The following is a 115,343-nucleotide window of genomic DNA, read 5'->3' on the forward strand; positions in this document are numbered from 1 at the left end:
CGTTGAACCACGCTGCGCCATTGGCTTCCCCTCCGGAATCTTGGCTGATACGAAAGTATCGGTGAACGATACTGCGAGCACAAAGTAACGCACTTTTCTCGAAAATGGAACATGACAAACGTTTTCGTATCGATATACGATACCGACGTCGTAACAAACGCGAGATTCCGATGTCCGAGCTGATCCTCCGCCTCCACGAAGACCACCTGCCGGCCGGCTGCCCGCCGGTCTATCTGCCCGCCGGCCCCCGTGCGCTGTACGTGCGCGAAGGTGGCCTGATGGTTGAGTCCCCACAGGACGCACAGTCCCTTGACCCGGCCCAGGCGCGGGTGGGCCAGGAGCCGCTGACCCTGCTCAGCGGCGAGCAGGACACCGTGCTGTGGCGCTGGGATCTGACCGATGCGCGCCAGCCAGCGGGCGCCCTGCCCTCGGCCCCGGCCACCCGCAGCGAGCTCAAGCTGGAAGCGCCGATCACGCTGGATGCGCGCTTTGAGTGGCTGATGCGTTGCGATCGCGTTGATTTCCCGAAGGGCGGCGTTGCCCTCACCCACGTCCACCAGGGCCCGGGCATCCGCATCTGCGACTACGGCAGGATCAGCATCGAGACGCTGGGCCAGCGCCACGACCACCCGGCGGGCCACGCCTGGTTCGAGCTGGGCCATGCACCGGTGCTGGCGCCGACCACCGAGGACGAGGAAACCCGCTTCATCCGCTGTTTCCTGCTGCCGCGCCAGCTCAAGGGGCGCAGTTCGATCCGCTACGTGCGCCCGGAGGACGCCGCCGCGCAGAAGACCCAGCGGTACAAGGTTTTCGCAGAGCGATACATCGACCTGCCATAATCGGCACATGGGCGCGGCGTCCCGAGGCCGCATCCACCCCGCCACCGCCGAACAGGTAGCCGATGCCCCGCAACACCGCGCCCGACAACAAGGATTTGCCCCATGCCGCCCCCGGCGTGGACGCCCAGGACGACACCGCCGAGCAGGGCCTGCCTACCGCCATTGTTTCGCTGAAGGTGATCGAGGCCCTGGCCTTGGCCCCGAACGGGCTGGGCGTCACCCGTCTGGCCCAGCTGTTGGGCATGCCCAAGGCGCGCGTGCACCGGCACCTGAGCGTGCTGCGCGAGCATGGCTACGTCGACCAGGACCCGGACACCAACCAGTACCGCGTCGGCTGGCAGATGTTCCTGCTGGGCCGCGCCTGCACCAGCCGCTTCGACGTGATGAGCCTGGCCAAGCCGATCCTGGAACACCTGCGTGACCAGGTCGGCCAGACCGTGGTGATCTCCACGTTCTCCGACAACGAAGTGGTGGTGATCGACCTGCTGCGCGGCACCGCGCCGGTGGAAATCAGCCTGCGCCCCGGCACCCGCTTCCATCACAACAGCGTGGCGCAGGGCAAGATCGCCCTGGCCTATGGTGCGGAGAAGCTGCGCCGTGCCTATCTGGCGCAGGCGCTGCCGGCCAGCACCCGGCACACCATCGTCGACCCGGACCGGCTCGCCGCCGAGATCGAGCTGGTGCGCAGGCGCGGCTGGGCCGATGCGCCGGAAGAGCTGTACATCGGCATCAATGCGCTGGCCGCACCGCTGATGCAGGCCAATGGCGAATTGTTCGGCACGCTGGCCATCGTCGGCTCCATCCACTACCTGCCCAGCACGCCGGACCCGGCGCACGTGCAGGCGCTGCTGGAAGCGGCCGCGCAGATTTCGGCAGCGATGGGCTACAACGGCAAACCAACCCGCTGAAGCCCCCACCACTGTTTTTCAAGGCGCGCGGCGGTTGCAGGAGCGGCGTACGCCGCGAAGCTGACAATGGCCAACGCTGCACAGAAATCTGCAATTGCTGGGCACGTGCGTGACCGATGCCGCCCCGGTATCGCAGCTGAAACCGCTTCTACAAAAGAAGCCGCTCCCTCGTAGGAGCGGCCTTGGCCGCGAAGCTGGTGATACCCAGACAACGGCACCAACCGCAATCCCAGGATTGCCAACCTCATGCCGCATCCACCGGTACCGGTTTCGCGGCGTACGCCGCTCCTACATTGAACCGCGCGATATCAGCCGTTCTGCAGTTGCGCCAGGAACCGGCGCGGCGCGCCGTCGAAGCCGCCGTTGGACATGAACACCACGTGGTCGCCGTCGCCTGCCACGCGCCCCAACTGCGCCAGCAATGCATCGGTATCGGCCACCGCCTGCGCCTCACCGCGTACCGCGGCGATCACCTTGGCCGCATCCCAAGGCAGCTCGGGGCGCGCCAGGAACACCACCGCATCGGCGATATCCAGCGACGGCGCCAGGGCGTCCGCGTGCGCGCCCAGCCGCATCGAATTGCTGCGCGGTTCCATCGCCACCACGATGCGCGCAGCGCCAACCTTGGCGCGCAGGCCTTCCAGCGTGGTGTGGATCGCGGTGGGGTGATGGGCGAAATCGTCGTAGATGGTGACCCCGTGCGCCTGTCCGATCACTTCCATGCGTCGCTTGACGCTGTGGAAGCGCGCCAACGCCGGCGCGACAGCGGCCACGTCCACGCCCACCGCATGCGCGGCGGCCAGTGCGGCAAGCCCGTTGAGCACGTTGTGGCGGCCCAGCAGCGGCCATTCCACCGTCGCCACCGCCACGCCACGGTGCAGCACCGTGAATGCGCTGCCATCCTGGTTGACCAGACGCGCGCTCCATTCCAGCGCGGGATCGAAGCCGAACCGCTCCACCGGCGTCCAGCAGCCCATCGCCAGCACCTCGGCCAGGCGGGCATCCTCGCCGTTGACGATCAGCCGCCCATTGCCGGGCACGGTGCGCACCAGGTGGTGGAACTGGCGCTGGATCGCGGCCACGTCCGGGAAGATGTCGGCGTGGTCGAACTCCAGGTTGTTGAGGATCGCCACCCGTGGACGGTAGTGGACGAACTTGCTGCGCTTGTCGAAAAAGGCGGTGTCGTACTCGTCGGCCTCCACCACGAACAGCGGTCGATCCGAAAGCGTCGACGCGTTGCTTCCTTCCCCTTCCGGGGGAAGGGGGTGCGCAGCGCCGGATGGGGGTACGGCATCACTCCCCGCCCGGGGAAGCTCGCGCCCCAACCGCGCCGACACCCCGAAATCCTCCGCCACGCCGCCAATCAGGAAGCCCGGCGCGCGCCCGGCGGCCTGCAGCAGGAACGACAGGATGGTGGTGGTGGTGGTCTTGCCGTGGGTGCCAGCCACCGCCAGCGTGTCGCGGCCAGGCAGCACGTTCTCGGCCAGCCACTGCGCTCCGGAGGTGTAGCGCCGGCCCGCATCCAGTACCGCTTCGACCGCCGGGTTGCCGCGCGAGAGCGCATTGCCGACCACGACCTCGTCGCAATCCCCTGCGATATTGCCGGGCAGATAGCCCTGCGACAGCGTGATGCCCAGCGTTTCCAGCTGGGTGGACATCGGCGGGTAGACCGCCTGGTCGCTGCCTTCCACCTGATGACCGAGTTCGCGTGCCAAGGCGGCCACGCCGCCCATGAAAGTGCCGGCAATGCCGAGGATATGGATCTTGCTCATCCGCCGATTGTCGCCGATGCGCTTGCGAACGGGTATCTGCGTAGGAGATACCGAAGCGTATGTAAGGGAATCCCCGATACCGTCACATCGGCTTCATCCGCACAATACATGACGCCAGCCGCAGTATCCCTCAGGTCCTACTCCCCAAGAGGCCATCCCCAGGGAGCTCATGCTGCGGGGCTCTGAGCAAGCTCATCTGCTGGCCCCTGCAAACGGAAACGCCCGGATCCTCACGGATCCGGGCGTTTCTGTATGGGCGCACCGCGGCGGCGGGGCCCTGCGGCTGCGGCGGCAGGCGCCGCAGCCACCTGGGTCAGCGCTTGATCGCGGCCAGGATGCGGGCCAGCACTTCGTCCAGCGCACCCACGCCGTCGACGCGGGCCAGGGTGCCCTTGGCAGCGTAAAAGTCGATCACCGGCGCGGTGGAATCGTTGTAGACCTGCAGGCGCTGGCGCACCGATTCCGGGTTGTCGTCGGCGCGGCCCTGCTCCTTGGCGCGGCCAGCGATGCGCTCGACCAGCAGCTCGGTCGGCACGTCCAGCTGCACGATCGCGTCCAGCGGCTGGTTCAGCCTGGCCAGCAGTTCACCCAGCGCATTGGCCTGGGCCACGTTGCGCGGGTAGCCATCGAGGATGAAACCCTTGGCGGTGTCGGCCTGGGACAGGCGCGATTCCAGCATGCCCAGCAGGATGTCGTCGGACACCAGGTTGCCGGCGTCCATCACGGCCTTGGCCTGCTTGCCCAGCTCCGTGCCGGCGGCCACTTCGGCGCGCAGCAGGTCACCGGTGGAAATGTGCGGAACCTGCAGTTGTTCCTTCAGGCTCGTCGCCTGCGTGCCCTTGCCCGAACCGGGCGGTCCCAACAGAACCAATCGCATTCCTGACTCCCATATGTTTGAGGAAACGGGACGGACAGCGGCGTTAGACTCCATGGGCCGATTCACGCTGCACCGCAATATGTGCAGCTTACCGCATCCGGCCAATGTCCCGGAATGTCCCCCGTCCAGAGAGTATCCACCATGTCCCAAGGCACCCTGCTGTACGCCCAGTCCGGCGGCGTCACCGCCGTCATCAACGCCACCGCCGCTGCCGTCATCAGCGAAGCAAGGGCAAGGAGAATCAAGGTGTTGGCAGCGCGCAACGGCATCCTGGGCGCATTGCGCGAAGAGCTGATCGATACCTCGAAGGAGTCCGCGGCCAGCATCGCCGCGCTCGCCCATACGCCGGGCGGTGCATTTGGATCGTGCCGCTACAAGCTCAAATCGCTGGAGGCCGACCGCGCCAGGTACGAGCGCCTGCTGGAGGTGTTCAAGGCGCATGACGTGCGCTGGTTCCTCTACAACGGCGGCAATGATTCGGCCGATACCGCGCTGAAGGTGTCGCAGCTGGCCAAGGAGTACGGCTACCCGCTGACCTGCGTGGGCGTACCCAAGACCATCGACAACGACCTGGCCGTGACCGACACCTGCCCGGGCTTCGGCTCGGCGGCCAAGTACACCGCGGTATCGGTGCGCGAGGCGGCGCTGGACGTGGCGGCGATGGCCGAGACCTCTACCCGCGTGTTCATCTACGAAGCCATGGGCCGCCACGCCGGCTGGCTGGCCGCTGCCGCCGGGCTGGCCGGCGAGAGCGCCGACGACGCGCCGCACATCATCCTGCTGCCCGAGCGCGCCTACGAGGAAGCCACCTTCCTGGCCAAGGTGAAGCAGGTGGTGGCCAAGGTGGGTTACTGCGTGGTGGTGGCCAGCGAAGGCATCCACACCGCCGATGGCCAGTTCGTCGCCGATGCCGGCGGTGCCAAGGATTCGTTCGGGCACACCCAGTTGGGCGGCGTCGCCTCGTACCTGGCGGGCCGGGTCAAGGCCGAGCTCGGCTACAAGGTGCACTGGACCCTGCCCGACTACCTGCAGCGTTCGGCCCGCCACATCGCCTCCAGGACCGACTGGGAGCAGGCACAGGCGGTCGGCAAGGCCGCGGTGCAGTTCGCGCTGAAGGGACAGAACTCAGTGATGCCGGTGATCGTGCGCACCGCCGACGCGCCGTACCGCTGGAAGATCGAGGCCGCGCCGCTGTCCAAGGTGGCCAACCACGAGAAGAAGATGCCGGCCGGCTTCATCCGCAAGGACGGCTTCGGCATCACCGAGAAGGCACGCCGCTACCTGCAGCCGCTGATCCGTGGCGAAGCACCGCTGCCTTACGGCCGCGATGGACTGCCCAAGTACGTGACGCTGAAGAACGTGGCCGTCGCGAAGAAGCTGCCGGGCTGGGAAGGCTGAGCACGATGTATCCGCGCCTGGGCCTGTGGGCGTTGCTGGTGCTGCCGGCGTGGTGGGCGCAGCCGGTAACGGCCTACACGCCGCAGGACGGCGACATCGTGTTCCATACCTCGACCTCGCGCCAAAGCGTGGCGGTGCAGGCCGCCACGCATTCGCCGTACAGCCACATGGGCATCGTGCTGTTGCGCGGCGGCGCCCCCTACGTGCTGGAAGCCGTGCAGCCGGTGCGCTACACGCCACTGCAGGCCTGGCTCGACCGTGGCAGGCACGGCCGCTACGTGATCAAGCGGCCCGCCACGCCTCTGGACGCCAACGCCAAGGCTCGCCTGCATGCCGCTGCAACGCCCTATCTCGGCAAGCCTTACGACCTCACTTTCGAGTGGTCCGACCAGCGCATCTACTGCTCGGAACTGGTGTGGAAGCTGTACCGCGATGCCGCCGGCATCGGCCTGGCACCACTGGCGCGGCTGGACAGCTTCGACCTGCAGGCACCGGCCGTGCAGGCCAAGCTGCGCGAACGCTATGGCGCGAACATCCCACGGGGCGAACCGGTGATTTCGCCGGCGGCCATCTTCGCCTCGCCCCTGCTGGTCACCGTGGACCAGCGCTGAGGCCCGGGCGTCCCGCCGGTTGAATCCGGTGGGCGCCCTTCAATGCGTTCAGCGCGTGCAGGCGGCGCCTTCCATCGACAACCTGGCCGAGTACGCCGGCAGCGCCGCCAAACGGCCCGCTGCGGCCTGGGCCTTGGCATCCTCCAGGTAGACGCGGTTCTGGCCCTGGCCATCCAGCGCCACGCGCTGCCCGGCCGGCTTGCGCCAGACCTCGATCAACGCCTGCTGCGTGCTGCAGGCCGCCGAGGGCACGCGCACCACTTCGTTGAGCTTCCAGCCGGCCGCCTCGCTCGGCGTGACCTTGCCCGCATCCAGGAACACCGCGCGGGCCTGGCACTGCGGGTTGGTACGCACCAACTGCATGTCATAGGGCTGCGCCGCGGTGCCGGTGAAGCGGCCTTCGATGCGGGTACAGGCTTCGGGAATCTGGCGCACGGTATGCACCGCACCCACCGCCTGCGCCGCGGCCGCCGGCCGCTCGATCTCCGGCGTGGGCAACGCCGCCAACGCGGTCAGGGGCAGCAGGGCCAGCAACACGGGGGCGATGGCTTTCATCGGGCAACTCCACAAGACGGACGCCGCACGTTGCCACTGTCGCGCTGAACGGGCAGGCAAACGCGGCCATGGCTAGCGGCGGAGACAGCTGGCAGTCATACTCGGCCGGCCTCAGGAGTGTTTGAACACAGCGACACGTACCACAGCCGCAGCGCGGCCCGGGTCTGTTCCAGTGCTTCGATCTACCCGGCGTGTCCCCGCTTCATCCACAGCTGGATGGCATCCACCAACGCTGGAGGGGTCATGCTCGAACAGTACGGTCTTGTGCTCTCGCTGGTCTGCGCCGCCGTCGCCATCATCTACGGCATCATCTCCGCCCAATGGGTACTGCGGCAGCCTGCCGGCAATGCCCGCATGCAGGAAATCGCCGCCGCCATCCAGGAAGGCGCGCGGGCCTACCTCAACCGCCAGTACCTGACCATCGCCATCGCCGGCGTGGTGCTATTCGTGCTGGTCGGCTTCTTCCTCAGCTGGTACACCGCCATTGGCTTCGCGGTGGGCGCGGTGTTGTCCGGCGCGGCCGGCTACATCGGCATGAACGTGTCGGTGCGCGCCAACGTGCGTACCGCCGAGGCGGCACGCAACGGCATGAGCGCGGCGATGGACGTGGCGTTCCGCGGCGGCGCGATCACCGGCATGCTGGTGGTCGGGCTGGGCCTGCTCGGCGTGGCCGGCTACTACCTGATCCTGCAGCGGCTGGGCCTGAGCCAGGCCGACAACCTGCATGCGCTGGTCGGGCTGGCGTTCGGCAGTTCGCTGATCTCGATCTTCGCGCGACTGGGCGGTGGCATCTTCACCAAGGGCGCCGACGTGGGCGCGGACCTGGTCGGCAAGGTCGAGGCCGGCATCCCCGAGGACGACCCGCGCAACCCGGCGGTGATCGCCGACAACGTCGGCGACAACGTCGGCGACTGCGCCGGCATGGCCGCCGACCTGTTCGAGACCTACGCAGTGACGGTGATCGCCACGATGCTGCTCGGCGGGCTGATGGTGGCCGAGGTCGGGCGCAATGCGGTGCTGTACCCGCTGGTGCTGGGCGGTGTGTCGATCATCGCCTCGATCATCGGCGCGTTCTTCGTCAAGGTGAAGTCCGGCGGCTCGATCATGGGCGCGCTGTACAAGGGCGTGATCGTCTCCGGCGTGCTGGCCGCCATCGCCTTCTGGCCGGTGACCACGCAGCTGATGGCCGATTCCCGCCATGGCGCCACCAACCTGTACCTGTGCGCGCTGATCGGGCTGGTGCTGACCGGTTTGATCGTGTGGATCACCGAGTACTACACCGGCACCCAGTACAAGCCGGTGCAGCACGTGGCGCAGGCCTCGACCACCGGCCATGGCACCAACATCATCGCCGGCCTCGGCGTATCGATGAAGTCGACCGCGCTGCCGGTGATCGCCGTGTGCGCGGCGATCTGGGGCGCCTTCCACTTCGGCGGTCTGTACGGCATCGCCATCGCCGCCACCGCGATGCTGTCGATGGCCGGCATGATCGTCGCGCTCGATGCCTACGGGCCGATCACCGACAACGCCGGCGGCATCGCCGAGATGGCCGAGCTTCCCGCCGACATCCGCGACATCACCGACCCGCTGGACGCGGTGGGCAACACCACCAAGGCGGTGACCAAGGGCTATGCGATCGGTTCGGCGGCACTGGCCGCGCTGGTGCTGTTCGCCGACTACACGCACAACCTGCAGGCCGCGCATCCAACCGAGGTGTTCACCTTCGACCTGTCCGACCACACGGTGATCATCGGCCTGCTGATCGGCGGCCTGATCCCCTACCTGTTCGGCGCGATGGCGATGGAGGCGGTGGGGCGTGCGGCCGGCGCGGTGGTGGAGGAAGTGCGTCGCCAGTTCCGTGACATCCCGGGGATCATGCAGGGCACCGGCAAGCCGCAGTACGACAAGGCGGTGGACATGCTGACCCGCTCGGCGATCAAGGAGATGATCATGCCCTCACTGCTGCCGGTCGCGGTGCCGGTGGTGGTGGGCCTGCTGCTCGGCCCGAAAGCGCTGGGTGGCCTGCTGATCGGCACCATCGTCACCGGCCTGTTCGTCGCCATCTCGATGACCACCGGCGGCGGCGCCTGGGACAACGCCAAGAAGTACATCGAGGATGGACACTTCGGCGGCAAGGGCAGCGAGGCACACAAGGCGGCGGTGACCGGCGACACCGTCGGTGATCCGTACAAGGACACCGCCGGGCCGGCCATCAACCCCCTCATAAAAATCATCAATATTGTCGCGCTGCTGTTGGTGCCATTGCTGTAGTCGAAGCCGACTGCGCATGGCACCTTCGCCCTTCCCCCGTTCACGGGGGAAGGGAACGGGATGGGGGGCGCCGAAGGCGCAGATCAAGATCATCAACATCGTGGCGCTGTTGCTGGTGCCGTTGCTTTGATGCACATCGCGTGACCGGCGGCGTCACCCTTCCCCCGCCCGGGGGAAGGGTGGCTGGCCTTGCACGCAGGGAGTCCGCCTGGCTTCATTCCAGCGCGGAATCTTCGGTCACACGGTGTGCGGCCCGCTCATCCCGGGTGATCGCGGCGCGGTTCGGCCAGGTGCGCGTCTTCCTGCGGTCGCGGCCGCGACAGCACGTAGGCGGCACTGGCAACGAAGAACAGGCCCACGCCCAACGCCAGCTTCCAGTCCGGGTGGGCGCCGATGAAGAACAGCACATAGCCCAGTGCCATGCCGCCGCCGGCAAAGCACTTGCCCCTGCGGCTGATCGCACCGTGCTCCTTCCACTGCCGCAGCGGCCCCCCGTAGCGCGGGTGGTTGAGCAGCCAGGCCTCCAAGCGCGGCGAGGAACGCGAGAAACACCACACCGCCAGGATCAGGAAGATCGTGGTCGGCATCACCGGCAGCAAGGCCCCGATGATGCCCAGCGCAACCATCAACCAACCCACGCAGAACCAGAACCAGCGGATCATCGCTGGCTCTCCGGCACGGCGGGCCTGGCCCGGGGGGTGGTCACACGAACTCCTCCTCGACATACCCGCGCACCGTACGGAACGCGGCATTTGCACCTTCGATGGCCTCCGCTTCCTGCCCGGCAGTCAGCGGCACCGCATCCAATGCCGCGGTGAACTGCCGCCAGTGGCGGGCCGCACCGTCCGGGTGCGCCGCCAGGTGGCTGGCACCGAACCGCGCGCCCAGCCCCAGCTTGGCGGCCATCTTGAACAGAATGGTACCGCCCAGGTTGGAGCCTTCGGCGACATACAGCCACCCCAGTGCATGCGGCAGGTCGACAGCGGCGGGCAGCGCCGTGGGTGCGGCCGCCGGCAGGCCCTGCTCCAGGTCGCCCAGGTCCTGGGCGATCTGCTCCAGCCGGCAACGCCCGGCCAACCCGGGCAGCAGCGCTACCAGCGCCGGCACCGCGTATAGCGTCTGGATGTCACGGTGGAAGCGGTACTGCACGCGCACGAAGCGGGCAAACCGCGCACGGCTGGCGAAGATGTCCTCGGCCATGATCCGCTTGTCCAGCGAATCGTGCGTGCCGTGGGTCGCGGCCTTAAGACGTTGGCTGCGGGTCGGGATGGCAGGGGGTTCGGTCGTGTTCATGGCGCGCGGAAGGGTAGCGATGGGGTTCGCCTTCGCCTGCGGCACAGGCGCGGCCCCGCGGGGGAGAAGCCAGGGCCGGAAGATCGGCCGCGCACGGCCGGTAGCCGCCGTTGTCCGGCATTCCAGGCGCCGGGCGATCCTCCTGCCGGCAGGCTGGCCAGCATATCTCAAACGATAATGCTTCCCATGCGCAAATAATCCTTGCCTTTGGTGCGCCGCAATAGCCGTGCGCGTAGAATGGCCCTCTTTTTCAACCAAACACGATTCGGAGTCAGCGCAATGGGCCTGAAACTGGTCTCCCCGGGCAAGAACCCGCCGGAAGAAATCAACGTCATCGTCGAGATCCCGAAGGATTCGGAGCCGGTGAAGTACGAGATGGACAAGGAAAGCGGCGCGATCTTCGTCGACCGCATCCTCTCCACCCCGATGCGCTACCCGTGCAACTACGGCTTCGTGCCGCAGACCCTGTGCGGCGACGGCGACCCGGCCGACGTGCTGGTGGTCCTGCCGCTGCCGTTGGTGCCCGGTTCGGTGGTCCGCTGCCGCCCGGTCGGCGTGCTGAAGATGACCGACGAGGCCGGCAGCGACGAGAAGATCCTCGCCGTGCCAGTGGCCAAGATCTTCAATGGCTACGCCCACGTGGAAGACATCAACCAGGTGTCCAGCCACTGGCTGGAGCGCATCGGCCACTTCTTCGAGCACTACAAGGACCTGGAAAAGGGCAAGTGGGTCAAGATCGAAGGCTGGGGCGACGCCGCCGAAGCCAAGAAGATCCTGGTCGACGCCCACCAGACCTTCCTGGCCAAGCAGGAACAGGAAGGCTGATCCACGCCGCGGGCGGGGCCACGTTCCGGCCCGCCCGCAGCGACTGCGATCACGTTTCTCCGGCGTCGCGCATGACCCGTCGCCAGCGATTCGCTACATTTACAGGCCGGTTGATCCGGCCTGTTTCCGTTCTGCCCGTTCGTCGTAATCGCGTGTTTTGCCAAGGGGAAGTGTCTTGCGAATCCTGTTAGTCGGTGGCGAAGCCACGCTGTCGGCCGAGTTGCTCGAGTACATCGGCGATCTGGGCGACGAGTGGGAGGTGCAGTCGGTCCCCGATGGCAGTGCCGCGATAGTGGCGGTTTCCTCGGCGACCATCGACGCGATCATCGTCGCCCCGACCCTGAACGACCTGTCCCCGGCGACCCTGCTCGGCCAGATCCGCACCCTGCGTCCGGAAACCATCCGCATCGCCCTGATCGAGGGCGGCGAGAACCAGCGCGTGCCGTCGGCCCGCATCATCGGCCTGGCCCACCGCTTCCTGCCGCTGCCGCTGGCCCCGGAAATGCTGCTCGAGGCGCTGACCAGCCTGGAAGAGCTGCGCGAGCTGCTGGACAGCCCGCGCCTGCGTGCGGCCATCGGCCGCATCGAGAAGCTGCCCTCGCCCCCGCACCTGTACCTGAGCCTGATGCATGCGCTGGAGGACGACGACGAGAGCAACGCGGCCGACATCGCCAAGCTGGTCTCGGCCGACCCGGCCATCGCCGCCAAGGTGCTGCAGCTGTCCAACTCGGCATTCTTCAACAACGGCCGCGCGATCTCCGACCTGCGTGGCGCGGTGACGCGGCTGGGCCTGTCCACCCTGCGTGACCTGGTGCTGGCCAGCGAGGTCTTCGCCCTGCCCGGCGCGTCCAGCGCCGAGCGCAACGCGCTGCAGACCCGCGCCCTGCTCGCCTCGCGGCTGGCGGCCAGGATGCTGCCCCAGTCCAGCGCCGAGCTGGGCGCCACCGCCGCGCTGCTGGCCGACATCGGCCAGTTGCTGCCGGGCGTGCGTGACGAACACCTGCCGCTCGAATCCGGCGATGACCGCCCCGGCCACGCCGAGGCCGGCGCCTACCTGCTGGGCCTGTGGGGCCTGCCGATGCCGATCATCGAGGCCGTGGCCTTCCAACTGCAGCCGCTGCGCTCGAACGTACGCAGCTTCTGGGTCGCCGGTGCCGTGCACGTGGCCACCGCGCTGGCCGCCGGCCGCGAGGTCGACGAACAGTACCTGGCGCGCGTGGGCGTGCTGCCCAAGCTGGAGCAATGGCGCGAGATGGCCGACGGCATGATGGGGCTGACGCTGGAGGCGTGAGCTTCCCCGTTGGTGTGGTGAACGACGGCCGCCGCGTGCGGCCGTTTTCCTTGGGCGTCCGCCGGCATGCCGGCGTCAACGACAGGCCGCGCCGGATGCGTGCCCCGCGCCGCGCCGTCGCAGGCAAAGAAAAAGGGTGGGCCTTGCGGCCCACCCTTTCCTTGTTTCACAGGGCTTCGATGGATCAGAAGCGCTGGTTGTACTGGATGAACAGGAAGCGATCGTAGTCGAGCATCGGGTCGATCTGCGAAGCGCTGCTGTTGCTCACCGAATAGGTGATCGGCGGCTTCTTGTCGAACACGTTGCGCGCACCGACGGTCACGCTGCCGTCCCACGGAGCCTGCCAGGTGACGGACACGTCGTGGTACACGATCGCGCCCTTCTTGTTGGCACCTTCGCCACCGCCCCAGCCACCGTTCGGGGTCTGGTAGTTCGGCTCGTTGCACTCCACGCCATCGTCGTAGCAGTAGTCACGGAAGCCGCCGTAGTAGCGCATGCCCCAGTTCGCGGACAGGTCGTCCTTGGCCCAGTTCACGCCCAGGGTTGCGCGAACGCGCGGGTAGTTCCAGTAACCGGCGTAGTTGTCCCACTCGGCACCCTTGGTCGACTGCTGGCGGAAAGTGCTCAGGTAGTTCGCGTCAAGGTTGACACCGAAGGTACCAATCGCCAGTTCCGGCAGGCGGTAACGGACGCCGAAGTTGTAGCCTTCGGTTTCCAGCGAGCCCAGGTTGGCGTTACCGCGGCTCAGGCTGGTGACCTGACCGGTGGTGACGTCGCGGCCGTACTGGTCACAGAACTGCTGCACGCCGTTCTGGTAGCACTGGTTCAGCACGTAATTGGCCGACACGGCGGTGATCACGTTGTCCACGGTGATCTTGTACCAGTCCAGCGAGATGTCCAGGCCCTGCACGTAGCTCGGGCTGTACACCAGGCCCACGGTGCGGGTCTTGCTGGTTTCCGGCTGCAGCTGGTCGTTACCCACGCCCGACTGGAATGCAGCATTGGCCTGCGTGTCACGCGCGGTGACCGGCTTGCCGGCGGCATCGGTCTGGCGATGGGTCGAAGCCAGGCCTTCGGACTGGCAACGCGCGGCGACGCGCGGGTCGTTCAGCATGCCGAACTGCGCATCGCACGGGTCGGTGAAGCGGTCGAAGGTCTGCGAGCCGCCACCGAAGGTGTCGTCCATGGTCGGGGCACGGAAGCCTTCACCATAGGTACCACGCACCAGCAGGTCTTCAATCGGACGCCAGGTCAGGCTGAACTTGCTGTTGATGGTGTCGCCGAACTTGTCGAAGTCCGAGTAACGGCTGGCGATATCCAGCGACAGCTCCTTGGCACCCGGCAGATCCTTCAACAGCGGGATCATGAATTCCAGGTAGAACTCATTGGCCTTGTACTTGCCCGAGGCTGCGCCAGCAGCCAGGTCGGTCGTGTAACCGGCCGAGGACAGTGCGTCCGGATGGTCGTAACCGCTGACTTCACGGTGCTCGTAACCGGCAGCGAAGGCGAACTCGCCGGCGTCGCCCGGCATGTCGAACAGACCACCGGTGATGTTGGCGAAGTACTGCTTGCTCTTGCTCTGCGACGTCGCGTTGAGCAGGGTGTTGATGTAGGTCAGCGCTTCCGGAGTGGCTGCCGAAGCACCGCCCAGGATGTCGAACGGGGTGCACTGGCCCAGCGCGGCATTGGTGCCGAGCGCGATCGGGTTGGCGGCGGTGCCGCACTGTGCGACGCCAGCACTGTTGATGAACGACGGGCCCAGAGCCTTCTGCAGCGCCAGCAGGTTGATGTTGCCGCTGCTGGTTTCGGTCACGTCGTACTGGTTGTAGTTGATGCCCACATCCCAGTCGAACGGACGGTCGTTGAAGTCGAAGGTGCCTTCCAGCGCTGCGTCGAAGTGGAACGACTTGACGTTGTTCTCACTGATGCGCGGCAGTTCGAAAATGCGACGGCCCCAGCTGGTGATGTCAGCATCGACCGGGTTGTAGACGCTGTCCTTGCTCAGGGCGACCGGGAAGTTCCTCTGGCTGGTACCGGTCAGCGGGTAGCCGGCGATCTGGCGCTTGGAGTCACGCTCGGAGTACATCACGGTCGACTTCAGACGCAGATTGTCGTTGATGTCGTAGGTACCAGCGGCGAAGACCGACTTGTTCTCCGAACCCTGGTTCAACATCATCTGCTCAGTGGCGTTGAAGTAATCGTCGCCATTGATCGGGTGGTAGTTGTTCGGGTCGCTGGAATCAGCACCAACGCCACCCGGGTGATTGATGACCATCACCTCGCCGGTGGTCGGGTCGGTGTAACGACCCCACTGGCCAGCCGGGCTCAGACCGTCGGCCGCATGGCGCGGACCATAGGTGTAACGGGTCAGTGCGCGGTCCTTGGCCCACACCGGATCTTCCTTGGTGTAGGAAGCGCCCAGCATGATCGAAGAACGCTCACCGGTGGTGCCCAGGGTCAGGTTGTACTGGGTCTTGGCACCGTCACCGTCGCTGTTCTGGCCGTAATAGACCGAAGCTTCGGCGCCGTCGAAATCCTTGCGCAGGATGATGTTGATCACGCCGGAGATCGCGTCGGAGCCGTAGATGGCCGAGGCGCCATCCTTCAGCACTTCGATGCGCTCGATCAGCGAGCTCGGGATGGTCGACATATCGGTGAAACCGGCCAGGCTGGAGCTCCAGCGCTTGCCGTTGACCAGCACCAGGGTGCGCATTTCACCCAGGTTGTACAGGTTGGCGTACTGCCCGCCCTGCTCCGGGTTGGAAGCCAGCACGGCTGCCTTGGAGAAAGTCTGGGTACCGGAAACGGTCAGGTTCTGCAGGATGTCACCCACGGACACCAGACCCGAACGCTTGATGTCCTCGGAGGACACCGTGAAGATCGGCTGCGCGGTTTCAACGTCAACCGAGCGGATGCGCGAACCGGTGACTTCCAGGCGGTCCAGGGTGGTGGCACCGGCGGCGTCCTGAGCGGAAGCGAAGGCAGGCGTCAGGGCAATGGCGATGCCGGCCGGGAGCAAACCCAGCCGCACTGCGGAATTACGAAGCTTCATCAATCTCTCCAAGGAAGCAAATAACAACAACGTTAGTGGTGTGTTAAACACCCCTGAACGTTACGATTGCATCGCCCCGATTGATTTGCGCGAGCCGCCCTTAAACTTTGCCGAATCTGGCCTCAACGCTTCGCGCATGTCGCGGTAGTGCGTGGCCGAGGTGCCGAAGCGGGCGCGGAATGCGCGCGCGAAACTGCAACAGTTGTCAAAGCCACTGGCCGATGCAACTTCGCCGACCATCATGTCGGTATCGCGCAACAGCATCGCGGCACGCTCCAGTCGCAACCGCGCCGACAGCGACTGCGGGCTTTCCTCGTACAGGCTCTGGAAGGTCTTGGACAGGTACCAGCTGGAGAAGTTGGTCAGTTCGGCCAGCTCGCCGATGCGTACCACGCGGTGGCTGTTGCCCTCCAGGTACATGCGCGCACGCTGCATGCGGCCGAACACCTGGCGCTTGCGCATGCGTGAACGGCCGGGGCAACGCTGCACCGTCACCGACAGCTCGCGCTGCAGCGAGGCCAGGTGCAACAGCAGCGGCCGCAGCTGGTGGATGGTGGTACCGGCGCCCTGGGCCTCGCGCCACAGGCGCAATGCCAGCCGCGCCTCGGCATGGCTCATGCGGCCGCGGCCGGTGTAGACGCTGCAGTCGGCCAGCGTGCCCAGCATGCGCAGGGCATCGGCATCCAGGCTCACGCCGATGCACACGCCATCACGGCCGGCCTGGATCAGCGGACGGGACTCCTTCTCGAAGGCAATCCATTCACGTTGGTGCAGACGGAACTTGCCTTCCTTGGACTCCACCCATGCGGTGCCACGCAACTGCATCCATACGGTGAACACGGTCCCGGAGGTCTGCAGGCTGCCCAGCCGCGCGACGCCCACGCAGTTCGGACGCGGCCCGTCATCGACATGCCTGTCGAACGTCACCGATTGCCCGCGATCCACCCAGGTCACCTGCCGCATGCTGCTCACCATCTGTTTGCCTTCAATGGGCGATGGTTTTGCCAACTCTGGCGGCGAAGGTCAGGAAGATCCTGCGAGATTGCTCCGAAATTATCCGGAAGCGACTTCCGAAAGAATCACGAAGGATGTTTTCCCAACCACGGCAACCACTTGGCCACGCCCATCAGCCGCCGCGGCGGGCGCCTGGGGACCGGCATCACGCCGATATCGGCGCCGTCGGCGACCGCCAGCGCGACGAAGGCGGCACTGCCATCGGGCGCCAGGCTCAAGCCGTTGCCGGAGCTGTAGCGCACGGCGTCCAGGCACTGGCTGAGCCCGTTGGCACCGGGGTTGATCGCATCCAGCCGGGTGGCGCATCGCGGCCCGATGTTCAGGTACTGCACCGTGCCGTTGTCGGCCACCGCCCAGGTCCGGTAACGCCAGCGCGTCGGCACCTCGCGATTCACCGGCCGGGCACTGCTCAAGGCCAGGCTTGAATCCACCTGCCACAGGCCGGGACTGCCCAAGCGGGTGAACAACACCTGCCCGCCGGTCTTGTCGACCCGCACCTGGGACACACCCTCCAGCGCCGCCAGGCGCTTCCAGGGTGTCTGCGTGCGATCGAACAGGGCCAGCACCATGCGGTCATTGACGGCACGCTCGACCACCAGCACCGTGCCGGGCTGCCGTCCATAGACGGCCTGCAACGGCTCGTTCACCGGCACCGGCAACTTGCTCCATTGCCCTTCCTCCGGGATCACCTCGTAGATACCGGGCAGGCCCTCCGCGTCACGGCCGGTGACCAGCAGATGGCGGGCATCGGCGGACCAATCCATCGGCTGGCGCGCCTCGGGCCGGAAACCATCGATCATTTCCAGCGAATCAGGTGCCTCCAACCGCGCCCACCACAATGCGAACGCACCGGAACGGTCCGAGGTGAAAGCCAGCTGGCGGCCATCGGGCGACACCATCGGCTGGCCATCGCGACCGGAGGAAGCGAACAACCGCTGCGGCTCGCCGCCAGCCACGCCCAGCGGGAACCGGAACAACCCGTACTGCGGCTGGTCGCGCATGAAGGCCAGGTTACTGCCCTGGCGCGAGACCGAGGGACTCTGCGCATCGCCGATGCCCAGGTCGCGCAGCAGGCGGGTACCCAGGTCCAGCCCGAACAGGCGCGACTCGCTGTCCACGCGCCGGCCGAACACCATCTCGCTGGAAGTCAGCCACGCCCAACCGCGGATCTCGGCGGCTTCCTCGGTGAGGCGCTCGGCGTTGCTGCCGTCGGCGTCCATCACCCACAGATCGCCCACCTGCGGATTGCGCACGAAACCGATGCGCTTGCCGTCGGGCGAATAGCGCGGTGCGTAGTCAAAGTCGTCACCGGACATCGCATAGGAGAACGACGTCCAACGCCCGGATGCCAGCTCCAGCGTGCGGATACCGCGGCTGGCCTGGCTGCCGGTCATCGACCCGAAGATCAGGCTGCGCCCGTCCGGTGCCCAGTCGAAGCTGAGCATCTCGGTGCCGTCGCAACGGGTCACGCGGCGCGCAGTTCCGCCGGTGGCGGGCATCACCAGTACTTCGCAGCCACCATCGGCGAGAAAGCGCGCGAAGGCGATTTCGCGTCCATCCGGCGACCACGCCGGGAAACGGTCCGAACCGCCTTCCGGCGGCGTGACCAGCTGCACCGGCGTCGCGGTGCCGGTGCTCTGTACCCACAGGCTCGAAAGCCCGTCGCTTTCCTTGGCGAACACCACCAGCGCGCCGTCCGGCGACAGGTCCGGATGGGTTTCGAACGCCGACGTCGAGGTGATCAAGCGGTACGGGCGCTCGGGACTGCCCAGCACCCGCGTACCACTGACGGTTTCCTGAGGTTCCGGCGATTCCGGCTGCTTCCACAGCAGCCAGGCCATCAGCAGCGTGCTGGCCAACAGCAGTATGCCCACGCCACTCAACACGTAGCGCCGCACCACCCGTCGCTGTGGCGACCGCGCCGGAGCCGGCCTGGCGGCAGCCTCGTCCTGCACCGCGGCGACGGGTTCGACGACCACGGGCTCTGGCGCATCATCCGACGCCTCCGCGTCGACCACCGCCGCGTCAGCGGCGGCATCCTCCCAGGCAACCGGCACCAGCAAGCGGTAACCGGTCTTGGAAATCGTCTCGATGTAGGCTACGCCGTCGCCATCGACCGCGGTCGATGCAAACGCCTTGCGCAGTTGGGTGATCGCCTGGGTCAGCACGTCGTTGGTCGGCATGGTGTCCGGCCACACTTCGGCGAACAGCTCATCGCGTGTGACCACCTGGCCGGCACGACGTGCCAGCGCCAGCAATACGCCGATGCTCTTGGGGGTAAGTCGCTGCACCTTGCGTGCATCCGGCGGATGCACCTCGCGTGAGGACAACACCACCAGACACTCGCCAATGCGAAGCCGATCACCGGCAGGCTTCTCGTTGTCGATTGTTTGCATCGGGATCAGGGTCAAAGCCGTCTTGGACACCATTCCTGTGTCCGGTTGAACGACCCGGGGGAGAGTCGATCAACCGCCAGATTCCGCAAATGGCTGCAACGGAAAGCGCAAAAGTTCAAACGGGTGCGAATACTACTCTAAGCATGTTACCGGTGTGCCCCCACATCGACGACATCAGGCTCTCTCTCGCCGACGAATCCACATAATCCGTTACAGAATTCGCGCCGCAAGGCGCGATTTTTTTAACTGGCGTTCAGCCTTTTCGCGCCTTGCTGATGGTCAGCCCGACCAGTCGCGAAACCACCAGAGCCACGTACATCACGCCTGAAAACTGCTCCAGCATCACCAACGCGCGTGCCTGCGGATGCACCGGCGTGACGTCGCTGAGCCCGACCCCGGACAACAAACTGAAGCTCAGATAAAGCAGCTCCACCCAGCTGCGTATTTCCCCCTCGCTGCTGGCGATGAAACTGCCCGGATACCACTGCTGGCAAACTGAATAGGCGAACGCAAACGCCCATGCCAACAGCGTGAATGTCGCACCCGCGGCGAACAGTTCGTCACGCGTGACTTCATGGTCCTGCAACATGTAGGCGATGAGGCTGCAGGTCGTATAGAAGTACAGCAGGCATTCGAGCACCTGCGAGGTGGTGGTGAACGCATGCCGCTGCAGCACCGCACCGGCCACCGAGAACACCACCGCCGGGATCGCCAGCGTCAACGCCATCCAGATCCCCAGCGGGCTGCGTCGCACGACCCACACCGACAGGCCGAGCACCGCCATGCCAAACGCGTTGAACAGCACGCGGCCGGCGGTCATGTGCTCCATCGCCGGGTACAGCAGCACGCCCAGCAGCTGCACCGCCAGCAGCCACGCCGACGGATGCCGGCGGGCCAACGCCAGCCAGCGCAGGTGCGCGCGTACGCGCAGGCCTTCCGGCCGCGCTCCCTCCGGACCGACGCTCATCGGAGGGCGATCCTCAGCGCGCGGCGCGGTACGGGTACTGCGCGAAGATTGCCGCAACCGCCGCATCGATCTGCGCGCCACGCTTGTCCGGAGTGCTGCGGCCCACCGTACCCACCGCCACGCCTTCCCAGACCAGGCGGTTGCGCTGCACGTCGACCACGTCCACGTTGAGCGTGCCCTCGGTGTACTGGTGCACGTCGGTGCGGTCGCGCCAGTACGGCACGGCCACGTAGCCGCGTGCGCGATAGCTGTAGTAGTAGTCGTAGTCCACCTGCGGCATCGTGGTCACCCGCGTCTTGTCCTGCAGGTAGGCATTGAGGTTGACCCACAGGTCGGGCTTGGCTTCGTCGAGCACATAGCCACGCGCCTGCATCTGTGCCTGCACCGCCGCACGGATGCGATTGCTGGTGATGGTGGTGTAGCCGTTCTGTTCCAGCGCCAGCGGCGAGTAGAACGCAAAGCTGCGGTAGCGGCCGAAGTCGCCGCTGGGATCGGCCTGGCTGCTGACCCGGGGCGTGCTGGCACAGGCCGCCAGCAGCGAGGACAGCAACAGCACCGTGATGAGCCGGAACGCATTGCGAAGCTTCATGGCGACCTCCCCTGCGATGGACGGCTGCACGCTACCACGACCGCCGCCCCGTCCGCGTCAACCCTGCCCCGGGAAGCCGGCGGGCTCCCCGGGAGCGGAACCGGCGGTCAATCCGGCCGGTACACCTGCGCGCCCTGTTCGCGGAACTGCGCCGACTTCTCGGCCATGCCGGCCTGCAGGGCCTGCGCCGCGTCCATGCCCTGCCCGGCCGCATAGTCACGCACGTCCTGGGTGATCTTCATCGAGCAGAAATGCGGGCCGCACATCGAGCAGAAGTGCGCCAGCTTGTGCGCATCCTTGGGCAAGGTCTCGTCGTGGAACTCCCTGGCTTTCTCCGGATCCAGGCCGAGGTGGAACTGGTCCTCCCAACGGAACTCGAAGCGCGCCTTGGACAGCGCGTTGTCGCGCACCTGCGCGCCCGGGTGACCCTTGGCCAGGTCGGCCGCGTGCGCGGCGATCTTGTAGGCCATGATGCCGTCGCGCACGTCCTGGCGGTTGGGCAGGCCCAGGTGTTCCTTGGGCGTCACGTAGCACAGCATCGCCGTGCCGTACCAACCGATCATCGCCGCGCCGATGGCGCTGGTGATGTGGTCGTAGCCCGGCGCGATGTCGGTGGTCAGCGGGCCGAGCGTGTAGAACGGCGCTTCGCCGCACTCGTGCAGCTGCTTGTCCATGTTCTGCTTGATCAGGTGCATCGGCACGTGGCCCGGACCTTCGATGATGGTCTGCACGTCATGCTTCCAGGCGATTCTGGTCAATTCGCCCAGCGCTTCCAGCTCGCCGAACTGCGCCGCGTCGTTGGCATCGGCGATGCAGCCCGGGCGCAGGCCATCACCGAGGCTGAAGGACACGTCATAGGCCTTCATGATCTCGCAGATGTCCTCGAAGTGCGTGTAGAGGAAGTTCTCCTTGTGGTGCGCCAGGCACCACTTGGCCATGATCGAACCACCGCGCGAGACAATGCCGGTCACGCGCTTGGCAGTGAGCGGCACATGACGCAGCAACACACCGGCGTGGATGGTGAAGTAATCCACGCCCTGCTCGGCCTGCTCGATCAGGGTGTCGCGGAAGATTTCCCAGTTGAGCTCCTCGGCGCGGCCATCCACCTTCTCCAGCGCCTGGTAGATCGGCACGGTGCCGATCGGCACCGGCGAGTTGCGGATGATCCACTCGCGGGTTTCATGGATGTGCTTGCCGGTGGACAGGTCCATCACCGTGTCGCCGCCCCAGCGGATCGCCCACACCAGCTTTTCCACTTCCTCGGCGATGCCCGAGGACACCGCGCTGTTGCCGATATTGGCGTTGATCTTGGTCAGGAAGTTGCGACCGATGATCATCGGCTCGCTTTCCGGGTGGTTGATGTTGTTGGGCAGCACGGCGCGCCCACGCGCGATCTCGTCACGCACGAATTCCGGGGTGATGACCTTCTGGATGTCGGCGCCGAAGCTCTGCCCCGGGTGCTGCGCGAGCAGGCCGGCATCACGTACCGCCTCCAACCGCTGGTTCTCGCGGATGGCGACGAACTCCATCTCCGGGGTGATGATGCCGCGGCGCGCGTAGTGCATCTGGGTGACGTTGGCACCGCCAATGGCACGACGCGGCAGCACGCGTGCCGGGAAACGCACGGCATCGAGCCTGGCATTACCTTCGCGCGAACGCCCGAACGCCGAGCTCAGGCCCGGCAGCTGCCCGGTATCGCCACGCTCCTGGATCCAGCGTGCACGCAGTGGCGCCAGCCCGGCGGCCAGGTTGATGCGCGCTTGCGGATCGGTGTACGGGCCGGAGGTGTCGTACACCGTGATCGGGGGGTTCTCCTCGCCGCCGAACAACGTGGGCGTGCGCGTCTGTGCGATCTCGCGCATCGGCACCTGCAGGTCGGCCCGCGAACCGGGCACGAAGATCTTGCGCGAGCCGGGGATCGGCTGGGTCACGGATTCGGAGAGTTGCTGGGCCTGCTGCTGCAGGCTGGGCTGGGCGTTCATCGGCATTCGTCCTGGTCGAGCCGCACCGGGAGGTGCGGGCCATGCGAGGGATTCGCATGACGGAACGAAGCGAAGGCGCACGCCGATGGCGGTTGTCCCCTGTGACCGGAACGCATGCCGTGGCACACGAAGCTTCCCTACGCCGGTATGAGCCGGATCAGGTTCGAAGGGTATGTCTCAACCGAGGCCCGATGGCCGCGGTACCCCCGCTTCGGGCGGCATTAGACCACAAAGCGGTGACACCTGGCCCGGTGCGCCGCGTCATCGCCTGCTAACGGAATCGTGACGTCCCGTTCAGTAACATCCCGCCCCGGTGCGATGCCCTGCTGGCCGCGCCACGGTGCTCGTCCACCTTTCCCTGCCCGGCCCTGGCGCCGGCCCTCGCTGCAAGCCCCGGCTCGCTCCCCTCAATCGCTCTTGATCGGAGACGCTCCTTCATGGTGTTTCGTGTTTCCATCGCACTGGTCGCCGTACTGGTGCTCCTGGCCGGCATTGCGCCCGGCCCCTTCAACGACGTGGTCCAGGCCACGCTGACGCATGTCGTGCGCGGCGCGGGCTGGATGTACCTGTTGATCGTGTTCCTCACCCTGACCTTCCTGCTGTACCTGGCGTTCGGCCGCTTCGGCAACCTGCGCATCGGCGGCGAGGACGCCGAGCCGGACTTCTCGCGCGCCAGCTGGCTGTCGATGCTGTTCGCCGCCGGCATGGGCATCGGCCTGGTGTTCTGGGGCGCGGCCGAGCCGATCTCGCACTTCGTCACCCCGCCGGAAGGGCTGCCGCCACAAGGCATGGACGCGGCGCGTGCCTCGATGCGCTACGCGTTCTTCCACTGGGGCCTGCACCCGTGGGCGATCTACGCGCTGATCGGGCTGGCGATGGCCTGGTTCCAGTACAACCGCAACGGCCGGGGGTTGATCAGCGACATGCTGCAGCCGGTGATCGGCCGCCATCACCGCGGCGCGTTCGGCAAGCTGGTGAACATCGCCGCGGTGGTGGCCACCGCGATCGGCGTCGCCACCACGCTGGGCTTCGGCACCATCCAGATCTCGGCCGGCCTGCAGCGCGTGTTCGGCATCACCGCCGACGTCCCGCTGCAGATGACGGTGATCGCGGTGGCGTTCGTGCTGTACATGATCTCCACCACCAGCGGCGTGGAGCGCGGCATCAAGTGGCTGTCCAACTTCAACCTGGCCCTGGCCGCGCTGCTGTTGGCCGCGGTGCTGGTGCTGGGCCCGACCGGCTTCATCTTCGACACCTTCACCACCACGCTGGGCTCCTACCTCAACCAGCTGGTGACGATGAGCCTGCGCATGTCGCCATTCTCCGGCAGCACCTGGGTGGCCGACTGGACCATCTTCTACTGGGCCTGGTGGATTGCCTGGGCGCCGTTCGTCGGCGCCTTCATCGCGCGGGTGTCACGCGGCCGCAGCGTGCGCGAGTTCGTGGTCGGGGTGGTACTGGCACCGACCGTGCTCGGCTTCCTGTGGTTCTCGGTGTTCGGCGGCACCGCGCTGTGGTCGCAGCTGTTCGGCCATGCCGACCTGGTGCAGGCGCTGGGCAACGGCTACGAGACGGTGCTGTTCACCCTGTTCGACAGCCTGCCCGGTTCGCTGCTGCTGTCGTGCCTGGCACTGGTGCTGCTGATGATCTTCTTCGTCACCTCGGCCGACTCGGCGGTGCTGGTGTTGGCCAGCATGTCCACCGACGAGGCTGGCGACCCGCCGCTGTCACGCAAGCTGGTGTGGGGCGTGGCGGTGGCGCTGATCGCCGCGGTGCTGCTGCTGGCCGGCGGGCTGGACGCGCTGCAGGGCATGATCACCATCGCCGCGTTGCCGTTCGCGCTGCTGATGGTGCTGGTGATGGTGTCGCTGTACCGCGTGCTGGACGCCGAGTCCAACCGCCAGCGGCGGCTGGCGCAGCGCGGACGGCACCTGATCGAGGCCTGGATCGAACGCGAGCAGGCCGCGCAGGAGGATGCACGCGCGGAAGCCGCGCGGAACGTGGGCGGGGATTGAGGCAAGGGCCTTACCCCTCCCCGGCCCTCCCCTTCGCCTGTGGCGAAAGGGAGGGGGCGAAGCAGAAGCAGGAGCAGAAGCGGAGCGCAGGCGACACAGAGAGCTTTCAGCTCTTGGCTCTTGGCTCTTGGCTCTTGGCTCTTGGCTCTTAAGCTCCTCCCCCTCCCTTTCGCCGCAGGCGAAGGGGAGGACCGGGGAGGGCTGCTTCTGCTTCCCCGAACAGCCCAGCTCAGTACCCGGCCGCCTGCCCGTCCTTGCGGCTCTCGGAAGCGCCGTAGTACACGCCGCTCTCCGGATCCCGCATGATCGCCTGGTAGCCGCCATACGGACCATCGGCGAACGTCACCCGGTGTCCCCTGCGCATCAGGCTGCGCACGGTTTCCCAACTGAAGCCGGTCTCCAGGTTCACTTCCCCACCGTCGCTCATCGCCGTGCCCTGCCCGGTCGGTTCGCTGGAGCCTTCGTGCTGGATGCGCGGCGCATCGCCGGCTTCCTGCAGGTTCATGCCGAAGTCCACCAGGTTCATCACGATCTGCGCATGCCCCTGCGGCTGCATCGCCCCGCCCATCACGCCGAAGCTGGCAAACGGCTTGCCGTCCTTGGTGATGAACGCCGGGATGATGGTCTGGAACGGCCGCTTGCCCGGCGCGTAGCCGTTGGGATGGTCCTGCTGCAGCACGAACATCTCGCCGCGATCCTGCAGGATGAAACCCAGCCCCGGCGGGGCCATGCCGCTGCCCATGCCGCGGTAGTTGGACTGGATCAACGACACCATCATGCCGTCGGCATCGGCCACGGTCATGTAGATGGTGTCGCCCTGCTCCAGCTGCTTCGGCGTGCCCGGCTGGGCTTCCTTCAACGCCTTGTCCATCGAGATCAGCGCACGCCGCTGCGCCGCATAGTCCTTGGACACCAGGCGTGCCACCGGTGCCGGCGCGAACGCCGGATCGGCGTAGAAGCGCGCACGGTCGGCGAAAGCCAGTTTCTTGGCCTCGACGAACAGGTGGATATGCTCGGGTGATCCGAACGGGATCTTCGAGAAGTCGTAGCCTTCCAGGATGTTGAGGATCTGCAGCGCGGCGATGCCCTGGCTGTTGGGCGGCAGCTCCCACACGTCGTAACCCCGGTAGTTGCTGCTCACCGGCTCGACCCATTCACCGTGGTGCGCGGCCATGTCCTCGTAGCTGAGGAAACCACCGTTGGCCTTGAAGTAATCGCCAATGGTGCGGGCGATGTCACCCTTGTAGAACGCATCGCGGCCACCGTCGGCGATCTGCTGCAGGGTGTTGGCGAGATTGGGGTTGCGCCACATCTCGCCCTTGCGCGGCGCATGGCCATTGACCGTGAACTGCTCGGTGAAACCGGGGTACTGCGACAGCCGTGGTACCGAGCGGTCCCAGTAGTAGGCGATCACCTCGGCCACCGGATGGCCGTCGCGCGCGTAGCGGATGGCCGGGGCCAGGTTGTCGGCCATCGGCTTGCGGCCAAAGCGCTCGTGCAGCGCGAACCAGCCATCGACCGCACCGGGCACCGATACCGGCAGCGGCCCGGTGGCCGGGATTTCCTTCAACCCGCGGCGCTGGAACTCGGCCAGCGTCAGCGAACGCGGCGATCGGCCGGAGCCGTTGTAGCCGTACAGGCGCTGCGTCTTCGGATCCCAGACGATGGCGAACAGGTCGCCGCCCACACCGTTGCCGGTGGGCTCCATCAGGCCCAGCGCGGCATTGGCGGCGATGGCCGCGTCCACCGCCGAACCGCCGCCCTTCATCACGTCCAGCGCGATCTGGGTAGCCAACGGTTGCGAGGTGGCTGCCATGGCATGCGGCGCGATGACTTCCGAGCGCGTGGCGAATGCGTGACCGGTGACACGGTCGGCGGCGGACGCCGCGCACAACGAGACGGATAAGACCGCCAGGAACAGGATGGGACGCAGCATCGGCGGGCTCCGGTGGGATGGTCCGGCGAAAGTAGCCCACCGCGCTGTCTTACGCACGTCTTACGCCCGCACCGTATCTAGCTCCTCCGAAACAAACCCGTCGCCCTGCTATGGCCACGGCGGCATCCGGTTCTTCCAAAAGGGGCTCTTCCAATGCAAATGCGATCCAAGCGCCATCAGGGCGGCTTCACTCTGGTCGAGATGGCCGTGGTCCTGGTCATCATCGGCGTGATCATCGGCGCGGTGATGATCGGCCGCGACGTGCAGCGCAACGCCGAATACACGCGCATCAAGCAGAAGTTCGTCGACCAATGGGTGGTGGCCTACAACAGCTACCACCAGCGCTTCGGTGCTCCGGTGGGTGACAACCAGGCCGCGCCGCGCCTGATGGTCGCCGGCAAGGAGTACGACATCGACATGGCCAACAACACCGCCAGCAAGGGCGCAATCTGCAATGGCTCGGCCTCGACCAAGAGCGACCAGCCGGTGACCGCCGCCTCGCAGGACGGCGACAAGCTGCGCGACTTCATGCGTGGCGCCGGCATCAGCCTGCCGCCGGGCCGCGGCGAGGGCTTCGAGGACCGCTACGTCTACCTGGACACCAACGGCAACCCGCAGGAAATCCAGGTCTGCTTCCAGTGGAACCCGGCCGAGACCGCCTCCGGCGCCGGCAACGTGATGGTCATCTCCGGCCTGACCCCGGACCTGGCCCGCTCGCTGGACCAGATGATCGACGGCAAGCCCGACCCGCAATCCGGCGCGTTCCGCCAGGTGGGCCTGAACAAGCGCAGCGTGGGCAGCAATGCCGACGCCGAGAGCATGGAGTGGAAGGGCAACAACACCAACAAGGCCGGCTCGGCCGGCGCGGCCAACTCCAACGTCGCCGGTGGCGGTGATGACACCGACCAGGTCATCACGCTGGTCGCCCATTACAAGATGAACCAGTAAATCCATGGACATCGCCTCCCTGCTGGGCCGGCTGCGCCGGTCCCGACGTCTCTCCCTGATGATCTTCGCGGTGACGTTGCTGGCACTCGTGGCCACGGCCGTGTGGTTCATCTCCGCACGCAGCAGCCTGGCCCGTGCCTACGACCAGCTCAGCACCCGCAACGAGCTGCTGTCGCAGGCGCGGATGGCCCAGCAGGAGGCGCAACTGAAGGTCGACAACGCCGGCTCCGCCCGCCAGCTGCTGGAGCAGCTGGAAGGGTTGGGGATGGAGCCCACCGGCTGGGGCGAGCGCCTGATCAACCTCAACCAGACCCAGCTCTCGCGCATGGATGCCGACGCCCTGCTGGGCGGCATTGCTCCCAGCCCCGATCGCATCTTCGGTGCGGACGTGTTCGAGCTGTCGGTGACCGACCCGACCGAAGGACTGTTCCACCTGCCCACCACGTTATCCGACCGCCCGCCGGCGCCGTTGTCGCTGACCCTGCGCGGCAGCCTGCTGTTCCGCACCGCCGGTGGCCCGCTGCCGCCCCAGAGCACGCCGGGAGGCGCGCAGCCATGAGCATGCAGAACATCGTCCAGTTGCCCGGGCGCTGGCTGACCTTCGACCAGGACCGCGTGACCGTCAGCGACACCCGTCCGCGCCTGGAAGGGCCGGCCTGGCTGTTCGCCGAATTCGAAGGAGGCAACAGCGGCGTGATGTCGCTGGAAGGCAGTTCGGCGCACGCCGTCGCGCTGATCGAGAAGCGCCTGCGCGCCGATGGCCTGATCGACGGCGAAGGCAAGATCCTGATCCACAAGAACCGCTCGATGGGCGCGGGCTACCAGACCCTGTTCACGGCGGTGCCGCTGGATACCTGGCAGCAGACCTATGCCTGGGCCGAAGCGCAGCCAGACCATTGCCTGGTGGTGCCGCTCACCTCGCTGATGTGGCGCACGCTCAAGGCCGGCGATGGCCTGGTCGTGCACAGCGGACGGCAGATGAGCGTGCTGGCGCTGCGCAAGCACGACATCATCCACCGCGCCTCGATGGCCTACAGCGAGGACGCCTCGGACCTGTCGATGACCGCCGGCGCGCTGGCCCAGCAGGTGGCCGACGACCTTTCGCGCAACGACGAGGAAAGCGAACCGCTGCAGTTCCGCTGGTGCTCGTTGTTCGTGCCGGCGACCGAACCGGGCCAGGCCCCGGCCAACCAGCAGCTGGCCGAGATCTTCGCGGTCAACACCGGCTGCCAGGTCAAGCAGGTGCCGATGCAGGTCTACCACGATGCGGAAGGCCAGGCGTGGTCCAGTGGCATCGCGTGGATGGCCGCACAGGCGTCGCCGCGCGATGCGGTCAACCCCACCGCCAGCCGTGCGGCCTACCTGGCCGAATGGGCGCTGCCGCTGGCGTCGGCGGCCTCGCTGCTGATCGCCATCGCGCTCGGCACGCTTGGCACACGCTGGATGCTCGCCGCGCACGACGCCAACGAGCGCAGCGAAACGATCAGCCAGGAGATCACCTCGCTCGAGGAGCAGGCCCGCCAGCTGTCCGGCAAGGCCGCCATGCCGCCGGGGTTCGACGCCGCCATGCAGTTCGTCAACAAGGCCAAGACCCTCACCGACGGATTGGATCCGGTCACCGGGCTGGAGTCGATACGCCTGGCCGCGCAGGACGAGGTACGCGTCCTGCGCGTGCGCGTGGAGCAACCCGCACCGGGGCAGGCCACCGCCGCGCCTCGCACCCTGCGCGTGGACGGCATGGTCGACGCCGACCGCGGAACGCCGGGCATGCAGATCGCCACCTTCGTCGAGCGGTTGCGCCGCGAAGGCTTCGACCCCGAGCCGCTGGATCCGCAGTCCGGCGGTGCCACGCGCGCCGGTGGCGGCGTCTTCTCCTACCTGCTCAAGCGCCCCACCCCGGCCGGCACCGACACCACCACGGAGCCCACCACGTGAAGAAGAAATACATCGCAATGACGGCCCTGTGCTGCTGGCTGGGGGTCTCCGGCTGGTTGGCATCGATGGTCGTGGCCAAACCGGCGGTGTTGTTCATGGGCAACAACGCCGAGGAAAGCCCGGAAACCGCACGGCTGCGCGCCTCGATCCAGCGCAACCGGCAGGTGCTGGACATGGCCAGCACGCTGCGCCCGCAACCGCGCTTCGAAAGCGCCGGGCTGATCGCCGTTCCCGAACAGGCCGCGCCCGGCAGCCTGCCCGGCGGCACAGGCGCCGCCGCTGCCGCCGCGGTGCTGCCGGTCGCGCCTGCGTCCCTGTCACTGGTGGTCACCGCGGGCGGACGCTCCACTGCCGTCATCAATGGCACGCCGGTCCGCCAGGGCTCGCGCCTGGAGGACGGCACCCGGGTGCTCGCCATCGGCAACAACTGGGCGCGCGTGCGTGATGCCGCCGGCAACGTGAGCACGCTGCGCGTGCGCCACATCGGCCAGGCGCCGGACGCCAGCGAGGGCAGCCTGTGAACGCCCACCTCAAGATCGTTGTCGGCGCAGGGGCGGCCATCCTGATCGGTGCCGCGCTCGTGCTGGCACTGCGCAAGGGTGAGCCCGCGGCTCCGCCGGCGCCCGCGCCGGCCGCCGTCGTCGATGCGGCACCGGCACCGGCAGCGCCCACGCCGCCCCCGGCCGATGCCACGCCCGCGCCGTGGGAAACCGGCCCTGCCATGCCGACGGCGGCGGCACCGGCCACCGCAGCGATGCGCGTACCGCCCCCGCCGACGTCCCCGGACGCACAGATGCGCACCGCCATCGCGCAGATGGAACGGCAGATGGCGCAGAACGAGGCGCAGGCCCACGCCATGCTGCGCCAGCTGAACACCGCGCAGGCCACCGGCAGCCTGCCGCCGGGAATGAACGTCGAAGCGGCGCGCACCAACATCCAGATCGCCTTGAAGGCGCAGCAGCTGGGCCGCGAGATGGTCGCGCTCAGCCAGCAGCCCGATTCGCCAGCGCGCCAGCAGCGCATGAACCAGATCAGCACCGAACTGATCGCGCTGCGCGAAGGGCTGCGCTACGACGTCAACACGCCCGCCGCGGCGAAGGCCGCGCCCTGACATGCGCAGCCTCCGCCGACAACGCGGATTCAACCTGCTCGAGCTGACGGTCGTGGTGGGCGTGCTTGCCCTGCTGACCAGCGCGGCGACGGGCACGTATGAGATGTTCCAGCAGTCCCGCAGCCATACCGCCAGCCGCGCGCAACTGGGTCAGGCCCGCCTGGCGCTGCGCGCCTTCACCCTCCGCAACAAGCGCCTGCCCTGTCCGGACAGCAGCCCGCAGGGCGACGCCGGGCGCGAGAACGGTGGGGCCAGTGGCTGCGCCGCGGGACTCACGGTTGGCTGGCTGCCATACGAAAGCCTGGGCCTGGCCCTGCCCGACCGCAACGCGCGCATCCGCTACGCGGTCCACCGCAGCAGCACGGCGGACCTGGCCAGGCCGTCCGCGGCCAGCGCCGAGTTCAGTGACCAGGACGGATCGGGCGGGCTGCTGGCCGCGCTTGCGCGGGCCGCGCAGGCCACGCCCGTCACCGCGTTGCCGTTCTACAAACTGCCCGCCGCCAACGCCGCCTACCCGACCGAAACCCCGTCGAGCCCGGACCTTCCCTGCGATGGGGGTGGCGAAACCGTCAACCCTGCCTACGCGCTGATCGCCCCGGGAATGGACATGGACCAGTCCTCGGGCAACGCGCCCGGCTTCGACACGATGAACAACGCCATCGCCCGCGGGACCGCCCTGTGCATGGCGCCGCCGGAACGGCCATCGAGCTTCCGCTACGACGACCAGGTCCTGGCCGAATCCAGCACCACGCTGCTCGGCTGGCTGACCTCCCTTGAACGATAAGCAACCGATCCCGCATACCTCCGAGGCCTTGGAAATGACTAGCTGCCACCGCAGAAACCCCCACCAGCCGCAGTTGCGCCATCTTCCCCGGCTGCTGGCCGGCGGCATCGGCTCGCTGATGCTGGCGGCATGCACCAACATGCCGCCGCGCAGCGTGCAGGACCTGCCACCGGTGGAGCACAAGGCACTGGAACGCACCAGCACCGCGCTGGCCGAAGAGTCGGCCAAGTTCCTTGAGGCCCAGGACAAGCGCCTGGCCAGCCTCGAGCACAAGGGCACCCGCACGCCCACCACCACGCCACTGGCACCGGTCTACGACCCGCTGGAGCACAGCGTGGTCAGCATCAGCATGTTCGATGCCGACGTCGGCCAGCTGCTGTGGGCGCTGGCCGGCGAGCTGAAGATGAACCTGATCGTGGACCCCAGGGTGCTGGAGCAGAAGCAGCGCTCCAGCCTGCAGCTGAGCAATGTCTCCGCGCGCGAGGTGTTCAACCACATCCTGGATGCGTTCGACCTGCATGGCGAACTGCGCGGCGGTGCACTGGTGGTCAGCCAGACCAAGGAACGCATCTTCAACGTGGACATGCTCAACTCGGTGACCTCGCTGGAGCTCAACAGCGGTGGTGACGTGTTCGGTGCCGGCATGCAGGGCGAGGGCGGCGCGGGCCAGTCCCTGCGGGGCTCGCTGTCGATGAGCGGCAGCGTCGGCAAGGACAACGACCCCTACAAGCAACTGGCCGCCGCGCTGGACGTGATCCTGGACGCGGACAAGAGCAAGCAGGCGCCCGCACCCACCGCACCGGACCAGCCCAAGCCGCCGGCGGTCGCCAGCTACAACCTGGATGCCGGCAGCGGCACCCTGTTCGTGCGTGCCCGCCCCTCGCAGATGCGCGCCGTCGAGCAGCTGATCGAACACAACAAGCAGAAGCTGCGCCGGCAGGTGCTGGTCGAGGCACAGATCCTGGACGTCTCGCTCAATGACAGCAGCAACTACGGCGTGGACTGGAACCTGCTGCGCGACCGCGTCGCCGGCATCTACGGCGACACCGCCGCCACCATCCTGCCCGATGCCAACACGCCGCTGTCCTACGACGGCCTGACCCGGCTGGGCCAGCAGCCGCGCACCATCACCTTCCCCAACCAGACCCTGGGCTCCAGCCTCGGCCGGGCGATGGGCCTGAGCTACACCACCGACACGTTCTCGGCGGCGGTCAACGTGCTGCGCGGCTTCGGCAACGTCAAGGTGCTGTCCAACCCCAGCGTGCGCGTGCGCAACGGCAGCCCGGCCTACCTGAGCGTGGGCACCAACATCCGCTACGTCACCAAGTCCACCAGCAACTTCTCCAACACCGGTGGCAGCGGCGGCTCCTACAACCAGTCCACCGACATCCAGACCGACTCGCTGTTCTCCGGCGTGGTGATCGGCGTGGCGCCGATGATCCACGAGAACGGCAGCGTCGAGCTGCTGGTGCACCCGATGCAGACCGAGGTCGATGCCAGCAGCCTGACCCTGCGCGAGTTCCCCAACGGCAACGCGGTCACGCTGCCGCAGGTCAACGTCAAGGGCATCACCACCACCTTGAACCTGCGCGACGGCGACACCGTGATGCTCGGCGGCCTGATCGACCAGAACGCCTCGCTTGATGACAAGGGCATCCCCGGCCTGTCCGATGTGCCGGTGTTCGGCCGCATGTTCGGCTCGCGTGCCAAGACCCACACCACCCGCGAACTGGTGCTGGTACTGCGGGTAAAAGTGCTGTGAGCCTGATCTACGACGCATTGCGCCAGAACGGCACGGCGTCGCCCCAGGCCACGGCCACACCGGTAGCACGGGCCCGCGGCGGCGGCCGGCGCACCGGCTACCTCTGGCTGGGCGCGACCGGCAGCGTGCTGCTCGGCTATGCGCTGGTGCATGCGCTCTCCGGCAATGCCGCGCCGCCGGTGGCCACCACCGCGACGCGGGCACCGCTGGCCGCGCCTGCCGCAGCGCCGGCAACGGCGTCGGTGGCGGCACCGGTTGCGGTCGCAGCGCCGGCACCGGTTGCCGCGGCCGCGCCCATCCCCCCTTTGCCGCCACTGGGACCGCGGGCCGCCACCCGCACGTCGGCAGCGCCCGTCGCCGGCAGCGACGTGCCCGCGCCGGCAACGCCCGCCCCACGCCTGGCCACCACGCCGTCCGGGCAGGAGGTGGTGCACGTGCAGTCGCAGCAGATGAACATCACCGTCAGCACCCGCCGGCCGGCCCGCGACGCCGCCCCTGCGGCGGACACCAGCGCCCGCATTCCCGATGCACTGGCCTCGCTGCAGCGCGCTGTCGTGCAGGGCGACGCCGCTACCATCGAGCAGCAACTGCAGGCGTTGCGCCAGCTGCTTCCCGCCGACAGCCTGACCCTGCTGCGCAACGAAGCCTGGGTTGCACACAACCGCGGCGACCTGGTCACCGCCGAGGACCGCTACCGGCAGATCCTGTCGCGGGTCCCGGAGGACACCCAGGCCGGGGTCAACCTCGCGCTGCTGGAAGCCGGACGCGGCCAGACCGACGTCGCGCAGGGCCGGCTGCTGCGCCTGGCCGCGGAGAACGGCGACTCCAGCATCATCGCCCAGGCACTGGCTCAGATCCGCGGAACGCCGCAATGAACCCGGCCACCCGCCAGCACCTGCAGCAGCTGGGCCTGGACCGCTCGCCGTTCCCGCCCACGCCCGACAGCGCCGCCTACTTCCAGACCGATGCGCTGGAGCGCGAGCTGGTCGAGGCCACGCATTGCCTGCGCACGCGCTCGGGCTTCGTGCTGCTCACCGGCGAGGTTGGCACCGGCAAGACCACTTTCCTGCGCCGCCTGATGTCCACGCTGGAACGCGAGGACATGGTGGTGTCGCTGGTGTTCAACACCTACCTGCAGGGCAATGACCTGCTGGCGGCGGTGCTGCGTGACTTCGGCCTGCCCGCCGAGGGCAGTGCCGCGGACAACATCGACCGCCTCAACCGCTTCCTGCTCGAGCGCTGGCAGCGCCAGACCACCTGCGTGCTGCTGATCGACGATGCCCAGAACCTGGACATCGAAAGCCTGGAACTGCTGCGCCTGCTCACCTGCCTGGAGTCGGGGCAGGAGAAGCTGTTGCAGATCGTGCTGGCCGGCCAACCGGAACTGCTGCAGGTGCTGGCGCAACCGGCGATCCGCCAGCTCAGCAGCCGCATCAGCAAACACGCCCAGCTCTGCGCCCTGGCCCGCGACCGCACCGGCGACTACGTGCGGTTCCGGCTGGACAGCGCCGGCGCCGACGGCGCCATCGCGCTCGATGAAGCGGCGATCACCGCCCTGCACCGCGCCAGCAACGGCAACCCACGCCATATCCACCAGATCATGGACCGCTGCCTGTATGGCCTGTACGGCCAGGCCGCCGGTCCACGCCGGATCGATGCCGCGCTGATCCGCACCGCCGCCGCCGAAGCCGGTGTGCAGCGCCGTGCGCGCGCGCGTCGCTACCCGTGGGCACTGGCGGCGTCGCTGGGCGGGCTGCTGGCCGTGGGTGGGCTGGTCCTGTCACTGCGTCCGGGCGACACCCATGCCGAGCCGGCATCGACGGTGGCGTCGGCATCGCCCGCAGCGGCCAGCGCCGCAACCGCGCCCCCACCGCAGCACTGCCTTGCACGTCTGGGTGACGGCGCACGGCGCCAGGTCCAGGTGCCTTCCGGCGCTGCCCCCTACCTGCGCCAGCACGACGACCTGTGCGTGCAAGCCACCGCGCAGGGCGCACTGGTCACCTTCGTACCGCGTGTGCCGGACGCCGACCTGCTGCAACAGCAACCCAATACCCGCCTGCAACAGCTGCAGTACCGCCTGCGGCAGCAGGGGCACTACGACGGCCAGCTCGATGGCCGCTTCGGCCCGCTGACGCAGCGGGCGCTGCGCCGCATGCAGCAGCACAACGCCCTGCCGGCAACCGGGACCCCGGATGCACTGACCCTGCACCTGCTGGCCCTTCCCGCCGCGCACGCCGACTCCCCGAACGACATGGATCCTTCCCGCAATGGCCACGGTTGATTCCCGCATCCCCTCCGCCTCCGCCAGCTCCACGCAGGGACTGGTCAGCCTCGAACAGGCCAAGCTCGGCGTGCTGCTCAACGAGCAGGGGCTGCTGGACCCCATCCAGCTGCTGTACGCCCGCCAGAAGAACCTGGTCGAGCAGACCAGCTTCGGCCGCTTGCTGATCCGCCACGGCCTGGCCAATGAATCGGACATCGTGCGCACCCACGCCGGCATGCTCGGCATCGAGTTCACCCAGGTCGAAACCCTGCCGGTGGCCGAGCCGCAGATCCTGGCCATGTTCAACCGCGAGCTGTGCCAGATGCGGCAGTTCCTGCCGCTGCGCCGCGACGGCGAGCAACTGGAGGTGCTGCTCGGCGATGCCGACCCCACCGCGGTGGCGCAGCTCGTGCTGCAACGCTGCGGCCTGCGCTGCCGCTTCCTGCAGGGTGAGTACGGCAAGGTCGCGCGGCTGATCCGGCAAACCTACTACTTCGCGCAGAACCCGATCGAGGCGCTGCTGGAGAAGGAGATCCGCCGCCTCGCCACCGACAACGACCACGCCTACAGCCCGGAGAAGCTGCTGGACTACCTGCTGCACCTGGCCGTGCGCGAGCGCACCACCGACATCCACATTTCCCCGTCCGAGCACAGCCTGCACGTGCTGTTCCGCGTCGATGGCGTGCTGCGCCCGATGTGGGCCATGCCCAACTCGCTCAGCCGCCTGCTGGGCTACATCAAGCTCGCTTCGGAAATGGACATCTCCGAGCAGCGCCGCCCGCAGGACGGCAGCTTCCGCGCCACCGTGCTGGACTCGGCGCTGACGGTGCGCGTGTCCACCCTGATCACCGAATCCGGCGAGCGCATGGTGATGCGCCTGCTGCCCGAGCACAGCGACCTGGCCGGGCTGGAGGAACTGGGTTTCTTCGCCGAGGACGTGGCCCTGCTCGAACGCCTGTTCGCCAAGCCGGCCGGGCTGATCCTGATCACCGGTCCCACCGGCTCGGGCAAGAGTTCCTCGCTGCACGCCGCACTGCGCATGCAGTCGCTGATCGAGCGCAATGTGCTGACCGTCGAGGACCCCATCGAGTACCGCGTGCCCGGTGCCGGCCAGACCGAGGTCAACCGCCGCGCCGGCTACGAGTTCGGCTCGGCCCTGCGCCACTTCCTGCGCCATGACCCGGACGTGATCCTGCTCGGCGAAATGCGCGATGCCGAAACCGCGCAGGCAGCCGTGGAAGCGGCGGCCACCGGCCACCTGGTGCTGTCCACCCTGCACGTCACCACCGTGTTCGGCGTGGTGCCCCGCCTGCGCCCGCTCGGCCTGGAAGCGCAGGTCATCGCCGACAACCTGCTGGCCGTGGTGAACCAGCGCCTGGTCCGCCAGGTCTGTCCGTTCTGTGCCACGGACGTGCCGTTCACCGACAAGGAATGCGCATGGCTGGAGCTGCCCGTGGGCAGCAGCGGCCGGCGTGGCGGCGGCTGCGACCGCTGCCGCGGCAGCGGCTACTACGGGCGCCTGCCGGTCTACGACATCATGGTGGTCGACGAACCGCTGGCCAACGGCATCGCCGATGACGTCAGCCGCGAGACCCTGCGCGGGCTGGCGATGGGCGCCGGCTTCAAGGGCATCGAGCAGGTCGCGCGCGCGCGCGTCATCGCCGGCCAGACCACCAGCGAGGAAGTCCTGCGCGTGGTCGGCGTGGGCCCGGCGCCATGAACGTCTACTACTACCGGCTGCTGCTCTCCAACGGCCGCGTGCGCGCCGGCGTGACCCAGCTGGCCGTCGAGCACGACGCCTCCGCGCGCCTGTGGCTGGAGAAGAACTTCGATGCGGTGGTACTCAAGCTGTATCGCTTCCCCGGCTGGCTGGCCGAGACCCAGCGTTCGCTCACCCACCTGATCAAGCCCAGCATCAAGCCGGTGGAACTGGCCGGCATGCTGCGCGACCTGGCGGTGATGACCAGCAGCGGCATCCCGGTGATGGAGGCGCTGCGTGCGGTGGCCAACGAGATCAGCACCGGCCGCGTGTCCAATCCGGCCCGGCTGGCACGCCGGCTGCTGGACGAACTGGATGCCGGCGCCTCGCTGAGCGATGCATTCGGCCGCTATCCCGACGCCTTCCCGGAAACCGTCCGCAACCTGGTCATGATCGGCGACGAGACCGGCTCCATGGACAGGATGCTGATGGAGGCCGCCGACCACGTCGAGCGCATCTCGCGGATGACCGCCGATACCCGCCAGGCGCTGATCTACCCCGCGTTCGTGTTCTCGGCCATCTTCGCCGCCGGCGGCTTCTGGATCTACTACGTCATTCCCAACCTGTCCGACCTCTTCAAGCAGATGAACGCCAAGCTGCCGCCGCTCACCATCTGGGTGATACGCAGCTCGGAGTGGCTGATCGGGCACATCGTGATGATCCTGGCCGGGCTGGCCGCGCTGGTGTTCGTGCTGTGGGTCACCTGGCGCTACAGCCGCCGCTTCCGCCGCGCCATCCACTACACGCTGCACCGGCTGCCGATCGCCAAGACCATCATGTTCTCCTCCGGCCTGGCCTTCTTCACCGAGTACATGGCGCTGCTGATCCGCGCCGGCGTGGACATGGTCAGCAGCCTGCAGGTGATGGAGCGCGCCATGCGCGACGAGTACTACCGCGACCGCATCATCGCGATCCGGCAGGTCCTGGAACGTGGCGATCGGGTGTCCTCGGCGATGCGCCAGGTCGGCGGCTTCCCTTCGATGATGGTGCGCATGATCAGCGTCGGCGAGGACACCGGCACGCTGGACAGCCAGTTCTCGCGCCTGTCCGAGGAATACAGCCTGCGCCTGCAGCGCCTGATCACCAACCTGTCGGAAATCATCAAGCCGGTCGTCGTGCTGTTCGGCGGCGGCATGTTCGTCTTCCTGATCGTCGCCCTGCTGCTGCCGGTCTATGACCTGGTGCAGCAGGCGATCACCTCGCCGCAGCTGTAAGGAACCGCGCCACCATGAAACCCATCAACCACAGCCGCGGCTTCACCCTCATGGAGATGTCGGTGGTGCTGGTGATCATCGCGTTGATCCTCGGCGCGGTCACCGTCGGCCGCGACGTCTACCGTGGTGCCGTGGCCGAGCGCATCAGCAGCGAGTTCGTGCAGGGCTGGATCCTGGCCTACGACCGCTACGCCAGCCAGACCGGCCGGGTCCCCGGCGACAACGCGCTCACCGGCATGATCGGCGGTGGCACCGCCGCCACCGCGTTGTGCGGCACTGCGCTGGTCGACGAGATGCTCAAGGCAGGCGTCACCCTGCCCCAGGGTGCGATGGAAGGCCGCCAGGAAACCTACGTCTACCAGGACCGCAACGGCCTGCCGCAGCGCCTGCAGGTCTGCCTGCAGGCCATCACCGACTGGCACGAGCCGATCAGCGCCAGCGGCTACGCCGCTCGTACGCGCAACGTGCTGGTGCTGCATGGGCTCACCCCCGAACTGGCGCAGCAGCTGGACCAGCGCATCGACGGCAAGGTCGACGCGCGCGTTGGCCGGGTGCGCGAGAAGCGCCCGGGCACCGGCAAGGTCGCCGCGCCGACCGAGGATGCCGCCTGGTCGCGCGATGAGACCAGCAACGCCAACACCAGTGCCGATGCCGCCAGTGCCACCGTCATCGCCTACATCAAGATGAGCCAGTAACCGGATATCGCTCGCATGCATACCCCTTCCCGCGATCATCTCCCCATCCTCGGCTGCATCCCCGGCGGCCACCCGCAGCGGGGCTTCAGCCTGCTGCAGGTGATGCTGCTGCTGATGCTGGTCGGCGTGGCCGTCGCCGCCGGCGCGCTGCTGCTCAATGCCCGGCGCCCGGCCGAACAGGCCGTCCAGCAGCAGGAATACCTGCGCTGGGCCGATGATGCGCTGGCCGCCTACGCCGCCGCGCACGCCCGCCTGCCCTGCCCGGCCACGCGTTGGACCGAGGATCCGGCCGCGGTCATCGAAGACTGCAGTGCCGAGGCCGGCACCAGCAATGCGGTCGGCTTCCTGCCCCTCGCGTTGTTGCCCGGCGCGCGCGAGATCGGGGCTGGCGCCGCGCCGATCCGCTACTCGGTCTCGCAGGGCGTCACCGGCATCGCCGCTGGCGGCACCAGTGCCCGCCAGCCCGGGCTGTCGGCGACCGGCGATGCGTTCATCCCGCTCGACCCGAGCGGCGAGCCCTTCGAGGACTACGTGGACCCGGCCGAAGGACACGGAAACGGCCTGGACTTCTGCGCCGCGCTGGACCAGAACGCGCTGCCCGGGGCCACCGCGGACACCTACGCCACCAGCACCGACGCCCAGGGCAATGCCCTCAACATCGCCTATGGGCTGGTCGCCGCCGGCCCCGTCGCCGGAACCCAGGGCCGCTTCGACAGCGCTGCCTCGGCCGCATTGCCCAGCCCGGCCCGGCCCGGCGACATCGACTACGACGATCGCACCCGCCTGCGTACCTTCGCCTCGCTGGCACCGCTGGTCGGCTGCCGCCAGTACGCGGCGATGGCCGCCGCCGACGCCCCCACCAACGTCTCGCTGCTGTCGATGGAAGTGCTGGCCGGCGCGGTCGCCAACCACGCCACGGTGGCCGACTTCCAGGACACCAACCTGGGCAACGGCGAGGCCCAGGTGCGTGATGCGGCGTTCGCCCAGGCCATGGCCATCACCGGGTTGACCCTGAGCGTGCTCGGCGCGGTCGACATCTTCGACTCGGCGGTCTGGAACGCCATCTCGCTGACCACCTCGGTGATCACCTGCATCGCCTCGCTCGGCACGGTCTGCGTCGGCGTGCCGTTCGACACCGCCGCCGTCATCATCAGTGCCATCGCCATCAGCTACTCCGCCGCCGCGGTGGCGCTGAACTCGGCGGCGCTGGCCCCGATCGGGCTGGCGCTGGATGCCAACGTCAAGGCGCGTGACCGTGCCGCGGCATCGGCCAAACCCGCCACCTCGTCCGTCGCCGACGTGCTGGAGACCATGCGCCAGACGCTGTACGGCGGCACCCGCGAGTACTGCAAGCAACGCCTGGACCCGAAGACCAAGCTCCCCGTGCAGAAGAAGGACAGCAACGGCGAGCCGGTGTGGCAGGCCAACGGCGCGCCGGAGTTTGAATGCGACTGGGTGACCGAGGACCAGCCCGGCATGGCCGCGCAGATCGACAGCGCCAAGGCGGTCGAGGCCAAGCTGGTCGATGCCGCCGCGGTATACCAGGACAAGCGCATGTCGCACTTCAGCGACACCTGGATCTCCTATCGCATGCATCTGGGCAACTCCGCCGGCAAGTACAAGGAAACCGTATGCGTGGCCGCCGCCGGTGGCAGCTACGACTATGTCAACGGCAGCTGCGTCGTGCTGCCCACCGAGAGCCACGTGGGCGGCTACACCTGGGTGACCCGCTTCAAGCCGATCGCCTATCAGGACGCCCGCAGCAAGCGCGACCTGGCCCAGCGGTGGGCCGACATCCAGCGCACGGTGGAAGAGCTGGAAAGCGCCTACCAGCAGAAGGTGGACGCCGTGAAGCAATGGGTGAAGCTGGTCGACAGCGCGCACAAGGACGCCGAGGACATCTGCCGGCAGGCCACCAACGCCGAAAGCCAGCAGGTCTGCCGCAACTCGCGCGACAAGGTGACCTACATGCGCAGCTGCACCTACACGGTCATCAACGACGACGGCAGCACCGCCATTGTCGATGAGATGCACCCGCCCGCCGGCCAGGAGATGAACGAGGGCGCCCAGTGCACGCCCATGCTCGAGCGCGACCGCGACCTGACCAAGGCGGCGCTGGACGACGCCAAGCAGCGGCGCACCAGCGCCAAGTCCAACTACGACAGCCAAAGCTCGCCCTACCTCCAGTACCCGGGCGATTGGAGCAAGGCCATGATGGAGATCGATGGCGAGCAATCCACGTTCACCTGGATTTCCGGCACCATCCGCCGCTATGCCGACATGCCGACCGACGGCAGCAATGGCCAGCGCCTGATCGAGGATATCAACTACGACGGTGATTTCCGCTGCGTGCTTGACCCCGGCAGATGCGGCACCGAGAAGAGCACCTATTCCTATGCGCGTGCCTACTCGGACTGGGTGCGTGCAAGGGATGCCGCCGCCGAAGCCACGCGCAACCGCATCGAGAACGAAACCCGCTTCAAGGAACTGGAAGCCCAGTACAACGCGCTGAAGGACATGGCCCCGCCTGGCTCCGTCGACGACTACAGCATCGCCGTGGGTGCCAGCGCCATCCTCGGCAAGGCCGACACGCGCGGTGCGGTCGGCGCCCGCAAGGCAAGCCCATGAGCGGCCCGTGCGTGCGGCGGCAACGCGGCTTCAGCCTGGTCGAGATCGCCGTGGCCCTGCTCATCGCCGGCCTGGTCAGCGCGGCGGTGTTCACCCTGATCCCGATCGGTGGGCAGGTACTCAAGGCCGACCACGACGAACGCCTGCTCGCGCAGGCCGAACAAGCGCTGCTCGGCCATGCCCGCGCGAAGCTGCGCCTGCCGGCGGCCGACAGCGATGGCGACGGGCGCCCCGATCCGGGCAGTACCTCGGGCTGGCTGCCGGTGCGCGAGCTCGGCCTGCCGGGTGATGCGCGCATCCTCTACAGCGCCCATGCCGCGCTGCTGGCGGCACCGGGCAACGTGTATGCACCGCACCTGGCCGGCGCGGAGGTCAGCTCGCCGACCAACGGGTTGGACCTGTGCCTGCACCTGCAGCAGGTCCAGGCCAATGGCACCCCGTTGGCCGGGTTGTCCATGCCGGCGGCCTACGCGCTGGGCATGCCGAACGAACGCGGCCAGGTCGGCGACGCCCAGGCCGCGGCGCGCGCGCTGGCGCTGCCGGGCGCCGCGCCCGTGGCCGGCAGCCTTCCCGGCCTCACGCTGGCCGCCGGCGTCGGCGAGCTGTCCAGCCGGCTGGCCTGCGCCGACCGCCTCGGCCGCGCACAGGGCGCGGCCCAGTCCGCCGCCGCGGCCTACAGCATCGCCGAGGTGGCACAGTTCAACTACCGCTTCCGCAAGTTCGACGTGCGCACCAACGAAGCGCTGCTCAAGGCCGCCGAGACCGGCGTCGCCGCCGCGGCCGCGTCACTGGCATTTGCGATCTTCGATGAAGCCATCGCGGTGTTCCTGACCACCACCGGCAATTTCGAAACCGGCTTCAAGATCGCGCTGGCGGTGATGGAACACGCCAATGCGCTCGCGTCCGTCGGCTATGCCGTCTTCCTGGTGAAGATGGCCGATGACGACCTCAAGGGCGCGCGCGAGTCCCTGGCCACGGCCAAGGACATCGCCGCCCGTGCCAGCACCCGCAACGACCTGGCCGCGCACGCGCGCGACCAGGCGCTGCAACAGGCCAAGGCCCTGGACATCGCGGGGATCGACAAATGACACACCGGCAGATCCGTGTGCCGCGCCGCAGGCCGGCGGGCTTTTCGCTGATCGAACTGACCATCGCCTTGGTGGTGCTGGGCATCATCGGGGTGTTCCTGGCCCGTTGGCTGATGCAGAGCAACCAGGAGGCCCGGCAGGTCACCCAACGCAGCCTGCTGCAACGCGCCGACGATGCGCTGCTGGCCTACGCCGCCGCCAATCATCACCTGCCGTGCCCGGCCACCGGTGACAGCGGCGTCGGCGACTGCAGCGTCGCCCAGGGCTTCCTGCCCTACCGCGAGTTGGGTTTGCCGGACCAGCGCGCCGCACGGATCGCCTATGGCGTATTCCGCGACAACGCGATGTCCGGCGTGGACCCGGACATCGCCAGCATCGACGCCGACCTCACCCGTGCGGTGGATCGCGCGCCGTCCCTGCAGATGCTCAACAACGCCACCAGCAACAGCGTGGCCGCGCTGGTCAAGCTGCAGGACACCTGCGCCACGCACCCGGAAGCGGGCTGCGCGTCGGTGCCGAACCTGCAGGTCAACGGGCTGGACTTCTGCTACGCGCTGCGTAGCGGCATGAACGCCACCGGCAAGGACAGCTTCCTGCACAGCCGGCGCACCGAAGGGGCCGGCAGCGCGGTGCTCGGCAACATCGCCTACGCGCTGGCCACCACCTCGCTGGACGCGGCGGCCCCATCGGACCCGGTGATCGACTCCCCGCGCGCCGGCAGCAACGTCGGCCAGCTGCGCCGGGCCGTCGGCTTCGAACAGTTGTGGAGCCGCCTGCGCTGCGGCGAGGCCACCGGCGCGGCCCTGCACGCGCATGCCAATGCCGCCGTCGCCGCCGCGCTCAACGTGCCGGCGATGGTCGACTACAAGGAGCAACTCTCCATCATGACCGAGCTCGCCGAGGCCGGGAACAAGAGCGCCGACGCCGACATCGTGCTGGCCACCGGGCAGATCGCCTCGGCGGTCGCCGGCATGTTCGACACCGCCTCGGAGGTCAGCCAGACCAAGTTCGTGTGGACCTGGCGCACCGGCTTCGCCGCCGCCGGCCTGGGCAGCGCGATCGGCGGCGTGGTCGCCGCCGCCGCGATGAAGGGCATCGCCGTATCCAACGTCAACATCGCGCGGACCACCCAGAGCGCCTTCGGCACCGGCCAACCCACCGGCTCAGATGCGGACCAGACCGTCTACGCGCTGGACCAGAAGGCCCCGGTCATCGCCCGCCGGGTGGACCTGGAAGCCCGCCGCGCCGACCTGCTCGGGCTCTCCCCCGGCAAGGCCCAGCATGACGCGGCCGACGCACTGCGCTGAGCCTGCCTGCTGCCACCGGCCTGCCACCGCTGCAACAGGCGAAGGGCGTGCCTGCGCACGCCCTCCACTGCCACCACGAGGGGAGATCGGGGCGTTACCCCAGCACCATGCCGCTGATCCGCCCGCGCTCCATCCGCAATCCGGACGTCACCTCGCCGGCCAGTGCGCCCACCCCGTTGGAGATCTGCGCGAGCAGCTGGCGCAGTTCCACGCTGGTGTCCAATCCCAGTTCGGCGCGGAGCATGACTTCGAACCGCTGGTACGCCTTCACCGCCGCCGCCCGCATGCCTCCCCCGGCATGGGCCCGCATCACCCGCTGTGCATGCGCCTCGTTCCACGGGTCGTGCAGGCTCAGCGACCGCGCCATCATCGCCGCGCGCTCCCACTGCTGGCTGGCCAGCAGCTCGTCACAGCACTTCTCCGCCGCGTCGATCAGGCGACCGTCCAGCTCCTGGCGGGTGGTTTCCAGCCAGCTGTGGAAGTCGATGCCGGCGATGTCATCCATCCCGTCGAGGAAGCAGCTCTGCCGCGCCAGCATGTACACGGCCTGGCAGGGCGCCAGCTGCAGCAGGTCGATGTCGAAGCGCACCTGGTCGTCGCGGAACAGCCCCACGCTGCCGCGCTCGATGCGCAGGGCGTCCGGTCCCAGCGCGTTGCTGCAGTAGCGGTTGAGGTTGCTCAGCACCTGGCGCAGGTTGGTCAGCGCGCTGGTTTCGCTCAGCGACGGCCACAGCAGGGCCGCCAGCGCGATGCGCGAATGCTTGCGGTTAGACTCCACCGCCAGGTAGCCCAGCAGTGCCCAGCCCTTGCGGTAGATCAACGGTGCCGGCAACCCCTGGCTGGCGCCCATCAGCTGGACCAGCCCACGTTCGGTCGCCACGTGCGCGCCGCCGCAGGATGCTTCGCACCCGGCGTGCGCCGCCTGTTCCGATACCAATGCCATGATTTCCCCCGGATGGGCCTCAGCCATTGAGCCCCTTACCTGTTAAACCGGCAAAAGCGTCCCGATCCCATCACCCCGGCACGAAAAACGTTCACGCGCGCTCGACAAACGCCCGATTCCCGCGCAACGCGGGCGCCACCAAGCCGCGCCGCGCGTAGGTTTCAACCGCAACCAAGCAGCCGTGGCGGGGCTTGCGCGCCGTTCACCGGCAATCACAACTGCAAGCATTGACAGCGCCGGCGGACGGTGGTTATCTCGACCCCATGCTGCAACGCCACAACGCCACCGCCCACCTGACTTCGACCCCGGCTTCCGCCGCGGCGTCGCTGCTCGTACTCGTACTTATTACCGAGCCAACAGGTGCGGGGCAGACTGGCGCGTAGCAGAAAAACAGCCAGATTCGACTAAAGACCCCGCGCCGACCCCGGTGCGGGGTTTTTCGTTTCCAGCTTCTATTTCATCTGAAACCATGTATCCGACCGATTCCACCATGCACAAACACACCGCCTGCAACGCCCCGTGCGCCGCATCGGCCTGCATGGCGATCGCCCTCCCCGACCCGGCCGCCGCGTCCTGACGCGACGGCCGTTTCTTTTTTCACTGCACGTTTTCTCTTCATCGCAAGGAACCCAAGCACCATGAGCACCAACGAACTGCCCCAGATCAAAATCGCCGTCATCGGTTACGGCAGCCAGGGCCGCGCCCATGCACTGAACCTGCGTGAATCCGGTTACGACGTGGTCGTGGGCCTGCGCGCCGGTGGCCCGACCGAAGCCAAGGCCCAGGCCGACGGCTTCACCGTCAAGGCGCCGGCCGAGGCGGTCAAGGAGGCCGACCTGGTCGCCGTGCTGACCCCGGACATGGTGCAGAAGAAGCTCTACAACGACGTGCTCGCGCCGAACATGAAGCAGGGTGCATGCCTGCTGTTCGCCCATGGCCTGAACGTGCATTTCGGCATGATCGCGCCGCGCGCCGATCTGGACGTGGTGCTGGTCGCGCCGAAGGGCCCGGGTGCGCTGGTCCGTCGCGAGTACGAAATCGGCCGTGGCGTGCCGTGCATCTACGCCGTCTACCAGGACACCAGCGGCAAGGCCGAGCAGTTCGCGCTGGCCTATGCCGCCGGCCTGGGCGGCGCGCGCGCCAACATCATCAAGACCACCTTCAAGGAAGAGACCGAAACCGATCTGTTCGGCGAGCAGGCCGTGCTGTGCGGTGGTGCGTCCTCGCTGGTGCAGGCCGGTTTTGAAACGCTGGTCGAAGCCGGCTACCAGCCGGAGATCGCCTACTACGAAGTGCTGCACGAACTGAAGCTGATCGTGGACCTTTTCTACGAAGGCGGCATCACCCGCATGCTGGAGTTCATCTCCGAGACCGCGCAGTACGGCGACTTCGTCAGCGGCCCGCGCGTGATCGATGCCTCGGTCAAGGCGCGCATGAAGGATGTGCTGACCGACATCCAGAACGGCACCTTCACCCGGAACTGGGAAGCCGAGTACGACGCCGGCCTGCCGAACTACAAGAAGTTCCAGCAGGCCGACAAGGAGCATCCGATCGAGAAGGTCGGCAAGGAACTGCGCGCCAAGATGGTCTGGTTGCAAGGTCAGACCGCGTAATCACGCGGCGGTCCCCCACCCGCTCAACGCAAAGGTCGCTGCATGAACACTTCCACCCACGATGCGCCACGCAACGGCGCACGCTGGCTGACGCAGGCCCTGGAGGCCGAAGGCGTGCAAACGCTGTTCGGCTACCCAGGTGGCACCATCATGCCGTTCTACGACGCACTGGTGGATTCCAGCCTCAAGCACATCCTGGTACGCCACGAGCAGGGCGCGGCGCTGGCCGCCAACGGCTATGCCCGCGCCAGTGGCAAAGTAGGCGTGTGCGTGGCCACCTCCGGCCCGGGGGCCTCGAACCTGGTCACCGGCATCGCCGATGCGATGCTCGACTCGGTGCCGATGGTGTGCCTGACCGGCCAGGTCGGCACGCCGCTGCTGGGCACCGATGCGTTCCAGGAACTGGATGTGTTCGGCATGACCATGCCGATCGTCAAACACAGCTGGCTGGTGCGCAGCGTCGATGAGCTGCCGCACGTGGTGGCCGAGGCATTCCGGGTCGCCCGCGAAGGGCGTCCCGGCCCGGTCCTGATCGACCTGCCCAAGAACGTGCAGCTGGCCGATGCCTCGCATCTGCCCGACCACGTGCCGGCGGCGGTCGATCCGGTGCCGGCACCGGCCGCTGAACGCCTGGCCGAGGCACTGGCCGCCATCGCCCAGGCCGAGAAGCCGGTGATCTACGGCGGCGGCGGTATCGCCCTGGCCGATGCGGTGGAGGATTTCCGCCAGTTCGTCGAGGCCAGCGGCATTCCGACCGTGCTGACCCTGCGTGGCCTGGGCGCACTGCCGGCCAACCATCCGCAGTACCTGGGCATGCTGGGCATGCACGGCACCCGAGCGGCCAACATGGCGGTGCAGGAGTCGGACCTGCTGGTCGTGGTCGGTGCACGTTTCGACGACCGCGCCACCGGCAAGCTGGCCGAGTTCGCCCCGTTCGCACGGGTCATCCACCTGGATGCCGATGTCTACGAGATCTCCAAGCTGCGCGGTGCCGACATCCCGGTGCCGGGCAATGTCCGCGACGGCCTGCGCGCCCTGGCCGGCGAACGCGCCCACTGCAACGCCTGGCGGGCCCGCTGCGCCGCCAACCGCGAGAAGTTCACCGCCCGCTACGACGCACCCGGCGAGCAGATCTACGCCCCGCGCCTGCTCAAGCGCCTGAGCGAAGTGGCCCCGCCGGACACCGTCATCGCCTGCGACGTCGGCCAGCACCAGATGTGGGTGGCCCAGCATTGCCGTTTCAACGACCCGCGCAATCACCTGACCTCCGGTGCGCTGGGCACGATGGGCTTTGGCCTGCCGGCGGCGATGGGCGCGCAGTTCGCCTGCCCGGACCGCACCGTGGTGCTGGTCTCCGGCGATGGCAGCTTCATGATGAACGTGCAGGAGCTGGTGACCATCGCCCGCTGCAAGCTGCCGATCAAGATCGTGCTGCTGGACAACTCCTCGCTGGGCATGGTGCGCCAGTGGCAGGAGCTGTTCCATGCCGAGCGCTACAGCGAGATCGACCTGTCCGACAACCCGGACTTCGTCGCGCTGGCGCAGGTGTTCGGCATCCAGGCCAGGCGCATCATCCACCGCAACGACGTCGAGGACGGCCTGGCCGAACTGTTCGACGCCCCCGGCCCGATGCTGCTGCACGTGGCCATCGATGCCCGCGCCAACGTCTGGCCGCTGGTGCCGCCGAACAACGCCAACAGCACCATGCTGGACAGCAACCCCGCCCACGCCAAGGCAACGCAGGAGAGTTCCAATGCAATACCGGCTTGACCTGGTGCTGAAGCCTGCCGAGGGCGCGCTGGTGCGCGTGATCGGCATGGTCGAACGCCGCGGCTTTTCCTTCAGCAACATCGCCGGCAGCCGCAACGCCGACGATGCCGGACGCTGGCACGTGCAGATGGACATCGACGGCACCCGGCCACCGGAAACCCTGCGCCACCAGTTGGAAAAGGTCTACGACTGCGAATCGGTACGCGTGGTACCGGTCGCCGGTGCCAGCGCATGAACAGCGACGTAGGTGTACGACCGGGGAATCGGGAGCAGGGGCTGCAGGCCCCGCGTGCCAATGCGGCACGGGTACAACGGAGGCGTCTTCTTCAACGCTCCGGCCACGACCTTCATCCCCGGTTCCCCCTTCCCCGTTCCCCGCTCCACGGCCGCCCCGATGCCTGATCGTGGCCGCCCCGCCGTAACCGCCGAACCCACGGGCGAGATGCACGTCAGCGTCGCCGACGTGCTGGCCGCGCAGGCACGCCTGCGCCGCTTCCTGCCGCCCACCCCGCTGCACTACGCCGAACGCTTCGGTACCTGGCTCAAGCTCGAGAACCTGCAGCGCACCGGCTCCTACAAGGTCCGTGGCGCGCTGAACGCGATGCTGGCCGCGCTGGAACGCGGTGACGAGCGCCCGGTCATCTGCGCCTCGGCCGGCAACCACGCCCAGGGCGTGGCCTGGGCGTCGTTCCGCCTCGGCGTGCAGGCGATCACGGTGATGCCGCACGGCGCGCCGGACACCAAGATCGCCGGCGTCCAGCATTGGGGCGCCACCGTGCGCCAGCACGGCACCAGCTACGACGAGGCCTATGCCTTCGCCCGCGAGCTGGCCGAACACCATGGCTATCGTTTCCTGTCCGCCTTCGACGACCCGGACGTGATCGCCGGCCAAGGCACGCTGGGCATCGAGCTGGCCCCGCATGCACCGGACGTGGTGATCGTGCCGATCGGCGGCGGCGGCCTGGCCTCCGGCGTGGCGCTGGCGCTGAAGTCACAGGGCGTGCGCATCATCGGCGCGCAGGTCGAGGGCGTGGACTCCATGGCCCGCGCGATCAAGGGCGACGTGCGCGAGATCGCGCCGGTGGCCACGCTGGCCGATGGCGTCAAGGTCAAGATCCCCGGCTTCCTCACCCGCCGCCTGTGCGCCAGCCTGCTCGACGACGTGGTCATCGTGCGCGAGGCCGAACTGCGCGAAACCCTGGTGCGGCTGGCGCTGGAGGAGCACGTGATCGCCGAGGGTGCCGGTGCGCTGGCGCTGGCCGCCGGCCGCCGCGTGGCCGGCAAGCGCAAGTGCGCGGTCGTCTCCGGCGGCAACATCGATGCCACCGTGCTGTCCACGCTGCTGTCCGAAGTCCGCCCGCGGCCACCGCGCAAGCCCCGACGGCGCAACGGCGAGCGACTTAGAAGCCGCGCCACCTCGCCCCCGCCACGCACCCTCAAATCCGATCCCCCCCCCATTTCCGTTACCGCTGTCGAGGAGACCCTCTGGTGAATACTCCAACCAACAACACCCCGCGAATTACCATCTTCGACACGACCCTGCGTGACGGCGAACAATCCCCGGGCTGCAGCATGACCCCACCGCAGAAGCTGGTGATGGCGCGCGCCCTGGCCGAGCTGGGCATGGACGTGATCGAGACCGGTTTCCCGGCAAGTTCCCAATCCGACCGCGAGGCGATGGCGCTGATCGGCCGCGACGTCCGCGGCCCGGTGCTGGCGGTGCTGTCGCGCTGCCTGGCCGCCGACATCGAGACCTCGGTCAAGGCGCTGGAGGCGGCGGCGCGTCCGCGCCTGCACCTGTTCCTGTCGACCAGCCCGCTGCACCGCGAGCACAAGCTGCGCATGAGCAAGGAGCAGGTGCTGGAGTCGGTGCACAAGCACGTGACGATGGCCCGCGGCCATGTCGACGACGTGGAGTTCTCGGCCGAGGACGCCACCCGCACCGAACTGGACTTCCTGACCGAAGTCGCCCAGGTCGCCATCGCCGCGGGCGCGCGCACCATCAACCTGCCCGACACGGTCGGCTTCACCACGCCGGACGAAATCCGCGCGATGTTCCAGCACGTGATCGGGCATGCCGCCGGCGCCGACAAGGTGATCTTCAGCGCCCACTGCCACAACGACCTGGGCCTGGCCGTGGCCAACTCGCTGGCCGCCATCGAAGGCGGCGCACGCCAGGTCGAAGGCTCGATCAACGGCATCGGCGAGCGCGCCGGCAACTGCGCGCTGGAAGAGATCGCGATGGTGCTGAAGGTACGTAACGCCTTCTACAACTTCGACACCGGCTTCGACACCCAGCGCATCGTGCCCACCTCGCAGCTGCTGCAGCGCCTGGTCGGCATGCCGGTCCAGCGCAACAAGGCCATCGTCGGTGCCAATGCGTTCGCGCACGAGTCCGGCATCCACCAGCACGGCATGCTGCGCAACCGCAACACCTACGAAATCATGCGCCCGGAGGACGTGGGCTGGGAGTCCTCGCAGATGGTGCTGGGCCGCCACAGCGGCCGCGCCGCGGTCGAAGCCCGCCTGCGGGCGCTGGGCTACTGGCTGGAAGAGGAAGAACTGAAGCTGGTGTTCGAGCAGTTCAAGGCCTTGTGCGAGCAGCAGCGCGTGGTCACCGACGCCGACCTGCAGACCCTGATGCAGGGCACCTCCAGCAGCGACGGCTACCGCCTGGCCTCGATGACCATCAGCGACGTCGGCAGCCGCGCCAACGCACTGGTCGAGCTGTCCGACCCGGAAGGCAACCGCGTGGCCGAGACCGCGCAGGGCGATGGCCCGGTGGATGCGTTGTTCTCGGCGTTGTCGGCCGCCACCGGCATCCAGCTGACCCTGGACAGCTATCACGTGCACAGCGTCGGCATCGGTGCCGATGCGCGCGGCGAAGCCAACCTCAGCGTCCGCCACGAAGGCGAGATCCTGGAAGGCACCGGCACCAGTCGTGACATCATCGAGGCCAGCGCGCTGGCCTGGCTGGATGTCACCAACCGCCTGCTGCGCCAGCGCGAGAGCGCTCAGACCCAGGAAGCCGTCAGCGCCTGAGCGCGATGGCCCCTCATAGGCAACGGAACCAGAAAGCAATGAGCTCCGCACCCAAGACCCTGTATGACAAGCTGTGGGACGCGCATGTCGTCGTCCCCGAATCGGACAGCGCGCCGGCCGTGCTGTACATCGACCTGCACCTGATCCACGAAGTCACCTCGCCGCAGGCCTTCACCGAACTGCGCGAGCGCGGCCTGAAGCCGCGCCGCCCGGACCGCACCAAGGCGACGATGGACCACTCCACCCCGACCCTGCCGGCCGGCCCTGACGGCAAACTGCCGTACGCGAGCAAGGCTTCCGAGGCGCAGGTGGAGATGCTGGCCAAGAACTGCGCCGAGTACGGCATCGAGCTGTTCGACCTGGCCTCGGCCAACCGCGGTATCGTCCACGTCATCGCCCCGGAGCAGGGCTTCACCCAGCCGGGCATGACCATCGTCTGCGGCGACAGCCACACCTCCACCCACGGTGCGTTCGGCTCGCTGGCCTTCGGTATCGGCACCAGCGAGGTCGGCCACGTGCTGGCCACGCAGTGCCTGCTGCAGCGCAAGGCCCGCACCATGGCAATCACCGTCGACGGTACGCTGGCCCCGGGTGTCGGCGCCAAGGACGTGGTGCTGCACATCATCGGCGTGATTGGCGTCAACGGCGGTACCGGCCACGTGCTGGAGTTCCGTGGTTCGGCGATCCGCGCGATGGACATGGAACAGCGCATGACCCTGTGCAACATGTCGATCGAAGCCGGCGCGCGCGCCGGCATGGTCGCACCAGACCAGGTCACGTTCGATTGGGTTGCCAATACCCCGCGTGGCCCGAAGGGCGACGCGTTCGATGCCGCCGTCGCCTACTGGAAGACCTTGAACAGCGATGCCGGCGCGCGCTTCGATGCCGAAGTGCACATCGATGCCGCCGACATCCGCCCGACCCTGACCTGGGGCACGCACCCAGGCACCGCCATCGCCGTGGATGCGCCGATCCCGGCCGCCAACGACGCGGCCGCGCAGAAGGGCCTGGACTACATGAAGTTCGAGGCCGGCCATGCGTTGGCCGGCACGCCGGTGGACGTGGTGTTCGTCGGCTCCTGCACCAACGGCCGCCTGAGCGACATGCGCGAAGTGGCGCAGGTCCTGCGCGGGCGCCGCGTCGCCGACGGCGTGCGCATGCTGGTGGTGCCGGGTTCGGAGATCGTCAAGCGCGACGCCGAGGCCGAAGGCATCCACGAGATCGTGCGTGCGGCCGGCGCCGAGTGGCGCGAGCCGGGCTGCTCGATGTGCATCGCCATGAACGGTGACCTGGTCGCACCGGGGCAACTGGCGGTGAGCACCAGCAACCGCAACTTCGAAGGCCGCCAGGGCCCGGGCTCGCGCACCCTGCTGGCCTCGCCGATGAGCGCGGCCTGGGCCGCGGTCAACGGCCACGTCGCCGACCCGCGTGAACTGTTTGCCAAGGAGGTGGCCTGATGGCCGCGCTGACCCGGATCGTTTCGCGCAGCGTGGTGCTGCGCCAGACCAACATCGACACCGACCAGATCATCCCGGCGCGGTTCCTGTCCACCACCGAGCGTGCCGGGCTGGGCAAGAACGCGTTCAACGACTGGCGTTGGCAGGCCGACGGCTCGCCGAACCCGGAGTTCGCCTTCAACCAGCCGGAGAATGCAGGGCGCTCGATCCTGCTGGCCGGTCGCAACTTCGGCTGCGGCTCATCGCGCGAGCATGCGCCGTGGGCGCTGACCGACCTGGGCCTGCGCGCCATCGTCAGCAGCGAGATCGCCGACATCTTCCGTGGCAATTCGCTGAAGAACGGCCTGCTGCCGATCGTTCTGGACGAGGCCGACGTGCAGGAACTGATGCAGCACCCGGACGACGAACTGACCGTGGACGTCGCCGCACGCGAACTGCGCACGTCATCCGGCAAGGCCTATGCGTTCCCGCTGGATGGCTTCTCGCAGACCTGCCTGCTGGAAGGCGTGGACCAGCTGGGTTGGCTGCTGGGCCGCGTGCCCGAAATCGAAGCCTACGAGGCTGCACGCGCGGCGTGAACCATAAACCCTTCTCCCTCCGGGAGAAGCTGCCCCGAAGGGGCGGATGAGGGGAAGCGCGACGACTACGGCCAGACACAACGCATGGTCCTCCCTACCCTCTCCCCAACCCCTCTCCCACAGGGAGAGGGGCTTCAAAAGAACAGCAACTGGAACCCCTACATGCAAGCCAACATCGTCGTACTGCCGGGTGACGGCATCGGCCCTGAAATCACCGTCGCCGCCGTGGACGTGCTCAAGGCCATCGCCGCGCGCTTCGGCCACAGCTTCACCTTCAGCGAACACGACATCGGCGGCATCGCCATCGACAACCACGGTGAGCCGCTGCCGGCCAGCACCTTGGACGCCTGCAGCAAGGCCGATGCGGTGCTGCTCGGTGCCGTGGGCGGCCCGAAGTGGTCCGACCCGAACGCCAAGGTGCGCCCGGAACAAGGCCTGCTGGCCATCCGCAAGGCGCTGGGCCTGTACGCCAACCTGCGCCCGGTGCGCACGCATCCGGCAGCGCTGCATGCTTCGCCGATCAAGCCCGAGCTGCTCACCGACGTGGACTTCATCGTCGTGCGCGAGCTCACCGGCGGCATCTATTTCGGCGACAAGACCCGCGATGCCGACAGTGCCAGCGACCTGTGCCGCTATACCGTGGTCGAGATCGAGCGCGTGCTGCGCAGCGCCTTCGGCCTGGCGCAGCAGCGTCGCGGCAAGCTGACCTCGGTGGACAAGGCCAACGTGCTGGAAACCTCGCGGCTGTGGCGCGACACCGCCGCGCGCATCGGCCGCGAGGAATTCCCGGACGTCGAACTCGAACACCAGCTGGTCGACTCGATGGCCATGCACCTGATCGCCAAGCCACGCGCCTACGACGTGATCGTCACCGAGAACATGTTCGGGGACATCCTCACCGACGAGGCCTCGATGCTGGCCGGCTCGCTGGGCCTGCTGCCGTCCGCGTCGCTGGGCGAACAGGGCAAGGTCGGCATCTACGAACCCATCCACGGCTCGGCACCGGACATCGCCGGCAAGGGCATCGCCAACCCCTACGCCACCATCCTCAGCGCGGCGATGCTGCTGCGCCATTCGCTCGGGCTGGAGGCCGAAGCGGCGGCGATCGAACAGGCCGTCACCGCCGCACTGGATGGCGGCCACTTCACCGCCGACCTGGCCGCGCAGGGCCAGGCGCTCAGCACCGGCCAGGCCGCCCAGGCCGTGCTTGCCCAACTGCAGTAATGACATCCGGACGCGGCCTTTGGGCCGCGTCTTTTTTTGGCGGCCTCTTGTCGCCCGGTGGATAGACAGCCTTTCCCTTATTGGATCCCCGTTTTCGGATCCCCCCATCCTTGAGGAATGCCCTTGAACTACCGTAGCCCCGACGACTTCCTGGCCCACGTGGCCAAGCGCGACCCGCACCAGCCCGAGTTCCTGCAGGCGGTGAAGGAAGTGACCCTCAGCCTGTGGCCGTTCCTGCAGCAGAACCCGAAGTACACCCGCTACGGGTTGCTGGAACGCCTGGTCGAGCCGGAGCGCGTGATCCAGTTCCGCGTCGCCTGGGCCGACGATGCCGGCCAGACCCACGTCAACCGTGCCTGGCGCGTGCAGCACAACTCGGCGATCGGCCCGTTCAAGGGCGGCATGCGTTTCCACCCGTCGGTGAACCTGTCCATCCTCAAGTTCCTGGCCTTCGAACAGACCTTCAAGAACGCACTGACCACGTTGCCAATGGGCGGCGGCAAGGGCGGCTCGGACTTCGACCCCAAGGGCAAGAGCGACGGCGAGGTGATGCGCTTCTGCCAGGCGCTGATGCTGGAGCTGTACCGCCACCTGGGCCCGGACACCGACGTTCCGGCCGGCGATATCGGCGTGGGCGCGCGCGAGGTCGGCTTCATGGCCGGCATGATGAAGAAGCTCAGCAATGATGCGTCCTGCGTGTTCACCGGCAAGGGCCTGGCCTACGGCGGCAGCCTGATGCGGCCGGAGGCCACCGGCTTCGGCACGGTCTACTTCGTCGAGCAGATGCTGCACCACGCCCGCCGCGAAACGCACGGGGCCAAGGTGCTGATCTCCGGCTCGGGCAACGTCGCCCAGTTCGCGGCGATCAAGGCCGCCGAACTCGGCGCGCGCGTACTGACCTTCTCCGATTCCGGCGGCACGCTGTACGCGCGCGACGGCTTCGACGAGGACGGCCTGCAGGCGGTGATGACCCTGAAGAACGAGCGCCGGGGCCGCCTGTCCGAGCTAGCCGACGACGCACGCTTCGAGTTCCTCGCCGACCGCCGCCCGTGGCATATCCCGGCCGACATCGCCCTGCCCTGCGCCACCCAGAACGAACTGGACGAAACCGATGCGCGCACGCTGGTCAGCAACGGCGTGCTGTGCGTGGCCGAAGGCGCCAACATGCCTTCGACGCTGGAAGCGGTGGACGTGTTCCTGCACGCCGGCACGTTGTACGCGCCGGGCAAGGCCAGCAATGCCGGCGGCGTGGCCACCTCGGGCCTGGAGATGAGCCAGAACGCGCTGCGCCTGTCCTGGCGCCATGCCGACGTGGACGAGCGCCTGCACGTGATCATGAAGGAGATCCACGCCAACTGCGTGCGCCATGGCGTGCGCGCCGATGGCAGCGTCAACTACGTCGACGGCGCCAACATCGCCGGCTTCGTCAAGGTCGCCGACGCGATGCTGGCACAGGGCCTGTACTGAGCCTGCCGCCAACGCCGCGCCGTGCGACACGCACGGCGCCTTGGCCCCGGCCGCAACTCAATGCGCGACGCGGTTGCGGCCTTCGTGCTTGGCGCGATACAGCTGGCGGTCCGCCGCCGCCAGCAGGGTCCGCACGGTCTGCTGCCCCGGGCCCAGGCTGGCCAGGCCCATGCAGACGGTGATATGGGTGTCCGCGCCCAGTTCTTCCAGGCGCAACCGCGCCAGCTGCATGCGTACCGCCTGCAGCTGTTCGGCCGCGGCCGGCAACGACATGCCCCGCAGCACGATCAGGAACTCCTCGCCGCCATGGCGTGACACGAACTGGTCCTCGCCCAGCTGCAGCTGCAGCAGGCTGGCGACGTCACGCAACACCTGGTCACCGGCCTCATGCCCGTGGCCGTCGTTGATCTGCTTGAAATGGTCGATGTCCAGCAGCGCCACGTGCAGCGGCGCACCGTCGCGCTCGGCCTCGCGCATGGCCTGCTGCAGGTAGGCATCACCGGCGCGCCGGTTCGGCAGGCCGGTCAGCACGTCATGCATGGCCATGTGTTCCAGCCGCCGCAGCAGGTGGTCGCGCTCGGCGTCGGCCTGCTGCAGCGCGCGGTTCTTCTCGCGTAGTTCCTGCGTCCGCGCCGCGATCTCGGTGCTGAGCAGGCGTTGCCGGCGGCGGTAGCTGGCCGTGCGCCAGGCCACCAGGACCAGCACCAGCCCGAGCAGCGCGACCACGCCCATCGCCATCACCCACGGCCGCCGCCAGTACGGCGTGGCCACGCTCAGCTGCAGGCGTGCTTCGCCGACGCGGCGCGCATCCTGCCAATCCAGCGGCAGGGTCATCGCCTGCACCCGCAGCTGGTAATTACCCGGGGCCAGGTTGGTGTACACCGCCTCGGTACGCTCGCCGGCCTCGACCCAGTCGGCGTCGAAGCCCTCCAGCCGGTAGCGGTAGCGCATCTTGTCCGGCGCACGGAACCCCAGCCCCGTGTAGGCGACCTCGATCCGCTCCACTTCCGGCGGCAACGCATAGCGTTCCTGCGGGGCCTGCGGCGTACCGTCGATCACCACCCCTTCGATCACCACCGGCGACTGGCGCAGGCGGGCGTTGCCGTCCACGCGCAGCGGGTCGATCACCGCCAGCCCTTCGGCGGTGGGAAACATCAGGCGCCCGTCACGGGCGAGCCAACCGGCCGGCGAGGACGCACCGTTGGCCTGGCTGCTTGGCATGCCGTCGGTGTGGTCGATCACATGCACCGCCAACTGGCTGCGCGCCCCTGCCGCCACCCCGACCAGGTCATTGCGATCGAGCCGGAACACGCCCTGGTTGCTGGGCAACCACAGGTGCCCGCGGCCGTCGTCGATGATGCGGAACACCTTGTCGCGCGGCAGGCCCCTGCGGTGGTCGAATACCTGCACGTCCAGCCCGCGCTTGCGCAGCAGGCCATGGTCGGTGGCGATCCACAGGTCGCCGTTGCCATCGCCGAGGAAATCGAACACGTAACTGGCCGGGAAACCGCTCTGCACCGACCAGCTCTGCAGCTTGCCATCGGCGCCGAGCGAGGCCATGCCGGCATTGGTCCCGATCCACAGCACGCCACCGGCATCGCGATACAGCGCATGCACCGCCGCACCGGGCAGGCCTTCCTCCAGCCCGTACAGGCGGAGGCGACCATCGCGGTAATGGAACAGCCCTTCGGCGCTGCCGATCCACAGCCCGCCATCGGCATCCACGCACAGCGCGCGCACCAGCGGCTGCACCGTGCCCGGCAGCACCACCTGCTGCCGCACCGTGCCATCGGCATCCAGCCGTAGCACGCCATGGTTGTAGGTGCCCGCCCACAGCGTGCCGGGGGCCACCGCCAACGCCAGCACCGAGGCATCGCGACGGGCACCGGGAACCAGCGGGACACGCCGCAGCTGCCCGCCATCAAGCCGGTCCAGCCCCTCGGAGTGGCCGATCCACACCGTGCCATCGGCGGACTGGATGACCGCGCGAACGTAGTTCGAACCCAGCCCCTCGGTCTCGGTCAGCCCCTGCGCGGCGCCTTCGTCAATCCGGAACAGGCCATCGGTGCTTCCGGCCCAGACCAGCCCTTCGCGGTCGATCATCAGCGCCGGGCTGACCTGGCCGGGGATGGCGATGCGCTCGCGCTGGCCTGCGCCGAAGCGTTCCAGCCGTCCGGCCGAGAGGCTCAACCACAGGTCGCCGCCGGCATCGCGGCGCAGCCGCTCCACGCGCTCACCCGGGTACAGGTGCTCGCGCGTGCCATTGCCGCGCAACCAGTGCACGCCGTCATCGGCCGCGACCAGCCAACCGCCCTTTCCATCTCCCACCAGGTCACGCACCACCCAGCCGGCGCTGTCCTGCCAGGCCGTTGCCTGACTGCCCCGGAGCTGGAACACGCCACGCTCGGTGGCCACCAGCATCGTGCCGTCGGCCGACTGCGCCAGGGCGGTGATGGTGGCTTCGGGCAGGCCCGGGGACAGGCCGACGTCGCGCAGCTCGCCCTCGGCGGACAACCGCAGCAACCGTTCCTTCGCGCCCACCCACAGGGTGCCGTCGGCGTCACGCAGCAAGGCGGTGATCGACAGGTGGCGGGCCTGCTCCCCGCCGAGCGCTTCCCAGCGCCCGCGGTGGTAGCGGTACAGGCCGTTGTTGATGGTGCCGAACAGCATGCCGCCGTCGCGGTCGGCCAGCAGGGTGGGCACCCCGGACAGCTCCACGCCCGGGGTGTTCTGGCGGTCGAACACGGTGAAGCTGCGGCCGTTGAAGCGGACCACGCCTTCCCACGTCCCCAGCCAGATGAACCCTTGGTTGTCCTGCGCGACCGCCTGCACCAGGTTGTGCGGCAGCCCCTGCTCCATGTCCCAGCCGGCCACGGTGTGGCGCGCGGCCTGCGCCAGCGGCGCGGCCAGCACCGCCAGCAGCACCCACAGGCAGCACCCAGCGACCCGCGCGATGGCGCGGGTGACGGGGTTCGGGAAATGGTGAAGCGGTCTGGGCAAACCTGCCTCCCGCAGGTCCTCCCGGCCAGCGGCCGGCCGCTTCAATTTAGCATTCCGGCGTGAGATCCGCCCCTTCCGGGGACGGATCTCCCACCGCTTACTGGGCCGCTTCGTCCGGGCGCACCCGGAACCAGGCCGCGTACAGCGCCGGCAGGAACACCAGGGTCAGCACCGTGCCGACGATCAGCCCGCCCATGATCGCGATCGCCATCGAGCCATAGAAGGCGCTGCGCGAGAGCGGGATCATCGCCAGCACCGCGGCCAGCGCGGTCAGCACGATCGGCCGGAAGCGGCGCACGGTGGCGTCGATGATCGCGTGCCAGCGGTCGTGCCCGGCGTCGATGTCCTGCTGGATCTGGTCGATCAGGATCACCGAGTTGCGCATGATCATGCCGGCCAGCGCGATCGTGCCCAGCATCGCCACGAAGCCGAACGGCGCGCGGAAGATCAGCAGGAACAGGGTCGCGCCGATGATGCCCAGCGGTGCGGTGACGAACACCATCGCCGCCCGCGAGAAGCTGCGCAGCTGCAGCATCAGCAGCGTGGCCACCACCACCAGGAACAGCGGCATGCCGGCATTGATCGAGTTCTGGCCACGGGCCGAGTCCTCCACGGTGCCGCCGGTCTCCAGCAGGTAGCCGTCCGGCAGCTCGGCGCGGATGCCTTCCAGCGTCGGCAGCAGCTGCTGCACCACCCCCACCGGCAACATGCTGTCGCCGATGTCGGCGCGCACGGTGACGGTCGGCAAGCGGTTGCGGTGCCAGATGATGCCGTCCTCGAACACCTGCTCCAGGCGCGCCACCTGCGACAGCGACACCGGCTTGCCGCTGCTGGTGGGAATGGCCAGGCTGCCCAGCATCTCCAGGTGCGCACGCTCATCCTCCGGGCCGCGCAGCAGCATGCCGATCTGGCGGTTGCCTTCACGGTAGGTGCTGACGCTGGTGCCGGACAACGAACTGCTCAGGAACTGCGCCAGCTGCGCGCTGCTCACGCCCAGCGCGCGCGCGCGGTCCTGGTCCACGACCAGCCGCACCACCTTGCTCGGCTCGCTCCAGTTGAGGTTGACGTTGGTGGTGTGCGGGTTCTCGCGCACCTTGTCCGCCACCTGCCGGGCAATGGCCTGCACCCGCTCGATGTGCTCGCCGGACACCCGGAACTGCACCGGGTAACCCACCGGCGGGCCGTTCTCCAGGCGGGTGACGCGCATCTGCACGTCGGAGAACTGCGGCACCACCTCCTTGAGCAGCCACTCGCGCACTTCCTCGCGGGCATGCGTGTCTTCGGCCAGCACCACGTACTGGGTGAAGTTGGTGGCCGGCAGCTGCTGGTCCAGCGGCAGGTAGAAGCGCGGCGAACCGGTGCCCACGTAGCCGACGAAGTTGGCGATGCCGGCATGGCCCTTGAGCAGGGCCTCGAACTTCTCGGCCTGGGCCTGGGTGGCGGTCAGCGAGGCCCCCTCGGCCAGCTCGATGTCCACCATCAGCTCCGGCCGGGTCGAATCGGGGAAGAACTGCTGCGGCACGAAGCGGAAGATCACCAGCGAGAACACGAACAGGCCGATGGTGGCGAAGATCACCAGCCAGCGGCGACGCAGGCAGGCGTCGAGGAAACGCCGGAAGCGCTGGTAGAACGCGGTGCCATACGGGTCATGGTCGTGCGTCAGTTCCTTCGGCGCGACCAGGTTGGCCAGCGCCGGGTTGCGGTCGGCCCAACGCTGGCGCAGCGCACGCACGCGGCCGGCGAGGCTGGTCGGCTTGGGCGGCTGCGGGTTGTGCAGGTCCGGCAGCATCTTGTCGCCCAGGTACGGGATGAACAGCACCGCGGCCACCCAGGACACCAGCAGGGCGATGGTCACCACCTGGAACAGCGAGCGGGTGTACTCACCGGTGCTCGATGCCGCCGTGGCAATCGGCAGGAAGCCGGCGGCGGTGATCAGGGTGCCGGTCAGCATCGGGAAGGCGGTGGACTCCCAGGCGAAGCTGGCCGCACGCATGCGGTCGTAGCCCTGCTCCATCTTGGTGGCCATCATCTCCACCGCGATGATCGCATCGTCCACCAGCAGGCCCAGCGCCAGCACCAGCGCGCCCAGCGATATCTTGTGCAGGCCGATGTCGAACTGGTGCATCAGGAAGAACGTCATCGCCAGCACCAGCGGGATCGACACTGCCACCACCAGGCCGGTGCGCAGCCCCAGCGAGAAGAAGCTCACCAGCAGCACGATCACCACCGCCTCGGTGAGCACCTTGACGAACTCGCCCACCGAATCCTTCACCGCATGCGGCTGGTCGGACACCTTGCGCAGTTCCATGCCCACCGGCAGGGTCTTCTGCAGGCGCGCGAACTCATCGTCCAGCGCCTTGCCGAGCTTGATGATGTCGCCGCCGTTCTTCATCGCCACCGCGATGCCGATGGCGTCCTCGCCCATGAAGCGCATCTTGGCCGAGGCCGGGTCGGCGAAGCCACGCTTGACCTGGGCGATGTCGCCCAGGCGCACGGTGCGGTCACCGGCGCGGATCGGGAAGTCGCTGATCTCCTGCACCGAGTTGAACTGGCCGGTGATGCGCAGCTGCACGCGGTCGCTGGCGGTCTCGAACCAGCTCGCCGGTGCCATCGCGTTCTGTTCGGACAGCGCCTGCTGGACCTGCTGCATCGACACGCCCAGCGTGGCCAGCTTGGTGTTGGACAGCTCGATCCACACCTTCTCGTCCTGCAGGCCGACCAGGTCGACCTTGCCGACATCGGCCACGCGCTGCAGCTCCAGCTGGATGCGGTCGGCGTAGTCGCGCATCGCCGCGTAGTCGAAGCCCTTGCCGGTCAGCGCATAGATGTTGCCGAACGTATCGCCGAACTCGTCATTGAAGAACGGCCCGATCACCTCGGCCGGCAGCTGCGAGCGGATGTCGCCCACCTTCTTGCGTACCTGGTAGAACAGCTCCGGCACATCCTTGGAGGCCATCGCGTCGCGGGCGCTGAAGATCACCTGCGATTCGCCCGGCCGCGAGTACGACTGGATGAACTCGAACTGCCCGGTGTTCATCAGCGCCTTCTCGATCGGCTCGGTCACCTGCCGCGACACCTGCTCGGCGGTGGCGCCCGGCCACGAGGTCTGGATCACCATGGCCTTGAACGTGAACGGCGGGTCCTCGGACTGCCCGAGGTGTTTGTAGGACCAGGTGCCGATGATCGCCAGGGCGATCATCATGAACAGCACCAGCGGGCGGTTGGTCAGTGCCCACTCGGAAAGATTGAAGCGGCGCACGCCTCATTCCCCCTTGTTCGCGGCGGCAGCCGGCGCCGGTGCCAGCACCGGGCGGTTGCTGCGGTCCACGGCCCGCACCACCTGGCCTTCGCGCAGCAGGTGGCCGCCGGCGGCCACCACCCACTCATCGGCGCGCAGCCCCTGCAGCACCGGCACCGACTCGGCGCCGTAGGCACCCAGGGTCACCGCGCGCGACTGCAGTGCGCCGGTGGCCGGGTTGACCACCCACACGCTGGCCTGCTGCGGCTGCTTGCCTGCCTGCACCGCCGACAGCGGCACGCTCAGCGCCGCTCCCTTGCCGTGCCCGATATAGACGCGGGCGCTCTGGCCCAGCTCGACCGAATCCAACGCATCGGCCACCAGCTGCACGCGCGCGGCGTAGCTGCGGGTCTGCGCATCGGCGCCAGCCGCGATCTCGCGGATGCTGCCGGACAGGCGCTTGCCTGCCTGGTTCCACAACTCCACCTCGACCGGTTGGCCGACGCTGAACTCGCGGATGGCGCTTTCCGGCAACGCGATGGCCACTTCGCGGGCGCCGTCGGCGGCCAGGGTGAAGATCGTCTGCCCGGCGGCGACCACCTGCCCGGCCTCGGCCTCGCGCGCGGCGATCATGCCGTCGGCCGGTGCCCGCAGCTGCGCATAGCTGGCCTGGTTGCGGTTGACGTCCAGGTTGGCCCGCGCCGCGTCGGCCTGGCCCTGCGCCGCCTTGAGCGCCGCGGTCTGTGCGTCCAGCGCCGAACGGCTGACCACCTGCTGGGCGGCCAGCACCTCATAGCGGCGGTGCTCGTCGCGGGCCTTCACCAGGTCCGCCTCGGCCGCGGCGTACTGTGCCTGTGCGGCACGGGCCTGCAGCGCGTAGTCGGCGACATCCAGTTCGGCCAGCACCTGGCCTCTCTTCACCCGCTGGCCGGCATCGACCTCACGCCGCAGCAGGTTGCCGGCCACACGGAAGGACAGCGCGGCCTCCTCGCGCGCATGCACTTCGCCGGGATAGGCCGTGACGGTCACGTCCTGTCCGCCGGCCGGTTTGACCACCATTACCGGCAAGGCCGGCACCGCGGCGGTTTCGGTTTTGCCACACGCAGCAAGCACGGCCAGCAACAGGCTGCCGCCAATCCATCGGAGGTTGTTCATGGTGATCAGGGTCGCGAACGCAGGGGGAAGGGAGGCGGCCGGGGTTTCACCGCCATTACTGAACGACGCGGTATAGTATAAATATCGAACCAGCTGGTCTAGTATTCCCTCATGTCTTCCAAATCCTCTGCCACCAACGTCTCCCGGGAGCCTGCGCGCAGCAGTGGGCCGGGCCGTCCGAAAGACCTTGGAAAACGTGCCGCCATCCTCGATGCGGCCAAGGAAATGTTCGTGGAGCTGGGCTTCAACGGCGTCAGCATGGACGGCATCGCCGCCAGTGCCGGCGTATCCAAGCTCACCGTGTACAGCCATTTCGGTGACAAGGAGACCCTGTTCCGCGAGGCCATCCAGGCCAAGTGCGTGGAAATGATGCCCGACGCCCTGTTCGTCACCGACAGCGAAGGCCCGTTGCGCGACCAGCTGCTGGGCATCGGCCATGCGTTCTTCACGCTGATCAGCAGCGACGCGGCCCTGGCCACCCAGCGGATGATGATGAGCCCGGACACCGACGACCGGATCCGGCAGATGTTCTGGGAGGCCGGCCCGGCCCGCACCGAGACCGCGCTGTCGGACTTCCTGGCCGCCCGCGTGGCCCGGGGCGAACTGGACATCCCCGACCCGATCGTCGCCGCGCGCCAGTACTTCTGCATCATCAAGGGCGAACTGCACTCCCATATGATGTGCGGGTTGTGTGCCGCGCCCGGCCAGCTCGACCAGGATGCCCACGTGGCCGCCAGCGTCGACTTCTTCCTGCGGGCGTATGCACCGCGCTGACACCCGCCCCTGCCAAGCTGAACAGACCGTAGGTCCGAATGACTTCCGGCACTGCGGCCGCCCGAGCGGCCACGGCGATGCTTGGCCCGCATCGCGCCCCTAACCGGTAAAATGGCCGGCCCACCGCGCTGGAATGACGAGCTTTCCCATGACGATCAACTACTCCCACGTCCGCGAATTGATGGTTGAACAGCAGATCCGTCCCTGGGACGTGCTGGACATCCGCGTGCTGGACGTGCTGGCCCGCCTGCCGCGCGAGGCCTTCGTGGCCGAGTCGCACCGCGCCCTGGCCTATGCCGACATCGAGCTGCCGCTGGGCCACGGGCAGAGGATGATGAAGCCGGTCATCGAAGGCCGCACCCTGCAGGCGCTGGACCTGCAGCCCAGCGACGAAGTGCTGGAAGTGGGCACCGGCAGCGGCTTCCTCAGCGCCTGCCTGGGCGAACTGGCCCGCGAAGTGCTGAGCCTGGAGATCCAGCCGGAGCTGGCTGAACGCGCCCGCCAGAACCTGGACAGCGCCAAGCTGGGCAGCAACGTCCGCATCGAGGTCGCCGACGCCCTGAACTGGGACAGCCAGCGCCAGTTCGACGCCATCTGCATCACCGGTGCGGTAGAAACGGTCCCGACCCACCTGCTCAAGCTGCTGCGCACCGGTGGCCGCCTGTTCGTCATCAAGGGCACCTCCCCGGTGATGGAAGCTGTGCTCGTCAAGGCCGACGGCAGCGTGGAATCGCTGTTCGAAACCGACATCGACTACCTGCAGGGCGCTGCTCCTGCACCGCAATTCCAACTCTGAAACCTTCCAAGGAAGCCGCAATGATCCGCCGATCCCTCACCCTTGCGCTGGCAGTCGCCCTGCTCCCGATGACGGCCCACGCCGCCGACCTGCTGCAGGTCTACGAAATGGCCCGCAATGGTGACCCGCAGTTGTCGGCCGCCGAATCCAACCGCCTGTACACCCAGGAAGGCCAGGTGCAGGCACGCGCGGCACTGCTGCCGCAGATCAACGGCGAGGCATCGCTGGACCGTACCCGTACCAAGGCCGACGGCGTCAGCGGCAGCACCACCAGCAAGACCCGCACCTACGGCGTCAACGGCAGCCAGACCCTGTTCAATTGGGGCCAGTTCGCCGACCTGCGCGCGCAGCGTGACCTGAGCAAGGCCGCCGACTACACCCTGGAATCGGCCAACGACAACCTGATCATCCGCACCGCGACCGCCTACTTCAACGTGCTGGTGGCGATCGAATCGCTGAGCGCGGCCGAGACCAACGAAGCGGCCGGCAAGAAGCAGTTCGACTACGCCGACAAGCGCCTGGAAGTGGGCCTGGCGCCGATCACCGACGTGCACGAAGCCCGCGCCCAGTACGACCAGGCGCGCGCCAACACCATCATTGCCCGCAACACGCTGGAAGACGCCTACCAGGCCCTGACCGAACTGACCGGCCAGCCGGTCCGCGACGTGCGCGGCCTGCCGGAAGACTTCCGTCCGGCCATCCCGACCAACCGCGGCAACATCGACCAGCTGGTCACCGACGCCATGTCCCGCAACCCGGACCTGAAGGCCCAGGAACTGCAGGTCAGCGCCGCCGAATCCAGCGTGTCCTCGGCCCGCGCCGGCCACTACCCGACCCTGTCGCTGGGCGGCAGCTGGGGCAAGAGCGCGCGCTGGGGCGACAGCACCGGCGGCAGCTCCAACACCCCGGATGCGACCACCAACTCGATCGGCCTGACCCTGAACGTGCCGATCTTCGCCGGTGGCGCCACCCAGTCGCGCGTGCGCCAGGCCCTGGCCACCCGTGACATCCAGCAGGACACCTACGAGCAGCAGAAGCGCGCCCTGGACCGCAACACCCGCAATGCCTACCAGAACCTGGTCGCCGGCATCAGCGAAGTGGAAGCCCGCCGCCTGGCGGTGGTCTCGGCACAGAGCGCCTACGACGCCTCGCAGGTTGGCCTGGAAGTCGGTACCCGCACCGTGCTGGACGTGGTCCAGAACCAGCGGACCCTGTTCCAGGCGCAGCTGGACTACGCCCAGTCGCGTTACAACTTCCTGCAGGCACGCCTGGCCCTGAGCCAGGCCGTGGGCGACCTGGAGATCGCCGAAGTGCAGGACATCAACCGCCTGCTCACGGTCGATGCCACCGCAAAGCTGCAGGCCCAGTAAACCGTCCTGCAGTACTTACGAAAAAGCGGGCCATGCCCGCTTTTTTGTTGCCTGCCATCGGCCTCCCCGGCGGTCAGCTGCGCGGTGGCAACTGCGGGGTGATCAGTTCCAGCGTGCGTTCCAGCGCGCCACGCCCGTTGGCGACCAGCGCGCGCCCGGCCTCGATCATGCGCTCACGCTCGGCGTCGTTCTCCAGCAACTGCTCCACCGTCGCCCCCACCGCCTGCGCATCGGCGCAGATGCGCAGCGCGCCGGCCTCATCCATGCGTCGGGAGATCTCGGCGAAATTGTGCAGATGCGGCCCGGTGATCGCCGCCACGCCCATCGCCGCCGGCTCCAGCAGGTTGTGGCCGCCGATGGGCTGCAGGCTGCCGCCGACGAAGGCGACCCGCGCGCACGCATAGAACGCCATCAGTTCACCGAGTGTATTGAGCACGAACACCTGCGTGCCGGGTTCCGGCCACTGCTGTGCCTTGCGCGTGGCCACGCGCCAGCCCTGTTCGCGTGCCACCGCTTCCACCTTCGCGAACCGCTCCGGATGCCGTGGCGCCCACAGCAGCAGGGCATCGGGGTGCCGCTCCAGCAGGCGCCTGTGGATATCCACCACGGCCTGCTCTTCGCCCTCATGGGTGCTGGCGGCGATCCACACCGGTCGCGTGTCCGGCACATGCTGGTGGAAGCCTTCCAGCACGGCGGTGGGATCGGGCGGATGGATCTCGAACTTCAGGTTGCCCAGCGCGCGCACCTGTTCCGGCCGCGCGCCCAGCGCGATGAAACGTGCCGCGTCATCGGCGGACTGCGCCGCCACGCAGGTGACCGTGCGCAGGGCCCGCGATACCAGCGCCTTGAGCACGCGGTAGCCCTTCAAAGAACGTGCCGACAAGCGCGCGTTGAGGATGTACACCGGAATGCCGCGGTCCCGGCACCCGAACAGCATGTTGGGCCACAACTCGGTTTCCAGGATCAGCGCCAGGCTCGGGCGGAAGTGCGCCAGGAAGCGGTTCACGCTGCCCGGCACGTCGTACGGCAGGTAGACATGGTCCACCGCGTCCCCCCACAGCGCACGCACGCGTTGCGACCCGGTGGGGGTGATGGTGGTGATGATCCAGCGGATGTCCGGACGCAGTTCGCGCAGCGCATTGACCACCGGCGCAGCGGCGTTGACCTCGCCCACCGACACCGCATGCAGCCATACCCGCGGTTGCCCGCCGCTTTCCGGGTACGACGCATACCGCTCGTCCCAGCGCTTGAAGTACTCGCGCACGCGGAAGCCGCGCCACACCAAGTGGTAGACGGTGATCGGCAGCAACAGGTAAAGCACGGCCGAATACAGGCCACGCAGCAGAAGTTCGACAGGATCCCTACGCATCGGCGAAGGATACGGGAGAACGATGGAAACCAGTGAGGACGCCACGACGATCCGGCTGCAGGCCGATGCCGCAGCCGGCGGCGCGGTCCTGCCGGAACCCACGCCGGCCTGGCATCCGGCGCAGCGAGGATTGCCGGAGATGGCGTTGCCGCCTCCGCTCGCCCTGCCTTTCCCCCGGTGACTTAGAATTGCCCCATGTCCGATTCACCCACCACTGCCACCCGGCCCTCGTTGCTGCAACCCCGGCACTGGCCGACGTTCGCCTGGCTGGGCATCGCGATGCTCGCGGCACGGCTGCCCTGGACCCTGCAACGCGCACTGGGGCGTGGCCTGGGCTGGCTGGCGCTGCATCTGGCCGGCAGCCGCCGGCGCGCGGCCGAGGTCAACCTCAGGCTGTGCTTCCCGGAGCAGGATGACGCCTGGCGCCAGCGCCTGCTGCGCGACAGCTTCGATGCACTCGGCGTGGGCGTGTTCGAGTTCGCCCGTGCCTGGTGGGGCAGCATCGACCGCATCCGCCCGCAGGTGGAGATCGAGGGCCTGGAGCACCTGCATGCCCTGCAGGCCGAGGGCCGCGGTGTGCTGCTGGTCTCCGGCCACTTCATGACCCTGGAGATGTGCGGCCGGCTGTTGTGCGACCACGTACCACTGGCCGGCATGTACCGCCGCTACCGCAACCCGGTGATGGAGTGGGCGGTCAAGAGCGGCCGGCTGCGCTATGCCTGCGCGATGTATGCCAACGAGGACATCCGCGCCACCGTTCGCCACCTCAAGAAGGGCGGCTTCCTGTGGTATGCGCCGGACCAGGACATGCGCGGCAAGGATTCGGTGTTCGTGCCGTTCTTCGGCATGCCGGCCTCGACCATCACCGCGACCCATCAGTTCGCGCGCATGACCGGCTGTGCGGTGGTGCCCTACTTCCATCGTCGCGTCGGCAGCCACTACGTGCTGAAGATCGCCCCGCCGTTGCCGGACTTCCCCACCGATGACGCCGTGGCCGACACCGCCAAGGTCAATGCCGCCATCGAGGACATGGTCCGCGAAGCGCCGGCGCAGTACCTGTGGATCCACCGCCGCTTCAAGCGCCAGCCCGAAGGCCTGAGCAACTTCTACGCGCGCAAGGACTGAGCCCGCGTCGGCGCCTGGCACCCGCGCCGTGGTACATCCCCGGTCACCTGGCCGTGCGCCACCCGCTCCGGCGGCGCGCCAGCCTCACTCCTGTTCGTCGGCCAGCAGTGCGCCGGCATACATGGCCGCCAGCACCACCAGCACGCCTCCCCAGAACGTGGAATAGAACGCCAGGTGCGTGTTGAGCGGGAACACTGTGGTCGCCAAGGCCAACGCCGCCGGCCGGGCCTGGTCGCGGGCCAGCGGGGAGGCATAGATCCAGGCACGGATGGCCATCGCCGCGCCGGCCATCCACAGCAGCAGGCCGAGAACACCGGTTTCGGCCAGGATCTCCAGCACGATCTGGTGCGCATGCAGGGCCGGGCTGTCGCCCCAGGCCGCGGTGCTCTGCGGTGACGGATCACACTGCGGGTAGGCCCGCCTGAAATCACGCACGCCCACGCCGTTGAGCGGGTGCTCGCGCACCATGCACAGCGCCGCTCCCCAGATCTGGCTGCGCCCGGACAAGGCCTGGTCCATGCCGCTGGCATCACCGCTCAAGGCCATCTGCGTGCGGGCAAAGCGCTCGCGTACCTGCGACGACCCCAGGCCCAGCGCCACGGTACCGGCCACGCCGGCGAGCACCACCAGTGCCATCCGCTTCGCGCCCAGCAGGCGTCCGCCGGAGAACAGCACGACCAGCGCATAACTGATCCAGGAGGCACGCGAACCGGCCAGCACCAGCACCACGCCGACCCATGCGGCAGCCAGCAACCAGCCCCAGCGCCCCATGCGCTGGCCCACGAAGAACAGCAGGAACGGCGACACCGCCGCCAACACCTGCCCAAACTTCAGGTTGCACGGGCCGAACACGCCCGGCAGGCGATCTGCCGCGGCGATCTCCTGTGCGGTGCACAGGCCATGTCCACTGATCAGCCACTTGAGCTGGTCCATCGACCAGAACAATGCGCTGGTGCCGAATACGGCCTGCACCAACGCATCCAGCGTCCACGCCGCGGTCACCAGCGCCAGGCCGGTGAAGGTGATCCGTCGCCGTTGCGGCGTGGCCACGGCAATGGCGACCAGCCACATGAACGGCAGGTAGCGCAGCGCGGCGGCCACCTTGCCCCAGGTCCTGCCCGGATCGGCCGCATCGAACGCGGACACCGCCTGGGGCAGCCAGTAGGCCAGGAACAACACGCCGGTCAGCGCCCATGCCGGGATGCTCAGCAACGGCCGGATGCCGCCACGCAGATGCAACTGCACCAACCGCACCGCGGTGAACAAGGCCCCCAGCACCAGCACCGCTTCGGCAATCCCGGGCGCCGGCCAGCAAGCGACGAAGGCAATCACCCATGCCGGTGCCCAACGGGCACTGGCACCTGCACCATCAGCGCGTGAGTTCGGCATAGACATCCAGGGTGGCACGCTGCATGGCCTGCAGGGTAAAGGGAATCCGGCCGGGCAATGCCGGCGGTTGCCGCAGCATCTGCAATGCCTGTTGCAGCAGGCCTGCATCGTCACCCAGCGCCACCGCCCCCTCGGGCTGCAGTTGCGCCAGCAGTTCACCGACGCCGCCGTGGGCCCAACCCAGTACCGGTCGACCGACCGACAGCGCCTCAAGCACCGTGCGACCAAACGCTTCCGGCTTGTCGGACAACTGCAGGACCAGGTCACTGGCCGCATAGGCCTGTGACATGCGGTCGGTGGCCTCGCTGAAGACCACCTGCCCGGCCACGCCCAGTCGTTCCGCAAGCTGTTCCAGTTCCTGCAGGTAGCTTTCCCGGCCAGGCGCGCGTGCCCCCGGCATCCACAGCAGCGCCTGCACCTGTTGCTGCTTCAGCGCCGCCAGCAGCCCGATGGCGTGCGCATGCCCTTTCAGCCGGGTGCCACGCCCCGGCAGCAGCAGCAAGGGCGCATCGCCGGCCAGCGCCGCGTGCTGGCGTGCCACCTCCAGGCGCGGACGCCGGTCGGCGCGTGGCGTACGCGGGAACTGGCTGGCGTCGATGCCACGCGGTATCACGCGCAGCTTGCCCGGGTCAGTGGCCGGGTAATGCTGCAACAGGTAGGCACGCACGGTCTGCGATACGCAGATCACGCGTTCACCGCTGGCCATGATGCCGCTGTAACGGCCCGGTGAATTCAGGCCGTGCATGGTGGTCACCCAATGCGGCCGCTGGGGCGGCTTGATGCCACGCAAGGCATACCCGCCCAGCCATGCCGGCAGGCGCGACCGCGCATGCACGATGTCCGCGCCGGTTTCCACGAACAGGCGGCGCAGGCTGGCCACGTGCCGCAGGGTCAACAGCGACTTGCGGCCGATATCCAGTGTCAGGTGTTCGGCACCGCTGTCCAGCAGCGGCTGCACCAGCCGGCCGCCGGCTGATACCACGATGGCGCGATGGCCCGCCGCGACCAGCGCGCGGGCGATCTCAAGGGTCGAGCGCTCGACGCCACCGGCGTGCAGCGCCGGCAGCAACTGCACCACGGTCAGGCGGCGCATCGTCCGATTCAGTCAACCAGCACGAAGACCGAGCCGCAGTACGGGCAGGCGGCTTCGCCGTTGGGTTCCTTGTCGATCGGCAGGTAGACGCGCGGGTGCGAGTTCCACAGCGCCATCTCCGGCGTCGGGCAGCTCAACGGCAGGTCGGCGCGGTGCACGGTGTAGCGCTTCTCGGAGTTGGCGGGTGCGGTGGCGGTATGGCTCATGGCGTCGTTCAGCGAAATCAGGGACCGGCCAATTCTACCAGTGCCACCCCGGTGCCGGACCGCCCGCCGGCGTCTCCTCCGCGCCGCCGTCACCGGCCGTGGCCACCTGCGGTGGTTCCCGGCTCAGCCGGCCGGCCTCCAGGCGCAGCACCCGATCGACGCCGACGACCGCCCCGGGCCGATGCGCGACGACCAGCCGGGTCAGACGCAGCCGGCACACGGCCGCGTTGACCTGCTGCTCACCGCACGGATCCAGATGGCTGGTGGCCTCGTCCAGGAACAGCAACCGGGGCTGCCGGTACAGGGCGCGCGCGAGCAGGATCCGTTGCTGCTGGCCCGCGGACAGGGCGTTGCCCCGATCGCCGACCTGCCCGTGGTAGCCCGTTGGCCGGGCGATGATCTCCGCATGCACGGCGGCCAGGCTGGCCGCGACCTCGATCCGCGCCGGGTCCGCGTCCGGGTCGAAGAAGCTGATGTTGTCGGCGATGCTGCCACTGAACAGCTGATCCCCCTGCATCATCGCCCCAATGATGCGGCGCAGCTCGTGCCGTCCCAGCGCCTGCAGCGCATGGCCCCCGATGCGGATGCTGCCGCGGGTCGGCGTCAACACACCCAACATCAGTTTCACCAGCGTGGTCTTGCCGCAGCCCGACGCACCGGTGATCGCCACCGACTCCCCGGCAGCGATGCTGAAACTGCATCCCTCCAGTACCCACGGCGCGTCATCGGCATAGCGGAAGCACAGGTCCTCCACTTCGATCCGGCTGTCTTCGGGCACCGCCACAGGCCCGGGCAGGTCCGGCTCCGGCATGGCCGACACGACCCCTGCCAGGCGTTCACGGTGAAACCGGAGCACGCGCAGCGCCAGCCATTGGTCGACCAGGGCACTCATCCGCGCCATGAACAACTCCCCGTAGGCCAGGACGGCGATCAGCATGCCGGCCGTCAAGGCATCGTCCAGCACCCGCGCGGCCGCGATCCAGATCGAAGCGATGCGTGCCAGACCGAACAGCAGCTGGCGCGTGCCACGAAAGGCCACGTCGAAATGGGCGAGCCGCGCCTCGTACTGGGCCGCCTCCCAGCGCAGCAGGTCATGACCGTCGCGCCTGCGCGATTCCGCGCCTGCCACCTTCACGCCCTGCATGCCCTGCAGCGTCTCCAGCAGGTACGCCTGCTGGCGTGCATCCGCCGCCCACTGCCGCTCGCGCTGCATGTGCTGTGACTTCGCAGCCGACAGGCGCACGACCGCATACAGCACCACCGCCAGCACGGCCACGCCTGCCAGTCCGGGGCTGTACAGCAGCATCAAGCCAAGCAACGGCACCACCAGCAGACCATCGAGAAGCCCTTCGAGCGCGCCGCTGGCCGCGGTCCGCTGGATCTGGCGCAGCGAGGCCAACCGCGCGACGACGCCGGCCGGGCCGTGTCGCTCGAAGAAGGCCAGCGGCAGCCTCGACAGGTGCGCAAGCACATTGCCGCTCCACTGCTCGCCCAGCCGCGCGCACAGGCGAACCACGGCCACGCGGCGCACCGCGTCGATGCCCACCTGCAGCACCAGGGCCAGGCCAAAGCCGAGCGCCAACACCGCGAGCAGGTCGCGGTCGGCCGCGACCAGCACCTGGTCCACCACCCATTGCATCAGCAGTGGCGCCAACAGCACGAACACCTGCAGCGCCAGCGACAACACCAGCACCTGCGCGAGCACCGTTCGCAGGCCGGGGACCGCTCCGGCCAGGCGGCGCAGGCTGATCAAGGCCCCTGTTTCAGGGGACGCCAACATCGCCATCGGTTCCAATACCAGCGCCGCGCCACCGAAGCAGCCGGAGAGTTCGGACCGCGACATCCGGCGCGTCCCCGCGACCGGGTCCAGCACCGTGGCACGATTGCCCCGCAACTGCTGCAGGACCACGAAATGACCCCGCTCCCCCTGCAGGATGCAGGGAAGGTCCACGCTGGCCAGTGCGGCGCTAGGCTGCCGTGGCCGTGCATGGAAGCCCAGTTGCCGGCTGGCGTCGACCAGCCCAGCGAGCGTCGCGCCGTTCGCGCACCCGGGGAAACGTCGCCGCAGCTCCGGCAGTCCGACCGGGCGCCCATGGGCCTTGGCCACCATGGCAAGGGAAGCGAGGCCGCTGTCGGCAGCCTCGGATTGGACAATGCTGTTCATCCGTGGCCGTCCCTGGCCGCTCCTTCGTCGTTATTTGAAATCGCCGGCAACGAACACGCTCAGCTGGCCGGGATCCAGGTGCTTGCGGATGGCGGCATTGACCTGCTCGACCGTCAACGCGCGATAGGCCGCATCCCGGTCGATCTCGAACTGCATGGCACGCGCGTAGTACAGGTGGTCGGTGAGCAGGTTGGCCACCGCGCCATCGCTGGCACGCGACTGCTCGCGCACCACCAGCCGCGCATTGACCGCATCACGCAGTTCCTGTTCGGTGACCCCATCGGCCACGAGCCGGGCCAGTTCCTCGCGCACCGCCCGCTCGACCTTGTCCATGTTCTCCGGCGCCGCAATTGCCTGCACGGCGATGCTGCCCGCATCGTCACGTCCTTCCCGGCTTTCGTCGGCATGCAGCGCGGCACCCACGCTGTAGCTGAGGCCTTCCTTCTGGCGGATGCGGTCGGCCAGTCGCGCCTTCAGCGGATCGCCGCCAAGGATGTTGACGGCGATGTTGAGCGCGGCGAAGTCCGCATCGGCCAGGTTGATCGACAGGTTCTGTCGTGCCAGCAATACCGCATTGGGCTTGTCCGGCGTGGCCAGGCGTTGCTGCATCGCCGCGCGCGGCTGGTAGTGGGTGCTGATCGGCACATAGGCGCGTGGTGCCTTCCAGTCCACGAACAGGGATTGCAGTTGCGCCTTCACCGCCTCGGCGTCGAAGTCACCGACGATGGCGATCTCGCCCACGCTGGTGCCGTAGAAGTCGCGGTGATAGGCGGCCAGTTCCTGCAGCTTCACCGCATTGAGCCGCTCCAGCGCGGTGTCCAGCGTTTCCACATGCAGCGGATGGCCTTCCGGCCAGGGGTCGAAGTAGCGGGCCAACGCCAGCGATGCCACCGCACCGGGTTCCCTGCGCTGGGCTTCGGTCGCGGTGACGGCCTGCAGGCGAAGCTGTTCGAACGGGTCTTCCGGCAGCGCCGGGTTGCGCAGCACGTCCGCGGCCAGGGCCAGCGCCTCTGCCAGCGTGTCGCGCCGGCCCGACAGGCGGATCTGCGCACTCTGCATGCCCCCGCTCACCTGTGCCTGGGTCGCCAGCGCATCGAAACGCGCCGCGATCTGGCCCCGGTCCATGTGCGTGCTGCCCATCATCAGCATCGAGCCCAGCAGGCTGCCCGCCATGCCGCGGCCGGTCATGCCTTTCTCGTCACCGAAGCGGAACGTCGCATCCACCGTCACTGTCTGCCCGCGGTTCTTCTTGGGCAGCAGCGAAACCTTGAGCCCCTCGCCCAGGGTGAAGGTCTCGGTGCGTGCCTGGATGTTCTGCGGCGTGGCTTCGAACGCCTCCCCGGCGGCGACCGCTTCACGCCCCACGTAGCCATCGACCAGGCTGGCCACCGCCGGTGCCGGTGGAATCCCGGCGCGATCGACGGTGGTCGTCGGCACGAACCGGCCCAGGGTGCGATTGCTGGGCTTGAGGTAAGCGGCCGCGACGCGGTTGACGTCGGCGGCGCTGACCTTGGCGATCGCATCGCGCTGCACGAACAGCAGCCGCCAGTCACCGGCCGCCTGGTACTCGGAAAGCGCCATCGCCACTGCGTTGACGTCGCTGGTCAGCTTCTCCAGCCCGTTGGCGATGCGTTGCCTGGCCGCGGCCACCTCCTCCTCGCTCACCGGACGCGCGGCGACCTGCTCGGCCTGGCGCAGCAACTCGGCCTCGGCCTTGGCCGCGTCACCGGCCTTGGGCAGGACACCGATCAGGGTGAATAGGCCGGGATCGCGCAGGCTTTCCCCGCTGGCAGTGGCGAAGGCCGCCAACTTCGGCTCCATCAGCGCCTTGTACAGCCGCCCGTTCGGGTTGTCGCCCAACACGTTCGCCAGCACCGCCAACGGCGCGCTGTCGGCCTGCGCCAGCGCCGGCACGTGGTAGCTGGCCGCCACCAGCGCCAGGTCACCACTGCGGCGCACGGTGACCTCGCGCTCGCCATCCTGGGCAGGTTCCACCGTATGCAGCACCGGCAGCACGCGGGCGGGCCGCTTCAACGGGCCGAAGTGGGCGGCCACGCGCTGCAGTACCTGGCCCTCGTCGATGCGGCCGGCAACGATCAACAGCGCGTTGTCCGGCTGGTACCAGGCGCGGTAGAACGCCTGCAGGTTGTCGATCGGCACGTTCTCCACGTCCGAGCGTGCACCGATCGGCATGTTGCCGTAGTTGTGCCAGTCGAAGGCCACCGAGCGCATGCGCTTCATCAGCACGCCGACGGGGCTGTTGTCGCCAGCTTCCATCTCGTTGCGGACGACGGTCATCTCGCTGTCCAGGTCGGCCTTGGCCACCCTGGAGTTGACCATCCGGTCAGCCTCCATCGCCAGCACCCACTCCAGCGTTTCATCGCTGGCCGGGAACGAGGCGAAGTAGTTGGTGCGATCCAACGAGGTCGTGGCGTTCTTGCTGATGCCGCGCTTCTGCATCTGCCCGGGAATGTCGGGGTTGCGCGCGGTGCCCTTGAACAACAGGTGTTCGAGCAGGTGCGCCATCCCGGTTTCGCCGTAGTTCTCGTGCAGCGAGCCCACGCCGTACACCAGGTTGACCGTCACCGTCGGCTTGCTTGCGTCGGGGAACAGCAACACGCGCAGGCCATTGTGCAGCTGGTACTGGCAGATCCCCTCCACGCACGGCCCGGCCTCCACCGTCGCCGGCAAGGCCGGGGGCGCCGGCCTGGCCGTCGCAACGCCCACGCCCGCCAACGAGAGGGCCAGCGCCACTGCACAACGCGAAACTCCGATCATCCATTTCCCCTTGGGTTCATTCCTTCCATTCCTGTCCAGGCCCGATGGCGGGGGAAGCTCCCCGCGCCCGACCTTCCCTGCGCGATCCCGTCGTCGCGCGGCTTCCCTTGCCCATCCCTCTGTGGAGATACCGCATCGGATGCACGGGCATGTTTCCAGAAACATCCCGATGCGTACACCGTGCAGAGGCCAACGCCGCTCATCCTTCCCACCGTGCCGACATGCCAAGCAGGGGCTCGAACAGCCATTCGAACAGACGACGCCGCTCACCCATGATGTCCGCTTCCAGCGGCATGCCCGGGCGCAGCGGCTCGGGCTTCCCATAAGCCACGACGTGTTGCCGGGCCAGGCTGACGGTGATCCGGTAGGCGACCTCGCCGCCGCGGCCGGCCGCATCGTCGGGCAACGCGCTCAGGCTGATCCGTTCCACACGGCCGCGCTGGTGCCCGAACTTCTGGTAGGGAAACGCACGGTAGCGCAGCAGCACGTCATCGCCGGGCGCGATGAAGCCGATCACGCGACTGGGAACACGCAGCTCCGCTTCCAGCCGCCCGTCACCGGGCAACAGCACCAGCAGCGGCTGGTTGGCCCGCACCGCCTGGCCGGGCTTGACCAGGTGTATCCCCACCGTCCCGGCGACCGCAGCCTTCACCAGCAGTCCATCGGCGGCATCGGCCTGCAGGCGCTCCTGCTCCAGCCGCGCCTGCGCACGCGCATGCCCGGCGTCGTTGGCCCGTGCCTGCGCCGGCATCTCGTCCAGCTCCTGCTGCAGGCGCGCGATCAGCCGCCGTGCACCGCTGGCCTGTCGCTGCAGCGATCGCCACTGCGCGGTATGGTCCAGCAGCGCGGCTTCCTGCTGCTGCAGTTGCAGCTGCCCCACGTATCGCCCTTCCTCAAGCCGGTGCAGGCGCTGCAGCCTGTCGGCGGCGGTGCGGACCTGCTGCTGGCGGACCTGCACCTCGGCCTGCACCAGTTGCAGTTCGTCACGGGCGCGGCGCAGGCGTCGGATCAAGCCCTGCCGCTGCGCCTGCATGCGCCCGTGCCCGGCCAGGCGCTCCTCCTCCAGCCCGCGTTCGCGCTCGCTCAGGTGCGCATCGATGGCGCCCTGTGCATCACCGACGTCCACCGTCGCGCGTGACATGCTCACCAGCGCAAGGCTGCCGCCCGCGCGGACGCGCCCGCCTTCGGCCACGTTCAACCAGGCCACCACGCCGTCGGCCGGAGCGGTCACGGTCAGCATGCCCTGCACCGGGACCAGTTGGCCCTCGACGGTGGAGCGGCAGGTGTAGCTGGCCGAGCACAGGAAAACCAGCACGGCGATGGCCGCGATCATCGCCAGACCGGCGAGCCCGCCCAGGCGCAACGCCGGTGACGTCCCCGCGCTGGCCGGCATGCGGTCCGGCGGCACCTTCGACGTGACCTCCCGGCATGATGATTGCGGCATGGCTGGCCCCCCCGGAAAGCGAGGCGCGAATGTGTCGAAGCAGAGGCCTTCGTTCAAGGCCTCCGCAGGGTCATTTGCAATGGCACCAGACGCCCATTGCCCATGGCACCGGGGACCCGGGCCGGGCGTCAGCCGCGCTGACCCGAAAAGTCAGACTTTCTGACGAAAACCCACTTTTCCTTGTATTGTCTCAATTTCTCACACTTGTTCGCACATTGTATCCCGCTTGCGATATAGTCGCCGGGCACTCACGCAGCAACCTCATGGAGGAGAACCTGGATGCCCAACCAACTGGCTAATCGCATTCGCCGTGCCCGTCGCAGAAAGGGCATGACCCAGGCCGAGCTGGCCGCCCTTCTCAAGGTCAGCCGCAGCGCGGTGGGCAACTGGGAAAGCCCCACCGGGATCATGCCGTGCACTACCCGCATGATCACCATCGCCCTGGTCACCGATGTTTCCTTCGAATGGCTGGCCACCGGCCGTACCGGGCTCGAGGCCGTCCCGGCGAGCCCGCCTCCGGCCGGCATGGAGCTGGTCGACGACCCGCACGAACGCCGCCTGCTGGTGGGCTATCGCACCAGCCGCGCCGCCACCCGCAAGCTGGTCCTGCAGATCGTGGAAGGCCAGCGCGCCTCGCCGCTCTGACCGCCGGGGCCAGCCAGGCTGGCCCCACCTTCCCGCGGAAACGAAGAAAGCCGGCTTGCGCCGGCTTTCTTCGTTGCACCCGGACCCCGCCATCAACCGGCGCGATCGGCTTCCATCTGCTTGCGGATCTGCGCGTCCACGGCCGCGATCGCGGTCATGTTCAGCACGCGGCGCGAACTGGCGCTGCTGGTCAGGATGTGCACCGGCTTGGAGATGCCCATCAGGATCGGGCCGATCGCCACGCCGTTGGTGAACACGCGCACCAGGTTGTAGGCGATGTTGGCCGCTTCCAGGTTGGGCAGCACGAACAGGTTGGCACGGCCCTTGAGCGTGCTGTTGGGCAGCAGCTTCTCGCGCAGCGCCTCGTCCCAGGCGGTGTCGCCCTGCATCTCGCCGTCCACGTTCAGGCGCGGGTTGCGCTTGAGCAGCTGCTCGCGCACCTGGCGCATCTTCAGCGCGTCCTTGGAATCATGGCTGCCGAAGTTGGAGTGCGACAGCAGCGCGATCTTCGGCTCGATGCCGAACAGCTTCATGCGGTAGGCCGCCTGCAGCGTGGACTCGACGATCTGGTCGACGCTGGGGTCTTCCTGCACGTGGGTATCCACGAAGAAGAACACGCCCTGCGAGTTGATCACGCCGGTCATCGCCGAGGTCGAGCTGACCCGCTGTTCCAGCGGGATCACGCTGCGCACGTAGCCCAGCTTCTTGTGGAAGCGACCGACCAGGCCGGACAGCATCGCGTCGGCCTCGCCACGGGCCACCATCACCGCCGCGATCAGGGTCGGGCGCGAGCGCATCAGGTTCTTGGCGGCAGCCACGGTGACGCCCTTGCGGCCGGTCATCTCGTGGTAGTACTGCCAGTACTCGTTGAAGCGCGGGTCATCATTGATGTTGGTGATCTCCACGTCCACGCCCGGCTTCATGCGCAGACCCAGGCGCTCGATGCGCGATTCGATGACTTCCGGGCGGCCGATCAGGATCGGCGCGGCGACGCCTTCGTCGATCACGTTCTGCACCGCCTGCAGCACCACTTCTTCCTCGCCCTCGGCGTAGACCACGCGCTGCTTGTCCGAACGGGCACGGTCGTAGACCGGCTTCATGAACAGGCTGGTGCGGTAGACGAACTGGGCCAGCTTCTCGCGGTAGGCCGCCATGTCGGCGATCGGGCGCGTGGCCACGCCCGAATCCATCGCCGCCTGGGCCACCGCCGAAGACAGCTCGACCAGCAGGCGGCGATCGAACGGGCGCGGGATCACGTAGTCACGGCCGAAGCTGGGGGTGTCACCACCATAGGCGGCGCCCATGTCGGACGCTTCCTTGCGGGCCAGCGCGGCGATGGCGCGCACGCAGGCCACCTTCATTTCCTCGTTGATGCCGGTGGCGCCGACGTCCAGCGCGCCGCGGAACAGGTACGGGAAGCACAGCGCGTTGTTGACCTGGTTCGGGTAGTCCGAACGGCCGGTGCCCATGATCACGTCCGGGCGCACCGCCTTGGCGTCCTCCGGCAGGATCTCCGGGTACGGGTTGGCCAGCGCGAAGATGACCGGGTTCGGCGCCATGGTGGCGACCATTTCCGGCTTCAGGATGCCGCCGGCCGACAGGCCCAGGAAGATGTCCGCGCCGTCGACGATCTCGGCCAGCGTGCGCTTGTCGGTGTCGCGGGCGTAGCGCGCCTTTTCCGGGTCCAGGTCGGTGCGGCCGGTGTGGATCACGCCTTCGCGGTCGTAGGCCAGGATGTTCTCCGGCTTCAGGCCCAGCTGTACCAGCATGTTGACGCAGGAGATGCCGGCCGCGCCCATGCCGGTGGTGGCCAGCTTGACGTCCTCGATCTTCTTGCCGGTGATGCACATGGCGTTGAGCACGGCGGCGCCGACGATGATCGCGGTGCCGTGCTGGTCGTCGTGGAACACCGGGATGTTCATGCGCTCGCGCAGCTTGCGCTCGACGATGAAGCACTCCGGCGCCTTGATGTCTTCCAGGTTGATGCCGCCGAAGGTCGGCTCCAGCGAGGCGATGATGTCGACCAGCTTGTCCGGGTCGTTCTCGTCCACTTCGATGTCGAACACATCGATGCCGGCGAACTTCTGGAACAGCACGCCCTTGCCTTCCATCACCGGCTTGCCGGCCAGCGGGCCGATGTTGCCCAGGCCCAGCACCGCGGTGCCGTTGCTGATCACCGCGACCAGGTTGCCGCGTGCGGTCAGTTCGCTTGCCTGCGAGGGGTCGGCAACGATGGCTTCACAGGCATGCGCCACGCCCGGCGAGTAGGCCAATGACAGATCCCGCTGGGTCAGCATCGGCTTGGTCGCCACCACCTTGATCTTGCCCGGCGGGGACATGCGGTGGTAATCGAGGGCGGCCTGTTTGAAATCTTCGTTGGACATCGATCTGTTCGGCATGAATGGGCAGAAGGGACTCGGGATGATACCGCGTTGCGCTGTCTGGACCTGTCGCGCAGCTGTCACTGGTCATGCTGCAACCGCACAATCCGGAGGCGTCCGGTGGACATGATCTGAGCATTGCGGGTCGCTGCAATGACAACAGGTGGATCTGGAAAGCACACGCAGGGCCATACCCTGTCCCGGGCAGGCCCCGCGCCACGCGCTGGCAGGCTTGCTCAGCGCACAGCGACCTCGCCCACCGGTTCGGGCGTGGCGCCATCGAGCACCTGGGCAAGGCGTTCGCTGTCCAGTGCGCCCTCCCAGCGCGAGACCACCACGGTTGCGACGGCATTTCCGAGGAAATTGGTCAAGGAACGGCATTCGCTCATGAACCGGTCCACGCCCAGGATCAGCGCCATGCCGGCCACCGGCACCTCCGGCACCACGGCCAGGGTGGCCGCCAGAGTGATGAAGCCGGCGCCGGTCACGCCCGCCGCGCCCTTGGAACTGAGCATGGCGACCAGCAGCAGCATGATCTGGTGCCCCAGGGTCAGCTCGGTGTTGGTGGCCTGGGCGATGAACAGCGCGGCCAGGGTCATGTAGATGTTGGTGCCATCCAGGTTGAACGAGTAGCCGGTCGGCACCACCAGGCCCACCACCGACTTGCTGCAGCCGGCCCGCTCCATCTTCTCCATCAGCGAGGGCAGCGCCGATTCGGAGGAGGACGTGCCCAGCACCAGCAGCAGCTCGGCCTTGAGGTAACGGGCCAGCTTGATCACCGAGAAACCGCACATCCGGGCCACCGTGCCCAGGATGACCACCACGAACAGCAGCGCGGTCAGGTAGAACGAGCCCACCAGCCAGGCCAGGTTGACCAGCGAGCCGATGCCGTACTTGCCGATGGTGAAGGCAATCGCGCCGAACGCGCCGATCGGTGCGGCCTTCATCAGCAGGTGCACCAGCTTGAACACCGGCGCGGTCAGCGCTTCGAGCAGGTTGAGCACCGGGCGGCCCTTCTGCCCGACCATCGCCAGCGAGATGCCGAACAGCACCGCCACGAACAGCACCTGCAGGATGTTGTCGCCGACGAACGGGCTGAGCAGGGTCTTGGGGATGATGTCCATCGCGAAGCCGACCAGGGTCAGCTCATGCGACTTGGCCACGTAGTTGTTGACCTCGGTCTGGTCCAGGTCGGCCGGGTTGATGTTCATGCCGGCGCCGGGCTGCACCACGTGCGCCACCACCATGCCCACCACCAGCGCCAGGGTGGAGAAGAACAGGAAGTAGACCATCGCCTTGGCGAACACCCGGCCGACGCTGCGCAGGTGGGTCATGCCGGCGATGCCGGTGACGATGGTCAGGAAGATCACCGGCGCGATGATCATCTTCACCAGCTTGATGAAGGCATCGCCCAGCGGCTTGAGCTGCGCGCCCCAGGCCGGCTCGAAATGGCCGAGCAGCACGCCCAGGGTGATGGCGACCAGCACCTGGAAGTACAGCTGGCGGTACAGCGGGATGCGACCACCCGGGACCGCGACGACATCGGTGGAAACGTGCATGCGACACCTCGAAGGAGAACGGCTTCGAGCGGTGTTGTACGCGCGGGCGGCGGGCACGCCGATAACGCATTGGTACTAGCTAATCCATTGGTATTAGGCCGCTTTTCCCTACTGGCGACGTTCCGGCACCCGCCTCGACCGCACCCTGTGCACCAATCCCAATGGCCACGGGCACTTGCCGCACGTTCCCGCCCGACGCCCCCTGCCGGATGGACCAGCGGCCGCGCGTCAACGTCGCAGATTCCGCGCTGGAGAAACCCGCCGGTCTGCGTGACCATCCGCGCATGCCCTTCCTGCGCCGCCCACGACGACGTGTCCACACCTGGCTGCTGCTGGCCGGCCTGGCCGTGCTCGTCGCCCTGGTCAGCCTGGCGGTGATGCGCCACCTGGAGCGGCGCAGCCTGCAGGCCGACGCGGCGCAGGCGCGCGAACAGCTGCGCCTGAAGGCCGATGCGATGCAGGCATTGATCGAACGCTACGGCGTGTTGCCGGCGGTGCTGGCGCTGGACCCCGACATCCGCGCCGCATTGCTGCGACCGGACGCCCCGGCTGGCGTCTTCGATTCGCTCAACCACAAGCTGGAAGCGGTCAATGGCGCGGCCACCACCTCGACGCTGACCCTGCTCGATCGCAACGGGCTGGCCGTGGCCGCCAGCAACTGGCGCATCCCCGGGTCCAGCAACGTCGGCAACAACTACCGCTTCCGCCCCTATTTCCAGCGCGCCATGCAGGAAGGCAGCGGCACCTTCTACGCCGAGGGCGTGACCACCGCGGTGCCCGGCTACTTCCTGTCCGAGGCAGTCCGCGACGCCCAGGGCGTGCCAGTCGGGGTGGTCGTGGTCAAGGTGGTGCTGCGTCCGCTGGAAGCCAGCTGGGGCGAGATGCCCGAGACCGTGTTCGCCAACGACGGCAATGGCGTGATCTTCCTGTCCAGCCGCCCCACGTGGCGCTACCGGGTGCTGCACCAGCTCGACGCCGCGATCCGTGGCCGGCTGGCCAACACCCGCCAGTACGGGCCAGTACCGCGCGAGCAGTTGGAGTACCGCCTGATCGAGGACCTCGGCGACGGCGTGCGCCGGGTGCGCCTGCCCGACGCCGGCGACGTCATCTGGATCTCGCAGCCGCTGCCACGCCAGGGCTGGACCCTGAACCTGCTGCGCGCCAGCCACGACAGCCTGGCCACCGCGCGCACCCAGGCCGCGCTGATCGGCGCCGGCCTGCTCGCACTGGCACTGCTCGGCTTCGTGCTGTGGCAACGCCGCCGGCTTGCCCAGCTGCGCGAGCGCAGCCGCGTCGAGCTCGAACGCATGGTCAAGCACCACGCGCAGGAACTGCGCACCGCCCAGGATGGCCTGGTACAGGCCGCGCACGCCGCCGACTACGGCGAAAGCCAGAGCCTGCAGCACCTGCCGCAGGGCGTGTGCGTGGTGGACGCCCAGCTCAACCTGGTGGCGTGGAACCGCCGCTATGTCGAGCTGTTCCGCTTCCCGCCCGGCTTCATCCACGTCGGCCGGCCGATCGCCGATGTCTTCCTGTTCAACGCGCGCCGTGGCCTGCTCGGTCCCGGCCCCATCGACGAGGCCATCGAGCGCCGGCTCAACCACCTGCGCTCGGGCAAGCCGCACATGCATGAGCGCGAACGCAGCGATGGCAGCGTCATCGAGATCCGCGGAAACCCGCTGCCGGACGGCGGCTTCGTCACCAGCTACGCCGACATCACCGCCTACAAGAACGCTGCGCGCGACCTGCGCTCGCTCGCCGATGCACTGACCCAGCGCGTGGACGAGCGTACCCGTGACCTGGCCGGCGCCAAGCGCGAGGCCGAGGATGCCAACCGCTCCAAGACCCGTTTCGTCGCCGCGGCCGTGCACGACCTGCTGCAGCCACTCAACGCCGCGCGCATGTTCCTGTCGGCGCTGCGCGGACGCCTGCCCGACGAGGGCACGCGCCAGATCGCCGAACACATCGACAGTGCATTGACCGCGCAGGACGGCATCCTCAACAGCCTGCTGGATATCTCGCGGCTGGAATCCGGCGCGCTGGAAACCCGGATCCAGGACTTCGCGCTGGACCCGCTGCTGGATGCCCTGGCCAAGGAATTCGGCATCCTGGCCACCGCGCGCGGGCTGCGGCTGGACTACGTCCGCACCCACACGGTGGTGCGCTCGGACCGTGCCCTGCTGCGCCGCGTGCTGCAGAACTTCCTGTCCAACGCCATCCGCTACACCCCGCGCGGGCGCATCGTGCTGGGCTGCCGCCGCGAAGGTGAGCGCATCCGCATCGAGGTGCACGACAGCGGCCCGGGTATCGCCGAAGCCCGCCACCGGGAAATCTTCGAGGAATTCCACCGACTGGACGGCAACGACGCCGGCGAGCGCGGCACCGGGCTGGGCCTGGCCATCGTCGAGCGCATCGCACGCCTGCTCGACCACCCGATCCGGCTGCGTTCGGTGCTGGAGCACGGCAGCGTGTTCGCGGTGAGCGTGCCGCGCGGCGTGCCCGGGGCGGATGCCGTCACGACCACTGGCAATGCCAGCGATGAACCACGCGCCGATTCGCTGCTGGAAGGGTGCCGGGTGTGGTGCGTGGATGACGATGCGCTGGTCAGCCGCGCCACCCGCGTGCTGCTGGAGCGCTGGGGCTGCCAGGTACTGATGGCCGGCAATGCCGACGAGGCCCTGGCCCGCGCCGCGCCGGGCAACGCGCCGGACCTGCTGTTGCTGGACGTGCGCATGGGGCCGCTCAGCGGCCCGGCGCTGCTGCCGCTGCTGCAGCAGCGCTGGCAGCAGGCCCCGGCGGTGATCCTGTACACCGCCGAGCAGGACCCGGCGCTGCGTGCACTCGCCCGCGAGAACGGCTGGCACCTCCTGTCCAAGCAGGCGCGCACCTCGGCGCTGCGCGCCCTGCTGACCCACGCCTGCCAGCGCGCACGCTGAGTCGGTGCTCGTTGCTCAGGCGCCCGCGTCGGGCAGGCCGGGGTCGCCTTCCGGCTCCAGCGCCTTGACCAGCAACGCCGCCTGCGTGCGGCTGTTGCATTCGAGCTTCTTCAGGATCGCAGTGACATGCACCTTGACCGTGTTCTCGGCCAACCCCAGCTCGTAGGCGATCTGCTTGTTGAGCAGGCCATCGGCCACGCACACCAGCACCCGGAACTGCTGCGGGGTCAGCCGGGCCAGGCGCGCGGCCAGCAACGCATCGCGCTCGGAGCGCTCGGCCGCCAGCGGCGGGAAGCAGGTGTCGCCGGCCATCACCGCGGTGACCGCGTTGCGGATGGCCTCCACCGGCGCCGACTTGGGAATGAAGCCGACCGCACCGAACTGCTGCGCGCGCCGGATCACCCGCGGGTGGTCGTTGGAGGAAATGATGATGACCGGGATGTCCGGGCGCTCGCCGCGCAACCACACCAGCGAGGAGAAGCCGCGTGCCCCGGGCATGCTCAGGTCGAGCAGCACCAGGTCCACCTCCGGGTGCTCGTCCAGCGCCTGGGTCAGGGCCGAGGCGCTGGCCACCTCCAGCGTCTGCCCGACCGCCACGCCATCGCGCAGCGCATGCAGCACCGCCGCGCGGAACAGCGGGTGATCATCGGCGACGAGGACCTTGGCCAGGTTCATGCCGCCAGTGTGGCACGCACCCCGGCCGCTCGCCCTACTACCAATGCGTTATTGGCCGCCACGGCCAGGCTGCTATGGTCCGCCTCCCGACCCGGTATCCCCACAGGCACAGCCAGCCCATGCAACGCTCCCGCATCCCGTTGTTGTCCGCCCTGTTGCTGCCGGCCCTCGCACCGGCCGCGCATGCCAGTGATGATGTCAGCATCAAGTTCAGCGGCCGCCTGTACTACGACGTGGCGCGCTTCGACAACGATGACCGCGGCAGCCGCGAGCGTGACAACGATGACCTGCGTGCCGCGTGGCTGGCCGCCTCGGGCAGTTTCCACGGCGTCGACTACAAGTTCGAGGGCGACTTCGCCGGCCACCGCCCGGTGGCGCGCGATGTCTATCTGGCGCGCCGCTTCGGCACCACCACGGTGACGGTGGGCCAGTTCAAGCAGTTCTTCACCCTGGACGACCGCGCCAGCGCCAACCACATCCCGACGCTCGAGCGCAGCTACCTGGCGCAGACGCTGGCCCCGACCTACCGGCTCGGCGTGGGCGCAAACGGTTACCGGGACGGCCTGTTCTGGAGCGGCAGCGCCTACAGCCTGGAAAGCATCGACGCCTGGAAGGTGAAGGGCCGCGGCCTGGGCGGGCGCGCCGGCTACGTGCCGTGGAGCGAGCCTGGCCACGTCCTGCACCTGGCCGCCGCGGTCGCCCGCGAGGACTACGACAATCCCGGCCGCAGCGGCGCGGCGGCACTGCGCGTGCAGCCGCGCGTGGCCGGCTACTTCGGTGACAACAGCCGCCTGTTGCTGCTCGACTTCCGCAACGGCCGCGACGTGCAGGTCGACAAGTACGGGCTGGAGGCCGCCGGCGTTCACCAGGCCTGGTCCTGGCAGGCCGAGTATGGCGCCGCCCACTACGACGACGGCCAGCAGAAGGCCAGGGTCCGCTCCGGCTACGTGCAGGGCAGCTGGCTGTTGACCGGCGAACCACGCAGCTACGACGCCCGCACCGGTCGCTTCGTGCAGCTCAAGCCTGCCCGGGAGGGCGGCGCCTGGGAGCTGGTGGCACGCTATGACCACATCCAGGGCGAGCAATGGCCCCAGACCCGTCGCGACCAGGCTGCCGATGCCTGGACCGTGGGCGTGAACTGGTATGCGGTCAAGCACCTGCGGGTGATGGTGGACTGGACCGACACCCGCCGCCGTGATGAACTGGCCGCGCGTACCCTGGACCACACCGGCGTGCTCGCCGGGCGCGTGCAGCTCGACTTCTGAGCCACGGCCGTCGCCCGCACACTGCCGCAAAGAAAATAATTTTCACACAACCCTTCCTGTGATACACAATAGGCCGCCGCAAATCGGGCGCGCCAGCACGGGGAAAGGACGTTGTCCAAAGAAAATTACTTTCATTCCGAAGCACCCCTGGAAGGCAAGGGCCTGCCTGCCGGAGGTCCGTGGACACCGGCCGGCCTCGCTGCACGGGGCGCCTCGATCCTGGATGAGGACGTCAGCCTGCCCGTGGCGGTGCTGAGCGAACCGGCGCTGCGGCACAACCTGGAATGGATGCGCCGCTTCTGCCTGGCCTATGGCTGCCAGCTGGCGCCGCACGGCAAGACCACGATGAGCCCGGCCCTGTTCCGGATGCAGCTCGACGCCGGTGCGTGGGGCATCACCCTGGCCACCGCCGCGCAGACCGCCAGCGCCTACGCGCACGGCGTGCGCCGCGTGCTGATGGCCAACCAGCTGGTTGGTCGCGGCAACTTCGACCTGATCGCGCAGCTGCAGGCGCAGGACCCGGACTTCTGGTTTGCCTGCGTGGTCGATTCGGCCGACAACGTGGCCGCACTCGGCCGCTATTTCCGCCAACGCGGGCAGACCCTCAAGGTGTTGCTGGAAATCGGCATGGCCGGTGGCCGCACCGGCGTGCGCGACCCGGCCCAGGCGCAGGCGGTGCTGGACGAGATCCGCCGCTGGCCCGATGCGGTGGCGCTGGTCGGCGTGGAGGTCTACGAAGGCGTGGCCAAGGACGAGGCCGGCGTACGCGCCCTGCTGCAGCGCAGCCTGGCGCAGTGGCAGGCGATCGATGCCGACGCCGGCTTCGCGGCCAGCCCGGCCCTGCTCAGTGGCGCCGGCTCGGCCTGGTTCGACGTGGTGGCCGAGGAGTTCTCGGCGCTGTCCGGCCGCCCCGACGCGCAGGTGGTCCTGCGCCCGGGCTGCTACCTGAGCCATGACGTGGGCATCTACCAGCAGGCAATCACCCGCATCCAGGCCAGCAACCCGGTGGCGCGCGACATCGGCAGCAGCCTGCAGCCGGCGCTGCGGCTGTGGGCCTGCGTGCAGTCACGCCCCGAACCCACCCGCGCGATCATCGCGCTGGGCAAGCGCGATGCCGCCTTCGATGCCGGCTTCCCGGTCCCCGCCCTGCACCACCGCCCCGGCGACACCGCGCCCGGCGCCGCCGCCGTGCATTGGCGGATCAGCGCGATGATGGACCAGCACGCCTTCCTCGACGTGCAGGCCGACGACGACCTGCGCGTGGGCGACCTGCTCTGCTTCGACATCTCCCATCCGTGCCTGACCTTCGACAAGTGGCGCCACCTGCTGGTGGTCGATGACGCGCAGCGCGTCGTCGGCGCCGTTTCCACGCAGTTCTGAGTGCCGCCACGGGGGAGCTTGCCTGCATGACCGCTGGAAACCTGCTGTTGCTCTACGCCGGCCTGTCGATCCTGGCACTGATCGTGCTGATCGCCCGCTTCCGGCTCAATCCCTTCATCAGCGTCACCCTGGTCTCGGTGGGCCTGGCCCTGCTGGCCGGCATGCCGGCCCCGGAGATCCTGCCCGCCTACGAACAGGGCGTGGGCAAGACGCTGGGCCACATCGCGCTGATCGTCGCGCTGGGCACCATGCTCGGCAAGATGATGGCCGAGTCCGGCGGCGCCGAACGCATCGCGCGCACGCTGATCGCCCGCTTCGGCCCGAAGAACGTGCACTGGGCGATGATGCTGATCGCCTTCTGCATCGGCCTGCCGATCTTCTTCGAGGTCGGTTTCGTGCTGCTGATCCCGATCGCGCTCAACGTCGCCCGCCGCACCGGCGTGCCGCTGCTGCTGGTCGGCCTGCCGATGGTCGCCGGGTTGTCGGTGGTGCACGGGCTGGTGCCGCCGCATCCGGCCGCGATGCTGGCCGTGCATGCCTACGGCGCCGACGTCGGCCGCACCGTGTTCTATGCACTGCTGGTCGGCCTGCCCACCGCGGCACTGGCCGGCCCGGTATTCGCCAGGTTCGTTGCACCACGGGTGACGCTGCCCGCGCACAATCCGATGGAAGCGGCACTGCTGGACGAAGGCCACAGCCGCATCCCCGATGACCAGCTGCCCGGCTTCGGCATCACCCTGGCCACCCTGCTGCTGCCGGTGCTGCTGATGCTGCTCGGCGGCTGGGCCGACCAGATCGCCACGCCCGGCTCGCCGCTCAACCACGGCCTGCGCTTCATCGGCCACTCGGTGGTGGCGCTGCTGCTGGCCACCTTGATGAGCTTCATCACCCTGGGCCTGCTGCGCGGCTTCAACCGCGACCAGATCCTGAAGTTCTCGCAGGAGTGCCTGGCCCCGACCGCGGCGATCACGCTGCTGGTCGGCGCCGGCGGCGGCCTCAACGGCATCCTGGTCCACACCGGCGTGGCCAGCGAGATCATCGGCCTGTCACAGCGCTTTGACCTGTCCCCGCTACTGATGGGCTGGACCATGGCCGCGCTGATGCGCATCGCCACCGGCTCGGCCACGGTCGCCATGACCACGGCATCCGGCATCGTCGCCCCGATCGCCGCGGCGATGGGCTACGCCCACCCGGAACTGCTGGTGCTGGCCACCGGCGCCGGCTCGGTGGTGCTGTCACACGTCAACGACGGCGGCTTCTGGCTGGTCAAGGAATACTTCAACATGAGCGTGGCCCAGACCTTCAAGACCTGGACCGTGCTTGAAACCCTCATCTCCGTCACCGCGCTGCTGCTGGTGATGGGCCTCTCCATGGTGCTTTGAACCATGTCCCAGAACACCTTCGACATCGTCTACGAACTGCGCCAGCGGCTGCATGAGTTCAGCCCGGTGGAAGCCCGCATCGCCAACGCCATCCTCGCCGACGTCGATGCCGCCGCGCAGTACGGCGTCAGCGAACTGGCCGAACGCGCCGAAGTCAGCGCCGCGGCCATCTCACGCTTCGCCAAGGCGCTGGGCTGCGAACACGTGCGCGAACTGCGCGCGCGACTGGCCTCGGCCAGCGCGGTCGGCAAGCGCTTCCTCGAACAGCAGAACGCACCGCCGGTGTCGGCGCTGTACGCGCAGATCTGCGACGACATCCAGGAAAGCCTGCGCCACAACATCGCCAACCTGAAGGAAGACGTGGTGCAGGCGCTGGCCGATGCGCTGTGCAGCGCGCGCATGATCCACATCTTCGGCCTGGGCGGCTGTTCCACCGTATTCGCGCAGGAGCTGCAGAGCCGGCTGGTGCGCTTCGGCCGGCCGGTGTCGGCGTGCAGCGATGCACTGATGATGAAGATCATCGCCGCCACGCTCGGCCCGGACGACCTGGTGCTGGCCCTGTCGGTCAGCGGCATCACCCCGGAAATCGTCTCGGCGGTGGACATCGCGCGTACCTACGGCGCGCGCGTGGGCGCCATCACCCAGGCCGACACCGCGCTGGCCGAACGCAGCGACTGGCTGCTGCCGATCCAGATCGAGGAAACCGATTTCGTGTTCAAGCCCTCGGCATCGCGCTACGCGATGATGCTGGCCATCGACGTGCTTTCCACCACCACCGCGCTCAATGGCGCCAATGCCAACCACGAGCACCTGCGCCGCATCAAGCTGGCGCTGGACCGCCACCGTGGCGGCGACTCGCGCCTGCCGCTGGGTGATTGATCCATGCATGACGTACTGATCCGCAACGCGCTGGTCCTGGATGGCAGCGACACCGCCGGCGTCCACGCCGACCTGGCCATCCGCGATGGCCGCATCGCCGCCATCGGCCAGCTCGATGCCCCGGCCCGCGAGGTGATCGACGCGCAGGGGCTGGCGCTGGCGCCAGGCTTCATCGACGTGCACACCCACGACGACCTGGAGGTGATCCGCAACCCGGACATGCGCAGCAAGCTGTCCCAGGGCGTGACCACCGTGGTGGTCGGCAACTGCGGCATCAGCGCCAGCCCGGTGCGCATCCACGGCGAGGTGCCGGACCCGATGAACCTGCTCGGCGAGGCCGACGATTTCCGTTACGCCGATTTCGCCAGCTACCGCGATGCCGTGCAGCACGCCCGGCCGGCGGTCAACGTGGCCGCACTGGTCGGCCACACCGCGCTGCGCCAGAACCACATGGACCGGCTGGACCGTGCCGCCAGCGCCACCGAGATCAGCGCCATGCGCGCACAGCTGCGCGAAAGCCTGGCGCAGGGCGCACTGGGCCTGAGCAGTGGCCTGGCTTATGCCTCCGCCTTCGATGCCCCCTCCGCCGAAGTGGCCGAGCTGGCCGCCGAGCTGCCGGCCGGCGGCCTGTATGCGACCCATCTGCGCGATGAGTTCGCCGGCATCCTGGCCGCGATGGAAGAAGCCTTCGACGCGGCGCGGGCACCGCAGGCCGGCGTGCGCGTGTCGCACCTCAAGTGCGCCGGCATCGACAACTGGGGCCGCAGCCACCAGGTGCTCGATCGCCTGCAGTCCGCCTCGGCCACGCAGGATGTCGCCTGCGACTGCTACCCCTATGCGGCCAGCGCATCGACGCTGGACCTGAAGCAGGTCACCGACGCCTACGACATCCTGATCACCTGGTCCGAGGCCGAGCCCGGCCAGGGCGGACGCCTGCTCGCCGAGATCGCCGCCGACTGGAACCTGTCGCTGATGGACGCCGCGATCCGCCTGCAGCCGGCCGGCGCGGTCTACCACTGCATGGACGAGGCCGACGTACGCCGCATCCTGGCCCACCCGCTGACCATGATCGGCTCCGACGGCCTGCCGCGCGATCCCCGACCGCACCCGCGCCTGTGGGGCACGTTCCCGCGCGTGCTCGGCCACTACGCACGCGACGAACAGCTGTTCCCGCTGCATACCGCCGTGCACAAGATGACCGGCCTGCCCGCCTCGCGCTTCGCGATGGGCGCGCGTGGCCAGCTGCGTGCCGGCTGGTGGGCCGACCTGGTGCTGTTCGACCCGGCCCGCATCCGCGACACCGCCAGCTTCCATGACCCGATCCGCGCGGCCGAAGGCATCGCCGCGGTCTGGGTCAACGGCCAGCTGGCCTACGACGGCCGGCAGGTCGTCGCCCGGCCGGGCCGCTTCATCCGCCCCGAGCCGGCGCCGGCCCCCTGATTGCAATCCAACCGAGGAACCCCCCATGAGTGACATCACACGCTATGGCGCCGAAGGCGGCGTCGGCCAGGGCAAGCAGCACATGCCGTTCTCGCGCGCGGTCCAGGCCGATGGCTGGCTGTACGTGTCCGGGCAGGTGCCGATGCGCAACGGCGAACTGGTCGGCGGCACCGTCACCGAACAGGCCCACGTGGCCATCGGCAACGTGCTGGAGATCCTGGCCGAGGCCGGCTATGGCCCCGAGCACGTGGTCCGCTGCGGCGTCTGGCTGGACGATGCCCGCGACTTCTACGCCTTCAACGGCGTGTTCAAGCACTACTTCGGCGAGCACCCGCCCGCCCGCGCCTGCGTGGAGAACCGCATGGTGGTGGACTGCAAGGTGGAAGTGGACTGCGTGGCCTACAAGCGCCCGCAACGCTGAATCCGCTGCCCGTACCGGTATACACGCCGGCACGGCAGGGACCAGTGCCATCGGGCCCGGGTTGATCTTGGCCGCCAGTCACGACAAAGTCGCGGATTGTCTGGTTGAGGGGCCTGCCCATGATCCATCTTGATGCCGTACAGACGGTGGCCTTCGCGGGCCTGACGCTGTTCGCGGGATATGCGCTGTGCCGCGTCATCCCCTTCTTCCGCCGCTACAACCTGCCTGAACCGGTGGTTGGCGGCCTGCTGGTCGCGTTGGCGGTGTGGTGGGCCCATGGACAACAGACCACGCTGTTCGAGCTGGACACCACGCTCAAGACACCGCTGATGGTGGCCTTCTTCACCACCCTGGGCATCAATGCCAGCGTGCGCCTGCTGCGCGTCAGCGGCAAGCAGGTGATGTTGTTCCTGCTGATCGGCAGCGTGTTCGCGGTGCTGCAGAACCTGATCGGCATCAGCGTGGCCAAACTGTTCGGCCTGAACCCGATGTTCGGCGTGCTGGCCGGCTCGGCCACGCTGACCGGTGGCCCGGCCACCGGCCTGGCGTTCGCGCCCCTGTTCGAGAAGGCAGGCCTGGCCGGTGCCGAGAGCCTGGCGGTCACCGCCGCGATGGCCGGCATCATCTGCGGCGGCCTGGTGGGTGGCCCGGTGATCACCGTGCTGATGCAACGCTTCAAGGTGCAGCACCCGAACAAGAAGGTCACCGAAGCCGAGCAGCTGGCCGAGGAATCGGTGGTGGTGCGCTACCCCAGTGAATCGGCCCGCGAGTTCGACGCACTCAAGAGCATCGTCGTGCTGCTGATGGCGATGTGGCTGGGCGTCTGGGTCGGCAAGGGCTTCGAAGGCATCGGCCTGACCCTGCCCACCTACATCGGCGCGATGCTGGTCGGCGCGGTGATCCGCAACGTGGACGACTACACCGGCTGGGTCAAGCTGTCGGTGCCGACCACCGACCTGATCGGCAACATCTGCCTTGCGCTGTTCCTGGCCATCGCCCTGATGGACCTGAAACTGTGGGAACTGGCCGGCATGGGCCTGCCACTGCTGGTCAACCTGGTCATCCAGGTGGCCGTGGTCGCGTTGTTCGCGGTGCCGATCTACTGGCTGATGGGCCGCGACTACGACGCGGCGGTGATGGGCGGCGGCTTCATCGGCTTCATGCTCGGCACCACCGCCAACGCGATGGCGGTGATGCGCCGCCTGGCCCAGCGCTATGGCCCGGCACCGCGTGCATTCCTGGTGGCACCGCTGGTGGGCGCGTTCTTCATCGACTTCATCAACGCGCTGATCATCACCGGCTTCCTGAACTTCTGGCCGCACTGAGCGGCCGGTTCCGTGCGCCACACCCGTGCCCATGGGTGCGGGTTGGCGCGACAATGGCCAATTCCGTCCACCGCGTGCGTTTCCCCCGATGACCGCATCCGCTGCCCCCCTTGCCACCGGCCATGACCTGATCATCATCGGTGCCGGCGTGGTTGGCCTGGCCAGTGCCTACGCCGCTGCACGGCGCGGCGCATCGGTGTTGCTGGTGGACCGCAACGCCGGTCCTGCGCTGGGCACGTCCTTCGCCAACGGCGCGCAGCTGAGCTACGTCTACACCGACGCGATGGCCGGCCCGGCCACGTGGGGGCAGCTGCCGCAGATGGCCTTCGGCCGCAACGGCGCATTCCGCACGCACTGGTCGGCGGACCTGGACTTCGTGCGCTGGGGCCTGTCGTTCCTGCGCCAGGCCAATGCCGGCGCACTGCGCCGCAATACGCTGGCCACGCTGGAACTGGCGCTGGAATCGCGCCAGGCCATGCAGGCCTTGCTGCAACGCCATCCCATCGCGTTCGAACACGTCGTCTCCGGCAAGCTGCACCTGTATCCCAGCACCGAGGGTGTGCAGGGCGCGGCCGGCATGATCGCGCTGAAGCAGCCCTACGGCGTGCACCAGCGGCTGGTCGATGCCGAGGAGGCACGCCGCATCGAACCGGCGCTGCACGGCGCGCCGTGGCTGGCCGGCGCGGTGTACTCGCCCGAGGAGGAAGCCGGCGACCCCTACCTGTTCAGTACCGGATTGCAGGACATCCTCACCGGCCAGTATCCGGTGCAGGCCGCGTTCGACTTCGACACCCGCGCCCTGCAGCGCCGCGACGGCCAATGGCAGCTGCAGGCCGCCGACGGGCGCCGGGCGCAGGCACCGCGCGTGCTGGTCTGCGCCGGCATCGACAGCGCGCGCCTGCTGCGGCCGGCCGGCATGCGCGTGCCGGTGATGGCGATCAAGGGGTACTCGTTCACCGCGCCCTGCGGGGCCAACGCGCCGCAGGTCAGCATCACCGACACCAAGCGCAAGCTGGTGTTCTGCCGGCTGGGCGAGCGCATCCGCGTAGCCGGCCTGGCCGACCTCAACGACTGGGACCCGGCGCCCGATCCGACCCGCATGGCGCAACTGGTCGCCATGGCCCAGGCCTCGTTGCCGGAAGCGGCGGACTACACACGCATCGAAAGCCGCTGGGCGGGCCTGCGCCCGGTCACGCCGTGGACCTCGCCGATCATCCGCAACCTCGGCGATGGGCTGGGCTGCAACATCGGCCACGGCATGCTCGGCTGGACCCTTGCGATGGGCAGCGGCGAACGCGCGGTCAGCCAACTGCTCGGCGCGCCCTGAGTCGCGTCAGCGTTCGCCGATCTGGTCCATGCGGATGCGGTTGGCGAACAGCGAGAACGCCAGCGCGCCGGCCAGGCCATTGGCGCGGGTGATCCAGTGCGGCAGCCAGCGCGGCGGTGCCAGCACCCCGGCCTCGAACAGCGGCGCCAGTGCCTGCGCGTCGCCCAGCGTCATCTTGCCGGCGAACAGCCAGCGGCAGACCTGCAGCTTTTCCTCGCGCAGCATCTGCCGGAAGAAGGTATGCACCGAGACCAGGCCACGCAGGTACACCGTGTCCTTGGTGAAGGCCGCGCCCCCGCCGGTAGGCACGCCACGGAACACGCGCTGGGCCGAGGAGAAGCTCTCCTCGGCGGTCTGCCCGGCCTGGCGGAAATACTCGAACACCTGGATGAAGTCCGCGCCGTCGCGCGCCATCGCGATCGCCTCGATGCGCAGGCTGATGCGCTTTAGCCGCTGGATGTCGATGCTGCCGGTGATCTGCTCGGCGAACGTGGCCAGGCCTTCCTGGGTGGTGGTGATGCGCGGCGAGGACAACGCCAGGCTCGGCAGCACCGCCTGCTCGCGGCCGTTGAGTGCGGTCAGCGAATGCACCAGCGCTTCATGGTGGAACAGCTGCGCGCGGTCATAGGCGCTGAAGCAGGCACTGGTGCGCACGCGGATGCGGGTGGCGCCGGCGGCGGCCTTGGCGATCAGCGCCGGGTCCAGTTCGACGCTGATCACCCGCCCGCCGAAGAAGTCGTCCAGGTCCCCCTGCAGCTGCAACTGCAGCGCGATGGACGACACCGGCACCTGCTCCTCGGGGGCAAGCAGTTCGTGGTCCAGCTCCTGCGCGATCTGGATGAAGTGCTGTGCGGCCTCGCGCGTGGTCGGGCCGTTGCCGGGCATCGGCTGCTCGGGCACGCCGAACAGTTCGGTGGAGTAGCGGTCCACCTCCGGCGTTCCCAGCGCTTCGAGCAGGCGCGCGGCAAGGTCCCAACTGCGCGCGGAGTCCTGCACGTAGGCACCGAGCGGGTGGCTCCCATCACACTGGCCCAGGATCGCGTCCAGCTCGCGCCGTGCATCACTGAAATCCAGCCGGGGGTAGGCCACCTGCGGCAGTTCGGGCCGGCCACGCGCCACGCTCTGCAGGAACGGCGCCTGCGTCGATGCCGGCCAGCTGGTCAGGCCGAGCAGGCGGATGCCGCGCACCGCCTCCACCATGCGCGCGTCCAGTGCCGCGTGGTGGGTGATGGCCGGGTCGTGGTTGCGGATGGTCTTGCCCATGGTTGCCTCGAACATTGCCCCGTCACCGGCCGCGACGCTCAGCGCCGCTTGCCCTTGCCGACCGGGCGCCACTGCGCGCCACGGCCGCTGTTCCTGCGCTCGCTGGCCTGCTCGGCCTGGCGCTGCGCCAGCTTGGCCGCGGCGATGGCCACTTCCTCGCGCAGCTTGAAGTAGTTCAGTACCCGGCTCTCTTCGATCTCGCCGTTCTCGATCGCCTCGCGCACCGCGCAGCCGGGTTCCTGCTGGTGCGCGCAATCGCGGAAACGGCACTGCGTGGTCAGCGCCTCGATGTCGGCGAAGCCGCCCTCGGAAAGCATCTCCTCGCCGGTGGGCTTCAACTCGCGCATGCCCGGGGTGTCGATCAGGCAGGCGCCGGTCGGCAGCGGCATCAGCGCACGGTGCGTGGTGGTGTGGCGGCCGCGCGAATCGTTCTCGCGCACGCTGTTGGTCTTCATCCGGTCTTCGCCCAGCAACGTGTTGGTGAGCGTGGATTTGCCGGCGCCGGACGAGCCCACCAGCACCACGGTGTTGCCCGGCTGCAGCCAGGGCTCCAGCGCGGCCACGCTGGCCGGGTCCTTGCCGTTGATCGCCAGCAGCGGGATCTGCTGGGCGGCCAGGTCTTCCAGCACGGCCAGCGCGTCTTCGCTGTACTCGGTCTGGTCGGCCTTGGTCAGCACCACCACCGGTGCCGCGCCACCACCGCCCACCAGCAACAGGTAGCGCTCGATGCGGCGGGGGTTGAAGTCCGCATCCAGCCCGCAGACGATGAACACCGTGTCGATGTTGGCCGCGATCACCTGCTGGTGGTAATGCTCGCCGGCCGCGCCGCGCTTGATCGAGGTGCGCCGCGGCAGCAGCGCGACGATGCGGATGCCGTCCAGCAGCACCCAGTCGCCCACCGCCGCGCGCTCGTGGCTGGGGAAGCGCGGCCGCTGCCATTCCGGCGGCGATTCGGTCTTCAGGCTGTGCTCCGGCGCGTCGGCCACCACGTAGCCGGAACGATGCTGTTCGATCACCCGCCCCGGCCGGGCCTGGGGGTGCGCGGCGAAAGCGGCCTGCCAGGCCGGGTCCTCGGGAGCGCCGGGCCAGGGCCAGCCGATGCTGCGGAGCGGGGTGAAATCGAAGGCTTCTGTCATCGGGCAATTCTACAAGGCCAGAGCGACCGCTCCCGGACCCGCCCCTTCCGTTGCGCTGGAAGATAGGGGGAACGGCGACGGCCACGGCCAGAGCGCCCCCTCCCCGGCCCTCCCCTTCCGCTGCGCTGCAAGGGTGGGGGAAGCCCTTCGGAACGGTTGCGGCACGGGGCGTTGGTTCGCATTGGAACCTTCGCCCCGCAACGCAACAATTCCGCTACCATGCAGGCTCCATGCCCTTGATGGCCCTGCAGAAATGTCAAGCCCCGCCAAACCGCTCGCCACCCGTGAACGCCTGTCCGAAGTCCGCTACGAGATCCGTGGTGAGCTGGCCCGGCGAGCCCGCGAGCTGGAGGCCCAGGGCCGCAAGCTGATCAAGCTCAACATCGGCAACCCCGGCAACTTCGGGTTCCGTGCGCCTGCGCACCTGCAGCACGCCATCGCCGACGACATGGGCCGCACCGACCCGTACACCCACCAGCAGGGCCTGCCGGTGGCACGCGAGGCGATCGCCGCCGCCTATGCCCGCCGTGGCGCCCCCGATGCGGTGGCCGACCGGGTGTTCCTGGGCAACGGCGTGTCCGAGCTGATCGACCTGTCGCTGCGCGCCCTGCTCAACCCGGGCGACGAAGTGCTGGTGCCCTCGCCCGACTACCCGCTGTGGTCGGCGGCCACCATCCTCAATGACGGCCGCCCGGTCTACTACCGTTGCAAGCCGGAGAACGGCTTCCTGCCCGACCCGGTGGAGATCGAGACGCTGGTGTCCTCGCGCACCCGCGCCATCGTGCTGATCAACCCGAACAACCCGGCCGGCGCCAGCTACCCGCGCGAGCTGCTGGAAAAGATCGTCGCCATCGCCCGCAAGCACAACCTGCTGCTGATGGTGGACGAGATCTACGACCAGATCCTCTACGACGGCGCGCAGTTCCAGCCGGTCGCACCGCTGGCCGGTGACCACCCGTGCCTGACCTTCAGCGGCCTGAGCAAAGTGCACCGCGCCTGTGGCTGGCGCGTGGGCTGGATGCTGCTGTCCGGCGCCGCCGAGCGCCTGGGGGAGTTCCGTGCCGCGCTGGACCTGCTCAGCGCGCTGCGCCTGTGCGCCAACGTGCCCGGCCAGTACGCCATCGAGGCCGCGGTCAACGGCCCGGACACCATCACCGAGCTGTGCTCGCCCGGTGGCCGCCTGTACGAGACCCGCCGTGCGGTGATCGACGCCTGCGCCGCCAGCGAGCACCTGTCACTGGTCGCGCCGTCCGGCGCGCTGTATGCGTTCCCGGCGGTGGTCGGCCCGGCCGCGCAGGGCTTCGACGACCACGACTTCGCCCTGCAGCTCATGGAGGAGGAAGGCGTGCTGGTGGTGCCCGGTTCCAGCTTCAACGTGCCCTACCGCAACCACTTCCGCGTGACCCTGCTGCCGGAGGCCGGCGTGATGCGCGAGGTATTCGGCCGCATCGACAAGCTGCTGGCCCGCCGTGCCGAAGCGGTGACCAAGGTGGTCCCGCTAAAGGGCCGCGCCGCCGTCGCCCGCGCAGGGTGAGCCGCGTGAGCGGAATCTCCGGGGCCAGCATCGAATCGGCCGCACCGCGTTATCTGGCGCTGGGCGATTCCTACACCATCGGCGAAGGCGTGCCGACCGAAGGCACCTGGCCGTTCCAGTTGGCCGCCGCGCTGCGCGCGGACGGCATCGCGCTGGCCAACCCGGAGGTGATCGCCACCACCGGCTGGACCACCGACGAGCTGGCCGCGGCCATCGATACCGCCGCGCCGCAGGGCCCGTATGCCCTGGTCAGCCTGCTGATCGGGGTCAACAACCAGTACCGCGGCCGCCCGCTGGCCGAGTACCGGCAGCAGTTCGAGCAATTGCTGCAGCGCGCGATCGCGCTGGCCGACGAGAATCCGGCGCGGGTGCTGGTGCTGTCCACGCCGGACTGGGGCTTCACCCCTTATGCGCAGCACAACGGCCGCGACGCGGCGCAGGTCGCCCGCGAGATCGACGACTTCAACGCCGCCGCGCATGCCTGTTGCGGCGATTACGGCGTGGCCTTCGTCGACATCACCCCGGCCAGCCGCGACGGCGGCGCGGAACCGGCGATGCTGGCGGACGACGGGCTGCATCCTTCCGCGCGGATGTACCGGCGCTGGATGGAACAGGCCCTGCCGGTGGCCAGCGCACTGCTCAAGGCGCCCCCCGCCGCGTGACCGGGCACGGTGCCAAGGTAGCCCTGTCGGCCGAGGATGCCCGCGCCATCGCCCGCGCCTTCGCCCCCGTCAGGCCCTGGGGCAACCGCTGGGACTACTACTACACGCTCTCCAAGTTGCGCAGCGACCCGTTGTATCCCGGCGTGCTGGACGCCCTGCGCGGCACCCGCGCGCCGGTGCTGGACATGGGCTGCGGGCTGGGCCTGCTGGCCCACGCATTGCGCCGTGACGGCCAGCACCTGCCCTATCACGGCGTGGACAACGACGCGGCCAAGGTCGACCGCGGCCGTGACGTAGCCGCGCGCAGCGGCCTGGACGCCACCTGCTTCGAACGGATGGACCTGGCCACCACCTTGCCCGAGCACCGCGGCAGCGTGGCCATCCTCGACGTGCTGCAGTACCTGCCGGCCGCGGCCCAGGCCCACCTGCTGCAACGTGCCGCGGCCATGCTCGATGACGACAGCCGGCTGGTGATGCGCATGGCGCTGGCCGACCACACCCGGCGCGGACGGATCTCGCGGCTGGGCGACCGCGCCGCCCACCTGATCGGCTGGATGCAGTTCCGCCCCCGCCACTACCCCGACGCCGACAGCCTGCAGGCACAACTGCAGCAGGCCGGGCTGTCGGTGCGCATCACCCCCCTGTACGGGCGTACCCCGTTCAACAACTGGCTGGTGGTGGCGCAACGCAGTTGAGGCACGACTCAGCCGTTTGCGCCGATAATCGCCCCATTCCATTCCTGCCGCCCGACCGGGCCGGCACACCAACGAGATCCACGTGAAGAGAACCTACCGCCTCGACATCGAAGGCAAGCATCCCGACCGCCTGCTGGAAGCCAGCAAGCACGACATCCGCAAGTACATCAAGCGCGAGCGCGGCAAGACCCTGCCCGCCGGTGCCGATGTCTGGGAGTTCGACAGCAAGGCCGGCGTCGACGAAGCCAGCGCCGAGCCGGTGGAATTCGGCACCCTGATCCGCGCGGTGGACGCACTGGTGGCCGCCGGCAACACGCAGTTCTACGTCGAGGTGGTCAGCAAGCCCGGCAAGCGCACCCCGCGCCCGAAGCCCGAGCCGACCCCGGAAACCTCGCCGGAAAGCGATTTCGAGGATTGAAACCGGTCGTGCCGGGCCCTGCCCGGCAACGCCCCGGCGGAGCATGGCTCCGCCCTACGGGTTCGGGGCTGGATCCGGCCTGGCATTCGCCGCCGCGCGCAGGCGGTCCTTCTTGCTCGGCCGGCGGCCCTTGATGCCGCCGTTGTCGGCGGCCACCACGCTGGCCTGCACCGGTGCGTCCTTCGGCGCGAAGCCGTCCCATTCCTCCAGCGCCACCTGCATGCCGTTGCGCTTGCCGATCAGGCGCCAATGCGCCAGCGCATCGGCATCGACGAAACTCACCGCCAGGCCCTTTTCGCCGGCACGGCCGGTTCGACCGATACGGTGCAGGTAATCGGCCGGCGAGCGCGGCAGTTCGTAATTCACCACCACCGGCAGACGCGCGATGTCGATGCCACGCGCCGCCACGTCGGTGGCCACCAGTACCCGCAGCTGGCCGTCCTTGAAATCCTGCAGCATGCGCACGCGCCGTCCTTGTGACTGGTCGCCATGCAGCGCCTGCGCACTGATGTCGGCGGCACGCAGCTGCGCGGCCAGGCGGTCGCTGTCACGACGGCTGCCGACGAACACCAGCACCTGTGTCCAACCCGGGTCGTCCAGCAGCGACAACAGCAGCTCACCGCGCCGGCCCGCATCGACGCGGATCGCCCGCTGCGCGATCTCCGGTTGCGCCTGGTCGCGGATTTCCACCCGCTGCGGATCGCGCAGGCCGGCCGCGGCCAGCGCCGCGATGTCCGGCGGGAAGGTCGCCGAGAACAGCAACGTCTGCCGGCGCACCGGCAGCTCGGCCAGGATCTGCCGCAGCTCGTCGCCGAACCCGAGCTCGAGCAGGCGGTCGGCTTCGTCCAGCACCAGCAGCTGCACCTGCCCGAGCGAGAGCGCGTTGTGCGCCACCAGGTCGAGCAGGCGCCCGGGCGTGGCCACCACGATGTCGGCGCCGCCGCGCAATGCCATCAGCTGCGGATTGATCGACACCCCGCCCACCGCGCACACCAGGTGCGGCCGACGCGCCATCTGCCGGCCCAGCGTGTTGAACACATCGCTCACCTGCAACGCCAGTTCGCGCGTGGGGACCAGCACCAGTTGCAGCAGCGGGCGCGGCTTGCGCGCCTGGCCCATGGAAAAACGCTGCAGCGCCGGCAGCACGTAGGCCGCCGTCTTGCCCGAACCGGTCGGCGCCAACGCCACCAGGTCACGCCCTTTCACGATCAGCGGCACCGCCTGCTGCTGGATCGGCGTGGGTGCGGCATAGCCGGCCTGCTGCAATGCCTGCTGCAACGCAGGCAACACATAGGGCGAGAGGCCGAGCTGGGAGAAAGGCATCGAACGGGATTCCGGGAAAAGACGGGATGCGAGTCTACGCGCTTGCCCGTGGCAGGCGTGCCTGCAGGCCCCGCGCCTGCAACTGCTCAAGCACGCCCTCGATGATGGCCAGGTTGTGCCCGTGCGCAGACCCTTCATGCAGCAACACGATCGCGCCGGGCCGCAGGTCGGCGGCAATCCGACGCACCACGTCCTGCGGCTGGCAGGCCACGCCGTCGAAACCGCGCGCGCTCCAGCCCACCCGCGTGAGCCCGTGGCGCTTGAGCGCGGCGGCGACGAACGGGTTGGTCATGCCCACCACTGAGCGGTACCAGCGCGGCGGGCTGCCGGCCAGTTCGCACAGTGCCTGCTGGCATCCCTGGATCTGCGCCGCCATCGCCGCCGGGCCCAGTGCCCAGAACCGCGCCTGGGGGTGGGAACGGCTGTGGTTGCCGATGCCGTGGCCACGGCGCAGCACCTCGTGTACCAGCGCCGGCCGTGCCTGCGCACGCTCGCCGACCATGAAGAAGGTGGCCTTGGCCTGGTAGCGATCAAGCAGGTCGAGCACGGCCAGGGTGTCGTCCGAGGGGCCATCGTCGATGGTCAGCCACACGTCCGCGCCCGCCACGCGGCTGACCACCGGGGCGTAGAAACGGCTGTTGGGCAGGAACACCGGCACCACGAACAGCGCATGGCTGGCCAGCAGCAGCGGCAGCCCCCAGGCCCAGCCCAGCACCCACCAGGCCAGTGCCACCAGCCCCTGCGAAACCACCAGCCACGGCACCCAGCGCCAGGGGCGCACGGGAACGCGATACAGGGTTTCCTTGGCGGTCATGCCCGGGGGTGCCTCACAGCGTAGAATCGGACATTGTCACAGACCACTTCCACGAGTTCACGATGTCCCTGGATCCCGCCCTGCGCTCGCGCATTGAATCCATCCTCGGCGCCAACCGCGTCGTCCTGTTCATGAAGGGCCAGCCGACCATGCCGCAGTGCGGTTTCTCGGCCAAGGCCGTCGGCGCCCTGCAGGACCTGGGCGTGGAGTTCGCCCACGTCAACGTGCTGGCCGACCAGGAAATCCGCGAAGGCATCAAGGCCTATGGCGACTGGCCGACCATCCCGCAGCTGTACGTGGGCGGCGAACTGGTCGGCGGCAGCGACATCATCCTGCAGATGGCCAACAGCGGTGAGCTGAGCAGCCTGCTGGGCGTGGCCGCACCGGACCGCACCCCGCCGACCATCACCGTCACCCCGGCGGCGGTGGAAATGCTCAAGGGCGCGCTGGCCGACGCCCCGGGCAGCGCCCTGCAGCTGAGCATCGACGCGCGCTTCCAGCCGAACTTCCAGCTGGCCCCGTTCGACGCCAACGCCATCGCCGCCGAGTCCAACGGCCTGCGCGTGCAGTTCGACGTTTCCAGCGCCCGCCGCGCCAACGGCATCACCATCGACTGGGTGGACGACATCCGTGGCCAGGGCCTGGCGATCAACAACCCGAACGCACCCCGGCCGGTGCAGGAGCTGGACGTGCGCAGCGCCGATGACCAGCTGCGTGCCGGCGCCATCACCCTGGTGGACGTGCGCCCGGCCGACGAGCGCGCGATCGCCGCGATCAACGGCCCGTTCGAAACCTTCGACGGCGACAACCGCGCCCGGCTCGAAGCCCTGCCCAAGGACACCCCGCTGGCGTTCCTGTGCCACCGCGGTGGCCGCAGCGCGCAGGCTGCCGACCATTTCCATGGCCTGGGCTTCAGCAACGTGTTCAACGTCACCGGCGGCATCGATGCCTGGTCGGAGAACGTGGACAACAGCGTGCCGAAGTACTGATCACCGCGATCAGGCTGCACGACAGAAAACGCCGGCAATGCCGGCGTTTTTCATACCTGGTGGCGTGCGCCGGTCAGCCGGCGAAACCGCCCTCGGCCAGGAAGTGCAGTTCTTCCGGCGTGGGAATGCGGCCCAGCACCGCATTGCGGTGCGGGAAACGCCCGAAGCGGCGGATGATGTCGCGATGCAGCTCGGCGTACTTCAGGTATTCCAGGTCGCCCAGCACTTCGAACATCGCCACCGAGCGCTCCTGGTCATGCGGGTCTTCCGAATGCTCGAACGGCAGGTAGATGAAGGCCCGCAGCTGCGGGGTCAGCTCGCGGTCCAGGCCTTCCTCGATGGTGCGCATGGCGTAATGCCGGGCCAACCCATCGGTGGCATAGGAGTGCGCGGTGCCACGGAAGCAGTTGCGCGGGAACTGGTCGAGCAGGACCTGCAGGGCCAGCGCGCCCTCGGCGGTCTGCAGCCACTCCTCGCAGCCACGGCGTGCAGCCTGCCAATGCAGGTCGAGGAAACGCTGGCCGAACTCGGCGTCGAACGCATCGTCCCGCGTGAACCAGCGTTTCGGCCCGGCCGCACGCCAGAACTCCACCACAGACTTTGCCGTTTCCATTTCCTTCCCCAGAACCCTGCCCGTATTCAGGCAGCGGTGTTCCCTGCCATAACCCTGTCGCCTTGGCCGGAAGCCGCGCCGACGTGGTCGCTAGCTTAATGGCCCGCAGCAGGGCTGGGTATGACCAACTTGTGAAATAACCGAACCGGGATTGAGACGTACGCCGCATAACCGGGCAACTTGACGGCAAATTTTGAGATAGGGTTCTAACCTTTGAGAACATACGGACCCGGAGGGGGCCTGCATGCGCATCGGAATTGTGGTCGACTCTGCCTGCGACCTGCCCGTTGGATACCTGCAACGCAACAATCTCGTCCTGCTGCCCATCACGGTACGCATCGGCGACACGATCCTGCCGGACAACCGCGACGAAGAGGCCACCCTGGCCTTCATCAAGGGCCCGCTCAGCGACCAGGGCGCCGAGGCCGAAACCACCCCCTACAGTTCCGAGCAGATCCGCGACCTGTTCCTGCACCGCCTGGTGACGGACTTCGACCAGGTCTTCTGCATGACCATCACCCGCACCCGCAGCCCGCTGCATGACAACGCGGTGCAGGCCAGCTACGCCATCCTCAGCGAGTACAAGCCGATCCGCCAGGCCGCCGGCTACAACTCGCCTTTCAGCCTGCGCGTGATCGATACCCAGAACCTGTTCGCCGCCCAGGCGGTCAGCGCGGTGGAGGCGGTGCGCCTGCGCGACAGTGGCGCCACCGTGCCGCAGATGCGCGAGCGGCTGGAACTGGTCGCGGCCAACGTGCACGGCTACATGATCACCCGCGACCTGTACTACATGCGCGCCCGCGCCCGCCACAAGGGGGACCGCAGCGTCGGGCTGTTCAGCGCGGCGCTGGGCAGCGCGCTGGACATCAAGCCGGTGCTGCATGGCTACCGCGGCAACACCGAGCCGGTGGCCAAGATCAAGGGCTTCGACAACGCGGTGCAGTCGCTGTTCGGCTTCGTCGGCAAGCGCGTGGCGGCCGGGTTGATGACGCCGGTGGTATGCGTGAGCTACGGCGGCCCGCTGGAAGAACTGCGCACCCTGCCCGGCTACCGCGAGCTGCGCGACACCTGCGACCAGCACGGCGTGACGCTGATGGAAGCGCTGATGAGCCTGACCGGCATGGTCAACGTCGGCAAGGGCGCGGTGACCATCGGCTTCGCCGACGGACCACATGCTTTCTCGGCCTGATCCGCCGCGAATCGTGTACGGAATCACGACGCCCTTCGTGCAAGACTGCGCCACCTGAAAGGAGACTCCCATGCCCGTGTATTCGATTTCGCTGCCTGATCCGAGCAAGGCCCGCGGCAGCGATCCGCGCCTGTCCTTCACCGCCAGCGGCGCCGACGCTTTCGCCGAGCAGTTGCAGGCGGCGCTGCGCACCCCGGAGCTGTTCGAGCGCTGGAAGGCCACCCAGGACGAGCCCGATGACGTGGATCCGTCCCTGGGCGCCACGGACCCGGCCGCCACGGTCACCGGCCAGCAGGCCGACCTGCGCATCAACCTGCAGGCCACCACCACGTTGGCGGGCGATCTGTTCAAGCATCGCCTGCGCCTGCTGGCCGGCAGCAACTGGGAACTGCGCGACGTGCGCTGAGCCTTGGGCACGCCTGTCCTGTTGTCCTGGAGCGGCGGCAAGGATGCCGCCTGGGCCCTGCACGAACTGCGCCAGCGCGACGAGGTGGAGGTCGTCGCGCTGCTGAGCATGCTGACCGAGGGGTATGACCGCGCGTCGATGCAGGGCGTGCGCCGCGAGGTGCTGCAGGCCCAGGCCGAGGCGGCCGGGCTGCCCCTGCTGGAGGCGTGGATCCCACAGGCCTGCGACAACACCCTGTACCTGCAGCGCATGGCCGACGCCCTGCTGCAGGCACGGCTACGTTGGCCCGGCCTGCACATCCTGGCGTTCGGCGACCTGTTGCTGGAGGACATCCGGCGGTGGCGCGAACAGCAATACACACCGCTGGGCTGGCAGACGGTGTTCCCGCTGTTCGGCCGCGACACCGCACAGCTGGCGCGGCAGATGATCGCCGGCGGCCTGCGCGCCCGGTTGTGCTGCGTGGACAGCCAGCGGCTCGACCCCGGGTTCGCCGGCCGGGCGTTTGATGTCGCCCTGCTCGATGCCCTGCCCGGCACGGTCGACGCCTGCGGCGAGAACGGCGAATTCCACACCTGCGTCAGCGACGGGCCGATGTTCCTGCACCCCCTCACCCTGCACCAAGGACAGACCGTGCTGCGCGATGCGCGCTACGTCTATACCGACTTCCACCGCTAGCGCCGCCCTGGCGGTACCGCCTGCGACCGCACGGCGCCACGGGGGGCTTCCGTCAACAGGCGACCGGCCCGCCCAGTGCCCCGCGCACCATCACCCGGTTGCGGCCGGCGTGCTTGGCCGCATACAACGCGGCGTCGGCATCGGCCAGCAACTGCCCGCTGTCCGGCATGACCGGGGGATGCAGGAATGCCACGCCGATGCTGATGCTGACCGGCCCCTCCGGCAGGCGCAGGGCCTGCACCGCCACCCGCAGCCGTTCGGCCAACGCCAGCACCCCGTCCAGGTCGCACCCTGGCACGATCACCGCGAACTCCTCGCCGCCATAGCGCGCCACGCGGTCGGCCGCGCGTTGCACGGTCGCCTGCAACTGCGCCGCCACCGCCTGCAGGCAGCGATCTCCCGCCGGATGGCCATGCGCATCGTTGAATGCCTTGAAGTGATCGATGTCCACCAGCAGCAGCGCCAGTTCGGTGCCGCTGCGCCGGGCCCGGTTCCATTCATTGCGCAGCGTCGCATCGAACTCGCGGCGGTTGGCCACGCCGGTGAGGCCGTCCTGCCGCGCCAGCTGGTCCAAGGCCGCCTGCCGCTCCAACAGGTGGATCTGCAGCAGCATGCTGCGCAGGCCGAACCCCAGCGTGGCGACCACGAAGCCGGCCAGGGCCAGCGGCCGTGCATGGTCCACCACCAGCGTGCCGACCACCAGCAGCAACAGCGGCAGGATCATCGGGCCACCGGCCTGCACCAGCCGTGACAGGCGCGAGTGCCGTGCCGGCGCCGGTACCAGTGCAGGCGCCGGCGCAAGCGCAAGCACCCCCAGCAGCAGGAATGGCAGGTCGATCAGCAGGTCGTTGTAGGCGCCGAAGGCGTCCTCCGACGTGAAGTGGTTGATGTAGCCGGCCACCAGCAGATAGGCCACCGCGTACAAGGCCAGCGCCCGGAAGAAGCTGCGCCGCTCGGGCACATCGCCGGCCAGCCACCGCACCACCGCGAAGCCGGCGATGCACAGGTTCTGGATGTCGAACATGTAACGCATGTTGGCCATCGCGTGTTCGTCGACATCGATGCGACCGGCGAAGAACCCGGCATGCACGAAGAACAGCACGCCCAGCAGTGCCGCCATCGCGGCGTCGATCAGGCTGATGCTCAGGCGCTCACGCCGCGCGCGGGCCAGGATGAACACCAGTGGCACGCCATACAGCACATACAGCAGCAGGCTGACGCGCGGGGTGACGTCGGCACGGCCCGCGCCCAGCGCATCGACCATGTTCAGGGCCATGCCACCGGCCCACAACAGCAACGCCAGTGCGGTGGCGCGCCAACCCGGTGCCGCGCGGTCACGCCGTGCCCGCCACAGGCAGGCCCCGGCAGCCAGCAGCGGTGCGAGCGTCAGGAACACGAACGAACCCGCGCCGGTCTCCCCCGGCCACAGGGTCATGACCAGGGCATGACAGGCCACATACAGCAGAACCAATACCACCGGCATGCATCCCCCGTCGACCAGGCCGCATGCACGGACGATAGCGCGGCCGTCGCCACGACCGCGTGATCCACACCCCCGAATGGCGTGCCGGCGAACGGCCGGCACCCATGTACCGCCGGGAACCTCGGGTCCCCGCCCCTCAGCCCTTCAGCGCGCGGGCGTGATGGACGATGTGCTCGCCGATGAAGCTGGCGATGAAGTAGTAGCTGTGGTCGTAACCGGGTTGCAGGCGCAGGGTCAGCGGATGGCCCACGGCGGCACATGCCGCCTGCAGCAACTGCGGACGCAACTGGGTCTGGAGGAATTCATCCGCGTCCCCCTGGTCCACCAGCAACGGCAGGCGCTCGGCTGCGTCGGCCACCAGTGCGGTGGCGTCGTACTGCTGCCACGCCATCGCGTCTTCGCCGAGGTAGGCGGTGAATGCCTTCTGCCCCCACGGCACCTGCGACGGTGCCACGATAGGCGAAAACGCCGACACGCTGCGGTAGCGCCCCGGGTTCTTCAGCGCGACAGTCAACGCGCCGTGCCCGCCCATCGAATGGCCACTGATCGCACGCGCGCCATTGGCCGGCAGGTTGGCTTCCACCCAGGCCGGCAGCTCGTCGACGATGTAGTCGTACATGCGGTAGTGCCGCGACCACGGCTCGCGCGTTGCATTGACGTAGAAACCGGCGCCCTTGCCGAGGTCATAGCCCTCGGCATCGGCCACCGCCTCGCCGCGCGGGCTGGTATCCGGGGCGACGATGATCACCCCGTGTTCGGCGGCATAGCGTTGCGCGCCGGCCTTGGTGATGAAGTTCTGCTCGGTGCAGGTCAGCCCGCTCAGCCAGTACAGCACCGGGCACGGGCCGTGCTCGGCCTGCGGCGGCAGGTACACGCCGACCGTCATCTCGCAGCCGAGCACGTCCGATGCGTGCCGGTAGACATCCTGCCAGCCACCGAAGCAGGCGCGGTGTTCGATGCGTTCGGCCGCCATCTCAGTTATCTCCCGATGCCGACGGCAACCGGATCTCGCAGGTCTTCAACGCCTCCAGGCTGCCCTTCACCTCGATGCGTGATTCGCTGGCCAGGCTGCCGATGCGCAGTACATAGAACGACTCCGGGATATCCTCGTACTCGTCGGGTGCCGCGATCAACACACCTGCGGCGACGAAGCCCGCATTCTTCCAGGTGTTACCCAACGACGACAGGATCGACTGATCGATCTTCACCAGGTCCTGCGCCTGCAGTCGCTCGATCGCCTCACGCGCTTCCTGGTTGTCACCCGTGTCGGCCAGCGCGGCGGCCAATGCTTCTTTGTTCAACATCGTGCTCATCTCAGTAATGAATGACCGAACGGATCGACTTGCCTTCGTGCATCAGGTCGAAGGCTTCGTTGATCTTGTCCAGTTCCATCGTGTGGGTGACGAACGGCGCCAGTTCGATGTCGCCCTTCATCGCGTCCTCGACCATGCCCGGCAACTGGCTGCGGCCCTTCACGCCACCGAACGCGGTACCCAGCCACTTGCGGCCGGTGACCAGCTGGAACGGGCGGGTGGAGATTTCCTGGCCTGCGCCAGCCACGCCGATGATCACGCTCTGGCCCCAGCCACGGTGCGCGCATTCCAGCGCCGCCCGCATCACCTGGGTGTTGCCGATGCACTCGAAGCTGTGGTCCACGCCCCAGCCGGTCATTTCCACGATCACCTGCTGGATCGGCTTGTCATGGTCCTTCGGGTTGACGCAGTCGGTGGCACCGAACTGCCTGGCCAGCTCGAACTTGGACGGGTTGGTGTCGATGGCGATGATGCGGCCGGCCTTGGCCTGGCGCGCGCCCTGGATCACCGCCAGGCCGATGCCGCCGAGGCCGAACACGGCCACGCTGTCACCCTCGGCCACCTTGGCGGTGTTGTGCACCGCGCCGATACCGGTGGTGACGCCGCAGCCCAGCAGGCAGACGTGCTCCGGATTGGCTTCCGGGTTGACCTTGGCCAGCGACACCTCGGCCACCACGGTGTACTCGGAGAAGGTCGAGCAGCCCATGTAGTGGTAGATCGGCTCGCCGTTATAGGAGAAGCGGCTGGTGCCGTCCGGCATCACGCCCTTGCCCTGCGTCGCGCGCACGGCGGTGCACAGGTTGGTCTTGCCGCTCTTGCAGAACAGGCACTGGCCGCACTCGGCGGTGTACAGCGGGATGACGTGGTCACCCGGCTTCACCGAGGTCACCCCCTCGCCCACCTCGACCACGATGCCGGCGCCTTCATGGCCCAGCACGCACGGGAACAGGCCTTCCGGATCATCGCCGGACAGGGTGAAGGCATCGGTGTGGCAGACGCCGGTATGGGTGATCTTGACCAGCACTTCGCCCGCCTTGGGCGGGGCGACGTCGATCTCGACGATCTGCAGCGGCTGGCCCGGGCCAAAGGCGACGGCGGCACGTGATTTCATGGGATTCTCCTGCGCAATGATGGAGCGCGGCACGACGCACCGCGCACTGATTTGAAGGGGTTACTTGAGATAGGAGCGGATCAGGCTGGACATCTCGGCCACGCGCGTGGCGCGCTGCGCATCGGACTGCGCGGGCTGGCCGAATTCCTCGCGCAGGTGCGCCTCCATCACCTCGGACATCAGCCCGTTGACGGCACCGCGGATGGCGGCGATCTGCTGCAGCACAGGGTTGCAGTCCGCCCCGGCCTCCAGCGCGCGCTCCAACGCATCGCACTGGCCACGGATGCGTTTGACCCGGGCCAGCACCTTCTTCTTTTCCTCGGGCGAGTGCGGCACCGACCGGCCCTCCTATCCTGTACTGGGGGATAGTATATTGAGGTGACCCCGGGAATGCCAATGACCTCTTGGCTGGCTGCAGTCATCGGCAAGCGCCCCCAGCAAGGCTGACGCTACCGGGACGCCCCCCCTGCCCGATCAGGCCGGTTTCCCGGCCTTGTGATACGCGACAAGCGCATTGGCATGGCCGTAGCCAAGCTTGTGCTCGGCCTTGAGGAAGGCCACCTGTTCCATGTGCTTCCGGTCCTGGACGGTGTCCAGCAGCGCGAGCCAGTGCGCCACCGGCTTTCCGTAGGTCTTCTCGATGGACGGGAAGTAGGACGCCGGGCCCTTGACCTTGGTATCTGTCGTCATGAACGCTCCTCGTTGTTGTGGTGAGGCCGGCGATCCACCCCCTTGGCGGACCTGACCGTGCTTCTTCTTCCCCGACGAATGAGAGGGCCCGGAATCGACACTCGATTCCATGGATACATGCGCCCCCGCGGTCGGTCTCATTCGCGGAGCTCTTCTCCTCGCCCGTAGGGCCCGTGCACCTGCTGCCTGATCCAGTGCGCAGGCCCGCCCTCCTCCAAACGTCGCCCCCCCTTCGGATGATGCCCGAGCCGGAATCCTTCATGGCCAACACCCATCAGTCGCATCATGTACAGAAACAGCCTTGACGGATTCAGCTTCCCATCCGTGGATTGCCGGCCTGCATCCATCGTGACGTGCTAGCATGAAATCGCTGGCATGGCCCGCTACGCGCGCTTTGCGCAACTGTCTGGATTGTTGCCCACTTCGCTCCCTTTCATGCGTTACCTGCCCAGATGCATGGGCGGTCGCTCGGCGGAGTGCGCGATGCCCGGCTATACGACACGCGATGTGAAGGTCACCGTCGGTGGCCAGTCTTACCTGCTGCGCATCCTCAGCGACAAGCAGCAATTCAGCGATCCGGACGGCCATGGCGAACGCCTTGGCATTTCCTCGGCGCAATGGAGCCTGTTCGGCCAACTGTGGCCATCCGGACACGTGCTTGCCCAGGCCATGTCCCGCTTCGACATCCAGGGCAAACGCATACTCGAGCTGGGTTGTGGCATTGGCCTGGCCAGCATCGTGCTGATGCAGCGAGGTGCCGATGTGATTGCTTCAGACATGCATCCGTTGGCCGAACCGTTCCTCGCCTACAACGCCGCACTGAACGCACTACCTGCCGTGCACTATCGCCAACTACGCTGGGACAGGGAACTGCCCGCGCTTGGCACGTTTGACCTGATCATCGCCAGCGACGTGCTCTACGAGCGCGCGCAGACCAACTTGATGGCCGATGTCATCCTGCGTCATGCCAAACCCAGCGCTGAGGTGGTCATCACCGACCCCGGCCGGGGCAACAGCGCACGCTTCAGCCGGATGCTGGAACAGCAGGGCTTCGCCTTCCTGTCGACAAGATGCCCGATGGATGATGCCGATACCGAGCCTTTCCGCGGACAGCTGCTTCATTACTCGCGCGGCATGACCGCGGTGGCGACATGAACCGGGTCGAGCGCGAGAAGCGCGCCAAGATCACCTGCGCCACATGCGATGCGCTGTGCTGCCAGCTCACCGTGGTTCTGGATGAGAAGGATGACGTGCCCGCCCACCTGACCACGCATCTTCCCGGCGGCCTGCATGTCATGGCCAAGGATCAGGAGGGGTGGTGCGTTGCCCTGGACGGGCTGCACATGCAGTGCCGCATCTACGCCAGCAGGCCAACCGCCTGCCGATCCTTCGTGATGGGCGGCCCCTACTGTCGCGCCGAGCGCGACGAACATGCCCGGCAGGGCGCTCGCACGATCGCATTGCAACTTATATGAGGAGCACTCCATGGCGACACCTCCCCGCAAGTCGGCCCGCTACCCCGCAGTGAAGACCACTCCGTTCTTCAGCCCGAACGTGCAGAAGCACGACCTGAGTCGTGAGCGCATCGCCGAAGACATGGCCGCATTCCGAAGCGCCGGTGGAAAGATCGAGGTGCTCGGCAATACGCCCTTCCGGATGAAGACCTCGCCGGACAAATCCGCGGCCAACCCGCAGGCGCCGCCCACCGCAGCCGGTGACAGCGCCACGCCCGCCAGGTCGCACAAGCGCAAGTAATCAGCTGGGCCGGGCGCGTGTGCCCGTCCACGCCGCTGCCGGAATCGCATCCGTTCCTGGCGCAGGCCGCGTGCACCGTGGGCTGGCATGCGTGCCGGGCCGCGGATCCGGGCTGCCATGTCACCGGTAGAACATGACTTCCATCACATTCCTGCCGACAAATGCGCGGGATATACATGGTTGGCACGTCATACCGCGCTGACCTGGTGCATCAGCCCTCTCCGTCCGGAACAACACCGCATGAAGCACGCCGCTATCGTCAACTGCATCGTTGCAATCGCCCTTTCCAGCGCGTCGGTGGCCTGTGCTACTTACGACGACTCAGCAATGAACCAAGCCTGCAATGACTCGGTTTTCGTGAAGGACCTCCCGCCCCAGGTCGCCGCCCGGGAAAGCAAGTGCCGCTCCGCGCAGGTCTGGTCGTCCAATCGTGCCGAAGATGACAAACCGATCGACTTCGGGGGCAAGAAGGACTAACCGCCCACCGCACGCAGGCACCAGCGGGCGCCCATCCCCTGATGTGGCGCACCGGCCTGCAAGCACGCATGCCCGGGTGGCGCACCTGGCGGGATCACCGGAACGCGTCCATCAGAAGATAGGTTCCCGGGGCACGCTGGTATTGGTCGATCAAGGGCACCAGCCGCCGGAAGTGCTCCGTACTGCAATGCGCGTCCAGCGCTGCACGGTCCGGCCACTCTTCGATGAAGACGAAATGCCCCGGATCCTTTTCGTCGACGTACAGCGCGTAGGAGATACACAGTGGCTCCTGGCGGGTGCGCTCGACCAGCTCGCGATAGAGCGGTGCGACCGTCGCGATGTGTTCGGGCTTGATGAAGTCCTGGGCAATCACCTTGAGCACTGCATTTTCATCCGGTGGAACGAAGGAGGCGCCGGACCCTTGTGTCCCTGCACGAGGAGCGACCATGGGTGCCGGCGAATCCGGCAATCATAAGCGCCACGTACCCGTGGATGTCGGGCAGGGTTTCGGGGAACTGCAGTCGCACACGGCGACGCCAGAGATCGGGCGACAGAGGTCGAAAGCCGGATTCCCGCATGGCACGTATGCCAACGCGGCCGCTCGGACCGCACCCCGCACATCCTTGCGCGGGGCAGCCAAACAGTGAGCCCAGGCGGCTTCCCATGAACACCACGTGGGCCACTGCTCACTCACTCGGACAGCTCAGCTGTCGTTCGCGGCCTTGCGGTCCTGCTGCCCTTCTTCGACAGGCTCGGCCTGCGGAACAAGCTCCAGCGGATCGACTTTCTTCCCGTCCTTGTCGACCGGAGAAGGCGGACTGCTCTCCTTCTGCGATTCAGTCCTGGCGTTCGGATTGGAACCTTGCGGAGGCATGCTCATATCCCTTCCTCGTACAACGGCATGATTGCCGCAGCCCCACGGTGCGCGCATCCACGTTAGCCGTTCGTTCGCTTTCCGATGCCGCCGGAGTGCATGCGCGTTGACTGCAAGCAGTAATACTCACCCGGGAAAATCCAACTTCCGCGATAACCGGCATCATCCAGCCGCCTACCGCGAATATACCGGCAACGCCCAACCGGGCTCCCGCTATGCATCGGGTGG

At 68.2% G+C, this 115,343-nt stretch carries 99 protein-coding genes and 1 riboswitch (1 of these 100 running past the window's edge); of the genes, 59 read left to right on the forward strand and 40 right to left on the reverse strand.

Features of this window, described 5'->3' with window-relative positions; all coding sequences use genetic code 11:
• A protein-coding gene (locus IB227_RS11765; RefSeq protein WP_192287554.1) for an MFS transporter crosses the window boundary here: on the reverse strand, positions 1–21 show its start. 1,245 nt of this gene lie to the left of the window's left edge; the window shows 21 of its 1,266 coding nt (coding positions 1–21); its start codon is at positions 19–21; its stop codon lies off the left edge, out of view.
• Between the two features lie 149 nt (positions 22–170).
• On the opposite strand from IB227_RS11765, the gene IB227_RS11770 reads away from it, so the two are divergent.
• Together IB227_RS11770 and IB227_RS11775 are read left to right on the forward strand one after the other, a co-directional pair.
• Entirely contained in the window at positions 171–839 is a 669-nt protein-coding gene (locus tag IB227_RS11770) for a hypothetical protein (RefSeq protein WP_192287555.1), read from the forward strand.
• A 62-nt stretch (positions 840–901) separates the two neighbouring features.
• Positions 902–1,747, forward strand: a complete 846-nt coding sequence (locus IB227_RS11775; protein ID WP_192287556.1) for an IclR family transcriptional regulator — start codon at positions 902–904, stop codon at positions 1,745–1,747.
• 308 nt (positions 1,748–2,055) lie between these two features.
• Here IB227_RS11775 and mpl read toward each other — a convergent pair whose 3' ends face one another.
• Complete coding sequence (gene mpl, locus IB227_RS11780; RefSeq protein ID WP_192287557.1) at positions 2,056–3,519, reverse strand: UDP-N-acetylmuramate:L-alanyl-gamma-D-glutamyl-meso-diaminopimelate ligase; 1,464 nt, start codon at positions 3,517–3,519, stop codon at positions 2,056–2,058.
• A 313-nt stretch (positions 3,520–3,832) separates the two neighbouring features.
• Positions 3,833–4,396, reverse strand: coding sequence for an adenylate kinase (locus IB227_RS11785; RefSeq protein ID WP_132865509.1), 564 nt, complete (start codon positions 4,394–4,396; stop codon positions 3,833–3,835).
• Between the two features lie 141 nt (positions 4,397–4,537).
• On the opposite strand from IB227_RS11785, the gene IB227_RS11790 reads away from it, so the two are divergent.
• Together IB227_RS11790 and IB227_RS11795 are read left to right on the forward strand one after the other, a co-directional pair.
• Positions 4,538–5,794 (forward strand): 6-phosphofructokinase, encoded by a 1,257-nt coding sequence (locus tag IB227_RS11790; protein ID WP_192287558.1) that lies wholly within the window; start codon positions 4,538–4,540, stop codon positions 5,792–5,794.
• Between the two features lie 5 nt (positions 5,795–5,799).
• Positions 5,800–6,405, forward strand: a complete 606-nt coding sequence (locus tag IB227_RS11795) for a YiiX family permuted papain-like enzyme (RefSeq protein WP_192287559.1) — start codon at positions 5,800–5,802, stop codon at positions 6,403–6,405.
• A 48-nt stretch (positions 6,406–6,453) separates the two neighbouring features.
• On the opposite strand, the gene IB227_RS11800 is transcribed toward IB227_RS11795, so the two are convergent.
• Positions 6,454–6,960, reverse strand: a complete 507-nt coding sequence (locus tag IB227_RS11800; RefSeq protein ID WP_225591804.1) for a hypothetical protein — start codon at positions 6,958–6,960, stop codon at positions 6,454–6,456.
• Positions 6,961–7,203: 243 nt separating this feature from the next.
• Between IB227_RS11800 and IB227_RS11805 the strand changes: the two genes are divergently transcribed.
• Complete coding sequence (locus tag IB227_RS11805) at positions 7,204–9,231, forward strand: sodium-translocating pyrophosphatase (RefSeq protein ID WP_192287560.1); 2,028 nt, start codon at positions 7,204–7,206, stop codon at positions 9,229–9,231.
• A gap of 257 nt (positions 9,232–9,488) precedes the next feature.
• On the opposite strand, the gene IB227_RS11810 is transcribed toward IB227_RS11805, so the two are convergent.
• Together IB227_RS11810 and IB227_RS11815 are read right to left on the reverse strand one after the other, a co-directional pair.
• The gene (locus IB227_RS11810) at positions 9,489–9,890 is read right to left on the reverse strand and encodes a YbaN family protein (protein WP_192287923.1); all 402 of its coding nucleotides are present in this window, start codon (positions 9,888–9,890) and stop codon (positions 9,489–9,491) included.
• Positions 9,891–9,933: 43 nt separating this feature from the next.
• Entirely contained in the window at positions 9,934–10,524 is a 591-nt protein-coding gene (locus tag IB227_RS11815; RefSeq protein ID WP_192287561.1) for a biliverdin-producing heme oxygenase, read from the reverse strand.
• A gap of 279 nt (positions 10,525–10,803) precedes the next feature.
• On the opposite strand from IB227_RS11815, the gene ppa reads away from it, so the two are divergent.
• Together ppa and IB227_RS11825 are read left to right on the forward strand one after the other, a co-directional pair.
• The gene (gene ppa / locus IB227_RS11820; protein ID WP_132865514.1) at positions 10,804–11,349 is read left to right on the forward strand and encodes an inorganic diphosphatase; all 546 of its coding nucleotides are present in this window, start codon (positions 10,804–10,806) and stop codon (positions 11,347–11,349) included.
• A 175-nt stretch (positions 11,350–11,524) separates the two neighbouring features.
• Positions 11,525–12,640, forward strand: a complete 1,116-nt coding sequence (locus tag IB227_RS11825) for an HDOD domain-containing protein (protein WP_192287562.1) — start codon at positions 11,525–11,527, stop codon at positions 12,638–12,640.
• A 184-nt stretch (positions 12,641–12,824) separates the two neighbouring features.
• Here IB227_RS11825 and IB227_RS11830 read toward each other — a convergent pair whose 3' ends face one another.
• The 6 genes from IB227_RS11830 to thiC all read right to left on the reverse strand — a co-directional run bounded on the left by IB227_RS11830 (position 12,825) and on the right by thiC (position 22,640).
• Positions 12,825–15,692 carry a TonB-dependent receptor gene (locus tag IB227_RS11830; protein ID WP_192287563.1) on the reverse strand — a complete coding sequence of 956 codons (2,868 nt, stop codon included), beginning with the start codon at positions 15,690–15,692 and terminating at the stop codon, positions 12,825–12,827.
• A gap of 60 nt (positions 15,693–15,752) precedes the next feature.
• Positions 15,753–16,655, reverse strand: a complete 903-nt coding sequence (locus IB227_RS11835) for a helix-turn-helix transcriptional regulator (RefSeq protein ID WP_132865516.1) — start codon at positions 16,653–16,655, stop codon at positions 15,753–15,755.
• A 116-nt stretch (positions 16,656–16,771) separates the two neighbouring features.
• Entirely contained in the window at positions 16,772–19,135 is a 2,364-nt protein-coding gene (locus IB227_RS11840) for a winged helix-turn-helix domain-containing protein (RefSeq protein ID WP_318639542.1), read from the reverse strand.
• Between the two features lie 220 nt (positions 19,136–19,355).
• Complete coding sequence (locus IB227_RS11845) at positions 19,356–20,069, reverse strand: ion channel (protein WP_192287564.1); 714 nt, start codon at positions 20,067–20,069, stop codon at positions 19,356–19,358.
• 13 nt (positions 20,070–20,082) lie between these two features.
• Positions 20,083–20,658: a DUF4136 domain-containing protein gene (locus IB227_RS11850; protein WP_192287565.1), complete on the reverse strand. Its 576-nt coding sequence runs from the start codon at positions 20,656–20,658 to the stop codon at positions 20,083–20,085.
• A gap of 107 nt (positions 20,659–20,765) precedes the next feature.
• The gene (gene thiC, locus IB227_RS11855) at positions 20,766–22,640 is read right to left on the reverse strand and encodes a phosphomethylpyrimidine synthase ThiC (protein WP_192287566.1); all 1,875 of its coding nucleotides are present in this window, start codon (positions 22,638–22,640) and stop codon (positions 20,766–20,768) included.
• A gap of 116 nt (positions 22,641–22,756) precedes the next feature.
• Positions 22,757–22,858: riboswitch (TPP riboswitch) on the reverse strand.
• Between the two features lie 219 nt (positions 22,859–23,077).
• Here thiC and IB227_RS11860 point away from each other — a divergent pair.
• Complete coding sequence (locus tag IB227_RS11860; protein ID WP_192287567.1) at positions 23,078–24,655, forward strand: BCCT family transporter; 1,578 nt, start codon at positions 23,078–23,080, stop codon at positions 24,653–24,655.
• Positions 24,656–24,884: 229 nt separating this feature from the next.
• Here IB227_RS11860 and ggt read toward each other — a convergent pair whose 3' ends face one another.
• Entirely contained in the window at positions 24,885–26,591 is a 1,707-nt protein-coding gene (gene ggt / locus IB227_RS11865; RefSeq protein WP_192287568.1) for a gamma-glutamyltransferase, read from the reverse strand.
• A gap of 153 nt (positions 26,592–26,744) precedes the next feature.
• On the opposite strand from ggt, the gene IB227_RS11870 reads away from it, so the two are divergent.
• From IB227_RS11870 to IB227_RS11940, 15 genes are all read left to right on the forward strand, one after another.
• On the forward strand, positions 26,745–27,539 hold the full coding sequence (locus tag IB227_RS11870; protein ID WP_192287569.1) for a prepilin-type N-terminal cleavage/methylation domain-containing protein: 795 nt from the start codon (positions 26,745–26,747) through the stop codon (positions 27,537–27,539).
• Positions 27,540–27,543: 4 nt separating this feature from the next.
• Positions 27,544–28,098, forward strand: a complete 555-nt coding sequence (locus IB227_RS11875) for a hypothetical protein (RefSeq protein ID WP_192287570.1) — start codon at positions 27,544–27,546, stop codon at positions 28,096–28,098.
• The gene (locus IB227_RS11880) at positions 28,095–29,474 is read left to right on the forward strand and encodes a hypothetical protein (RefSeq protein WP_192287571.1); all 1,380 of its coding nucleotides are present in this window, start codon (positions 28,095–28,097) and stop codon (positions 29,472–29,474) included. Before IB227_RS11875 ends, IB227_RS11880 begins: the two co-directional genes overlap by 4 nt.
• Complete coding sequence (locus IB227_RS11885) at positions 29,471–29,995, forward strand: hypothetical protein (RefSeq protein ID WP_192287572.1); 525 nt, start codon at positions 29,471–29,473, stop codon at positions 29,993–29,995. Before IB227_RS11880 ends, IB227_RS11885 begins: the two co-directional genes overlap by 4 nt.
• A complete protein-coding gene (locus IB227_RS11890; protein WP_192287573.1) occupies positions 29,992–30,585 on the forward strand; it encodes a hypothetical protein in 594 nt (197 codons plus the stop codon). The genes IB227_RS11885 and IB227_RS11890 overlap by 4 nt, the downstream gene beginning before the upstream one ends.
• A gap of 1 nt (position 30,586) precedes the next feature.
• Complete coding sequence (locus IB227_RS11895; RefSeq protein ID WP_192287574.1) at positions 30,587–31,369, forward strand: type II secretion system protein; 783 nt, start codon at positions 30,587–30,589, stop codon at positions 31,367–31,369.
• A gap of 73 nt (positions 31,370–31,442) precedes the next feature.
• Entirely contained in the window at positions 31,443–33,131 is a 1,689-nt protein-coding gene (gene mshL, locus IB227_RS11900) for a pilus (MSHA type) biogenesis protein MshL (RefSeq protein ID WP_225591806.1), read from the forward strand.
• Positions 33,128–34,006 (forward strand): tetratricopeptide repeat protein, encoded by an 879-nt coding sequence (locus tag IB227_RS11905; protein ID WP_192287575.1) that lies wholly within the window; start codon positions 33,128–33,130, stop codon positions 34,004–34,006. Before mshL ends, IB227_RS11905 begins: the two co-directional genes overlap by 4 nt.
• Positions 34,003–35,412, forward strand: coding sequence for an ExeA family protein (locus tag IB227_RS11910; RefSeq protein WP_225591807.1), 1,410 nt, complete (start codon positions 34,003–34,005; stop codon positions 35,410–35,412). The genes IB227_RS11905 and IB227_RS11910 overlap by 4 nt, the downstream gene beginning before the upstream one ends.
• On the forward strand, positions 35,399–37,114 hold the full coding sequence (locus IB227_RS11915; protein WP_192287576.1) for a GspE/PulE family protein: 1,716 nt from the start codon (positions 35,399–35,401) through the stop codon (positions 37,112–37,114). The genes IB227_RS11910 and IB227_RS11915 overlap by 14 nt, the downstream gene beginning before the upstream one ends.
• Positions 37,111–38,367: a type II secretion system F family protein gene (locus IB227_RS11920; protein WP_192287577.1), complete on the forward strand. Its 1,257-nt coding sequence runs from the start codon at positions 37,111–37,113 to the stop codon at positions 38,365–38,367. Before IB227_RS11915 ends, IB227_RS11920 begins: the two co-directional genes overlap by 4 nt.
• Before the next feature lie 14 nt (positions 38,368–38,381).
• Positions 38,382–39,062, forward strand: a complete 681-nt coding sequence (locus tag IB227_RS11925; RefSeq protein WP_192287578.1) for a prepilin-type N-terminal cleavage/methylation domain-containing protein — start codon at positions 38,382–38,384, stop codon at positions 39,060–39,062.
• 15 nt (positions 39,063–39,077) lie between these two features.
• Positions 39,078–41,690: a hypothetical protein gene (locus tag IB227_RS11930; protein ID WP_192287579.1), complete on the forward strand. Its 2,613-nt coding sequence runs from the start codon at positions 39,078–39,080 to the stop codon at positions 41,688–41,690.
• Positions 41,687–42,778: a prepilin-type N-terminal cleavage/methylation domain-containing protein gene (locus IB227_RS11935; protein WP_192287580.1), complete on the forward strand. Its 1,092-nt coding sequence runs from the start codon at positions 41,687–41,689 to the stop codon at positions 42,776–42,778. Before IB227_RS11930 ends, IB227_RS11935 begins: the two co-directional genes overlap by 4 nt.
• Positions 42,775–44,085 (forward strand): type II secretion system protein, encoded by a 1,311-nt coding sequence (locus IB227_RS11940; protein WP_192287581.1) that lies wholly within the window; start codon positions 42,775–42,777, stop codon positions 44,083–44,085. Before IB227_RS11935 ends, IB227_RS11940 begins: the two co-directional genes overlap by 4 nt.
• A 94-nt stretch (positions 44,086–44,179) precedes the next feature.
• Here the strand turns inward: IB227_RS11940 and IB227_RS11945 are convergent, their stop codons facing one another.
• Positions 44,180–45,028, reverse strand: coding sequence for a BTAD domain-containing putative transcriptional regulator (locus IB227_RS11945; protein ID WP_192287582.1), 849 nt, complete (start codon positions 45,026–45,028; stop codon positions 44,180–44,182).
• Positions 45,029–45,666: 638 nt separating this feature from the next.
• Between IB227_RS11945 and ilvC the strand changes: the two genes are divergently transcribed.
• The 9 genes from ilvC (at position 45,667) to gdhA (ending at position 56,179) form a co-directional block, all read left to right on the forward strand.
• Positions 45,667–46,641 (forward strand): ketol-acid reductoisomerase, encoded by a 975-nt coding sequence (gene ilvC / locus IB227_RS11950; protein ID WP_192287583.1) that lies wholly within the window; start codon positions 45,667–45,669, stop codon positions 46,639–46,641.
• Between the two features lie 42 nt (positions 46,642–46,683).
• Positions 46,684–48,411 (forward strand): acetolactate synthase 2 catalytic subunit, encoded by a 1,728-nt coding sequence (ilvG, locus tag IB227_RS11955; RefSeq protein WP_192287584.1) that lies wholly within the window; start codon positions 46,684–46,686, stop codon positions 48,409–48,411.
• Positions 48,395–48,646, forward strand: a complete 252-nt coding sequence (locus tag IB227_RS11960; RefSeq protein WP_132865539.1) for an ACT domain-containing protein — start codon at positions 48,395–48,397, stop codon at positions 48,644–48,646. Before ilvG ends, IB227_RS11960 begins: the two co-directional genes overlap by 17 nt.
• A 159-nt stretch (positions 48,647–48,805) precedes the next feature.
• Positions 48,806–49,903, forward strand: coding sequence for a threonine dehydratase (locus tag IB227_RS11965; protein WP_192287585.1), 1,098 nt, complete (start codon positions 48,806–48,808; stop codon positions 49,901–49,903).
• A complete protein-coding gene (locus tag IB227_RS11970; protein ID WP_192287927.1) occupies positions 49,897–51,453 on the forward strand; it encodes a 2-isopropylmalate synthase in 1,557 nt (518 codons plus the stop codon). The genes IB227_RS11965 and IB227_RS11970 overlap by 7 nt, the downstream gene beginning before the upstream one ends.
• A gap of 38 nt (positions 51,454–51,491) precedes the next feature.
• Positions 51,492–52,910: a 3-isopropylmalate dehydratase large subunit gene (gene leuC / locus IB227_RS11975; protein ID WP_192287586.1), complete on the forward strand. Its 1,419-nt coding sequence runs from the start codon at positions 51,492–51,494 to the stop codon at positions 52,908–52,910.
• Positions 52,910–53,488 carry a 3-isopropylmalate dehydratase small subunit gene (gene leuD / locus IB227_RS11980; RefSeq protein ID WP_132865543.1) on the forward strand — a complete coding sequence of 193 codons (579 nt, stop codon included), beginning with the start codon at positions 52,910–52,912 and terminating at the stop codon, positions 53,486–53,488. The genes leuC and leuD overlap by 1 nt, the downstream gene beginning before the upstream one ends.
• Before the next feature lie 162 nt (positions 53,489–53,650).
• A complete protein-coding gene (leuB, locus tag IB227_RS11985; RefSeq protein ID WP_192287587.1) occupies positions 53,651–54,712 on the forward strand; it encodes a 3-isopropylmalate dehydrogenase in 1,062 nt (353 codons plus the stop codon).
• Between the two features lie 117 nt (positions 54,713–54,829).
• Positions 54,830–56,179 (forward strand): NADP-specific glutamate dehydrogenase, encoded by a 1,350-nt coding sequence (gene gdhA / locus IB227_RS11990; RefSeq protein WP_192287588.1) that lies wholly within the window; start codon positions 54,830–54,832, stop codon positions 56,177–56,179.
• Between the two features lie 57 nt (positions 56,180–56,236).
• Here the strand turns inward: gdhA and IB227_RS11995 are convergent, their stop codons facing one another.
• The 3 genes from IB227_RS11995 to IB227_RS12005 all read right to left on the reverse strand — a co-directional run bounded on the left by IB227_RS11995 (position 56,237) and on the right by IB227_RS12005 (position 63,572).
• Positions 56,237–59,179 carry a ligand-binding sensor domain-containing diguanylate cyclase gene (locus IB227_RS11995; protein WP_225591808.1) on the reverse strand — a complete coding sequence of 981 codons (2,943 nt, stop codon included), beginning with the start codon at positions 59,177–59,179 and terminating at the stop codon, positions 56,237–56,239.
• A gap of 97 nt (positions 59,180–59,276) precedes the next feature.
• Entirely contained in the window at positions 59,277–62,438 is a 3,162-nt protein-coding gene (locus IB227_RS12000; RefSeq protein ID WP_192287589.1) for an efflux RND transporter permease subunit, read from the reverse strand.
• Between the two features lie 3 nt (positions 62,439–62,441).
• Positions 62,442–63,572 (reverse strand): efflux RND transporter periplasmic adaptor subunit, encoded by a 1,131-nt coding sequence (locus tag IB227_RS12005; protein ID WP_192287590.1) that lies wholly within the window; start codon positions 63,570–63,572, stop codon positions 62,442–62,444.
• 111 nt (positions 63,573–63,683) lie between these two features.
• Here IB227_RS12005 and IB227_RS12010 point away from each other — a divergent pair, with 111 nt between their 5' ends.
• From IB227_RS12010 to IB227_RS12020, 3 genes are all read left to right on the forward strand, one after another.
• The gene (locus IB227_RS12010) at positions 63,684–64,346 is read left to right on the forward strand and encodes a TetR/AcrR family transcriptional regulator (RefSeq protein WP_132865549.1); all 663 of its coding nucleotides are present in this window, start codon (positions 63,684–63,686) and stop codon (positions 64,344–64,346) included.
• A gap of 148 nt (positions 64,347–64,494) precedes the next feature.
• Positions 64,495–65,142, forward strand: coding sequence for a protein-L-isoaspartate O-methyltransferase (locus tag IB227_RS12015; RefSeq protein ID WP_192287591.1), 648 nt, complete (start codon positions 64,495–64,497; stop codon positions 65,140–65,142).
• A 20-nt stretch (positions 65,143–65,162) separates the two neighbouring features.
• The gene (locus IB227_RS12020) at positions 65,163–66,512 is read left to right on the forward strand and encodes a TolC family outer membrane protein (protein ID WP_192287592.1); all 1,350 of its coding nucleotides are present in this window, start codon (positions 65,163–65,165) and stop codon (positions 66,510–66,512) included.
• A gap of 73 nt (positions 66,513–66,585) precedes the next feature.
• Here the strand turns inward: IB227_RS12020 and waaA are convergent, their stop codons facing one another.
• Positions 66,586–67,881: a lipid IV(A) 3-deoxy-D-manno-octulosonic acid transferase gene (waaA, locus tag IB227_RS12025; protein ID WP_132865552.1), complete on the reverse strand. Its 1,296-nt coding sequence runs from the start codon at positions 67,879–67,881 to the stop codon at positions 66,586–66,588.
• A 22-nt stretch (positions 67,882–67,903) separates the two neighbouring features.
• Between waaA and IB227_RS12030 the strand changes: the two genes are divergently transcribed.
• Complete coding sequence (locus IB227_RS12030) at positions 67,904–68,062, forward strand: hypothetical protein (RefSeq protein WP_192287593.1); 159 nt, start codon at positions 67,904–67,906, stop codon at positions 68,060–68,062.
• A 14-nt stretch (positions 68,063–68,076) separates the two neighbouring features.
• Complete coding sequence (locus IB227_RS12035; protein WP_192287594.1) at positions 68,077–69,006, forward strand: LpxL/LpxP family Kdo(2)-lipid IV(A) lauroyl/palmitoleoyl acyltransferase; 930 nt, start codon at positions 68,077–68,079, stop codon at positions 69,004–69,006.
• 84 nt (positions 69,007–69,090) lie between these two features.
• On the opposite strand, the gene IB227_RS12040 is transcribed toward IB227_RS12035, so the two are convergent.
• The 6 genes from IB227_RS12040 to IB227_RS12065 form a co-directional block, all read right to left on the reverse strand.
• Entirely contained in the window at positions 69,091–70,395 is a 1,305-nt protein-coding gene (locus IB227_RS12040) for an O-antigen ligase (RefSeq protein ID WP_192287595.1), read from the reverse strand.
• Entirely contained in the window at positions 70,376–71,488 is a 1,113-nt protein-coding gene (locus tag IB227_RS12045) for a glycosyltransferase (protein ID WP_192287596.1), read from the reverse strand. Before IB227_RS12045 ends, IB227_RS12040 begins: the two co-directional genes overlap by 20 nt.
• Positions 71,489–71,496: 8 nt before the next feature.
• Positions 71,497–71,694 (reverse strand): zinc-finger domain-containing protein, encoded by a 198-nt coding sequence (locus IB227_RS12050; protein ID WP_132865556.1) that lies wholly within the window; start codon positions 71,692–71,694, stop codon positions 71,497–71,499.
• Positions 71,695–71,728: 34 nt separating this feature from the next.
• On the reverse strand, positions 71,729–73,858 hold the full coding sequence (locus tag IB227_RS12055; RefSeq protein WP_192287597.1) for a peptidase domain-containing ABC transporter: 2,130 nt from the start codon (positions 73,856–73,858) through the stop codon (positions 71,729–71,731).
• A gap of 30 nt (positions 73,859–73,888) precedes the next feature.
• A complete protein-coding gene (locus tag IB227_RS12060) occupies positions 73,889–76,636 on the reverse strand; it encodes a pitrilysin family protein (protein WP_192287598.1) in 2,748 nt (915 codons plus the stop codon).
• 199 nt (positions 76,637–76,835) lie between these two features.
• A complete protein-coding gene (locus IB227_RS12065; RefSeq protein ID WP_192287599.1) occupies positions 76,836–78,080 on the reverse strand; it encodes an HlyD family efflux transporter periplasmic adaptor subunit in 1,245 nt (414 codons plus the stop codon).
• 279 nt (positions 78,081–78,359) lie between these two features.
• Between IB227_RS12065 and IB227_RS12070 the strand changes: the two genes are divergently transcribed.
• Positions 78,360–78,725: a helix-turn-helix domain-containing protein gene (locus IB227_RS12070; protein ID WP_132865560.1), complete on the forward strand. Its 366-nt coding sequence runs from the start codon at positions 78,360–78,362 to the stop codon at positions 78,723–78,725.
• A 92-nt stretch (positions 78,726–78,817) separates the two neighbouring features.
• On the opposite strand, the gene IB227_RS12075 is transcribed toward IB227_RS12070, so the two are convergent.
• Together IB227_RS12075 and IB227_RS12080 are read right to left on the reverse strand one after the other, a co-directional pair.
• A complete protein-coding gene (locus IB227_RS12075; RefSeq protein ID WP_132865561.1) occupies positions 78,818–81,109 on the reverse strand; it encodes an NADP-dependent malic enzyme in 2,292 nt (763 codons plus the stop codon).
• Between the two features lie 233 nt (positions 81,110–81,342).
• Positions 81,343–82,665 carry a dicarboxylate/amino acid:cation symporter gene (locus tag IB227_RS12080; RefSeq protein ID WP_192287600.1) on the reverse strand — a complete coding sequence of 441 codons (1,323 nt, stop codon included), beginning with the start codon at positions 82,663–82,665 and terminating at the stop codon, positions 81,343–81,345.
• Between the two features lie 284 nt (positions 82,666–82,949).
• Between IB227_RS12080 and IB227_RS12085 the strand changes: the two genes are divergently transcribed.
• Positions 82,950–85,601: a PAS-domain containing protein gene (locus tag IB227_RS12085; RefSeq protein ID WP_192287929.1), complete on the forward strand. Its 2,652-nt coding sequence runs from the start codon at positions 82,950–82,952 to the stop codon at positions 85,599–85,601.
• 15 nt (positions 85,602–85,616) lie between these two features.
• Here IB227_RS12085 and IB227_RS12090 read toward each other — a convergent pair whose 3' ends face one another.
• On the reverse strand, positions 85,617–86,276 hold the full coding sequence (locus IB227_RS12090) for a response regulator transcription factor (RefSeq protein ID WP_132865564.1): 660 nt from the start codon (positions 86,274–86,276) through the stop codon (positions 85,617–85,619).
• Between the two features lie 119 nt (positions 86,277–86,395).
• On the opposite strand from IB227_RS12090, the gene IB227_RS12095 reads away from it, so the two are divergent.
• The 8 genes from IB227_RS12095 (at position 86,396) to IB227_RS12130 (ending at position 95,695) form a co-directional block, all read left to right on the forward strand.
• The gene (locus tag IB227_RS12095) at positions 86,396–87,541 is read left to right on the forward strand and encodes a porin (RefSeq protein WP_192287601.1); all 1,146 of its coding nucleotides are present in this window, start codon (positions 86,396–86,398) and stop codon (positions 87,539–87,541) included.
• A gap of 111 nt (positions 87,542–87,652) precedes the next feature.
• Entirely contained in the window at positions 87,653–88,921 is a 1,269-nt protein-coding gene (locus IB227_RS12100) for an amino acid deaminase (RefSeq protein ID WP_192287602.1), read from the forward strand.
• A 26-nt stretch (positions 88,922–88,947) separates the two neighbouring features.
• Positions 88,948–90,303: a gluconate:H+ symporter gene (locus IB227_RS12105; RefSeq protein ID WP_192287603.1), complete on the forward strand. Its 1,356-nt coding sequence runs from the start codon at positions 88,948–88,950 to the stop codon at positions 90,301–90,303.
• A gap of 3 nt (positions 90,304–90,306) precedes the next feature.
• Complete coding sequence (locus tag IB227_RS12110; protein WP_132865568.1) at positions 90,307–91,182, forward strand: MurR/RpiR family transcriptional regulator; 876 nt, start codon at positions 90,307–90,309, stop codon at positions 91,180–91,182.
• A 3-nt stretch (positions 91,183–91,185) separates the two neighbouring features.
• Entirely contained in the window at positions 91,186–92,622 is a 1,437-nt protein-coding gene (locus IB227_RS12115; RefSeq protein ID WP_192287604.1) for a D-aminoacylase, read from the forward strand.
• A gap of 25 nt (positions 92,623–92,647) precedes the next feature.
• The gene (locus tag IB227_RS12120) at positions 92,648–93,043 is read left to right on the forward strand and encodes a RidA family protein (protein ID WP_192287605.1); all 396 of its coding nucleotides are present in this window, start codon (positions 92,648–92,650) and stop codon (positions 93,041–93,043) included.
• 119 nt (positions 93,044–93,162) lie between these two features.
• On the forward strand, positions 93,163–94,368 hold the full coding sequence (gene gltS, locus IB227_RS12125) for a sodium/glutamate symporter (protein WP_192287606.1): 1,206 nt from the start codon (positions 93,163–93,165) through the stop codon (positions 94,366–94,368).
• An 88-nt stretch (positions 94,369–94,456) separates the two neighbouring features.
• On the forward strand, positions 94,457–95,695 hold the full coding sequence (locus IB227_RS12130) for an FAD-dependent oxidoreductase (protein WP_192287607.1): 1,239 nt from the start codon (positions 94,457–94,459) through the stop codon (positions 95,693–95,695).
• Between the two features lie 6 nt (positions 95,696–95,701).
• On the opposite strand, the gene IB227_RS12135 is transcribed toward IB227_RS12130, so the two are convergent.
• Both IB227_RS12135 and rsgA read right to left on the reverse strand, forming a co-directional pair.
• Positions 95,702–96,973 (reverse strand): flavohemoglobin expression-modulating QEGLA motif protein, encoded by a 1,272-nt coding sequence (locus IB227_RS12135; RefSeq protein ID WP_225591809.1) that lies wholly within the window; start codon positions 96,971–96,973, stop codon positions 95,702–95,704.
• Between the two features lie 23 nt (positions 96,974–96,996).
• Entirely contained in the window at positions 96,997–98,094 is a 1,098-nt protein-coding gene (rsgA, locus tag IB227_RS12140) for a ribosome small subunit-dependent GTPase A (protein WP_192287608.1), read from the reverse strand.
• A gap of 253 nt (positions 98,095–98,347) precedes the next feature.
• On the opposite strand from rsgA, the gene IB227_RS12145 reads away from it, so the two are divergent.
• The 4 genes from IB227_RS12145 to IB227_RS12160 all read left to right on the forward strand — a co-directional run bounded on the left by IB227_RS12145 (position 98,348) and on the right by IB227_RS12160 (position 101,403).
• Complete coding sequence (locus IB227_RS12145) at positions 98,348–99,628, forward strand: pyridoxal phosphate-dependent aminotransferase (RefSeq protein ID WP_192287609.1); 1,281 nt, start codon at positions 98,348–98,350, stop codon at positions 99,626–99,628.
• A gap of 5 nt (positions 99,629–99,633) precedes the next feature.
• Positions 99,634–100,290, forward strand: a complete 657-nt coding sequence (locus IB227_RS12150) for an SGNH/GDSL hydrolase family protein (RefSeq protein ID WP_192287610.1) — start codon at positions 99,634–99,636, stop codon at positions 100,288–100,290.
• Between the two features lie 23 nt (positions 100,291–100,313).
• Complete coding sequence (locus tag IB227_RS12155) at positions 100,314–100,985, forward strand: class I SAM-dependent methyltransferase (RefSeq protein WP_192287931.1); 672 nt, start codon at positions 100,314–100,316, stop codon at positions 100,983–100,985.
• A gap of 82 nt (positions 100,986–101,067) precedes the next feature.
• Positions 101,068–101,403 (forward strand): DUF6172 family protein, encoded by a 336-nt coding sequence (locus tag IB227_RS12160; protein ID WP_192287611.1) that lies wholly within the window; start codon positions 101,068–101,070, stop codon positions 101,401–101,403.
• Positions 101,404–101,457: 54 nt separating this feature from the next.
• Here the strand turns inward: IB227_RS12160 and IB227_RS12165 are convergent, their stop codons facing one another.
• Both IB227_RS12165 and IB227_RS12170 read right to left on the reverse strand, forming a co-directional pair.
• Positions 101,458–102,726 (reverse strand): DEAD/DEAH box helicase, encoded by a 1,269-nt coding sequence (locus IB227_RS12165; RefSeq protein WP_192287612.1) that lies wholly within the window; start codon positions 102,724–102,726, stop codon positions 101,458–101,460.
• A 34-nt stretch (positions 102,727–102,760) separates the two neighbouring features.
• Positions 102,761–103,540, reverse strand: a complete 780-nt coding sequence (locus IB227_RS12170) for a polysaccharide deacetylase family protein (RefSeq protein WP_192287613.1) — start codon at positions 103,538–103,540, stop codon at positions 102,761–102,763.
• A gap of 62 nt (positions 103,541–103,602) precedes the next feature.
• On the opposite strand from IB227_RS12170, the gene grxD reads away from it, so the two are divergent.
• Positions 103,603–104,529 (forward strand): Grx4 family monothiol glutaredoxin, encoded by a 927-nt coding sequence (gene grxD, locus IB227_RS12175; RefSeq protein ID WP_192287614.1) that lies wholly within the window; start codon positions 103,603–103,605, stop codon positions 104,527–104,529.
• Between the two features lie 73 nt (positions 104,530–104,602).
• On the opposite strand, the gene IB227_RS12180 is transcribed toward grxD, so the two are convergent.
• The gene (locus tag IB227_RS12180; protein WP_132865580.1) at positions 104,603–105,142 is read right to left on the reverse strand and encodes a DUF924 family protein; all 540 of its coding nucleotides are present in this window, start codon (positions 105,140–105,142) and stop codon (positions 104,603–104,605) included.
• Positions 105,143–105,386: 244 nt separating this feature from the next.
• Between IB227_RS12180 and IB227_RS12185 the strand changes: the two genes are divergently transcribed.
• The 3 genes from IB227_RS12185 (at position 105,387) to IB227_RS12195 (ending at position 107,412) form a co-directional block, all read left to right on the forward strand.
• Positions 105,387–106,331 (forward strand): DegV family protein, encoded by a 945-nt coding sequence (locus tag IB227_RS12185; protein WP_192287615.1) that lies wholly within the window; start codon positions 105,387–105,389, stop codon positions 106,329–106,331.
• Positions 106,332–106,401: 70 nt separating this feature from the next.
• Positions 106,402–106,737, forward strand: a complete 336-nt coding sequence (locus IB227_RS12190; RefSeq protein ID WP_132865584.1) for a hypothetical protein — start codon at positions 106,402–106,404, stop codon at positions 106,735–106,737.
• 3 nt (positions 106,738–106,740) lie between these two features.
• Positions 106,741–107,412, forward strand: a complete 672-nt coding sequence (locus IB227_RS12195; protein ID WP_192287616.1) for an adenine nucleotide alpha hydrolase — start codon at positions 106,741–106,743, stop codon at positions 107,410–107,412.
• Between the two features lie 52 nt (positions 107,413–107,464).
• Here the strand turns inward: IB227_RS12195 and IB227_RS12200 are convergent, their stop codons facing one another.
• The 6 genes from IB227_RS12200 to IB227_RS12225 form a co-directional block, all read right to left on the reverse strand.
• Positions 107,465–108,895 carry a GGDEF domain-containing protein gene (locus tag IB227_RS12200; RefSeq protein WP_192287617.1) on the reverse strand — a complete coding sequence of 477 codons (1,431 nt, stop codon included), beginning with the start codon at positions 108,893–108,895 and terminating at the stop codon, positions 107,465–107,467.
• Between the two features lie 136 nt (positions 108,896–109,031).
• Complete coding sequence (gene fghA, locus IB227_RS12205; RefSeq protein ID WP_192287618.1) at positions 109,032–109,868, reverse strand: S-formylglutathione hydrolase; 837 nt, start codon at positions 109,866–109,868, stop codon at positions 109,032–109,034.
• Between the two features lies 1 nt (position 109,869).
• Complete coding sequence (locus tag IB227_RS12210) at positions 109,870–110,199, reverse strand: DUF3658 domain-containing protein (RefSeq protein ID WP_192287619.1); 330 nt, start codon at positions 110,197–110,199, stop codon at positions 109,870–109,872.
• A 10-nt stretch (positions 110,200–110,209) separates the two neighbouring features.
• Positions 110,210–111,319, reverse strand: coding sequence for an S-(hydroxymethyl)glutathione dehydrogenase/class III alcohol dehydrogenase (locus tag IB227_RS12215; protein WP_192287620.1), 1,110 nt, complete (start codon positions 111,317–111,319; stop codon positions 110,210–110,212).
• A gap of 60 nt (positions 111,320–111,379) precedes the next feature.
• Entirely contained in the window at positions 111,380–111,655 is a 276-nt protein-coding gene (locus IB227_RS12220) for a metal/formaldehyde-sensitive transcriptional repressor (protein ID WP_192287621.1), read from the reverse strand.
• A 138-nt stretch (positions 111,656–111,793) separates the two neighbouring features.
• Entirely contained in the window at positions 111,794–112,009 is a 216-nt protein-coding gene (locus IB227_RS12225; protein ID WP_192287622.1) for a DUF4287 domain-containing protein, read from the reverse strand.
• Between the two features lie 483 nt (positions 112,010–112,492).
• On the opposite strand from IB227_RS12225, the gene IB227_RS12230 reads away from it, so the two are divergent.
• From IB227_RS12230 to IB227_RS12245, 4 genes are all read left to right on the forward strand, one after another.
• Entirely contained in the window at positions 112,493–113,164 is a 672-nt protein-coding gene (locus tag IB227_RS12230) for a methyltransferase domain-containing protein (protein WP_192287932.1), read from the forward strand.
• Entirely contained in the window at positions 113,161–113,484 is a 324-nt protein-coding gene (locus IB227_RS12235; protein WP_132865593.1) for a YkgJ family cysteine cluster protein, read from the forward strand. Before IB227_RS12230 ends, IB227_RS12235 begins: the two co-directional genes overlap by 4 nt.
• Positions 113,485–113,494: 10 nt before the next feature.
• A complete protein-coding gene (locus IB227_RS12240; RefSeq protein WP_192287953.1) occupies positions 113,495–113,764 on the forward strand; it encodes a hypothetical protein in 270 nt (89 codons plus the stop codon).
• A 240-nt stretch (positions 113,765–114,004) separates the two neighbouring features.
• Complete coding sequence (locus IB227_RS12245; protein ID WP_192287623.1) at positions 114,005–114,241, forward strand: hypothetical protein; 237 nt, start codon at positions 114,005–114,007, stop codon at positions 114,239–114,241.
• Between the two features lie 94 nt (positions 114,242–114,335).
• Here IB227_RS12245 and IB227_RS12250 read toward each other — a convergent pair whose 3' ends face one another.
• Both IB227_RS12250 and IB227_RS12255 read right to left on the reverse strand, forming a co-directional pair.
• Positions 114,336–114,623, reverse strand: a complete 288-nt coding sequence (locus IB227_RS12250; protein WP_132865596.1) for a putative quinol monooxygenase — start codon at positions 114,621–114,623, stop codon at positions 114,336–114,338.
• A 321-nt stretch (positions 114,624–114,944) separates the two neighbouring features.
• Positions 114,945–115,121, reverse strand: coding sequence for a hypothetical protein (locus tag IB227_RS12255; RefSeq protein ID WP_165931211.1), 177 nt, complete (start codon positions 115,119–115,121; stop codon positions 114,945–114,947).
• Positions 115,122–115,343 lie beyond the last annotated feature (222 nt).

This window comes from Stenotrophomonas sp. STM01 (assembly GCF_014852135.1).
Lineage (GTDB): Bacteria > Pseudomonadota > Gammaproteobacteria > Xanthomonadales > Xanthomonadaceae > Stenotrophomonas > Stenotrophomonas capsici.

What these genes read in the sequence shown, in the direction of transcription:
- IB227_RS12130 (WP_192287607.1), top strand. Translation starts at nt 94,457, where the DNA reads ATGACCGCATCCGCTGCCCCCCTTGCCACCGGCCATGACCTGATCATC.
- IB227_RS11785 (WP_132865509.1), bottom strand. Translation starts at nt 4,396, where the DNA reads ATGCGATTGGTTCTGTTGGGACCGCCCGGTTCGGGCAAGGGCACGCAG.
- IB227_RS11830 (WP_192287563.1), bottom strand. Translation starts at nt 15,692, where the DNA reads ATGAAGCTTCGTAATTCCGCAGTGCGGCTGGGTTTGCTCCCGGCCGGC.
- IB227_RS12145 (WP_192287609.1), top strand. Translation starts at nt 98,348, where the DNA reads ATGTCAAGCCCCGCCAAACCGCTCGCCACCCGTGAACGCCTGTCCGAA.
- IB227_RS12165 (WP_192287612.1), bottom strand. Translation starts at nt 102,726, where the DNA reads ATGCCTTTCTCCCAGCTCGGCCTCTCGCCCTATGTGTTGCCTGCGTTG.
- IB227_RS11910 (WP_225591807.1), top strand. Translation starts at nt 34,003, where the DNA reads ATGAACCCGGCCACCCGCCAGCACCTGCAGCAGCTGGGCCTGGACCGC.
- IB227_RS11805 (WP_192287560.1), top strand. Translation starts at nt 7,204, where the DNA reads ATGCTCGAACAGTACGGTCTTGTGCTCTCGCTGGTCTGCGCCGCCGTC.
- IB227_RS11850 (WP_192287565.1), bottom strand. Translation starts at nt 20,658, where the DNA reads ATGAAGCTTCGCAATGCGTTCCGGCTCATCACGGTGCTGTTGCTGTCC.
- IB227_RS12020 (WP_192287592.1), top strand. Translation starts at nt 65,163, where the DNA reads ATGATCCGCCGATCCCTCACCCTTGCGCTGGCAGTCGCCCTGCTCCCG.
- IB227_RS11875 (WP_192287570.1), top strand. Translation starts at nt 27,544, where the DNA reads ATGGACATCGCCTCCCTGCTGGGCCGGCTGCGCCGGTCCCGACGTCTC.
- IB227_RS12245 (WP_192287623.1), top strand. Translation starts at nt 114,005, where the DNA reads ATGAAGCACGCCGCTATCGTCAACTGCATCGTTGCAATCGCCCTTTCC.
- IB227_RS12095 (WP_192287601.1), top strand. Translation starts at nt 86,396, where the DNA reads ATGCAACGCTCCCGCATCCCGTTGTTGTCCGCCCTGTTGCTGCCGGCC.
- IB227_RS11940 (WP_192287581.1), top strand. Translation starts at nt 42,775, where the DNA reads ATGACACACCGGCAGATCCGTGTGCCGCGCCGCAGGCCGGCGGGCTTT.
- IB227_RS11790 (WP_192287558.1), top strand. Translation starts at nt 4,538, where the DNA reads ATGTCCCAAGGCACCCTGCTGTACGCCCAGTCCGGCGGCGTCACCGCC.
- IB227_RS12090 (WP_132865564.1), bottom strand. Translation starts at nt 86,276, where the DNA reads ATGAACCTGGCCAAGGTCCTCGTCGCCGATGATCACCCGCTGTTCCGC.
- IB227_RS11770 (WP_192287555.1), top strand. Translation starts at nt 171, where the DNA reads ATGTCCGAGCTGATCCTCCGCCTCCACGAAGACCACCTGCCGGCCGGC.
- IB227_RS11935 (WP_192287580.1), top strand. Translation starts at nt 41,687, where the DNA reads ATGAGCGGCCCGTGCGTGCGGCGGCAACGCGGCTTCAGCCTGGTCGAG.
- fghA (WP_192287618.1), bottom strand. Translation starts at nt 109,868, where the DNA reads ATGGCGGCCGAACGCATCGAACACCGCGCCTGCTTCGGTGGCTGGCAG.
- IB227_RS11965 (WP_192287585.1), top strand. Translation starts at nt 48,806, where the DNA reads ATGCCTGATCGTGGCCGCCCCGCCGTAACCGCCGAACCCACGGGCGAG.
- IB227_RS12005 (WP_192287590.1), bottom strand. Translation starts at nt 63,572, where the DNA reads ATGAACAACCTCCGATGGATTGGCGGCAGCCTGTTGCTGGCCGTGCTT.
- thiC (WP_192287566.1), bottom strand. Translation starts at nt 22,640, where the DNA reads ATGAACGCCCAGCCCAGCCTGCAGCAGCAGGCCCAGCAACTCTCCGAA.
- IB227_RS12180 (WP_132865580.1), bottom strand. Translation starts at nt 105,142, where the DNA reads ATGGAAACGGCAAAGTCTGTGGTGGAGTTCTGGCGTGCGGCCGGGCCG.
- IB227_RS12045 (WP_192287596.1), bottom strand. Translation starts at nt 71,488, where the DNA reads ATGCGCCGCCTGACCGTGGTGCAGTTGCTGCCGGCGCTGCACGCCGGT.
- ilvG (WP_192287584.1), top strand. Translation starts at nt 46,684, where the DNA reads ATGAACACTTCCACCCACGATGCGCCACGCAACGGCGCACGCTGGCTG.
- IB227_RS11835 (WP_132865516.1), bottom strand. Translation starts at nt 16,655, where the DNA reads ATGCGGCAGGTGACCTGGGTGGATCGCGGGCAATCGGTGACGTTCGAC.
- ppa (WP_132865514.1), top strand. Translation starts at nt 10,804, where the DNA reads ATGGGCCTGAAACTGGTCTCCCCGGGCAAGAACCCGCCGGAAGAAATC.
- IB227_RS11775 (WP_192287556.1), top strand. Translation starts at nt 902, where the DNA reads ATGCCCCGCAACACCGCGCCCGACAACAAGGATTTGCCCCATGCCGCC.
- leuC (WP_192287586.1), top strand. Translation starts at nt 51,492, where the DNA reads ATGAGCTCCGCACCCAAGACCCTGTATGACAAGCTGTGGGACGCGCAT.
- IB227_RS11945 (WP_192287582.1), bottom strand. Translation starts at nt 45,028, where the DNA reads ATGGCATTGGTATCGGAACAGGCGGCGCACGCCGGGTGCGAAGCATCC.
- IB227_RS12075 (WP_132865561.1), bottom strand. Translation starts at nt 81,109, where the DNA reads ATGTCCAACGAAGATTTCAAACAGGCCGCCCTCGATTACCACCGCATG.
- leuB (WP_192287587.1), top strand. Translation starts at nt 53,651, where the DNA reads ATGCAAGCCAACATCGTCGTACTGCCGGGTGACGGCATCGGCCCTGAA.
- rsgA (WP_192287608.1), bottom strand. Translation starts at nt 98,094, where the DNA reads ATGACAGAAGCCTTCGATTTCACCCCGCTCCGCAGCATCGGCTGGCCC.
- IB227_RS12120 (WP_192287605.1), top strand. Translation starts at nt 92,648, where the DNA reads ATGAGTGACATCACACGCTATGGCGCCGAAGGCGGCGTCGGCCAGGGC.
- IB227_RS12135 (WP_225591809.1), bottom strand. Translation starts at nt 96,973, where the DNA reads ATGTTCGAGGCAACCATGGGCAAGACCATCCGCAACCACGACCCGGCC.
- gdhA (WP_192287588.1), top strand. Translation starts at nt 54,830, where the DNA reads ATGCCCTTGAACTACCGTAGCCCCGACGACTTCCTGGCCCACGTGGCC.
- IB227_RS12015 (WP_192287591.1), top strand. Translation starts at nt 64,495, where the DNA reads ATGACGATCAACTACTCCCACGTCCGCGAATTGATGGTTGAACAGCAG.
- IB227_RS11860 (WP_192287567.1), top strand. Translation starts at nt 23,078, where the DNA reads ATGGTGTTTCGTGTTTCCATCGCACTGGTCGCCGTACTGGTGCTCCTG.
- IB227_RS12170 (WP_192287613.1), bottom strand. Translation starts at nt 103,540, where the DNA reads ATGACCGCCAAGGAAACCCTGTATCGCGTTCCCGTGCGCCCCTGGCGC.
- IB227_RS11925 (WP_192287578.1), top strand. Translation starts at nt 38,382, where the DNA reads ATGAAACCCATCAACCACAGCCGCGGCTTCACCCTCATGGAGATGTCG.
- IB227_RS12190 (WP_132865584.1), top strand. Translation starts at nt 106,402, where the DNA reads ATGCCCGTGTATTCGATTTCGCTGCCTGATCCGAGCAAGGCCCGCGGC.
- IB227_RS12035 (WP_192287594.1), top strand. Translation starts at nt 68,077, where the DNA reads ATGTCCGATTCACCCACCACTGCCACCCGGCCCTCGTTGCTGCAACCC.
- gltS (WP_192287606.1), top strand. Translation starts at nt 93,163, where the DNA reads ATGATCCATCTTGATGCCGTACAGACGGTGGCCTTCGCGGGCCTGACG.
- IB227_RS12060 (WP_192287598.1), bottom strand. Translation starts at nt 76,636, where the DNA reads ATGATCGGAGTTTCGCGTTGTGCAGTGGCGCTGGCCCTCTCGTTGGCG.
- IB227_RS12210 (WP_192287619.1), bottom strand. Translation starts at nt 110,199, where the DNA reads ATGTTGAACAAAGAAGCATTGGCCGCCGCGCTGGCCGACACGGGTGAC.
- IB227_RS12200 (WP_192287617.1), bottom strand. Translation starts at nt 108,895, where the DNA reads ATGCCGGTGGTATTGGTTCTGCTGTATGTGGCCTGTCATGCCCTGGTC.
- IB227_RS11960 (WP_132865539.1), top strand. Translation starts at nt 48,395, where the DNA reads ATGCAATACCGGCTTGACCTGGTGCTGAAGCCTGCCGAGGGCGCGCTG.
- mpl (WP_192287557.1), bottom strand. Translation starts at nt 3,519, where the DNA reads ATGAGCAAGATCCATATCCTCGGCATTGCCGGCACTTTCATGGGCGGC.
- IB227_RS12110 (WP_132865568.1), top strand. Translation starts at nt 90,307, where the DNA reads ATGTCCCAGAACACCTTCGACATCGTCTACGAACTGCGCCAGCGGCTG.
- ilvC (WP_192287583.1), top strand. Translation starts at nt 45,667, where the DNA reads ATGAGCACCAACGAACTGCCCCAGATCAAAATCGCCGTCATCGGTTAC.
- IB227_RS12235 (WP_132865593.1), top strand. Translation starts at nt 113,161, where the DNA reads ATGAACCGGGTCGAGCGCGAGAAGCGCGCCAAGATCACCTGCGCCACA.
- IB227_RS11880 (WP_192287571.1), top strand. Translation starts at nt 28,095, where the DNA reads ATGAGCATGCAGAACATCGTCCAGTTGCCCGGGCGCTGGCTGACCTTC.
- IB227_RS11920 (WP_192287577.1), top strand. Translation starts at nt 37,111, where the DNA reads ATGAACGTCTACTACTACCGGCTGCTGCTCTCCAACGGCCGCGTGCGC.
- IB227_RS12225 (WP_192287622.1), bottom strand. Translation starts at nt 112,009, where the DNA reads ATGACGACAGATACCAAGGTCAAGGGCCCGGCGTCCTACTTCCCGTCC.
- IB227_RS12040 (WP_192287595.1), bottom strand. Translation starts at nt 70,395, where the DNA reads ATGCCGAACTCACGCGCTGATGGTGCAGGTGCCAGTGCCCGTTGGGCA.
- IB227_RS12105 (WP_192287603.1), top strand. Translation starts at nt 88,948, where the DNA reads ATGACCGCTGGAAACCTGCTGTTGCTCTACGCCGGCCTGTCGATCCTG.
- IB227_RS12085 (WP_192287929.1), top strand. Translation starts at nt 82,950, where the DNA reads ATGCCCTTCCTGCGCCGCCCACGACGACGTGTCCACACCTGGCTGCTG.
- IB227_RS12055 (WP_192287597.1), bottom strand. Translation starts at nt 73,858, where the DNA reads ATGAACAGCATTGTCCAATCCGAGGCTGCCGACAGCGGCCTCGCTTCC.
- IB227_RS11795 (WP_192287559.1), top strand. Translation starts at nt 5,800, where the DNA reads ATGTATCCGCGCCTGGGCCTGTGGGCGTTGCTGGTGCTGCCGGCGTGG.
- IB227_RS11815 (WP_192287561.1), bottom strand. Translation starts at nt 10,524, where the DNA reads ATGAACACGACCGAACCCCCTGCCATCCCGACCCGCAGCCAACGTCTT.
- IB227_RS11930 (WP_192287579.1), top strand. Translation starts at nt 39,078, where the DNA reads ATGCATACCCCTTCCCGCGATCATCTCCCCATCCTCGGCTGCATCCCC.
- ggt (WP_192287568.1), bottom strand. Translation starts at nt 26,591, where the DNA reads ATGCTGCGTCCCATCCTGTTCCTGGCGGTCTTATCCGTCTCGTTGTGC.
- IB227_RS12030 (WP_192287593.1), top strand. Translation starts at nt 67,904, where the DNA reads ATGGAAACCAGTGAGGACGCCACGACGATCCGGCTGCAGGCCGATGCC.
- IB227_RS11895 (WP_192287574.1), top strand. Translation starts at nt 30,587, where the DNA reads ATGCGCAGCCTCCGCCGACAACGCGGATTCAACCTGCTCGAGCTGACG.
- IB227_RS12070 (WP_132865560.1), top strand. Translation starts at nt 78,360, where the DNA reads ATGCCCAACCAACTGGCTAATCGCATTCGCCGTGCCCGTCGCAGAAAG.
- IB227_RS12185 (WP_192287615.1), top strand. Translation starts at nt 105,387, where the DNA reads ATGCGCATCGGAATTGTGGTCGACTCTGCCTGCGACCTGCCCGTTGGA.
- IB227_RS12050 (WP_132865556.1), bottom strand. Translation starts at nt 71,694, where the DNA reads ATGAGCCATACCGCCACCGCACCCGCCAACTCCGAGAAGCGCTACACC.
- IB227_RS11840 (WP_318639542.1), bottom strand. Translation starts at nt 19,135, where the DNA reads ATGGTGTCCAAGACGGCTTTGACCCTGATCCCGATGCAAACAATCGAC.
- IB227_RS11800 (WP_225591804.1), bottom strand. Translation starts at nt 6,960, where the DNA reads ATGAAAGCCATCGCCCCCGTGTTGCTGGCCCTGCTGCCCCTGACCGCG.
- leuD (WP_132865543.1), top strand. Translation starts at nt 52,910, where the DNA reads ATGGCCGCGCTGACCCGGATCGTTTCGCGCAGCGTGGTGCTGCGCCAG.
- grxD (WP_192287614.1), top strand. Translation starts at nt 103,603, where the DNA reads ATGTCCCTGGATCCCGCCCTGCGCTCGCGCATTGAATCCATCCTCGGC.
- IB227_RS12240 (WP_192287953.1), top strand. Translation starts at nt 113,495, where the DNA reads ATGGCGACACCTCCCCGCAAGTCGGCCCGCTACCCCGCAGTGAAGACC.
- IB227_RS12080 (WP_192287600.1), bottom strand. Translation starts at nt 82,665, where the DNA reads ATGCACGTTTCCACCGATGTCGTCGCGGTCCCGGGTGGTCGCATCCCG.
- IB227_RS12115 (WP_192287604.1), top strand. Translation starts at nt 91,186, where the DNA reads ATGCATGACGTACTGATCCGCAACGCGCTGGTCCTGGATGGCAGCGAC.
- IB227_RS11870 (WP_192287569.1), top strand. Translation starts at nt 26,745, where the DNA reads ATGCAAATGCGATCCAAGCGCCATCAGGGCGGCTTCACTCTGGTCGAG.
- IB227_RS12255 (WP_165931211.1), bottom strand. Translation starts at nt 115,121, where the DNA reads ATGAGCATGCCTCCGCAAGGTTCCAATCCGAACGCCAGGACTGAATCG.
- IB227_RS11915 (WP_192287576.1), top strand. Translation starts at nt 35,399, where the DNA reads ATGGCCACGGTTGATTCCCGCATCCCCTCCGCCTCCGCCAGCTCCACG.
- IB227_RS12065 (WP_192287599.1), bottom strand. Translation starts at nt 78,080, where the DNA reads ATGCCGCAATCATCATGCCGGGAGGTCACGTCGAAGGTGCCGCCGGAC.
- IB227_RS12010 (WP_132865549.1), top strand. Translation starts at nt 63,684, where the DNA reads ATGTCTTCCAAATCCTCTGCCACCAACGTCTCCCGGGAGCCTGCGCGC.
- IB227_RS11845 (WP_192287564.1), bottom strand. Translation starts at nt 20,069, where the DNA reads ATGAGCGTCGGTCCGGAGGGAGCGCGGCCGGAAGGCCTGCGCGTACGC.
- IB227_RS12230 (WP_192287932.1), top strand. Translation starts at nt 112,493, where the DNA reads ATGCCCGGCTATACGACACGCGATGTGAAGGTCACCGTCGGTGGCCAG.
- waaA (WP_132865552.1), bottom strand. Translation starts at nt 67,881, where the DNA reads ATGCGTAGGGATCCTGTCGAACTTCTGCTGCGTGGCCTGTATTCGGCC.
- IB227_RS12215 (WP_192287620.1), bottom strand. Translation starts at nt 111,319, where the DNA reads ATGAAATCACGTGCCGCCGTCGCCTTTGGCCCGGGCCAGCCGCTGCAG.